Origin of the sequence: Saccharothrix sp. NPDC042600 (assembly GCF_040647305.1) — a bacterium.
Taxonomy (GTDB): domain Bacteria; phylum Actinomycetota; class Actinomycetes; order Mycobacteriales; family Pseudonocardiaceae; genus Actinosynnema; species Actinosynnema mutabilis.
The window spans coordinates 1-99,723 of sequence record NZ_JBEZBW010000021.1 but is presented as its reverse complement, the minus strand read 5'-3'; the positions used below and the strand labels follow the sequence as shown (position 1 = coordinate 99,723).

Annotated in this window: 72 protein-coding genes and 1 pseudogene; 39 read left to right on the top strand and 34 right to left on the bottom strand. The window is 71.6% G+C overall.

The features are described 5' to 3' along the window. From AB0A74_RS16395 to AB0A74_RS16385, 3 genes and pseudogenes are all read left to right on the top strand, one after another. Nucleotides 1–357 (top strand): transposase (locus AB0A74_RS16395; protein WP_358250136.1); only part of this gene is annotated, 357 nt, incomplete at its 5' end. A 378-nt stretch (nucleotides 358–735) separates the two neighbouring features. After that, nucleotides 736–1,211 (top strand): annotated as a pseudogene (locus AB0A74_RS16390) (sigma-70 family RNA polymerase sigma factor); the annotation flags it as partial. Between the two features lie 548 nt (nucleotides 1,212–1,759). Continuing rightward, entirely contained in the window at nucleotides 1,760–2,152 is a 393-nt protein-coding gene (locus AB0A74_RS16385) for a hypothetical protein (protein ID WP_358250134.1), read from the top strand. A gap of 521 nt (nucleotides 2,153–2,673) precedes the next feature. Here AB0A74_RS16385 and AB0A74_RS16380 read toward each other — a convergent pair. The 8 genes from AB0A74_RS16380 to AB0A74_RS16345 all read right to left on the bottom strand — a co-directional run bounded on the left by AB0A74_RS16380 (nucleotide 2,674) and on the right by AB0A74_RS16345 (nucleotide 11,299). Beyond that, a complete protein-coding gene (locus AB0A74_RS16380; RefSeq protein WP_358250132.1) occupies nucleotides 2,674–3,681 on the bottom strand; it encodes a hypothetical protein in 1,008 nt (335 codons plus the stop codon). A 10-nt stretch (nucleotides 3,682–3,691) separates the two neighbouring features. Next, entirely contained in the window at nucleotides 3,692–3,970 is a 279-nt protein-coding gene (locus tag AB0A74_RS16375; RefSeq protein ID WP_358250130.1) for a hypothetical protein, read from the bottom strand. Between the two features lie 783 nt (nucleotides 3,971–4,753). Further along, a complete protein-coding gene (locus AB0A74_RS16370; protein WP_358250129.1) occupies nucleotides 4,754–5,401 on the bottom strand; it encodes a hypothetical protein in 648 nt (215 codons plus the stop codon). Between the two features lie 267 nt (nucleotides 5,402–5,668). Then, entirely contained in the window at nucleotides 5,669–5,974 is a 306-nt protein-coding gene (locus AB0A74_RS16365) for a hypothetical protein (RefSeq protein ID WP_358250127.1), read from the bottom strand. Beyond that, complete coding sequence (locus AB0A74_RS16360) at nucleotides 5,958–6,353, bottom strand: hypothetical protein (protein WP_358250125.1); 396 nt, start codon at nucleotides 6,351–6,353, stop codon at nucleotides 5,958–5,960. The genes AB0A74_RS16365 and AB0A74_RS16360 overlap by 17 nt, the downstream gene beginning before the upstream one ends. A gap of 45 nt (nucleotides 6,354–6,398) precedes the next feature. Next, nucleotides 6,399–6,836: a polymorphic toxin-type HINT domain-containing protein gene (locus AB0A74_RS16355; protein ID WP_358250123.1), complete on the bottom strand. Its 438-nt coding sequence runs from the start codon at nucleotides 6,834–6,836 to the stop codon at nucleotides 6,399–6,401. A gap of 676 nt (nucleotides 6,837–7,512) precedes the next feature. After that, nucleotides 7,513–8,412 carry an SDR family oxidoreductase gene (locus AB0A74_RS16350; protein ID WP_358250121.1) on the bottom strand — a complete coding sequence of 300 codons (900 nt, stop codon included), beginning with the start codon at nucleotides 8,410–8,412 and terminating at the stop codon, nucleotides 7,513–7,515. A 160-nt stretch (nucleotides 8,413–8,572) separates the two neighbouring features. Beyond that, nucleotides 8,573–11,299, bottom strand: a complete 2,727-nt coding sequence (locus AB0A74_RS16345; protein ID WP_358250120.1) for a SpoIIE family protein phosphatase — start codon at nucleotides 11,297–11,299, stop codon at nucleotides 8,573–8,575. Between the two features lie 242 nt (nucleotides 11,300–11,541). On the opposite strand from AB0A74_RS16345, the gene AB0A74_RS16340 reads away from it, so the two are divergent. Further along, nucleotides 11,542–12,771, top strand: coding sequence for a PP2C family protein-serine/threonine phosphatase (locus AB0A74_RS16340; RefSeq protein WP_358250118.1), 1,230 nt, complete (start codon nucleotides 11,542–11,544; stop codon nucleotides 12,769–12,771). 141 nt (nucleotides 12,772–12,912) lie between these two features. Here AB0A74_RS16340 and AB0A74_RS16335 read toward each other — a convergent pair whose 3' ends face one another. The 6 genes from AB0A74_RS16335 to AB0A74_RS16310 form a co-directional block, all read right to left on the bottom strand. Continuing rightward, nucleotides 12,913–13,644: a DUF6545 domain-containing protein gene (locus AB0A74_RS16335; RefSeq protein WP_358250116.1), complete on the bottom strand. Its 732-nt coding sequence runs from the start codon at nucleotides 13,642–13,644 to the stop codon at nucleotides 12,913–12,915. Between the two features lie 196 nt (nucleotides 13,645–13,840). Beyond that, a complete protein-coding gene (locus AB0A74_RS16330; protein WP_358250114.1) occupies nucleotides 13,841–14,851 on the bottom strand; it encodes a hypothetical protein in 1,011 nt (336 codons plus the stop codon). Then, the gene (locus AB0A74_RS16325) at nucleotides 14,848–15,546 is read right to left on the bottom strand and encodes a DUF3558 family protein (protein WP_358250112.1); all 699 of its coding nucleotides are present in this window, start codon (nucleotides 15,544–15,546) and stop codon (nucleotides 14,848–14,850) included. Before AB0A74_RS16325 ends, AB0A74_RS16330 begins: the two co-directional genes overlap by 4 nt. A gap of 26 nt (nucleotides 15,547–15,572) precedes the next feature. After that, a complete protein-coding gene (locus tag AB0A74_RS16320) occupies nucleotides 15,573–16,268 on the bottom strand; it encodes a hypothetical protein (protein WP_358250110.1) in 696 nt (231 codons plus the stop codon). After that, complete coding sequence (locus tag AB0A74_RS16315; protein WP_358250108.1) at nucleotides 16,265–17,329, bottom strand: DUF3558 family protein; 1,065 nt, start codon at nucleotides 17,327–17,329, stop codon at nucleotides 16,265–16,267. The genes AB0A74_RS16320 and AB0A74_RS16315 overlap by 4 nt, the downstream gene beginning before the upstream one ends. Before the next feature lie 47 nt (nucleotides 17,330–17,376). Beyond that, the gene (locus tag AB0A74_RS16310) at nucleotides 17,377–18,672 is read right to left on the bottom strand and encodes a hypothetical protein (protein ID WP_358250106.1); all 1,296 of its coding nucleotides are present in this window, start codon (nucleotides 18,670–18,672) and stop codon (nucleotides 17,377–17,379) included. A gap of 322 nt (nucleotides 18,673–18,994) precedes the next feature. Between AB0A74_RS16310 and AB0A74_RS16305 the strand changes: the two genes are divergently transcribed. The 8 genes from AB0A74_RS16305 (at nucleotide 18,995) to AB0A74_RS16270 (ending at nucleotide 26,398) form a co-directional block, all read left to right on the top strand. Then, nucleotides 18,995–19,894, top strand: coding sequence for a hypothetical protein (locus tag AB0A74_RS16305; protein WP_358250104.1), 900 nt, complete (start codon nucleotides 18,995–18,997; stop codon nucleotides 19,892–19,894). 209 nt (nucleotides 19,895–20,103) lie between these two features. Further along, nucleotides 20,104–20,337: a hypothetical protein gene (locus AB0A74_RS16300; RefSeq protein WP_358250102.1), complete on the top strand. Its 234-nt coding sequence runs from the start codon at nucleotides 20,104–20,106 to the stop codon at nucleotides 20,335–20,337. A gap of 146 nt (nucleotides 20,338–20,483) precedes the next feature. Continuing rightward, nucleotides 20,484–20,945: a DUF6355 family natural product biosynthesis protein gene (locus AB0A74_RS16295; RefSeq protein ID WP_358250100.1), complete on the top strand. Its 462-nt coding sequence runs from the start codon at nucleotides 20,484–20,486 to the stop codon at nucleotides 20,943–20,945. A gap of 483 nt (nucleotides 20,946–21,428) precedes the next feature. Continuing rightward, nucleotides 21,429–21,878: a Fur family transcriptional regulator gene (locus AB0A74_RS16290; protein WP_358250099.1), complete on the top strand. Its 450-nt coding sequence runs from the start codon at nucleotides 21,429–21,431 to the stop codon at nucleotides 21,876–21,878. Further along, complete coding sequence (gene katG, locus AB0A74_RS16285; RefSeq protein ID WP_358250097.1) at nucleotides 21,879–24,155, top strand: catalase/peroxidase HPI; 2,277 nt, start codon at nucleotides 21,879–21,881, stop codon at nucleotides 24,153–24,155. 91 nt (nucleotides 24,156–24,246) lie between these two features. After that, nucleotides 24,247–24,705, top strand: a complete 459-nt coding sequence (locus AB0A74_RS16280) for a SpoIIE family protein phosphatase (RefSeq protein ID WP_358250095.1) — start codon at nucleotides 24,247–24,249, stop codon at nucleotides 24,703–24,705. Further along, nucleotides 24,689–25,033, top strand: coding sequence for an STAS domain-containing protein (locus AB0A74_RS16275; protein ID WP_358250093.1), 345 nt, complete (start codon nucleotides 24,689–24,691; stop codon nucleotides 25,031–25,033). Before AB0A74_RS16280 ends, AB0A74_RS16275 begins: the two co-directional genes overlap by 17 nt. 432 nt (nucleotides 25,034–25,465) lie before the next feature. Further along, complete coding sequence (locus AB0A74_RS16270) at nucleotides 25,466–26,398, top strand: YncE family protein (protein WP_358250091.1); 933 nt, start codon at nucleotides 25,466–25,468, stop codon at nucleotides 26,396–26,398. A 14-nt stretch (nucleotides 26,399–26,412) separates the two neighbouring features. Here the strand turns inward: AB0A74_RS16270 and AB0A74_RS16265 are convergent, their stop codons facing one another. The 4 genes from AB0A74_RS16265 to AB0A74_RS16250 all read right to left on the bottom strand — a co-directional run bounded on the left by AB0A74_RS16265 (nucleotide 26,413) and on the right by AB0A74_RS16250 (nucleotide 34,764). After that, the gene (locus tag AB0A74_RS16265; RefSeq protein ID WP_358250090.1) at nucleotides 26,413–29,514 is read right to left on the bottom strand and encodes an NACHT domain-containing protein; all 3,102 of its coding nucleotides are present in this window, start codon (nucleotides 29,512–29,514) and stop codon (nucleotides 26,413–26,415) included. 60 nt (nucleotides 29,515–29,574) lie between these two features. Then, nucleotides 29,575–33,693, bottom strand: coding sequence for a hypothetical protein (locus AB0A74_RS16260; RefSeq protein ID WP_358250088.1), 4,119 nt, complete (start codon nucleotides 33,691–33,693; stop codon nucleotides 29,575–29,577). A 147-nt stretch (nucleotides 33,694–33,840) separates the two neighbouring features. Continuing rightward, complete coding sequence (locus AB0A74_RS16255) at nucleotides 33,841–34,029, bottom strand: hypothetical protein (RefSeq protein WP_358250087.1); 189 nt, start codon at nucleotides 34,027–34,029, stop codon at nucleotides 33,841–33,843. Between the two features lie 33 nt (nucleotides 34,030–34,062). Beyond that, nucleotides 34,063–34,764, bottom strand: coding sequence for a hypothetical protein (locus AB0A74_RS16250; RefSeq protein ID WP_358250085.1), 702 nt, complete (start codon nucleotides 34,762–34,764; stop codon nucleotides 34,063–34,065). 78 nt (nucleotides 34,765–34,842) lie between these two features. On the opposite strand from AB0A74_RS16250, the gene AB0A74_RS16245 reads away from it, so the two are divergent. The 4 genes from AB0A74_RS16245 to AB0A74_RS16230 all read left to right on the top strand — a co-directional run bounded on the left by AB0A74_RS16245 (nucleotide 34,843) and on the right by AB0A74_RS16230 (nucleotide 37,552). After that, entirely contained in the window at nucleotides 34,843–35,664 is an 822-nt protein-coding gene (locus tag AB0A74_RS16245) for a helix-turn-helix domain-containing protein (RefSeq protein WP_358250140.1), read from the top strand. A 66-nt stretch (nucleotides 35,665–35,730) separates the two neighbouring features. Beyond that, a complete protein-coding gene (locus AB0A74_RS16240; protein ID WP_358250083.1) occupies nucleotides 35,731–36,309 on the top strand; it encodes a dihydrofolate reductase family protein in 579 nt (192 codons plus the stop codon). A gap of 107 nt (nucleotides 36,310–36,416) precedes the next feature. Beyond that, nucleotides 36,417–36,863, top strand: a complete 447-nt coding sequence (locus tag AB0A74_RS16235; protein WP_358250081.1) for a hypothetical protein — start codon at nucleotides 36,417–36,419, stop codon at nucleotides 36,861–36,863. Nucleotides 36,864–36,997: 134 nt separating this feature from the next. Beyond that, nucleotides 36,998–37,552 carry a GNAT family protein gene (locus AB0A74_RS16230; RefSeq protein ID WP_358250079.1) on the top strand — a complete coding sequence of 185 codons (555 nt, stop codon included), beginning with the start codon at nucleotides 36,998–37,000 and terminating at the stop codon, nucleotides 37,550–37,552. A 12-nt stretch (nucleotides 37,553–37,564) separates the two neighbouring features. Here AB0A74_RS16230 and AB0A74_RS16225 read toward each other — a convergent pair whose 3' ends face one another. Then, the gene (locus AB0A74_RS16225) at nucleotides 37,565–38,470 is read right to left on the bottom strand and encodes a DUF5937 family protein (protein WP_358250077.1); all 906 of its coding nucleotides are present in this window, start codon (nucleotides 38,468–38,470) and stop codon (nucleotides 37,565–37,567) included. Nucleotides 38,471–38,527: 57 nt separating this feature from the next. Here AB0A74_RS16225 and AB0A74_RS16220 point away from each other — a divergent pair, with 57 nt between their 5' ends. Next, the gene (locus AB0A74_RS16220; RefSeq protein ID WP_358250075.1) at nucleotides 38,528–39,718 is read left to right on the top strand and encodes an MFS transporter; all 1,191 of its coding nucleotides are present in this window, start codon (nucleotides 38,528–38,530) and stop codon (nucleotides 39,716–39,718) included. Here the strand turns inward: AB0A74_RS16220 and AB0A74_RS16215 are convergent. Continuing rightward, nucleotides 39,715–40,626, bottom strand: a complete 912-nt coding sequence (locus AB0A74_RS16215; protein WP_358250073.1) for a GDSL-type esterase/lipase family protein — start codon at nucleotides 40,624–40,626, stop codon at nucleotides 39,715–39,717. The genes AB0A74_RS16220 and AB0A74_RS16215 overlap by 4 nt on opposite strands. A gap of 154 nt (nucleotides 40,627–40,780) precedes the next feature. Here AB0A74_RS16215 and AB0A74_RS16210 point away from each other — a divergent pair, with 154 nt between their 5' ends. The 3 genes from AB0A74_RS16210 to AB0A74_RS16200 all read left to right on the top strand — a co-directional run bounded on the left by AB0A74_RS16210 (nucleotide 40,781) and on the right by AB0A74_RS16200 (nucleotide 43,401). Continuing rightward, nucleotides 40,781–41,425, top strand: coding sequence for a thiopurine S-methyltransferase (locus AB0A74_RS16210; protein ID WP_358250072.1), 645 nt, complete (start codon nucleotides 40,781–40,783; stop codon nucleotides 41,423–41,425). Nucleotides 41,426–41,524: 99 nt separating this feature from the next. Next, nucleotides 41,525–41,956 carry a hypothetical protein gene (locus AB0A74_RS16205; protein ID WP_358250070.1) on the top strand — a complete coding sequence of 144 codons (432 nt, stop codon included), beginning with the start codon at nucleotides 41,525–41,527 and terminating at the stop codon, nucleotides 41,954–41,956. Continuing rightward, nucleotides 41,953–43,401, top strand: a complete 1,449-nt coding sequence (locus AB0A74_RS16200; RefSeq protein ID WP_358250068.1) for a hypothetical protein — start codon at nucleotides 41,953–41,955, stop codon at nucleotides 43,399–43,401. Before AB0A74_RS16205 ends, AB0A74_RS16200 begins: the two co-directional genes overlap by 4 nt. A 111-nt stretch (nucleotides 43,402–43,512) precedes the next feature. Here AB0A74_RS16200 and AB0A74_RS16195 read toward each other — a convergent pair whose 3' ends face one another. Continuing rightward, entirely contained in the window at nucleotides 43,513–43,965 is a 453-nt protein-coding gene (locus tag AB0A74_RS16195) for a hypothetical protein (protein WP_358250066.1), read from the bottom strand. Nucleotides 43,966–44,045: 80 nt separating this feature from the next. Here AB0A74_RS16195 and AB0A74_RS16190 point away from each other — a divergent pair, with 80 nt between their 5' ends. Then, nucleotides 44,046–44,330, top strand: coding sequence for a hypothetical protein (locus tag AB0A74_RS16190; protein WP_358250064.1), 285 nt, complete (start codon nucleotides 44,046–44,048; stop codon nucleotides 44,328–44,330). 62 nt (nucleotides 44,331–44,392) lie between these two features. On the opposite strand, the gene AB0A74_RS16185 is transcribed toward AB0A74_RS16190, so the two are convergent. Then, nucleotides 44,393–45,766 carry a helix-turn-helix transcriptional regulator gene (locus AB0A74_RS16185; protein ID WP_358250062.1) on the bottom strand — a complete coding sequence of 458 codons (1,374 nt, stop codon included), beginning with the start codon at nucleotides 45,764–45,766 and terminating at the stop codon, nucleotides 44,393–44,395. Nucleotides 45,767–45,957: 191 nt separating this feature from the next. Between AB0A74_RS16185 and AB0A74_RS16180 the strand changes: the two genes are divergently transcribed. The 3 genes from AB0A74_RS16180 to AB0A74_RS16170 all read left to right on the top strand — a co-directional run bounded on the left by AB0A74_RS16180 (nucleotide 45,958) and on the right by AB0A74_RS16170 (nucleotide 49,488). After that, entirely contained in the window at nucleotides 45,958–47,706 is a 1,749-nt protein-coding gene (locus AB0A74_RS16180) for a ribonucleotide reductase N-terminal alpha domain-containing protein (RefSeq protein WP_358250060.1), read from the top strand. 21 nt (nucleotides 47,707–47,727) lie between these two features. Next, entirely contained in the window at nucleotides 47,728–48,237 is a 510-nt protein-coding gene (locus AB0A74_RS16175) for an NUDIX domain-containing protein (protein WP_358250058.1), read from the top strand. A gap of 345 nt (nucleotides 48,238–48,582) precedes the next feature. After that, nucleotides 48,583–49,488 (top strand): glutaminase, encoded by a 906-nt coding sequence (locus tag AB0A74_RS16170; protein WP_358250138.1) that lies wholly within the window; start codon nucleotides 48,583–48,585, stop codon nucleotides 49,486–49,488. Nucleotides 49,489–49,600: 112 nt separating this feature from the next. Here the strand turns inward: AB0A74_RS16170 and AB0A74_RS16165 are convergent, their stop codons facing one another. Next, on the bottom strand, nucleotides 49,601–50,059 hold the full coding sequence (locus AB0A74_RS16165) for a hypothetical protein (RefSeq protein ID WP_358250056.1): 459 nt from the start codon (nucleotides 50,057–50,059) through the stop codon (nucleotides 49,601–49,603). Between the two features lie 409 nt (nucleotides 50,060–50,468). Here AB0A74_RS16165 and mpaB point away from each other — a divergent pair, with 409 nt between their 5' ends. The 6 genes from mpaB to mpaP all read left to right on the top strand — a co-directional run bounded on the left by mpaB (nucleotide 50,469) and on the right by mpaP (nucleotide 56,077). After that, nucleotides 50,469–51,470, top strand: a complete 1,002-nt coding sequence (gene mpaB, locus AB0A74_RS16160) for a daptide biosynthesis RiPP recognition protein (RefSeq protein ID WP_358250054.1) — start codon at nucleotides 50,469–50,471, stop codon at nucleotides 51,468–51,470. Further along, a complete protein-coding gene (gene mpaD / locus AB0A74_RS16155; RefSeq protein ID WP_358250052.1) occupies nucleotides 51,463–52,722 on the top strand; it encodes a daptide-type RiPP biosynthesis aminotransferase in 1,260 nt (419 codons plus the stop codon). The genes mpaB and mpaD overlap by 8 nt, the downstream gene beginning before the upstream one ends. Further along, on the top strand, nucleotides 52,719–53,966 hold the full coding sequence (gene mpaC / locus AB0A74_RS16150) for a daptide-type RiPP biosynthesis dehydogenase (RefSeq protein WP_358250050.1): 1,248 nt from the start codon (nucleotides 52,719–52,721) through the stop codon (nucleotides 53,964–53,966). Before mpaD ends, mpaC begins: the two co-directional genes overlap by 4 nt. A 17-nt stretch (nucleotides 53,967–53,983) precedes the next feature. Further along, nucleotides 53,984–54,166, top strand: a complete 183-nt coding sequence (locus AB0A74_RS16145; protein WP_358250048.1) for a hypothetical protein — start codon at nucleotides 53,984–53,986, stop codon at nucleotides 54,164–54,166. A gap of 32 nt (nucleotides 54,167–54,198) precedes the next feature. Next, complete coding sequence (locus tag AB0A74_RS16140; RefSeq protein WP_358250046.1) at nucleotides 54,199–54,363, top strand: daptide-type RiPP; 165 nt, start codon at nucleotides 54,199–54,201, stop codon at nucleotides 54,361–54,363. A gap of 73 nt (nucleotides 54,364–54,436) precedes the next feature. Then, nucleotides 54,437–56,077 carry a daptide biosynthesis intramembrane metalloprotease gene (gene mpaP / locus AB0A74_RS16135; RefSeq protein WP_358250044.1) on the top strand — a complete coding sequence of 547 codons (1,641 nt, stop codon included), beginning with the start codon at nucleotides 54,437–54,439 and terminating at the stop codon, nucleotides 56,075–56,077. Nucleotides 56,078–56,224: 147 nt separating this feature from the next. On the opposite strand, the gene AB0A74_RS16130 is transcribed toward mpaP, so the two are convergent. Further along, nucleotides 56,225–56,641, bottom strand: coding sequence for a DUF6299 family protein (locus AB0A74_RS16130; RefSeq protein ID WP_358250042.1), 417 nt, complete (start codon nucleotides 56,639–56,641; stop codon nucleotides 56,225–56,227). Between the two features lie 373 nt (nucleotides 56,642–57,014). Here AB0A74_RS16130 and AB0A74_RS16125 point away from each other — a divergent pair, with 373 nt between their 5' ends. Beyond that, nucleotides 57,015–59,546 (top strand): ABC transporter substrate-binding protein, encoded by a 2,532-nt coding sequence (locus AB0A74_RS16125; RefSeq protein WP_358250041.1) that lies wholly within the window; start codon nucleotides 57,015–57,017, stop codon nucleotides 59,544–59,546. A 44-nt stretch (nucleotides 59,547–59,590) separates the two neighbouring features. Here the strand turns inward: AB0A74_RS16125 and AB0A74_RS16120 are convergent, their stop codons facing one another. Beyond that, nucleotides 59,591–60,739, bottom strand: a complete 1,149-nt coding sequence (locus AB0A74_RS16120; RefSeq protein WP_358250039.1) for a protein kinase — start codon at nucleotides 60,737–60,739, stop codon at nucleotides 59,591–59,593. 187 nt (nucleotides 60,740–60,926) lie between these two features. Between AB0A74_RS16120 and AB0A74_RS16115 the strand changes: the two genes are divergently transcribed. Then, a complete protein-coding gene (locus tag AB0A74_RS16115) occupies nucleotides 60,927–61,343 on the top strand; it encodes a hypothetical protein (RefSeq protein ID WP_358250037.1) in 417 nt (138 codons plus the stop codon). A 118-nt stretch (nucleotides 61,344–61,461) separates the two neighbouring features. On the opposite strand, the gene AB0A74_RS16110 is transcribed toward AB0A74_RS16115, so the two are convergent. After that, nucleotides 61,462–62,961, bottom strand: a complete 1,500-nt coding sequence (locus AB0A74_RS16110) for an IMP dehydrogenase (protein WP_358250035.1) — start codon at nucleotides 62,959–62,961, stop codon at nucleotides 61,462–61,464. Between the two features lie 256 nt (nucleotides 62,962–63,217). On the opposite strand from AB0A74_RS16110, the gene AB0A74_RS16105 reads away from it, so the two are divergent. Then, nucleotides 63,218–64,969: an FAD-dependent oxidoreductase gene (locus AB0A74_RS16105; protein ID WP_358250033.1), complete on the top strand. Its 1,752-nt coding sequence runs from the start codon at nucleotides 63,218–63,220 to the stop codon at nucleotides 64,967–64,969. Nucleotides 64,970–65,004: 35 nt separating this feature from the next. Here the strand turns inward: AB0A74_RS16105 and AB0A74_RS16100 are convergent, their stop codons facing one another. Next, entirely contained in the window at nucleotides 65,005–65,427 is a 423-nt protein-coding gene (locus AB0A74_RS16100) for a hypothetical protein (RefSeq protein ID WP_358250031.1), read from the bottom strand. A gap of 257 nt (nucleotides 65,428–65,684) precedes the next feature. On the opposite strand from AB0A74_RS16100, the gene AB0A74_RS16095 reads away from it, so the two are divergent. The 3 genes from AB0A74_RS16095 to AB0A74_RS16085 all read left to right on the top strand — a co-directional run bounded on the left by AB0A74_RS16095 (nucleotide 65,685) and on the right by AB0A74_RS16085 (nucleotide 68,885). Then, complete coding sequence (locus tag AB0A74_RS16095; RefSeq protein ID WP_358250029.1) at nucleotides 65,685–66,239, top strand: hypothetical protein; 555 nt, start codon at nucleotides 65,685–65,687, stop codon at nucleotides 66,237–66,239. A gap of 112 nt (nucleotides 66,240–66,351) precedes the next feature. Further along, nucleotides 66,352–67,203, top strand: a complete 852-nt coding sequence (locus AB0A74_RS16090) for a hypothetical protein (protein WP_358250027.1) — start codon at nucleotides 66,352–66,354, stop codon at nucleotides 67,201–67,203. 41 nt (nucleotides 67,204–67,244) lie between these two features. After that, nucleotides 67,245–68,885: an ATP-dependent DNA helicase RecQ gene (locus AB0A74_RS16085; RefSeq protein ID WP_358250025.1), complete on the top strand. Its 1,641-nt coding sequence runs from the start codon at nucleotides 67,245–67,247 to the stop codon at nucleotides 68,883–68,885. Here the strand turns inward: AB0A74_RS16085 and AB0A74_RS16080 are convergent. Beyond that, nucleotides 68,828–69,520: a GAF domain-containing protein gene (locus AB0A74_RS16080; RefSeq protein WP_358250023.1), complete on the bottom strand. Its 693-nt coding sequence runs from the start codon at nucleotides 69,518–69,520 to the stop codon at nucleotides 68,828–68,830. The genes AB0A74_RS16085 and AB0A74_RS16080 overlap by 58 nt on opposite strands. A gap of 214 nt (nucleotides 69,521–69,734) precedes the next feature. On the opposite strand from AB0A74_RS16080, the gene AB0A74_RS16075 reads away from it, so the two are divergent. Then, entirely contained in the window at nucleotides 69,735–72,446 is a 2,712-nt protein-coding gene (locus tag AB0A74_RS16075; protein ID WP_358250021.1) for a BTAD domain-containing putative transcriptional regulator, read from the top strand. 217 nt (nucleotides 72,447–72,663) lie between these two features. Then, on the top strand, nucleotides 72,664–73,170 hold the full coding sequence (locus AB0A74_RS16070) for a DinB family protein (RefSeq protein WP_358250019.1): 507 nt from the start codon (nucleotides 72,664–72,666) through the stop codon (nucleotides 73,168–73,170). On the opposite strand, the gene AB0A74_RS16065 is transcribed toward AB0A74_RS16070, so the two are convergent. The 6 genes from AB0A74_RS16065 to AB0A74_RS16040 all read right to left on the bottom strand — a co-directional run bounded on the left by AB0A74_RS16065 (nucleotide 73,160) and on the right by AB0A74_RS16040 (nucleotide 96,249). Next, the gene (locus tag AB0A74_RS16065; RefSeq protein ID WP_358250018.1) at nucleotides 73,160–81,205 is read right to left on the bottom strand and encodes a proprotein convertase P-domain-containing protein; all 8,046 of its coding nucleotides are present in this window, start codon (nucleotides 81,203–81,205) and stop codon (nucleotides 73,160–73,162) included. The genes AB0A74_RS16070 and AB0A74_RS16065 overlap by 11 nt on opposite strands. 7 nt (nucleotides 81,206–81,212) lie before the next feature. Then, nucleotides 81,213–86,945: an RHS repeat-associated core domain-containing protein gene (locus AB0A74_RS16060; RefSeq protein ID WP_358250016.1), complete on the bottom strand. Its 5,733-nt coding sequence runs from the start codon at nucleotides 86,943–86,945 to the stop codon at nucleotides 81,213–81,215. Nucleotides 86,946–87,075: 130 nt separating this feature from the next. Then, nucleotides 87,076–87,504, bottom strand: a complete 429-nt coding sequence (locus AB0A74_RS16055; RefSeq protein ID WP_358250014.1) for an SUKH-3 domain-containing protein — start codon at nucleotides 87,502–87,504, stop codon at nucleotides 87,076–87,078. A gap of 5 nt (nucleotides 87,505–87,509) precedes the next feature. After that, nucleotides 87,510–94,097 (bottom strand): RHS repeat-associated core domain-containing protein, encoded by a 6,588-nt coding sequence (locus AB0A74_RS16050; protein ID WP_358250012.1) that lies wholly within the window; start codon nucleotides 94,095–94,097, stop codon nucleotides 87,510–87,512. Between the two features lie 238 nt (nucleotides 94,098–94,335). Next, nucleotides 94,336–94,839 (bottom strand): hypothetical protein, encoded by a 504-nt coding sequence (locus AB0A74_RS16045; RefSeq protein WP_358250011.1) that lies wholly within the window; start codon nucleotides 94,837–94,839, stop codon nucleotides 94,336–94,338. 114 nt (nucleotides 94,840–94,953) lie between these two features. Then, entirely contained in the window at nucleotides 94,954–96,249 is a 1,296-nt protein-coding gene (locus tag AB0A74_RS16040; protein ID WP_358250009.1) for an NB-ARC domain-containing protein, read from the bottom strand. Nucleotides 96,250–96,501: 252 nt separating this feature from the next. Between AB0A74_RS16040 and AB0A74_RS16035 the strand changes: the two genes are divergently transcribed. After that, nucleotides 96,502–99,486 (top strand): BTAD domain-containing putative transcriptional regulator, encoded by a 2,985-nt coding sequence (locus AB0A74_RS16035; RefSeq protein WP_358250007.1) that lies wholly within the window; start codon nucleotides 96,502–96,504, stop codon nucleotides 99,484–99,486. The last annotated feature ends 237 nt before the right edge of the window (nucleotides 99,487–99,723 follow it).

Here is a 99,723-nt window from a genome sequence, read left to right as displayed (position 1 = left end):
GTGCTGGTCACCCCGGCCCACATCCACGACAAACGCGCCGCCCGCCCACTGCTGCGCCGCGCCCGAGCCATCGCGGGTGACCGGCTCTCGTTGTTGTGGGCCGACAACGGCTACCACGGAGCCTTCCCCGACTGGGCCCGCACCACCCTTGACCTGGTCATCGAAGTGGTCACACGCCCACGCGGATCATTGTTCAGAGTGCTGCCGCGTCGATGGGTGGTCGAACGCACCCTGGCCTGGATCACCTCACACCGACGCTGCGCCCGCGACTACGAACGCCTCCCACGCCACCACGAGGCCATGGTCCGCTGGGCCATGATCCGCACCACCACCCGCCGACTCGCCCCACAGAGGTAGTTCACAAACAGCCACTCAGTGCGTGGAACCTTGTTCCGCCTTCGACTGAAGGATCGCGGGAACCTTGGAACCCGTGAGACGGCACTGACAGTTGTGTTTCGACCTCTGAAATGTTCGCCACTTTCGGAAAGTCGGGTTAACCTCGTCGTCGCAGCAGCACTAGCCTAGCTTGCGATGGGGTGACGCACCGCCCGCACGAAGATCGACCTCTACCGGCGCGCCGTCGAGGACGGCCTCATCGAGCGCGAAATCGCACCGACCATCGAGGACGACGACGACACCCCCACCCCGCTCCACCGTCGTGATGACCGACCGCGATCTGGTCTCCGCCGTGATGGCGAGCCCCGTCCACATGGACACGCTGAACAGGCGTCTGGCCCGCTGGTCTACCGGTACTGCAAGGCACGCCTGCCCTCCGACGCGACGTTCGGTTCCTCCGCCGACGACGTCACGCAGGAAGTCCTGCTCGCCGTGATAGCCGCGCTCCCCCAGTTCCGCGACCGGGAACAGCCCCTGCTCGCCTTCGTCTACGGGATCGCGCCCACAAGGTCGCCCAAGCCCGCCGAGCCGCGGCCGACGACCCGACCGAACCCGTGCCGCAGATACCCGACACCCGCAGCCAGGACCACGACCCCGAATCGCTCGTCCTGGGCGGTGAACTGTCCCGACAGATGGCCACCCTACTGGGGGTGCCACCGGAGAAGTAGCGGGAAATCCTGCTTCTGCGCGTGGTGGTCGGCTTGTCCGCGGAGGAGACCGCCGAAGCCGTCGGCTCCACCCCCGGCGCCATCCGCATCGCCCAGCACCGCGCCCTAGCACGCATCCGCGAGAACGTGGCCGAGGAGTACGACTAGCCGCAGGCCCGGCCGCAGAGGACCTCGACGCGTGCCAGTCCCGTGGTGAACCGGCCTCCCGCACCGCCATCGCGGTCGGGACATGGTGTGATTGACCGGTGCCCGTGTCGCAGCCCGGGGTGAGGGTGTCGGTGTCGCTGGCCGGCCCTGAGCCGCCCGCTTCGGCCGCCGCCCACAATGCACCTGACCTGCGGTGTATAGCCCACTGGCGCGACACCGCACTCAATCAGATGACCAGCTCCAATCCTGTTCACGTTGTTTTCCGCACACCTGCTGCGGAATGTCTGGACTGATTGAGCGCCATATCGCCCTGATGGGCTAAGGTACGTCCACGGAGCGTACATGCAAGCTGAGGCGTTCGTGTAGAGTACCTCGGATCAACAGGCGTCTGTGGCGACGCTGTTGACCATTGCGCGCCAACTCGATAACTTGGTTTTACGTAGCATAATTGCAGTACTCGTAAGCTTTGCTGCGTCAAGGGCAGGCCTGAAACAAAATTGAATTGCACACTAGGTGATCACCTAGCCTTGGAGGTCAGCTTGTTCTGCGTGCGAAAGTTGGTCGTACGTCCAATTATCGTGTTCATGCTGGTGGTAGCAAGCATCCTGTCTAGCCTGATCACCGCTGGTGCTGTCGGGAAAGTTCAGCCCGCACATTCGGCGGGCGAGATCTCAACTCTTGCAAATCATGTCCCGTGCGCCGGAAGGGATGATTTCTTCAAAATCCGTTTCGACCCACTCGGCGTAGGTTCTTGGGAAACGCACTGCTATGCTAATGCGGGACTCGTCAATGGTGGTAAACCCTTTTATCGAACCATTTGGATGTGCTCTGGAAATAACAACGTCGACTACAGTGTCAACAACATCCGGACAACCCTTTGGCGGTGGGATTGCCACGAGATGCACGAAGGTGCGACGATTTGGAATGTCGTTTTATGGTGAGATAAGTTGCTTCATCGAGCGTGCGGACCGGCTGGATGAACGCCAGGCTGGCACCATCCAGCCGTGACCGCCAGACTGCCCGCGATCCGCCGGCCCGACGGCCCCGTTCACCACCTGAGCCGGGTACGGGTGCACCTCTGGTGCGATACCGGCGACTCCGACACCTCGACCAGGCGTGGGGCTACCACGTGCTGGGCACCCACGATCCCCGGCTCGCGCGCGAACTGGCCGCCCAGCCGGCGGCCAGTTCGGCGACCATCCGACCGCACACCTCGGTCCGGCCCCGGGCGGCAGGTGGCTGCGGCTCCAGTGGGACCGGCTCGATCCGGTGTGGGAGGACGCCCCCGACCGCAGCGCGGCGGCCGTGACCGTCCATACCGGCGCGCCCGACCTCGGCGCGCCACCCTGCGCCGCTCGACGACACTGGTGCTGATGATCGACGATCCCGGCTCGCGCAAGGGCGGCGCGTAGGTACCTGCCCCAGCCGGGCCCGCCGACTCCGGGCAATCTGGGTCCAGCCGTCAGTTGCTACTCCTGCTGTTCCTCAGGTGCCGTCGTGCCCTTTGACGGGAGAAGGTGCTCGTGCGCCGGGCCGGTGATCTGCCGACGAAAACTTGCAGCCACAGTCTGGTAAGGCTCTCCTCCGACACCGGCACGGCGGGCAGCCTCAGATCGGCGGTCGCGCCGTCCGGCCCGACAAGGTCGGGGTGATGGGGAAAGACGAACACGTTCGTGGCAGGCCGGCCAGCCTCCGGGCACTCTCGAGTTTTCCACTCGACCAGCCCGAAACCCTCGTGTGTCGGGCCGGACCACTTACCGCGCCTGTCGTTGGTGGCGAACGGGTCGCTGCGTCGCTGGTGCAGTTCGTTCCACAGCCGCATGACCCGCTGGACCTGGTGGGCCGGCAGGCCCGCCGCGACGACCAGGGCCTGCACCTGTTCCGGTTTGCTGGGCAGGGTCGTCCGGCGCAGCAGCGAGTACGCCTGGCTTCGCGGCACGCCCGCGCGCTGGGCCCACTTCGGCACCGACAGCCCCGAGCGTCGCCGGATGTCGCCCAGCAGGCGCACGAACCCCTCGGCCGTCGTGGCCTGCAACTCCGAGTCCAGCATCGGCTGAAGGCCGGGAAGATCCGACTCGTCTTTGCCCGCAGGCTCCCGGCCTGCAGGCGGCACAAAGGCGGCAGCCGCACCGGCCCTTGACCCCATCTCGAAGGACGGGATCATCGCCTGCCCGGCCAAGGCCTTCCGCCTCCGCCGTTCCGCTGTGAACTTCGGCGGTTCGTGGGGCAGCTGCTCGGCCTGCGCCTGGACCCAGGCCGAGCGGATCGCGAGTCGTTCCTCGACCGTGGTGTCCAACTCGAACAGCATGGTGGCGTAGAACTCCCAGGTCAGCAGGAGGCGCTTGTCCAAGGCGCCCAGGAACGCGCCCGTGGCGCGCACCTGGTTCACCGACAGCACCCTGCCCACCAACCGGTGGAACTCGTCCACGGGGTGACGTTCCCCGTCCAACGTCGCGACGGCGGTGGTCATCGCCGCCGCCTCACGCCGTGGCCGGGAGCGCGGCGAGCCTGGTCACCACACCGCTCAGCCGCGGGAGCCGGCCCCGGGAGACCACGATCACCGCGGCCACCACGGCGAGCGCGAACCCGCCCGCCGACGCCGGGGTGTGGCGCGTGGCCAGGAGCCACGCAGCGAACACCAGCACCACCGTCACCAGCGCCACCTCGGCGCCGGTCACCGACCGGCCGGCCGCGGCGCATCCCCGGCGCGGTGCGCCTGCGGCCGACCGGCCGCAGGTCTGCGTCATCCGTCGCTTCATCGTCGAACTCCCTCGGTACAGCGCCGCCGGCACCCGTGGGGGTGCCGGCGGCCGCGGGGGCCTCAGCCCGGGACTGGGGATTCAGCTCCAGTTGATGTTGCTTCTCCGCCGCGCAGTTGGCGCTGCCCGCCGGATCACCTACAACTGTAACGACAATCCCCGACACCACGGAATTGTGCGGGTGAAAAATGACGACCGCCCGGGAGTCGAAAGGGTCGAAAACCGTCCAACAGCGTCCAAGAATTGATGCAGTGACCATCCGCCCTGGCTGACGTCGGTGCTTGTGGAACGCATAACCGCAGCTAGAAGCCGTCCAAAAGAGTTCAACCGAGGATGTCTCGCCTCGTGTGCACGCTGTGGCCGCGTTACCCTCGGACAGGTCGATCTCGTAACACGCGCCTCTTGCGGGGAACGGGTCGACTCCCTTGAGCGAGCTGTGGCCTCAGCCTGGGCATCAGGGGACGAACGGCTCCCTGTTGGCGCGGGGACCGTTCACCGCACGACACGGCCTGGTGCCGGCGGGCCGGATCGTCCGGTCGGCACCAGGCCGTCACGGCCGCACCGGCCGGTGCTCACAGACGCCCACGCCCGGTGCCGGCCACCGCGGCCCGCGCCAGCTTCGTCGCCGCCCTGCGCGACCGTCGGCCTCGGCACGCCCTTCGCCCGGTCGCCGTGTAGCGGCGTCCGGTCGGCCGGTACCCGGACCTCAGGTCCGCCGTGTCGTTCCGGGCGGTCGCCCGGAGGCCGGATCATGGCGTGGTGAGCGACGCGACCACTCCCCCGTTACCCGACCCGTCCCCCCGTCCGCCCCGGCCGCCGCTGCCGCGGTGGACGGTGCCGGTGGTCGCCGTGGTGGTGCTGGCCGCGGCCGGGCTGACGCTGCTGGTGCTGTGGCGGTGGATCGACGGCCTGGCCCTGGCCGACCCGGACCGGAAGGCCGCCGCGCAGATGGACGCGGTCAAGACCGCCTCGGGCATCGCGGTGGGCGGCGGCGGCCTGTTCGCCCTGTACCTCGCGGCCCGCCGCCAACGCACCCAGGAACTGGAGTTGACCCAGCGCGAACGCGTCCAGATCCACGCCGAACAGGTCGCCGAGGTCAACCGGGCGCACGCCGAGCGGGTCGCCGAGGCCTCGGAGAAGGACGCCGCCGACCGCCGGGTCACCGAGCTCTACACCAAGGCCTCCGAACAACTCGGCTCGGACAAGGCACCGGTCCGCCTGGCCGGGCTCTACGCCCTGGAACGCCTCGCCCAGGACAACCCCCACCAGCGTCAGACCGTGGTCAACGTGCTGTGCTCCTACCTGCGCATGCCCTACACCCTGCCCGGCGACCCGCCTGCGGACGACGCCGACGAACCCACCCGCACCCTCCACGACCAACGCGTCCAGGAACGCGAGGTCCGCCTCACCGCCCAACACATCCTCGCCCACCACCTACGCCCCGGCCCCGACCCCCGCCACCCGGACCAGACCTTCTGGCCCGACACCGACCTCAACCTCACCGGCGCCACTCTCATCGACCTCCAATTCGACCACTGCCAACCGCGCCACGCCCCGTTCGACAAGGCGACGTTCACCGGGCACGCCCAGTTCGGCAAGGCGACGTTCACCGGGAACGCCTGGTTCACCTGCGGCGACCGCGCGACATCCGGCGCAGCGCTCAATCTGGCCCGCCGGCTGGAGGATCACCGACGGCCATCAGCCCGTCAACGGCAGACACGGCACCTGGCATCGCCTCGTCGAGGACGAGGTGGCGCCCACCGCCTCCCCGTCGAAGTCGACACGATGGCCGTACCGGACGGAACGACTCACCAACGGCGACGACACCGACGTCCCGATCATCACCATCCGGGGCACTCGCCGGCCACCCGGCCCCGACGGCCGCTCGCCCCGCTCCGGGTCCGTGGCGGCCACCGCGTCCGGGCGCGCGTCGCCGGTCGGGGTCGGCGCGTCCTTCGCCCGGGCCGCCGCGGTGCCCATGACGCCGTCAATCCAGGTGCACATCCTCAGCACCGAGCCGTCGAAGTGGGTGTTGACCCGCGCAATGAGGCGCGGATCTCGTGGCCGGGCACGAGATCCCGGTCGACCTCCTGCCCGCAGCCGCAGGCGCACGGCCGTAGACGAACCGGCGTTCCTCGGGCAGCTCGCGGTAGGCGACCGGGTTCTGCGACCCGGTCTCCACCGGGTCCGGGCGACCCAGCCACGCCTCGCGCAGCGGGTGCCCCTCGGGCAGCACCCCCTCCAGCGCGATCCGGTCCCCGACCGGGGTCAGGCCGGTGGCCCCGGCGACCGCCAGGACCACTCCGCCGCCGACGACGAGCGCGAACCGCTGCCCCTTCGCCTTGTCGCGGGCCATCTTCCACACGCCCGGCCAGCTTCCCACGCCTCCTGCTCCGTCATCCGGAGAAGTGCCCGACCCAGTCCCTGCCTAGCGGGTCGTTTTGCACAGTCTGATAGCTCCTCGTGCGCGACTTCTCGCCAGTTCGGCGTCAACCTGCGTAGGCGCGCCGCAGTTGTGAACGAGAAGCGATGCCACGCCTACGACGACGAGATACGTATGGATTCCAGCGACTGTGAAGTTGTAAACCTTGGTCGTCGTACGCCTCTCGACCTTCAGGACCGGGTACTGGGTTCCGTCGGCCGACACGAGGTGATCACCAGGCGCGAGATCCCTTACCGCGACCCATCGGTTCGTACTCGCCGCCCGGAACGGGTGTGCGTTGGTCGCGGTGATCGCGGTTGCACTGCCAGCATCCTGCGCACCGGCGTCGACAGTGAGGTCGACCAACTCCTTCTCCCCCGTTCCGATGATCGTCGCCGTGACCGCACGAGGTCCGGTTTCACCGGATCCGGCACGTTTCGCCACGTGGACCTAGACCAGAACATCAGCCCTGCAAGCCGCGCCGTGGTCAACCGCCCCTCGTTCGACGACCAGCAGGTCGCCCATCCATCACAGAATCAATCAAAAAGCAACACCCGAGAGCGGGTCTCGCGCCAACGCAGTCAGTCGGCAACATCCACCAGCACGACGCTCACGACACCGAACCGCAAACTCGGGCCGTCTACCGGTCGGCAAACACAGTGCCCGATTCGCTGCCATACAAATGAGAATCGACAAGATTGGTTAACAAGATCACCAAGACGCGGGGAGACGCGGCATGCGGTCACCGTCGTGTCAGGAGATCCGTTCCTACGGTCCAACCCCCGTCGCCCTGGCCGAGATCGTTCGACACCGACGACATGGACGGCGGGGCGCAGACGGTCGAACCCAAGACAACACGGATGCAAACCGAGAGGGACCACTCGCCGGGTAAAGGGCAGGTCAAAAAGCGCCTTCTTTGCGAGCGGAAGTGGCCCTCCGGCTGGCCAGTGGGCTGCACACGTGGTCGTAGGCGGCGGAGCAGTAAACGGACGTGCGCCTCTCGGCGGCGCGCGTCCCTCACAAGACGAAGTTGAGCGTGACATTGTTCCCGACATGAGCCGGGTTGACTCAAGTCCGTGGAGAGACTTGGGAACGGCCTCCGCTGACGCCGGTCGGTGACTCAGGTCAGGAGCTGGCCGCCGGTCACGCCTAGGACCTCCCCCGTGACGTAACTGGACTCCTGGGAGGCGAAGAAGACGTACACCGGGCCCAGTTCGGCGGGTTGGGCGGCGCGGCCCAGTGGGGTTTGGCCGCCGAAGCTGTCCACCTTTTCGGCGGGCATGGTGGCCGGGATCAGCGGGGTCCACACGGGGCCGGGGGCGACCGAGTTGACGCGGATGCCCTTGTCGACCAGGTCCGCCGACAGCGCCTTGGTGAAGTTCACGATCGCGGCCTTGGTGGCGGCGTAGTCCATCAGTTCGGGTGACGGCTGGAAAGCCTGGATGGAGGAGGTGTTGATGATCGACGCGCCTGGCCGCATGTGCGGGACGGCGGCTTTGCACAGCCAGAACATCGCGTAGATGTTGGTCTTGAACACCCGGTCGAACTGCTCGCTGGAGATGCCGAGCAGCCCGTCGTCCTGGGACATCTGGTAGGCGGCGTTGTTGACCAGGACGTCGATGCGCCCCAGCTCGCCCACCGCCCGGTCGACCAGTTCCCGGCAGGCGTCCTCGGTGCGCAGGTCGCCGGGGACGAGCACCGCCTGCCGGTCGGCCTGACGCACCAGCTCGGCGGTCTCCTCGGCGTCCTCCTGCTCCTCCGGCAGGTAGGACAGCACGACGTCGGCCCCTTCACGGGCGAACGCCACCGCCACCGCGCGCCCGATGCCGGAGTCGCCGCCGGTGATGACGGCCTTGGTGTCCACCAGCCTGCCGCTGCCCCGGTAGGTCCGCTCGCCGTGGTCGGGCGTCGGAGCCATCTCCTCGTCCGTGCCGGGGTGCTGCTGCTCACTGCCCCGCTGCTGCTCGGGCCGCGGGTACTGGTGCCGCGGGTCCTGCCGGGTGTACTGGTCGTCGGTCATGTGCCGCCCCCGTTCTCGTCGCCGATCCCGAGTCTTCCCCCTCACGGCGCGCTGAACCCTCCTGAAGGGGACGAGATCAGCCCAGCGTGTGACTCCGTTGACGCTGACCTGCCCGCCGTCTGCGAAACACCGGTCCGGCGCTGCCACCAGCCGGCGGTCGTCAGGTCCGCCGGACCACGAGTGGCCCGGCCGGATCCAATCCGTGCAGTCCGGACAGGGACAGGACGCGGTCGGGGGCGGAGCCTTCGGTCACCAGGACGGTCAGCGTGTGGCCGGTGTGGACGGCTGCGGCGGCGTCGAGCAGTAGCGCGATGCCGGAGCTGCTGAGGTAGGTCACCTCGGTGAGGTCGACCTCGACCACGCGGTCATCGGCGTCGCCGACCTTGTGCAGCACGGATGCGCGCAACCGCTCCACGGTGGCGGTGTCCAGCTCGCCGACCAACCGCACGCGGACGGTGCTGCCGCCTTGGTCATCGGCCGGCAGGCGCGCGCCCTCCCCCTCGATCGGCGCCGCGGACGCGGGTGGGGGCGGGGCGCCGGTTTCCGGCGCGAGGTGGAAGTCGACGGTGGTGCCGTCCTCGCGCTGGTCGAAGGCGACCTCCTCGGCCAGTGCCCGGATGATCTGCATGCCGCGCCCGCGGTGGCCGGGGTCGGCGGGCACCGGTCGCCACCGGCCGTGGTCGCGCACGATGACGTGCACGCCGGCGTCCCTGGCGGCCAGCTCGTACTCCAGGCTGCCGGTTCCCGGCCCGTAGGCGTGGTCCACGACGTTGGCCGCCGCCTCGCCCAAGGCCAGCTGCAGGTCGCCCAGCAGGTCCGCGGACAACCCCGCGGCACTCGCCCACGCGGCGACCTCCCGGCGCATGACGGCCAGCGAGGCCGGTTGCGCGGGCAGCGTGGTGCGCAGCGGGGCGGGCAGGTGCCGGGCGATGACGAGTGCCACGTCGTCGCTCTGACCGTCGGCGAGCAGGGCGTCGGTGACGGCGTCGGCCAAGGCGTGCGGCGCCGCGCCGCTCACGTCGCCGGCGACGGCGAGCAAGCGGGCCAGGCCTTCGTCCACCGTGGTGTCGTGGCGTTCCACCAGGCCATCGGTGTAGAGCACGACCGACGCACCCACCGGCAGGGCGGCGGAGTGCTCGACGTAGCGCGGACGTCCCGCCGCGCCCAGCACCGCTCCCCCGCCGCCGGTGAGCGACCGCGCGGTCCCCGCGTCGACGACGAGGGGAGGTGGGTGGCCGGCCGCCGACCAGCGCAGCGCTCCGGTGGCGCGGTCGAAGACCAGGCAGACGCAGGTGCTGCCGGTGGCGCCGTTGACCCGCCGGGAGAACAGGTCCAGGCGCTCCAGCGCTGCGGCCGGGGAGTGGCCGTCGAGCAGGTAACCGGCGAGTGCGGTGCGCAGCTGTCCCATCACCGCCGCCGCCGACGGGCCCTTGCCCACGACGTCGCCCACGCACAGCGCCACCGCCGCCGCGTCGAGTTCCAGCACGTCGTACCAGTCACCGCCGATCTGCGCGTACGTCGACGCGGGCAGGTAGCGGGCCGCGATCGCCAGCCGGTCCAGCGAGGGCAGCTCGCCGGGCAGCAGGCTGCGTTGCAGCGCCTCGGCGATCTCGTGTTCGCGCCGCAGCAACGCCTCGCGTTCGGCCTCGGCGCGCTGCCGCTCGGTGACGTCGCGGCCGATGGCCTGCGTCCCGGTCGGGGTGGTCTGGATGCTCAGTTCCAGGGCGATCACGGTCCCGTCGCCGCGCCGCACCTGCCACACCTCGGTGATCACCCGTCCGACGGCCGGATGGGCGTCCTGCCCCGGCGCACCGGGGTCCCGACCGGACACCACGACGTCGGTGACGCTCGTGCCGAGCAGCTCGTCGCGGGTGCGGCCGAGCAACGCGCACGCGGCGGGGTTGACCTCGACGAACCGGGAGTCGCGGTCGAGGATCCAGATGGCGTCGGTGGCCTGCTCGACCAGCAGCCGGTGCCGCTGCTCGCTCTCGCGCAGGGCGCGGTCGGCGTGCACCCGCTGCAGCGACTCCCAACACCGGCCGACCACGACCGAGACCAACTCGACCTCGGAGGGCGTCCAGTGGCGCACCGATGCCTGGTGCACCGCCAGACCGGCGACGAACCGCCCGTCGCGCAGCAGCGGCACCGTCACCACCGCGCGGATGCCGGTCCGCTGGTAGGTGTCGCGGTCATCGCCGGTCAACCTCGGGTCGTGCGCGGCGTCGGCCACGATCCACGGCCGTCCCGCCCGCATGGTCCGCAGGGCGTCCTCGCCGAACGCAGACATCGCGAACCTCCCGCGCAGCGACGGCAGGCCGGTGGCGTGGTCGCCGCTCATCACGAAGTGGTCCTCGTCGGCTTCCACGCGGGCGTAGGCGCACCGATCCGCGGCCAGGTGCTCCCGCAACAGCCGGGTCACCACCGCCATGACCTGCTCAGCGTCGCCCAACCGCTGCAACCGCTGCTCCAGGTCGGCGAGGAAGCGGTCGTGCTGCTCGGCGTCCCGGCGCCGGGTGACGTCGGCCAGCATCCCGCGCGCCCGCACGGGGCGACCGCGGTCGTCGCACACGACCTTCCCCCGGCAGCGCAGCCACATCGTCCGCCCGTCCGCGGCGACGACGCGGAACTCCACCTCGAAGTAGTCCTGGGCGACGCCGGCGCGCCACGCGCGCAGGACCTCCTCGCGATCGACCGGCTCGACCAGCTCCGTCAGGCTGTCCAAGCCGTCGAACCAGCGGTCGAGGGGGTAGCCGAGCAGCACCTCGGCGTAGCGGGAAACGAAGGTGAAGCGCCGCGTGGCGACGTCCGCTTCCCACGCCACCACGCCCAGGTCGTCGACCAGGTCCGGTAGATCGGAACTGTCCGACGTGACGTCTCCGACCGTCATCGCGCTCTCAGCCCGCGCGCTGTCCGCGATCACTGGCGGTGACCAGTGATCTCTGGATCAGCCGCAGCGAGCTGCGGTCCGGTAGTGGAGCAGTGCTGATGGGGGCACGCCTTGTCACGTCGCGTAACACTACTTGGTTCGGCCGTCGCGAGCGCCTCGGACGACCCTCCGCTGCCGTCGATCGGCGTGGTGATGTTCGCCGTCGCTTCGGGTAGACCTCCGGCAGGACGCGGGAGGTGGTCGTGGACGGTGACGGGGTCGGGTTGGGTGATCTGCTGGCGGCGGCGGAGAGCGCGCCGCCGATGGAGTCGGTCGAGGTCGTCGCGCGGAACCTGGAGAAGCGCTTCGGCGCCGTCGAGGTGTCCTTCCTGTTGGTCGACCTCGTCGGCGAGCAGGTGGTGCGGTTGACCTCCACCGGGCGGGACGGGTGCGACCGGGAGCGGGTCGGCCTGCGGGGCAGCGCCTACGAGGAGGTGCTGCGCACCCAGCGGCCGTGGCGGGAGCGGGGCGACGACGGGGTGCGGGTGGTGCTGCCGGTGACCAACCGCGGCGACTGCGTGGGCGTGCTGGAGCTGACCGTGCCCACCCTGGACGAGGAGACGCTGGCGCAGTTGGGCGAGGCCGCGCACGCGCTGGCCTACATCATGGTCACCGATCGCCGCTTCACCGACCTCTACCACGTCGGCCGCCGCACCACGCCGATGAGCCTGGCCGCGGAGATCCAGCACCAACTGCTGCCCTCGGCGTCGTGCTGCGAGGCGGCCCGGTTCACCGTGGCCGGCGCGCTGGTGCCCGCCGACGAGATCGGCGGCGACACCTACGACTACGCCCTGGACCGGGAGACGCTGCACCTGTCGGTCACCGACGCCGTCGGCCACCACGTGGACTCCGCCCTGACCGCCACCCTCCTGGTCGGCGCCCTGCGCGGAGCCCGTCGAGCCGGGTGTGACCTGGCCGAACAGGCCCAGCGGGCCAACCAGGCGCTGCTCGACCACGGTCGAGGCGCGCTGGCGACCGGGCTGCTGCTGCGCGTCGATCTGGGCGGGGAAGGGATCGAGCTGGTCAACGCCGGTCACCCCGCGCCGCTGCGGCTGCGCGATGGCGCGGTCGAGCAGCTGAAGCTGGAGGTCGACTTGCTCTTCGGCGTCTCCGCCGAGCGCGTCTACCGGGTGCAGCGGCTGGACCTGTGCCCCGGTGACCGGCTGGTGCTGCTCACCGACGGCATGGTCGAGCGCAACGCCGCCAGCGCGGACCTGCCCGCGCTGCTCCGCGCCACCGCCGACCTGCACCCCCGCGAGGTCGTACGCGCGCTGACCGGGGCGGTGCGCGACGCCTGCCGCGACCGCCTCCAGGACGACGCGACCGTGCTCTGCCTGGACTGGCACGGCACCGGGTACACCGACCGCCAGGCGGACACCGGCGCCGACCCCGACACCGCCTCGTGCAACCGACAACGCAACGCCAACCACTGACCTGTGGCACCCCGCACCGCTGCGCGGACGGCCGGCGCTCCGCAAGGAATGGCCACGGTCCTGCTCACCGCCGAAACCGGGCTGGACACCGCGCAGGCCGTGATCACATGGCTGGAGAACAAGATCGCCCCGCGGTCCGCCCTATCGTGCTTCCCGGTTGCGGAGTGCAGCGCCGATGGCGGCCACCTGGCGCGCCTCCGAGAGCAGGTTCGGCGCGGTCGGCGAGTGTTGGAGCGGGATGGGCTCGACTCCGGGAGGGTGGCGGCGGCCAGCGCGGTCGGCGTCCGGTGTGGCGCCTAAGTCGGCGACTTCCGCGTAGATGTTCGCCGATGCTGGATCGCGGTTCAGCTCCTGGGCGATCGCGCCGGTCCAGTTCGGAGTTTCGGGTGAAGCGCGAGCGCGCAGGGTGAACTGGGCGTCATGGATTTCGATGACGCGTCGGTAGAGCTGGTAGTGCGCACGTTCCACACCGGCGAGCCGGCCGTTTTCGATGTCAGTCACGCGCACGTGCGGTACTGCTGTGACCATCCGTCGCCAGAGCCAGTCGAGGCTTCGCCTCTCGGATGCGGTGAGGGTGCGATCGCGAGGGTGTTTGGCTGTGACATGGGCGAGTGCGAGTGAGGCGAACAGCTCGGCTTCGCGTTCGTGCGGGGAGGCAAACGCTGTGCGGCCGAGGATGCGGCGTACGAGCGACGGTGTCAGCGTTGGCGCTAGCCGCCGCAGTGCTTCGGTAGCGGTTGCCGCGGCGGGGTCGGTGTTGTGGTGGTTGAACAGTAGGTGGCCGATCTCGTGCATCACGGTGTGTTGCGCGTGAAGTGGAGAGATGGTGTGGGGCAGGTAGATGACGTCGAGGTCGCGGGTGCTGATCAGCATTCCGCTGAGTGGAGCTGCCATCTGCCGTCTCGTGATGAGCTTGATCGGCCGTCCTCGCTGCTCTGCTAATTCGGCTACGAAGTTGTTGAGACTGAACGGGTGCGGGAAGTTCAGGGTGTCGATCAGGGCTTTGCACCGTGCGGTCGTGGTCGTCGGAGTGGCGTGCATCGTGCTGTTCCGATCGGTCTGGTGGCTTTCATCGCGGGAGGATGAGTGTTCCGGCTTGGACTTTCGTGATGGCCGGGGTGAGAGCTGCGGGGAGGGTGACGCAGCCGTCGGCGTCGTGGCGGCCGAGTGGAGATTCTGGTGGAAGTCCCGGCGCGGTGAAGGTGCTTGGCGAGGTGGTGCAGATGCGTGGTTGGGTCGTGGTGAGTTGCAGCCATAGTCTGGCCAGCCAGGCGCCGGGGATGTCGTAGGCGCTGATGGCGATGAATGTGCGGTTGGCTGGCCGGGTGCCGGTGTGCGTAGTTGGGGTCTTCGTTGCGGCGCGGGCTATGGGGGCGACTAGCGTTGCCGTGCCGGTGTCGTAGTCGAGGTCGAGTCGTCGGGTGCTGTGTGTGAGTTCGATGGCGGGGTCGAGGTAGATCCAGCCGCTGGCGGCGATGCCGTCGGGTGTTGGTCTCGTGGGGAGCAGGATCTGGGCCCAGCCGGGTTGCCGGGCGATCACCGGTACCCGCGTGCGGGTGAAGACTTGTAGCGGTGGCAGGCGGGTGAAGGCGGTGCCGCCGGGTGCGTCGTACACCGGGATGGTGCTGGTCGGGTGTAAGACTTCGGTGCCGGGGTCGCCGGTGGGGTCGGGGTCGGGTGGGGCGTCGGCGAGCGAGTTGCCGATCAGGGCGAGTGGCAACGTGTCCAGTTGATCGTCGCTGGGTCTATTCGGAGCGACGGCGGACGGGTCGGCGGTGGCGGTCACCGTTGGAGGCGGCACCATGGCGGAGACGGTCACCGTAGTCGCTACCGTCACCGAGTCCTCGTGCTTGGCGCTGGGGCCATCGGTGTCGCGAATGATGAGGATGACGGCGGTGAGTGCGGCAACCGCCGCCGTCATCCGCAGGCCACGCGAGCGGGTGACAGCGTGGGGCTGTGGCCGTGCGGTGGTGACCGCCTTGGAAGGCGACGTGGATTGCACCGTGACAGGCGGTGCCTGGGCGGGGATCACCGTGACGTCTCCGGACAGGCACCCGATCGCGGGTTGCTGGTCGTTCACGGCGTGGTCGAGGCGATGTGGTTGGCGACGGTTGTGGCGATGGTGCAGCTGTCGATGTGTGTGAAGCGGCCGTTGGTGAGCGAGACCCCGGCGACGCCGTTGGCCAGTTGGACGATGGCCGTGCACATCGCGTTGCCCTTGCTGTCCGTGCCGGGTTTGAGCAGGCCGGGTTTACCGGCGTAGGTTGCGGGCTTGGAGCCGGTGAAATCGTTGGGGTCGGCCGAGTTCTGCTCGGGTTTTGCCCAGGCGACGATGACGATGAAGTCCTTGCCGGTGTTGGTCGTGGGCTTTCCGTTGGCGTCGTACTCGACGGTGACGGTGTCTCCGTTGTCGTAGCGGCAGGACGTGGCGAAAGGGTCGTTGTCGCGGGGTGGACGCAGGACGGGTTTGGCTTCCGGCTTGGTGGGTCGTACTGCTTCGGGGAAGGCTTGCCAGCCGACGGCGCAGGGGTCGAACGGTGCGCCGACGGCGGCGGCGTCGACTCGCTTGTCCAGGTCCCCGAGGGTGATGGACCTGCCGCTGCCGGGTGTCTGGCTTGTACCGCTGGACGGCGCCGTGGTGGCGGGAGTCTGGGTGTTCGAGCTGTGCGTGGCCTTTTGTGGTGTGGGTGTGCCGGTCACGGTGGAGGTGCAGGCGGCGAGCGTCGTTGTGGTGGCGAGTGCGAGCAGCAGTCGTCGCGTGATGGTGCTGGACACGGGTCTCTCCGGTGATGTCGGGCTGGTCAGCGCGGGAAGAGCGCGCCGAGCAGGGCTTGGACCAGTGGTTCGCGGAAGCCGAGCTTGGTGCGGTCGACGGGTGCGTCGTTGGGCTTGCCGCGGGGCGGGTGCAGTTCCAGGGTCACCAGCAGCACGCCGGGGCGGTTGGCGTCGCCGTGTGGGGCGAGGATGAGTTGGTCGCGTTCTTGGCCTTTGCCGTCCTCGTCAATGGCGATGTTGGACACGATCGCGGGTACGCCTGCGAGGCGGAGGTCCTTGACGTACTTGGCGATGCTGGGGTTGGACCGGAACTTGGTGGCGTACTCCGAAAGGGGCGAGGCCCCGAAGAGGCCGAGCTTGACGACGATCTGGTTGTCAGCGGAGGACAGTTGGCACCAGGTCTTGTCGGCGATGTAGCGGTAGTGCCCCGTTCCGAGCCACTGGTCCCACTGCTGCGTTGCCAGCGCGCTGCACAGCATGTGGGTGGACGTGGTTTCGTCGGTGGCCCACGTCTGGAACAGTGCTTCGCCTGTGGCGGGTTCGGTGTGTCGCCATTCGGTGCAGGTCTGGGGGTCGGCGCTGCGGTCGCAGACGGTTGGTCCGGATGCCGCGGACTGGGTGTTCCCGGGTCGGGCGGTGCCGCCGACTGTGGTGGTGCAGCCGGTCAGTGCTGTGATCGCGGCCAGGGTGAGTGCGCCGGCCGTGATGCGGGTGCGGGTCACGGCTTGCCCACCTTGGTCAGGATCTTCTCGACCAGGGTTCGTCCGCTGTCGCAGTCCGGGGTGTCGATGCGGACGACTTGGACGTACGGCACCGGGTCGTCGTCGCGGTTGTCGTCGATGATCGTGGTGGCGGCGTCCCAGATCGCGTAGTTGCGGCAGGTGCCCGCGAGAACGCCGGAGACGACGGTGAACCCGCTGATTTGGCTGGTCTTGTACTTGTCGGGCAGGGTCTTGGCGAGGTCTTCCGGGGTCTGGTCGGCACCGAGCACGACGGTCGTTTCGGCGACCCCGGTCTTGGTGCCCTTGTGTTTGGGAGCTCCGGGTTGGATGGTGCACTTGTAGGGCTCTCGCGGGGTGATCTGTGCGCCCTGCCCCATGTCGTCGGTGATGGCGGCGACCGCGTCGCACGGGTCCCGCAACGCCAGCGGCAACTCCGGGGCGGTCCGGCCGGATCCCCGTTGCGGCGGGTTCTTCCAGGTTTCGGCCATGCGGGTGAGGTAGTCGCGGGCGAAGTCGCACGGCGGGCGCACCGGGTTGGAGCGGTCGTCGGGCTTGACGTCGAGCACGATCGCGTAGGTTTCATCCAGAGGGCGGACGACCGTGCAGGCGGGCAGTGGCTGCCCTTCCTCCTGGAACAGGATGTCCATGCCCGCGACCTGTTCTGGTGCGGCTTGGCGGCGACGGCTGGCGTCGAATTCGTCGGCGACGGTCAGGTAGATCGTCCAGGTGGTGCTGAACTCCGACTTCGCCAGCCTGAGCGTGCAGTGGTTGAAGCCGTCCTTCTCGGGCATGATCCGGTCGCCTTTGCTGCCGTCTCCGGACGCGGCTGCGGCGGCGTCCGGGTCGTGCAGTCCGCAGGCGTCGATCTTGCGGTAGCGGGCGAACGCCTCCGCGGTGGGCCGGAGCTTCTCCGGGATGGCCTTCATGGCCGCGCTGGTCTCGGAGTGGGCAGAAGTCTGCGCCGAGCCGGATGGTGTTGACTCGGGTGTGCCGCCGGTGCAGGCGGCGGCGGTCGTGGTAGCGCACAACAGCAGGGCGACCCTGGACAGGCGCTTTCTCATCGGTGATCCCCCTCGAGTTCGGGTGTGGTGAGCTGACGCCGGACGCGTCAGCGGGCGAGCCGCAGGTAGGTGAGCTGGTTCAGCGCGGTCACGGCGCCTGTAGGGCCGCCGGGCGCCTCCACTGGTGGTGCCACAGGGTCGACGGCACGGCGGGCGGGCCTGCCGTGTTGTCGGGGCCGTGTGTCACGGACGGCGTTCCAGCAGTGCACGACCCCGCCGGGGACTGGGTACTGCAGGACAAGACCTTGGTGTAGTGGCACGAGTTCGTCTGCGGGACCGTCGTCGACGTAGGTGCCGTAGATGATGGGGGCGCCGTTGCGTCGCGCGAAGTCCAGGAAGGATTCGAGGCTCATCGCCGCGGGTTCTGCGGGGCCGACCACTGTGGACACCGGCGGGCGTGACAACAGCGCAGGCCACAGTGACAGAGCGGGCTCATCGGCATCTTCGACGAGCGCGCGCAGTGCCGCCATGCGGTCGGCCTGCGGCACCATCGCCCCAGCGGGTTGCGTGGCGTCGAACTCGGCACGCCGTACGAGGTGGTCTGAAGTGAGATGACGCTTGGAGCGACCGAGGAGCGTGCCGAGGCGTTCGATCATCGGGCCGAGGGCGACCGACAGCAGCACTGAGCCGATGCCCACGACGCCGGTGGTGACCGCGTCGGCCAGGCCCAGCAGCAACCACCCGGTCGCAAGACACGCGAGGTCGGCGACGACGCGGATGGTGCGCGGCCGAAGCCACGGGCGGCGGCGGCGCAGCTCGGCCATCAGCCCGTCGCGAGGTAGCGCTCCGAGGCCTGCGCTGAGGTAGAGAGCGACGCCGAGGGCGAACGCTCCCCCGCCCACGACCAGCAGCACGGCCCGCCACCACCCCGACACGGGCGGGCTGGTCGATGCCAGGACCCAGTCGCACACGAACGCGGGCAGCACTGCCGCGACAACCGTCCCGACACCGGGGCGGATCCCCCAAGCCGCGTGGGCGACCAACAGCGTCGCCTGCGTCGCGATGAACGCCCCGCCCATCGTCCACCCCGTGTGGTGGCTGACGGCGGCGTGCAACACGTCCAACGGCAGCATCCCGGCGCGAGCACGCACCACAGCAGCGATCGCGGCACCCATCAGGACGCCGCCGGCGATCAGCCGACCGAATCGCGCGACCCACACTGGCCGCCGCTCCCCCGCCGGCGCACGCTCGCCCTCGGCACGGACGCTGAAACAAAACACGGACAACCCCCTGCATGTGACATGGACGAACGTTTCGCAGCCGGAGGGGGACGCGGCTTTCGCATGAGCAACATAGCGCACGAACACCTTGCCGCAAAGGATTCCACGCATCGGAACCAGCATAGTTCCGCACATTGAAACAAGTCGCCGCCACGGGAGCACAGCGGAGCGTTTCAGGGGTTGGAACTCGTTCCGCCGGGAGAAACTCCGGCAAGTGTGTACGCCCAGCTCAAGCGCGCTAGTCGTCGAAACAGCAAGCAATTTCGTGACAGATCCGGAGGTCGTGTGCAATCGTCTTAACGCAACGCCTCGCCACATGTTCCGGAAAGCGGAATAACATTGGCGAACACTGTCCGACGATTTCACTGCGCCTGGGGGACGGGCGCCGTGAATGGTCAGGTCAGGAGCTTTGTCGAATCAGCGACTCGGTTGTTGGGGGGAAGTCATGCCATCGGAACTGCGCGCACGCTGGCGTCACGGTGACGATCGCCTGTGGTTGCAGCTGGGCCACCGCGTGGACGACGTGCCGCAGGCGATCGCCGACCGTCTGCTGCGGGACTTCGTGACGTTGACGCCGGACCCCGCCAACGACCTGCTGCGCCTGGAGGCGGCGATGCGCCGGTCGATCGCGCTCGGCCTCGACCGCGTCGAGGACGCCGAACAACGCATGGCCACGGCGCGGCGCAGCGGCCGTCACGACGAGCTCGCGCTGGCCGCCGACGACCACCTGACAGCGGTGACCGTGGCCCAGAACGACCAGACGGACCTGGAGCGGCTGCGAGGCTGGATCACGGCTCTCGATGTCCCCCGCGGCCCGCTGCACGACGCCGCCGAAGGGTGGAAGCGGTCCCCCGAGGTACCAGCCCACGTGCTGGTCCTGAACGAGGACGAGTTCCTGGCGGTCGACCCACGGCGTGCGACCACGACCCGGCTGGCCGTACCCGCCATCGACGGAGTCGAGGCCTTCGGATCCCAGTGGCGCCGCGACGGTGACGACGACGACCTCGCCGCCGGCCCCGAGCTCGACCGGTGTGGTCGATGGGCGCTTGGCCACATCGCCCGCACCGGCGAGATCTACGCGGTACTGCGGGCCCAGCCGACGGCGACGCGGATCTGGGTCCTCGGCGCGGGCTTCGAGCGTCAGCGCGGCTATTCGATCCTCGAAGCGCTCATGCCGCGCATGCGGGAGCCGAACTCGCTGATCCTCGCCGCCACCGTGGTGCACACCGTCGCCCTTCGCCACGCACGGCCGCCGCTGGCCTTGCTGCGCCGCCCTTCTCCGCTGGACGAGGACGGAGGGAGGCTGGCCCGCGGCTACCGGTCACCGTTCGGGGCACAGACGTGAACCGGGCAACCGACCGCGTGCTCGCGGTTCTGTTCGCCGCCGGCACTCTCTGCGCTGCGCCTGGCTGCGGCCCTGCAACTGACAACAGTCAGGAACCGGCGGCTCCACCACAGGGACCGCCAAGCACCGCGGCGACCGATCCGCATGCCGCCACCTCAGTGGTCGTACCGCCACCGCAGGCCCGCGGCGACCCGATCACGGTATCCGGCTTGATCGACTGGACCGCGCACCCGCCGGGTTGCGTGTCCTTGGTGCTCGGCAGCGGCCAGCGCTTCCAGCTGACCGGCGCCATCGCCGACCTCGGCGAGCGACAGGCTCGCGACGGGCACCGCCCTACCCGTCAGCAGGCACGCGTCACCGGCCACATACCACCGGTCGGCGCCACGTCCTGCGGACCATGGCGCGCCTTCTGGGCCGACGCCGTCCACACGACAGGCACATGACCCGCCACCGCGGCCCACTCGCACGGAGCCGCCCACGACGTCCGGCCGCACCCGCGACCGGCGGCCGTGCCGTCGCCCGAACCTCCTCCCCCCTGAGGCAGGACGGCGGCACGGCACCCAACACACACACAAGTCAGGGGAACCAGTTGAACCGTTCGATCATCGCGCGCGTGCTCGCCACACTCGCGATCACACTCGGCCTGGCGTTGGCGCTGGGAACCGGCAACGCCAACGCCCAGATGGCACCGGCCGGATCCGACACCTCCACCGAGACGCAGATCCAGTCCCGGCCACACGCAACGGAGCCGCCGCACTCGGCACCGGACGCCCAGATCCAAGGCGGACCCTACGGCCCACACAACGGTCCGAACGTCGACCTCAACGAACTGTCCGCGTCGGACTACCGCAACTGCGGCTTCTGGGTGCGGTGGGACTCGTACTACACCCACTGCGGGTCGGCCTACAGCATCAAGATCCGCGTGAACTTCTGGTACGGCGCCAACTTCCGCGACATCTGGGTCAGCCGCGGCACCACCAACCTCAGCACCCACCCCTACCTTCAGGGCGCAGGCATGATCACCAACGCCTGGTGCATCGAGCGGTGCTGACGACCACTCCGTAAACCGCACCTTCCGCGGTTGCGACGCGCACCGCCGCTGTCGGGGGCGACCGGCGCGCACCACCGCACCCTCCCTCCCGCCGATGCTCATCAGTTCATGACAGGAGGTGGTTCTCAAGGACCACGGCCAGGAAGACGAGGCACCAGGACGCCCATGGACAGCCGGCGTCCTCACCGCACTCGCCGCCCTGGCCGTGGTCACCCTTCTGCAACCGAACTCCGGCGTCGCACATGCCCATCAGCACGCCGAGTTAAACCGTGCGCCCGGTCACAATGCACTACGTGTCCAGAACGGACGCGCTAACGGGAAGCGATTTGATCCCCGTGCTATCCGGCCCGCCGGGGCGGTGAGCAGGCCGGCAGCCGGCTTCTGCGGGCTCGACGGTGCCCTGCTCGCGAACTCGGTGCCGGGTGCCCAGTGGTCTAAAACACGTTATCTGGATTCATTCCAGATAAGTTCTAAGATGGCCCTGTGACGTCCGACTTCGAGGCGCAGCTGCGGGCGGTGTCGTTGCGCGTGACCAAACCCCGGTTGGCGGTGCTCGCCGCGCTGCGCGACCACCCTCACGTCGACACCGAGACGGTGATCTCCTTGGTACGGGTCGATCTCCCCACGGTGTCCCACCAGGCGGTCTACGACGTTCTACGGGCGTTGACCAACGCCGGCTTGGTCCGGCGCATCGAGCCCGCCGGCGTCACCGCCCGCTACGAATCCCGGGTCGGGGACAACCACCACCACGTCGTGTGCCGCTCCTGCGGCGCCATCGCGGACGTCGACTGCGCCGTCGGCCACAAGCCTTGCCTCACCGCCTCCGACGACCACGGCTTCGTGGTCGACGAGGCGGAGGTCGTCTTTTGGGGCACCTGCCCCGACTGCGCGGCCGAACACACCACCGATGAACCGCCTGTTGGAAGGAAGTAGATGAGCGACCCCAAGGCAACGCCCCAGCCGAGCGCTCAGGGCGTGGACCAGAAGGCCGCAGCCGGCTGCCCGGTCGCGCACGACTCCGTGACCGCGCACGGCAGCGAGAGCGAGAACCCGGCGATCGACTCGCCGACCCCGAAGACGGGTGGCCGTCCGCGCACGAACCGCGATTGGTGGCCCAACCAGCTGGACCTCTCGGTGCTGCACAGCCACTCGCCGAAGGCCAACCCGCTCGGGGAGGACTTCAGCTACGCCAAGGAGTTCGCCAAGCTCGACGTCGAGGCCCTCAAGCGTGACATCGCCGAGGTGCTCACGACGTCGCAGGACTGGTGGCCTGCCGACTTCGGCCACTACGGCGGCCTGATGATCCGGATGAGCTGGCACGCCGCGGGCACCTACCGCATCCACGACGGCCGCGGCGGGGCGGGTGACGGTGGTCAGCGCTTCGCGCCGCTCAACAGCTGGCCCGACAACGCCAACCTGGACAAGGCGCGTCGGTTGCTGTGGCCGGTCAAGCAGAAGTACGGCCAGAAGATCTCGTGGGCCGACCTGCTCGTGCTCGCCGGCAACGTCGCCCTGGAGTCGATGGGCTTCAAGACCTTCGGCTTCGGTTTCGGCCGCGAGGACGTCTGGGAGCCCGAGGAGATCTTCTGGGGCCCGGAAGACGCCTGGCTGGGTGACGAGCGCTACGTCAGCGAGACGGAGATGGCCCCCGAGGTCGGCGCGACCGAGATGGGCCTCATCTACGTCAACCCCGAAGGGCCGCGCGGCAACGCGGACCCGCTGGCGGCGGCCCACTTCATCCGTGAGACCTTCGGCCGGATGGCGATGAACGACGAGGAGACCGTCGCCCTCATCGCCGGCGGCCACACCTTCGGCAAGACCCACGGCGCCGGGGTCGCCGACGGCCACGTGGGCGCGGAGCCCGAGGGCGCCCCGCTGGAGGCGCAGGGCCTGGGCTGGCTGAGCACCTACGGCAGCGGCAAGGGCGCCGACACGATCACCAGCGGTCTTGAGGTGACGTGGACCGACAAGCCGACGCAGTGGAGCAACCGCTTCTTCGAGATCCTCTTCGGCTACGAGTGGGAACTCACCACCAGCCCCGGCGGCGCCAAGCAGTGGGTCGCCAAGGACGCCGAGGCGATCATCCCGGACGCCCACGACCCGGCCAAGAAGCACAAGCCGACCATGCTCACGACGGACCTGTCGCTGCGCGTGGACCCGGCGTACGAGAAGATCTCCCGCCGCTTCCTGGAGAACCCCGACGAGTTCGCCCTGGCCTTCGCCAAGGCCTGGTACAAGCTGCTGCACCGCGACATGGGCCCGGTCAGCCGCTTCCTGGGGCCGTGGGTTCCCGAGGCGCAGCTGTGGCAGGACCCGGTGCCGGCCGTCGACCACGAACTCGTGGGCGACGACGACATCGCCGCCCTCAAGGCCAAGGTCCTCGACTCCGGTCTCACGACCGCCGAGCTGGTCACCACCGCCTGGGCGTCGGCCGCGAGCTTCCGCGCCACCGACAAGCGCGGCGGCGCCAACGGCGCCCGGATCCGCCTGGAGCCCCAGCGCAACTGGGAGGTCAACCAGCCCGACCAGCTCGCGAAGGTCCTGAACGTCCTCGAAGGCATCCGGCGGGACTTCAACGACGCGGGCGGCGCGAAGATCTCCCTCGCCGACCTGATCGTGCTGGCCGGCTCGGCCGCCGTCGAGAAGGCCGCGCGCGACGCGGGCGTCGAGGTGACCGTGCCGTTCCACCCGGGCCGCACCGACGCCAGCCAGGAGCAGACCGACGTCGAGTCGTTCCGGGTCCTCGAACCGCGCGCCGACGGGTTCCGCAACTACGTGCGTGCCGGTGAGAAGCTCCAGCCGGAGGTGCTGCTCGTCGACCGCGCCTACATGCTCAACCTGACGGCGCCCGAGATGACCGTCCTCGTCGGCGGGCTGCGCTCCCTCGGCGCCAACCACGGCGGCGCCCGGCACGGTGTCCTCACCGACCGGCCCGGCGTGCTCACCAACGACTTCTTCGCCAACCTGCTCTCGCCCGGCACGCGGTGGAAGGTCTCGGAGTCCGAGGAGCACGTGTACGAGATCCGCGACGCGGCCACCGACGAGCTGAAGTGGACCGCCACCGCGGTCGACCTCATCTTCGGCTCGAACTCCCAGCTGCGCGCACTCGCGGAGGTCTACGCCAGCCACGACGCCCGCGAGAAGTTCGTGACCGACTTCGTCGCGGCCTGGACCAAGGTCATGGAGCTCGACCGGTTCGACCTCGCCTGATCCGGCTGGGCCGACGAGCACGGTCGATCCCTGGTGGATCGGCCGTGCTCCGGCCTAGAGGGTCGTCCCACCGCGCCATGGCCTCGCCCGGATGACGCTCGCTGAACCGCACGGGCAGGGCGAGCCTGCCCCGTCGACGCGGGTTAGCTGCCGCCGGTGTACCTGGCCGTGCCTAGTCCTCGTCAGCGACGGCGTCTACGACGTGGCCTCCGCCGGCGGCGAGCGGTACGGCGAACGCGCCCTGGCCCGCGCCATCAACGCCACCCGCCTGCTCCCCGCCACCCAGGTGCCCCGCGCGATCCTCCAGGAACTGGCCTGCCACCGCCACACCTCGGGCCCAGAAGACGACGCGATGGTCGTCTGCCTGGACTGGCGCGGCAGGGAAACCCGTTCCACCGAGCAGTCCTGGCACTCAGTGGCAACCGGCCGCGACGACGACCGCCGCCTGATCGGTTCCGATTCGGATGGTCGGCGCGCTCGTGTCGTGTTGCAATGCCGGTGTGGCACCGAGCGGACCGGGCGTGCGAGTGAGGGTGGAGACGCTGCCTGATGGACAGGTGGTGGTGCTGCACGTCGCGGGCGAGGTGGACGCCGCCACCGTCACCCTGGTCGAGCACGGCGTGGGTGAAGCGCTGACCGAGGCGGCCGCGGCCGGTGCGGTGCTGTTGGTGGCCGACGTGGACCAGGTGCTCTTCTGCGCCTCGGCCGGGATCACGCTGCTGTTCCACGCCCAACGGCGTGCCCGCCAGCACGGGCTGGAGTTCGCCGTGGCCGCCCGACCCGACAGTTCCGTCCGGAAGGTGCTCGCTGTCACGCAGGCCGATCGGGTCCTGTCCGTCCGCGACTCGCTCGACCACGCGCTGCTCGCGCCCGACTGACCGGACAGCTTCTCGCCGCCGGGCCTCCGCGGTCCTGGTCGTCAGTGCGGGAGGCGGTGCTCGGCGACATGTCGGACGATGCGTCGGACCTGGTGTGGCGTGCGGACCACCACCGCGACGGGTTCGGCGTGGTGGACGGCGAGGTACTGGCCGTAGCGGTGGGGTGCGATCCCGCACCCACCGACACGTCGGACAGCGACCACGTCCGGCCAGCGCACCACGTTCGCGGGAAACAGGCGCCACCAACGTGGCCTTCTGCCTGCTCACGATGCGACACCGACGACTAGGCCGTTAGCGTCAGTGACTAGGCCGTGCCAGTGAACCGCAACGAGGGAACGCAAGATGCTTTCACTGTTCCGTGTTCGTCACTTCTACTCTCGGTTGCCCCATCACCCCTTCAGGCGGTTCACGTTCGCTCGCACAGGCACTGTCGTGTTGCTCGCCGTGGTCCTGGTGACACCGGTTCCGGCCTCGGCGGACCGGTACCCGCCGCGTGTTCAGGTGTTCGTGGCCAACAGCGGCTCGGACTCGGTCACCGTCTACGACACCCGGTTCGGCCGGGTGGTGGCCACCATCCCGGTCGGGGACTCGCCGGTCGGGGTCGGCGCGGTGCCCGGCCGTGACCTGGTCTACGTCACCAACGAGCAGGCCGGCACCGTGTCGGTGATCGACGCGCGAGCGCACAAGGTGGTGGCGACCGTGCCGGTCGGCCGGAACCCGTTCGGTGTCGCCGCCACCCCGAAGTTCGCCTACGTGACCAACTTCGGCTCCGACTCCGTCACCGTGGTGGACGTCGCCACGAACAAGCCGGTCGCGTCCGTCCCGGTCGGCCGGTTCCCGCACACGCCCGTGGTGAGCCCGGACGCGAGCCGTGTCTACGTGACCAACAACGGCGGCCAGAGCGTGACCGTCATCGACACCAAGTCGAACAAGCCGGTCGCCACCATCCCGGTCGGCCGCTTCCCGGCGGGCGTGGACGTCTCCGACGACGGCACCCGGGTCTACGTCGCCAACACCGGCTCGGACACGGTGACGATCATCGACACCGCCCAGGACAAGCCCATCGGCACCGCCGCCGTCGGCCCGGCGCCGATCGGCGTGGCCGTCACACCCCGGGGACGGGTGCACGTGCCGAACGCGTTGGCCGACACGGTGTCCGTCCTGACCCCTTCAGGTGCCCCGGCGGGCCCCGCGGTGCCGGTGGGGCGACAACCCGAGGGTGCCGCGGCGAGTCCCGACGACAGCTTCGTCTTCGTCACCAACGCCAAGGCCGACACGATGTCCGTCATCGACGCCGTGACCGGGAAGATCGTCGACACCGTCACGGTCGGCAAGGAACCCGAAGGCCTCACCGTCACCTCCTAGCGGCCGGCGCCCGATCACTCGCTGTCGATCAGCCGGGCCAGGTCGTCCAGGCACTCTTCGCGGACCGCGTGCGCCGACAGCACGAGGAAGTCCCGGTAGAACGCCATCTCCGTCAACCGCGGCGGTGGCGCGTACCACTGGCGCAGGCTCGCGCACACCCGGCCCAGCGGCAGGCGTGCACGGCGTGCCTGGTTCCGCTCGATCTCGCCGATCAGCGTTTCCAGGGCCGTGCCGACGCTCGGGTCGCGGGTGACGCGGTGGAAGGCGAACCTCGCCACCACCGCGTCCAGCGCCAGGCTGGTCCACGCCCGAGTGATCACGGTGAGCACGTCCTCGGCCGACCGCGCGCGGTCCGCCTGGCGCCGCACCGAGACGAGGTTCAGCACCGACAGCACCGGGATGGGGGCCAGGCCGACGCAAACCACGAACGACGCCACCACGGACGTCTCCGCGGCACCCGACACGCTCACCGAGATGATCCCCAGCACGATGACCGCGCCGATCGCCAAGAGCGGCATGACCAACTGCCTGACCAGCTGCCGCCCCGCGCGACGCAGCGTGCGGGCGAGGTCCGACCGGGTGTTGCGCCACTCGGCCCGGACCAGGCGCGCTCGCCGCCCGCACCACGAGGGCAGCCGGTACCCGCCGACCACCACGAGGGCCACCGGGAGCAACGGCCACCACACCACCGACGGGATGAGCCCGAACCGCACGACCCACACGACGGCCAACGGCCACAACGAGCCGTACGCGAACAGGCCCACCCACAACAGGAACGGCCCGTCCACCGCGCCGACCACGATCATGGTGCCCAGCAGGCAGCACGCCGTGTTGACCAGCACCAGGACGACGAACCCGGCTTCCCTGAGCAGGAGGTGCTCCAGCCGCTCGGACCGGGACAGCACTTCCTCCAGCCGCACGCGACTGGTGCCCAGGGCGGAGGTGGAGAAGATCCCGAGCACCGCGGCCGTCAGCCCGATCACCAGGAACCCCGTGACGATCACGCCGCCGATCGCGGTCTGCGCGTCCGCGGTGAAGATGGTCGCGACACTGATCGTCAGCAAGCCGCCGAGCGTGAAGAGCACGGCGACCGGGACCGCGAAGGACGCCAGGTTCACCAGCCGCAGGAACTCCGCCGGGCGGGCCAGGCGCTTGACCTGCGCCACCGTCGCCGCCCTCCGCCGGTAGACGCGGAACCCGGCGACCAGGCCGAGCAGCGCCAGCCTGATCTGCCGCCGCAGTTCGGGGCTGAGGCCGGGGATCGACCCGGCGGTGCGGAAGGCCGCTTCGCGCAGGTACTCGTTGCGGGACCGGAACGCGTCCACGAGCAGGCGCTCGGTGTGGGCGGGCGGCGCCAGGTTCGCGAACGCCACCGCGCGGCGCTTGTCCAGGCGGTTCCCGGACTGCCAGGCCCGCTGGAGGATCTCCCCGATGTGCGCGCGGGAGGTGTCGTCCACCTCGTCCGGATGGGTTTCCAGGCCGGTCGCCAGGACGCCGAGCAGGTGCAGGCACCCGTGCGGCCAGTGGAAGCCGGCGTCGCGCGTCCGCTCCGCGTACTCGGCCAACCGCCGCCGGGCGAGGTCCAGCAACGGCGCGGTGGCGGCGCCGTGCTGCACCTGCAGGAGGGTGACGGCCGTTTCCCGCCACTGGTCGTTGTCCAGCAACGACTCGACGGACGCCCGGCGCGGCGAGTTGATCACCACGCAGGTCGCGAAGTACTCCTGGAACCGCCGGTGGACGAACGAGAACGTCGGCTCCCCCGCCAGGTTCGTGTCGGACCTGCCGAGCTTGCTGTACTCCAGCGCGTTGAGCAGGGTGCCCCACAGGCGGGGCGACACGCGCTCCTGCCCGGTCGCGGCGGCCAGGAGGTCGGCGCGGGTGGGGGTCAGGCCCATCCGCGGCACCGAGGCCATCACGAACGCCACCTCTTCGGCACCGGCGCGCACCAGGCCGACCTCGACCCCGAACCGTGCGCGGATGCGTGTGGCGTCCCGCCGCAGGCGTTGGGTGAGGTAGTCCTCGAAGACCGTGTGGGAGCCGGTGGGGAAGTCCGCGTTGTTGCGCATGTGCTCGCACAGGAGGCTGAGGAACATCGGGTTGCCGGCGAACGTGGCGATGTCCTGCGAGGCGGTCGCGAGGCCGTGGCGCATCGCCCGGTCCACCCGCCGCTCCAGGTCGGCGCGGGTGATAAGCCGCTGCTGCTGCCGCGGGGACAGGCGCAGGATCCGGAACCGCGTGAACTGCGCGATGTCCGGGCTGCTGAAGTCCCGGGAGGCGACGATGCCGCGGCATTCGCCGAACGGGCCGAGGAAGTCGGCGATCGCGCGGGCGTAGGCGGGCGCGACGCGGCGGGTGTCCTCGGCGGAGAGGATGTCGGGGATCTCGTCGAACGAGTCAAACAGGAACAGCCAGGTGCCCTGCTCCAGGCCGCGCTGGAACTCGGTGTCGAGGACTTCTTGGACGTCACGACTGTTGGCCTCGTTGAGGTAGTCGAGGACGAACGTCCGGATGTGTTCCGCGGTGACGTCCTCGGGCCGCACGTCCAACTGCTTGAGGTTCAGGTAGAGCGGGATCGTCGCCTTGATGCTCTTGCTCTTGGCCGCGTCCTGCGCCATCAGGCGCGCCAGGTGCCGCAACGCGACGCTCTTGCCCGCCCCCGGTTCCCCTTCGAGCAGGACGAGGGGTTCACTGCTGCGCGCCAACGCGTGCGACAGCGACCGCACCCGCCGCAACCCCGTCCCCCGCAACGGCAGCACGCGCCGCATCCACCGCCGCCGCCAGGACCGCTCGACCTCGACCTCGGCTTCCAGTTCGGCGTACTTCTCGTCCCGCCAGTCCTCCTGCAACTCCAGGTGCTTGAGCCGGATGTCGAGGTGCTGCGCGAACAACCGCCGCCGCCTGCGCCGCCGCCGCTCGTCCCCCAACCGCCGCCCAGCCGCCCACCGCACCACGTTCCACAACTCGTGGACCGCGGGCACCAACGGACGCAACGCCGCCACGACCAACCCGAGCACGAGCAGCGCGACGAACACCCGCAGGGCCCGATCACCGGGTTCGACGCCCAGGAAGTCCAAGTACTTCTTCAAGTCCTCCAGCGGACCACCCGGTTCGGCCATGCGACGAGTTGTACCCGGCCCGCCTGTCCGGCCGACCGCAAAATTCGGGCACCGCGCGGGTCAGGCGAGATCGGGCACGTACGTCGAGTACTCCTCGAAGATCGCCGACGAAACGGCGTCCGAGAACGCGCAGATGTCGGCGACGACCTGCGCCCAATGCGTTGACTGCAACGTTCGGGCGGCGGATCTCACCGCACCCTCGATGCCGTGCCCGGAGGGCAGGTTTCGCACCAGCCTGGCGTAGGCCGCGAACCGGAGGCCGTCGCCGGTGATCGATTCGATCATGTGCGCGGCGGGGTCGATTTCCCGCGCGTCCGCCAAGTGCTCCGCCACCGATGACCGGACCCCGTCGCGGGCCGGGGGAGCCGAGATCCGGCGGATCAGCAGTTCGGCATCCTCGTAGCGGCCGGCTTCGGCCAGTGCGGTCACCGTGCGGGTCATCGCGGAACTTCTGTAGCGGAAGTCGGGATCGCGCAGTGCCAGCTCCACCGCCTGCCGGTGGCGGCCTGCCCTGGCCAGGACGCTGACGACCAGCGCGTCGTCCTGCACGCCCTCGCTCGGGAGGGCTCGGGCGGGATCGGTCACGTGGTCCACGAGCGCGGCGGCCGACACGGCGTGGCCGGCGTCGACCAGCTTGTCGGCGATCGCCAGCAGCCACCGGCGTCGGATCGGGCGCTCGACGATCAGTTCGACGGTGGCGACCACCCGGTGGTGGCTCCCGTTCGCGACCACGATCTCGGCGATCGACTCCCAGGCCCGTCGGTTCGTGGTCGCGTTGTCCACCAGCAGAACGGTTTCGATGGCTTCGCGGTACCGTCCCGCCGTCGCGAGGTGCTCGGCGATACCCCGCAGGGCGACGTCGCGCGCGCCGGTTTCCGATATCCGCCGGGCGGCGGTGATGGCGTGCGCGACGTGCCCTCCCCGCACCAGTCTCCCCGCGATCGACGCGAGTGCCTCGTCCCGCGCGTCGGAAGCCTCGACCGAGGAAACGACCTCGATGGCACGGTCGGACGCGCCGACGAGTGCGAGCGCTTCACCGGCCGCGAGCAGCGGCGACGCCCGGTCGCTGGGGGCCAGGTCACCGAATCGATCTCGCAAGCGCCTTAATCCCTTGAGGAAGCTGCCGGCCAGAACGGCCCTTGCTCGTTCAACTTCTCCCGCGCCCACCAACACTTCCGCGATGGCCGCCAGCATCGCGATTCGCCGACGGGCGCTCGCGAGGGTGCGGGCGAGAGCGATGGCTCGTTCGGGGTAGCCCGACTCCGCCTGGGCGAGGGCGATCGGCTCCACCGCGTCGTCGCGAAGAGCGGGGTTCTCGATCGAGTTCGCCGTTTCCAGCTCATCGTCGAGGAGCCGCAGGCCCCGGGCATGGTCCCCACCGCGGACCAGCGACTTCGCCATCGCGATGACCATGGCGCGTCTCCGACCAGCCGTGGACACCGAACGGGCGGTCGTGAGGGCCTCGTCGTGGTGACCGATGTCGGCCAACGCCTCGGCTATCGGCGCCACGGCGTGGTCTCGATCCACGGGATGGCCGACCTCGTCCGCGACGGACAACGCTCTGCGGAGGAACTGCGCGGCCCGGTCGTGCCGGTTCCCTTCGGCGAGCGCACGGGCGATCGACACCAGAGTCCTGGCCTGTGTTCGAGCGTCGGGGACGGCGGAGACGGCCCGCTCGGCCGCGTCGTCGTTCCCCGCTCGTGCGCACGCCTCGGCGACCGCCACGAGCACCTTCACCCGGAGGTCGGAGTCGTCACGCCGGTCGGGGATGCCCTGGGCGGCGCGGACGGCCTGGTCGTGGTGCCCGTCCCGCGCCAACGCCTTGGCGAGCGCCTCCAGCACGGTGTCGTGCCGGTCGAGGTCCACGATGGTGCGGGCAACCCGGATGGCTTCGTCCAGGCGGTCACCGGCCCCGACCTGGATCCCCGCCTCGACCGCGGCCTGCACCACCGCCACCAGCGCCGAACCGCGTTGGTCGGCGTCCACCACGGCGCGGGCCGCTTCGGTGGCTTCGCCCAGCAGTCCGGTGGCCGCGGCCCGATCGCCCAGCCGGACCAAGGGGTGGACCACCGCCACCAACGCCGTACTCCGCCGGCCCGGGTCGTCCACCGCACGGGCGGTGTCGGCCACTTCGCCCAACAGCTCGTCGGCACCGTCCAGACGGCGCTCGATCAGCGCTTCGGCCACGGCGACGAGCGCGGGACCACGCGACCCGGCGTCGATGATCGTGGACGTCATCTCACGTGCCGCGGCGATCCGCCCGGTTCTGGCGAGCGTCCTGACCACCGACGCTCGCGCGCCGCTCGCCCGGTAGGGGTCGGCGATCGACTCGCAGACCGCCACGGCTTCGGCGATCAACCCCCCGGTTCGGGAGTCGCCCGCCGCCACCAGCAGATCGGTGACCCTTCCCAAGGCGATGCACTGGAGGAACGGGTCGATGATCCGTCTCGCGGCGGCCAGCGCCTCTTCGCGCAACGCCCGCCGCTGGGACTCCGTGCCCGTCGAGGTGCCGGCCACCGCCGCCAAGGCCGGGGCCCGACGATCGGAGCCGGGAATCGAGCGGGCGACCTCGACGGCGCGGTCGTGGTCGCCGAGTTCGGCCAGCATCGGCGCTATCGAGCCCAGCACGGCGTTCTTCCGGTCGTGATGGATGATGCGGGCGGCTGTCAGGACCGCCTCGTCGAGCAGTTCCCGGGCCTGCTCGTGCCGCCCTTCGCGGATCAGCGCCTCGGCCACGGGCACCAGGGCCGAGCTGCGCCGGTACGGGTCCGGGATGGAGTGGGCCAGGGCCGTCGCGCGGCGGATCTGGCCCAGCCGCACCCAGAGTCCCGCGACGGCGGGTGGGATGTGGGTGTTGCGGTCGGAGAGCTGGTCGCGGTGCACGGCCAGGCGGCTGAGCGCGCCCAGGTCGGGCACGTCCGCGCCGACCTGGGCGTCGATCGTGGCGACGACCTGGGCCAACGCGGCGTTGTCGCCGCCGGTCCGGTCGAACAGCCGGTCGTGGCGCGGCAACGCCGTGCCCAAGCCGGTCGCGCGGGCCAGGTCGCCCACCGCGAGCAGCATGGTGTGGTAGCCGCGCAGCAGGTAGTCGGGGGTGTCCGCGGGCCAGCCCCGCCCGGCGAAGTGGGCGGCCCAGCCGTGGATGCGTTCGCGGTACTCCGACAGCCGGTTCTCGCCCAGCATTTGGAGGGCGGTGACCTGCAGGTCCTCGTGGGCCAGCAGGTAGACCTCGGCCGCGGAGCCCAGATCGCTGTCGCGGCGGGTGAAGCTGCGTCCGGTCACGGTGTGGAGGTGGTCGCGGACGTCGTACTCCGTGGCCTTGGTCAACCACGCCAGGTCGGCGGCGGTGAGGCCACCGCCCGCGGCGACCAGCAGACCCAGCAGGTCCTGCTCGATCCACGACCCGGTCAGCAGGCGTTTGAGGTCTCGCTCCATCTCGGTGCGCAACGCCCGCGCCTTCTGCGAGACCTCCAGCACGCGCACGATCGCCGGGTCACGCAACGGGTGGTCCTCGGGCACGTCGCCGGGGATCGGCGGATCGGGACGCCCGGCCACGACGATCCGCAGCCCTTCGGCCGGACGCGAAGGCAACAGCGCCGCGATGCTGTGGGAGTCGTGGCCCGTGGTGACGCCCCGGTCCTCGTCCAGGCCGTCCACCACGAGCACCAGGTGCTCGCCGCGCTCACGACACAGGGCCGCCGCGTCCGCGAGCAGACCCAGCAGGTGCGGCTCGCGGGTCGCCGGGTTGAGGAACGGCGGCGGTTCCTCGCCCAGGATGGTCAACAACTGTTCCAGCACGTTGTCCGCGAACGCCGCGCGGTCGGCCTGGCCCGCCAGTCGAGCGGTGATGAAGAACGACACGACCCGGACACCGGGCGGCGGGGTGAGGACGAAGGTGGACAGCAGGGCCGACTTGCCCGCCCAGGCGCCCGCACGCCACCAGCGGTAGTGGCCTTCGGTCGAGGGGTCGGTGCAGAACGCGGTCAGCTCGGCGAGTTCGGCGTCACGGTCCACCAGTCGGCTCGGGGCGATGCGCTCGACCTGGTGCCGGTAGCGGGTCCGGACCCTGGCCCCGGTCCGGAGGTTGACGTCCCCGATGTGGACGTTGACGTTGGCGTACGCGTCACGTCCGGCCTGGGCCACGGTGGCATCGGAGGAGGCGTGGGCGTCCTGCCTCACGCCTTGGGCGTGATCGGGCTCGTCACCCCGCCCACCATGCGACACCATGTGACGCATCTTCCACCCGACGCCCGCCCGGCTGAATCCCCGCGCCGCTTCGTGTCCCAAGTTTGTTCTAGCACCACGAAAATTGCGGCTTACCGGCGGTCACGCCAGGTAGGGGTGGACCTTGCCCTCAAGAACCAGCCGACCACGGAAGACGATCCCGCGCTCGTCCTGACACACCCGCGGCACCTCGACCTCGGACCAGCGCACCGTCACCGTCCCGACAGAGGTCTTCACCTCGGCCAGGAGGGCACCGTCGGAAGACCGGACACCGTCCACCTGAACCAACACCGGATCAATGTCGCACGGGACCACCCGGGGTGATCAGGCCTGTACGGCGGTCGGGGCCGTCGGACTTGTGGCCGGACGTCGGCCGCATGCGCCGCAAAGGCATGCGTCCGGGCGCGTCGGTCCGAGCGCCGGCACCAGGTGTCGGCGCCAGGGTCTTCGCCAGCTCGGAATCCCGCAAGTCCTGAGGAACGCACGGTCTTCCGGGTAGATGCGGCTGAGGTGGGTGAAGCCGAGGTGCAGGGACAGGTCGATCTTGAGCTGGGTTCGCAGCAGCGACAGGTGGCGGATGCTCACACAACCACGGCGGCGTTCCGCGTCCGCGGCAGGCAGTTCGGCGAGCTCCTTGGCCAGCGCGCCGGGCTGGACGGCGTCGATCGGGCACACCAGGTTCGCCTGGGCGGCGACGAACAGGTTGCGGGTCTGCCGGGGCATGAAAACGCCGTTGCCTTCATCGAAGTACCAACGGTCCATGTCGGCGCACAGACTGCGTCGCTCGGCAACGTCGAGTGGTGTGGAGCGTGACGGCGACGCCACCGCGGTGATCGTCCAGAGCTGGACATACGCGTCGACCTGCCGCTCGGCCAGCTTGATCCTCATCTGCCGCCGGATGTTGTGCGCGAGCCACACGCCCACCACACCGAGGAACGCCGTTCCGATCGCCTGGCTCCACATCACCGCGGTCATCGACCCATCGAACCAACGCCGCCACGCCGTGTCGCCGTCCAGCCGGGTCATCGCGGTGAGGCCGGCCCAGCCCGGTGCGCGGGGCCGGCGGGTGTCGGCGATGCTGTGTGCGTGGAGTACGTGTCCAGAGTGCCGCGGCCGCCGCTGGACGGGCTGATCGACGACCTCTACTACCTGGAGGGCTCACCGCCGTACGCCCGGCTGACGTTGCCGCCGATGCCCGCGGCGTTGCTCATCGTCAACCTTGGCGCGCCGTTCCGCATCCGCGCCGGCGCCGACGTCGAGACGGCCGAGTACGCCGACGGGTGCGTGGTCACCACGCCCACCCGGGCGGTGGAGTTCGGTTACCCGCCCGGCACCCGGTCTGTCGGCGTGCATTTCAAGCCGTGGGGGTTGGCGCCGTTTCTGGGGATGCCGGCGGTCGAGCTGTGTGATCGGCCGGTGACGGTGGAGCAGGTGTGGGGGCGGGCCGCCGTTGCGGGATTGCGGGATCGGCTGGCCGCGGCGGAGCGGCCGCGCGAGATGTTGACGGTGCTGGAGGACGAGCTGATGCGACGGTTGTGCGAGACCGCCGGGTTGGGGCTGGTCCGCCACACCAGCAGCGTCATCGCGGCGGCCGGTGGGGCGGTGGCGATCGGTGACCTCAGCGTGGCGGCCGGGGTCAGCAGCACCCACCTGGCGCGGCGGTTCAAGGAGTTGATCGGCGTCACGCCGAAGCGGCTGGCCCGCACCCACCGCTTCGCGGCGACCGTGTTCGCGCTCGACCCCGCCGGACCGGTCGACTGGAGCGACCTCGCCGGCGGCGCGGGCTACTTCGACCAGGCCCACTTCGGCCACGAGTTCCGGGCGTTCACCGGGCTCACCCCCACCCGGTACCTCGAAGTCCGGCGGCGGTTCCTGCGTGAGCACCCCGGCCACGCGTTGGACGGCTGGCCGCTGCCGGCCGATTGATTTCTTACAAGAGCGACGGCTCACGACACGTTAACTTGGCCGCACCCCGAGACTGAGGAGAGGCCCGTGGGCAAGGTGGTCATGTACGGCACGGTGTCGGTCGACGGCTTCATCGCCGACGACAACGACCAGCCCGGACCGCTGTTCGACTGGTTGACCGGCGGTGACGTCCCGTTGGACGACAGCGGCGCGCTGAAGGTGTCGCAAACCTCCCACGACTACACCCGGTCGTACTGGGACCGGATCGGGGTGACCGTCGCCGGCCGCCACGTCTTCGACCTCACCGACGGCTGGGACGGCACGCCGCCGAGCGGGATCGACCACGTGGTCGTCGTGACGCACCGGCCGGCCCCCGAGGGCTGGGACCCCGCCGCGCCGTTCCACTTCGTCGACGGTGTCGAGGCGGCCGTGGCCAAGGCTCGGGAACTCGCGGGTGACCGCATCGTCGAGGTCGCCGCGGGCGACGTCGGTGGCCAGGTGCTGGCCGCGGGCCTGGTGGACGAGGTGCGCATGGACGTCGTGCCCGTCGTGTTCGGGTCGGGCAAGCGCTACTTCGGGTCGGTGGACGCGCAGCACCTGTTGGAGGACCCTGACGTGCTCCAGGGCAGCCGGGTGCTTCACCTGCGCTACCCGGTGCGCCGCTGACGGATCCGAGCGGGTCGGTGCCTCTTGCCGAAGACCCAAGGTCTTTCGGATCTATCGACAGTGGAGGGCGGCGAGGATGGTGGGTCCCATCACCGGAAGGGGCGGCTGTGGACGAGGTTGTCGGTCCTGAGGTGTTGGGTTCCGAGGAGTGCTGGGAAGTGCTGTCCGCCGCGCGTACCGGGAACTTCCTCTACACGCGCCATGCGATGCCGATGGCCCGGCCGGTGCCGGTGTGCGTGTGGAACCGCCTGCTGATCATCGTGATGGACGCCACGGTCAGGGAGGTCGTCATGCGCGCGGGCGTGGGCGTCGCCGCGCTGCAGGTGGACGACGTCGACCGGGCCACGCTGCGGGGTCGTTCGGTGAACGTGCACGGCGAGGCGGGATTCCTGGACGAGAAGGCGTCGCCCGCGCTGTGGGGCGCGGCCGGGAGCCTGCCGAGGTGGGAGGATGCCGGGGTCTACGGCTACGTCGTGCCCTACGACGTGGCGGGCGAGCGGTTCGATTTCGTGCCGCATGGCGTTGGCGTGGTGACCGCTCCCCGCACCACCTAGCCCGAGGACCGCCCCTGACGGCGGTGTGCGACGCCCTGTCCCGACCGTTGTGACGGTACGGGCGAAATCGGTTGTCCGCATGGACCTCCGGGGTTAGCGTCCAGGCCGGATGCTGTCGATCATGGAGGCCTGGAATGTTCTCGATCCCGCTCGGCCGCGATGGCGCGCGGTTGTGCCCGCTCGAACCGTGGCACGCGGAGGAGTTCCTGGCCCACCTCGATCGCGGCCGGGAGTTCATCGGGCAGTACATCGGCTTCCCCGACCGCGCGACCGATGTGGACTCCAGCCGGGCGCTGCTGCGCGAGTACGCGGACAAGGCGGCCTCCGACACCGGCAGGATCTACGGCATCTGGACCGGTGACACGCTCGTGGGCGGGGTGTTGTTCCGCAGGATGGACTTGGCGCAGGGAGTGGTCGAGGTGGGCTGCTGGCTGGAGCCGGCGGGCACCGGGAAGGGCCTGGTCACCCAGGCCGCGCGCACCATCATCGACTGGGCGGTGGAGGCTCGGGGCGCGCACCGCGTGGAGTGGCGGGTCAACCCGGCCAACGTGGCGAGCGTCGCGGTGGCCCGCCGACTGGGCATGACCCGCGACGGCGTGCTCCGTGACGCCGTGGTGCACCGGGGCAAGCGCTCCGACCTGGAGGTGTGGTCGGTGCTCGCGCCTGAATGGCGTGCTCAGCGCGGGTGAGGCTCAGGCCGCTCAGCGGTCGCCTCCTTCGACCAGCGCCAGCCCGAGGTCGGTGCGCAGCGACACGACCTTGCGGCCCTCGCGCCGGCTGAAGACCAGGCCTGTCGCCCGCAGCACGTCCTGGTGCTGCGACGCCGCCGCGACCGTGATGCCCAGCCGTGCCGCCAGCTGCGACACCGTGGCCGGCTGGTCCAGCTCGGTCAGCAGGCGGGCGCGGGTGGCGCCGATCAACCGCGCCAGCCCGTCCCGTGCCGGTGCGGGCGGGTGTTGCCACAGCGAGCCGAAGCCGCGCGCCGGGTAGCACAGCGCCGACCGGCACGGGCCTTCGCGCAGGTAGACGTCGGGCCAGGTGAACGCCGAGGGCACCAGCACCAGGTCCCGCTCCCCCGCCACGACGCGCCGGTCCCGCACCCGGACGCCGTCGGCGTGCGTGGCCACGTCCGGGTGCAGTTCGGCGAGCACGGCGGGTGCGCCCCGCTCGACCAGGTGCTTGCCCCGGCGTTCGATGTCGCCCTGCAGCACGCCTTCCAGCCGTGGCCACACCGGGGCGATCACCGCGTGGTACACGCGCCGCAGGCGTTCCAGCACCGCTGACAGGGTGCCGGGTCCGGCGAGCAGACCGGGGTCGTCGGGCAGCGCGGCGGCCACCCGCTCGGGTCGCGCGAGGTCGGGCAGCGCGTGCAGCGCGGTGTCCAGGTCGAGGAACCGGACGCTGGGCGTCGGGATCAGGAACTCCGGCACCACCGGCAGGGTCGCCAACCTGGTCAGCGGGGTGGGGTCGGGGCCCAGCTCGTCCAGGCGCGGGCGCGCCCACGCGAGCCACGTCCGGTGGACGTCGGGAGCGCGGTGGGCGGCGGTGAGCACGCGCAACGCCGCCACGGTCTCCCACAGCGGCGAGACGGCGAATCTGACGGGCACGGTTAATTCGACACTTAAACGTCCTCGTTTTCCACCCCGCTCGGCATGGTGTCCGGCATGTCACGAGGGTGGGCGCGGCTGCAGGCCGTCGCGGTGTCGGGTTCGGTCGCCGAGGGGTTGATGCTGACGGTGCTGCCGCTGGCGGCGGTGTCGATCACGACCGATCCGCGCGAGGTGTCGTTGGTGCAGGTGGTGGGGCAGTCGCCCTGGTTGTTGTTCTCGCTGTTCGCGGGGGTGTTGATCGACCGTGTGCGGCGCACGACGGTGCTCGGGGTGGCCTTCGCGGTGCAGTGCGTGGCGGCGTCGGCGTTGGTGGCGTTCGGGGTGGCGGGCGCGTTGAGCCTGCCGTTGCTGCTGGTCGTGGCGTTCGTGGTGACCTCGGCGCAGGTGCTGGGCGACGGCGCGAGCGGCGCGCTGGTGCCCGAGGTGGTCGAGCCGGACCGGTTGGCGGCGGCCAACACCCGGTTGATGCTGATCGACCGGGGTGTCGTGCAGTTCGTCGTGCCGCCGGTGGGTGGCCTGTTGGCCGGCTTCGGGTTCGGTGTGCCCGCAGGTGTCGCCGTCGCCGCGGCCCTGACCGCCCTGGTGCTGAGCCGGGGCGTTCCGTCCACGGCCGTCACACCGGCTACCGGGCACGCGTTGCGCGGCATCGCCGAGGGGTTGAGGTTCCTCGTGGGGACGCGGCTGCTGCGGTCGATCACGATCGCGGTGGCGCTCGGGGCGTTCTCCTCCAGTGCCGGGTTGGCGGTGTTCGTCCTGTATTCGCACGAGGTGCTGGGTCTGGGGTCGTTCGGCTACGGGCTGATGATGACGGCGATGGCCGCGGGGTGGGTGGTGTCGTCGTTCGTCGTGAGCCGGATCGTGGCGAAGCTGGGGTACTCGTGGTCGATGCGGGGCGCGCAGATCGGGCTCGTGGTGACGCAGGGGCTGATCGCGGTGCTGCCGCCGTGGCCGGTGGCGGTGGCGGCGGTGGTGCTCGTCCAGTCGGTCGTGGTGATGGTGTGGAACGTGTGCTCCCAGTCCAGCCGGCAGCGGTTGACCCCGTCCGGCCTGCTCGGGCGGGTGCTGACCGGACACCGGGCCCTGGCGTGGGGCTTGCTGCCGTTGGGCGCGCTCACCGGCGGGGTGGTCGCGTCCTGGGCGGGGCTGCGCTCGGTGTGGCTGGTCGTGGCCGCGATCCAGCTGGTGGCGTTGGCCGTGACGTGGCGGGGGATGTCACCTCGGGAGTTCGCGGCGGCCACCAGCTAGCGGCCCGTGGCGGACAGGATGGCGGACGCGATGGCCTCGTGGCCCGCGGGTGTGGGGTGCACGTCGGTGTGCTGGCAGAAGTACGTCAGGGCGCACACCTTGGCCACCGGCGTGGGGATCGAGCCGTAGGTCGGGTCTTGGGTCGTCTCGGTCAGTGGTCCGTAGCCGCCGGTCGTGGCGGTGACGTCGACGAACGTCGCCCCGACCTTGTCGTACTCGGCCTTGAGGGCGGTGTTGAAGAAGTCGCGGAACAGCGTCACCGACAGGCGGGCGAGGTCCTGGCCGTCGGGGAACGCGGGCGAGACCCACGCGCCGAGGAACACGTCCGGGTAGGTCAGGCCCACGATCGGGGCGTCGCCGGCGGCCTCGCGCAGGGCGGGCAGCGCGGCGGCCAGGTTGGCCCGCACCGCGGCGACCGCCTGGGAGGCGCACGACAGCGCGTCCTGCCGGCGTGCGCAGGGCGCCAGGTCGTTGCCGCCGATCACGACCGTCACCAGGCCCACCCGCCCCTTGTGGTCGCGCAGCGCCTGCACGGCCGCGTCGAGTTGGGTGCGTCCGGCCGGGTCCGGCGCGTCGGGGCCGCGGTTGCCGGGGGCGCAGCCGGGCTGGGTCCGCAGCTGCGCGGACGTGGCCCCGCTGCACGCCAGGTTGATCAACCGCAGCCGCGAGCGTTCGGCGACGAGGTAGGCGAACCCAGCTCGGTCCGCGCCCGCGGGCGTCCCCGCCTCCGCCGGCCGGTAACCGGTCGCGTACGAGTCGCCCAACGAGACGTACACGCGGTCAACGGGCGCGGCGTCACCGGTCGTGGACGTCGGGCCCGGGGTGGGAGGCGTCGAATCAGGCCCGCCGCATGCCCCCAGCACCACCAGCAGCACGCCGACCAGCGCGGATCGCCGAAGTCCCGACACACCAACCCCTTGTCTCCCGACACATGACCGTCCGGGGTTCCCACCTCACCACGCAGCAAACACCTCCACAGTGGAAGGTCCGCTTGCCCGCGCTCGGCGGAACATCACCCGTTCGGACCCGTCTCCAGCACGCTCCGCGAGCCTCCACTCCAGCATGGAATCCGACTTCTGGTACGACTCGTGGGCGGTCGGCGGCACGAAGACCAGCTTCCACCTGCCGAACGTGCACGAGCACGCCCGCCTGCTGGACCGCCTCGGCCTGGTCGCCGGCGCGCGGGTGTTGGTGCCGCTCTGCGGCAAGACCGCCGACCTGCGGTTCTTCGCCGAGTCGGCGGCGGAGGTCGTCGGCGTCGAGCTGGTGCCCCGGGCCGTCGAGGAGTTCTTCGCCGAGAACGGCCTGGACCCGGTGGAGAAAGAGCCCGACGTGTTCCGCTGCGGCAACCTCGTGATCCGCCGCCAGGACATCTTCAAGCTGACGCCGCGGATGCTGGGCCCGGTGGACCTGGTGTACGACCGGGCCGCGCTCATCGCCTTCCCGGAGGACATGCGCCGCCGCTACGCCGAGGCGATCACGCGGCTGGTGCGGCCCGGCACGCGGTACTTCATCAACACCCTGGAGTACCACCCGAAGCTGCCGACGCCGCCGTTCACCGTCGGCCCGGACGAGATCGTCGAGCGTTTCGGGCACGCGTTCGAGGTCGAGCACGTGGCCGCGGAGCCCAGGCCGGGGCACCGGATGGTGGAGAAGTTCGGCCTGACCAGCCTGGTGGAGCACGGCTTCCTCCTGCGCGCCCGCTGACGGACCCCTCCCGGTGTCGCCTGGTTCCGGCGAAACCGGGAGGTGCTCGCCTTGATCGCGCTACGGTTGAACTGACGTCGTCTCGCGCAGGAGGTTGGGATGTTGGCCGACGCACTGCTGGCAATCGCCGCCGCCGGTGGAACCGCCGTGGTGCAGGCAGCGGGCACCGAGGCCTGGACGAGCGTGCGGCAGCGGGCGGCGCGGCTGCTCGGGCGCGACGCCCCCGAGCGTGAACGGGCCGAACTGGAACGGCTCGACCAGACCGCGGCGGCGCTCGAAGTGGTCGAACCGGAGCAGGAGGCCGCGCTGCGGACCCGTCAGGAGGCGTCCTGGCAGACCCGGTTCGAACTGCTGCTGGAGAGCGCCGACGACACCGAGCGCGAACGGCTCGCCGACGACCTGCGCGCCCTGGTCGAGGAAGTCGCCCAGGCACAGGGCAACGGCGTGTCGGGCAACACCTTCCAAGGCCCGACGGCGTTCCAGGTCGGCAACCACAACCGCCAGGACATCCGGTTCGGGAACGGCGCGTGACCGGCGACCCTCCACCGGGTGCAGGCGTTTCGGGCAACACCTTCCACGGACCGGCTCCGTTCCAGCTCGGCGACAACAACGTCCAGAACATCCACTTCCACGGACCGCCGGCGTCGGAACCGACTCGCCGGGCGCTGGTCCTGGCCGGCGCGGCGCAGACCACGCGGCGAGACCTGGCCGCGGCGATCCGCCGTGACTGGGCGGCGGCGCGGCGACAGTTCTTCGAGGGCCCGGCCACGGCGGAGCCCGAAGGCTGGCTCGGCCTCCTCGCCTGGTTGCGCGACCTGGACGACCTCTCCCCCGCCGACCTCGGTGGTCGCACGGAACTGATCGACCACCGGCTGCGCGACGACAGCCTGCCGGCCGACCTCAAGCTGCTGCACCTGCTCGGCTGGCTCGACCCCGAAGGAGAGGCGACCTACCGCGGCCACCGGGTGACGGTCCGCGTGCTGGTCGACGTCTGCCTGGGCGCACGGGAGCCGATGACCTTCGAGGACTTGTGCCGGTACCCGTTGCTGGAGGCCCTGTCCCGGTTCCGGGAGCTGAACGAGCTGTCCGCCGTGCAGGACACGTGGGACGACCGTCAACGGCAGTTCGAGCGGATCCACCCCCTGCACCGCAGCGACGTGAAGCCCGCCAACCTGCTCCTCCTGTCCTCGCTCGACGACGCACATGCCCGGCAATGGCTCCGCAAGCGGGCCGGTATGACCCCCGGTCCCGCCGCGCCGGTGGACTGGTACGACACGCTGCTCGATCGGGCCGGCGCCGAAACACCGTTCGGGCACGCCGTCCGCGTCCTGCTCGGGGAGTCCGCGGCGGAGGAAGCCGAGGCGAACCAGGAGCTGCGACGGGCCGAACGCCAGCAGCGCCGCCAGTGGAAGACGCAGGAGAAGCGACAACGCGAACTGGCCGCCTACCTCGCCCAGCTCATCACCCCGGAGAACGTGCGACTCGCGATCCTGCGCGCCGTGGCGTGGCACGGCATGTGGGGCGGCTTCACCGCCGTCGGCTACTGGCTGGTGTGGGGAAGAACCGGCGTCTTCCCGGCGACCGCGGCGGTGTACTTCCAGATCGCGCTGCTGACGGTCCTCAGCCTGTCAGGGCAGATCCCCCGAGTTCGCCGCCTCGGGTCCGCGTATCGTCCCCCAATCACGAACGTCGCCAAGTGGCTGCCCTCCAGCGCCGCAGGCCTGCGTCGGGCGTTCGGACGGCTTGCGCTGCTCGGCTTGTTCCTCTTCGCGCAAGACCTTCTGGCGGAGGTTTCTCTTGTCCCGTACTTCGAGAAGCCGAACTTCACCCATACTGGGGCGACACTCGCCACCATCCCCTTTGTGCTGCTCGCGTTCGCAGCGCTGGCCTACGTGTGGTTCACCGGCGACAAGCTGCGCGCCTGGGACGAGGACCATCGCCAGGTGATGCAGCGGTTCGGCCAATCCGCCGACTAACCAGCCCGCATCGCACATGCCCGTCCAACCAGGCCCCGCTCACACCGCCAGGTCATCGGTGCCGATGACGGGGCACCAGCGGCATCCGCGACCGGTGCCCGGCGGTCGGCCTCAGTCGAAGAAGTCTCCGCCACCGCCGTCGTCGCCTCCGCCTCCGCCGCCGTCGTCGCCGCCGTTGTTGTCGTCGTCGTCCTTGCGGTTGTGGCGCTTTTCGTCGTACACGTGGTGCGCGTGTCTGACGCCTTCGCGGATGGCGGCGTTGGTCGCCGTGGACCACGCGCCGGAGCCACCGGACTTGGTCTCGGCTTGCTGCTGGGCCGCTTCCTCCCTGGCCTGACGGAACTTGCCGCGGTTGCGGCGGTGTGCCGCCCCCATGATCGCGAGCAGCGACCACAACAGGAACAACAGGGTTCTCGACATGCCGTGCACCCTTCTCGACAGGGACCAGCAATCGCGATCCTCAGCCGCGCCCATGGTGTTGTCAACGGTGAAGCCGCAGGTCGGCGGCCCGCACGACAGCTTTCCGGCCAGGCGGACGCCGGCCCGCCGCACCAATCGGCGCAACGCGCGGGAGACCGACCCGACTCGGAGATCGGCCCGATCGGCGCGGCGAACCGCCGGGCGGCGGCCCCTAGCATCGAGGGATGCGATCGACGCGCCTGGTCCGTGCCCTGCCGATCACCGTGGCCGCGCTGCTCCTCGGCGGCGGGATCGCCCATGCCGACACCTACACGGCGCAGTTCCGTGGCGAGGGCAGCAGCGACTTCGGGCTGGCCCTGTTCTACGCGCGGTGGGACGCGGCGGACCAGGCGAGGGCGGACGGGTTCACCGACCCGGGCAACCAGTGCGAAGAGATCTTCACCTTCACGCCAAGCCCGTACATCGCCACGGTCATCTGGGAATGCACCCGCGAGCACGCCACAGCCTGAACATCGGCCGCCACAACCACGCCCGTCGCGGAGCAACCGTCTTCTGTGGACGGTCGCCGGGTTCAGGCGACGGCGTGAACCCGTTGGGCCAGCGCGGGTAGCCCGGGCATCGCGGCCTGTCGCGGTGCGTTCATCAGGTCGGTGACCAGCAGGCGTACGGCGTTGCGGGTGCGGACTTCGCCCGGCGCGGTGCGTTCGGCGTCGAGGAGGGTCCGGTAGGCCTGGTCGGGTCGGTCGCCCTGGGCCCAGGCCCGTGCTGTGTCGACGAGCAGGCGGGCGCGGCGTTCGGTGGTGGGGATGGCAGCGAGGGGCAGGCTGCGGGCGTGGGCGAGCGCGGTGCCGGTGTCGCCGAGTTCGTAGGCGGCGGACACCTGGTGGCTGACCAGGTTCGCGACCAGGGTGCGGTGGCGGTCGGGATCGTCGGCCAGCCGGTCCGCGGTGGTCCGGGCTTCGGCGAGCGAGTCGTGGGCGCGGTCCCGATCGCCGTCGAGGGCGGCGGCGTAGGAGGCGGACAGGTGCAGGGTCGCATAGCCGGCCAGGTGCTCCGGCGCGGGACGCGGTCCGGTGATGTCGAGTTGGGAGGCGGCGTCCAGGGTGAGGTCGCGGGCGCGCCGGTGGTCGCCTGCGCGGCGGGCGACGGAGGCGACCAGGCGCTGTGCTTCGGCGAGGGTGAGCGGGGCCTGGCCCTGACGCGCGGCGTGGACGGCGCGGTCGGCGGAGATCCATTCCAGCCCGGAGGCCTTGAGCTTCATCAGCGCTCGGGTGGCCAGGTTGTAGGACTCGGCGAGGACGCGGTGGGCGTCCGGGTGGTCGGTGGTGGCGGCGGTGGCCTCGGCGGCGGAGATCAGCGCGGGCAGCCGGTCGGCCAGGGCGAGGTAGCGGCAGGCGGTGAACTCGCGGCGGGCGGCGGCCAGCGCCTCGGTCAGCGCGGCACCCGGCGCGGTGGGCGCGGCCGGTGCGGGGCCGAGCAGGATGTCGCCGAGCCGGTCGGTGAGCACGTCGGCGGGGTCGAGGGTGTCGGCGAACGCGCCGGCGGCACCGGGCATGGCGAGCGCGCCGCCGGTGAGGGCAGCGAGTCGGAAGAACGTGCGTCGGCGCACCGGGTCGTCCTCCTCCGCGGGCGGGGTCGTGACCCGACCCACCCTAGGCCCGCCGGCGGCGGCGGGCAGGGAGGCTCGCGCGGCCGGGTCGCTGAGTCCGAACAGGATCGGCGGCACGGCCAGGACGTCGGCCAACGTCTGCAACAGTCGCACGTCGCGCAGCGGGAGACGACCGGTTTCCCAGCGGGAGACCTGGCTCGCCGAGTAGCCGCATCGGCGGCCGAGCTCGCCCTGGGTCATGTGCAGGGCGGTCCGGAAGATCCGCACCACCGTGCCGGGGTCGGCGCGCGTGCGCAGCAGGCGCGTGACGACCTCGGTGGGCACGGTCGGTGCCATGTCGACCCGACTCTCTCGTGGAGTGACCAGCCGTTCCACGGTATCGGGCCGGATCCGGTGCACCAGGGTGATGTGCAGGATTTGCACACGATGTGCGTATCGCGCACGACAGCCTCCCGACCAGCGACGATCGCCGGTTGCGTGGGCGTGGCCCGACCCGGGCCACAGCCGACACGAAGGGCACCACCGCGATGCGCGCCACCAGTCCCACCCGCGTCCCAGCCCGAACGACGCCCACCCCGGTCCACGTCTCCGCATTCCCCGCCGACCCCACCACGGACGCCTACCTGCGCGCCGGGCGGATCACCACCACAGACGAGACCGCGCGCGACATGGTCGAGCGGATCGTGGCCGCTCTGGCGACCGCCGACGCCCGCTTCGGCCCGACCGGCACACGGGAGTTCGCCAATCGGCTCGGACAGGCGATGGACAGCCGGCGGCTGGTGTTCTCCACCCCGATCATGACCAACGCCGGCCGCCACCCCGACCGGCCGTTGTCGGCGTGCGCGGTGCCGCCCGTGGACCTGCGGGGCGACCTCGGGCAGGTCAAGACGGTGGTCGACGACTACCACCGGGCCGGGATGGGCACCGGGTTCGCCCTCGACGACGTCACCGACCCCGTCGGTGTCCTCCGCCACCTCAACGACATCGCCGTCCAGGGCGCCCGTTCCGGAACCGAGGACCGGCCGGTGGGCAACATGGCGATCCTGTCGCTGTCGCACCCAGCCGCGGCGGAGTTCATCGCCTGCAAGATCGGCGCGGACACCCGTGGGGAGGATTGGCGGTTCAACATCTCCCTGAGCGTCACCGACGCGCAGATGCGGGCCGCGCTCGCGGCCGACGGTCGTGAGCGGGAACTGCTCACCGCCGCGGCCGAGGCTGCCCACGCCTGCGCTGACCCGGGGCTGCTGTTCACCGATCGGATGAACCAGGCCAACCCCACCCCGCACGTCGGCGCCTACGTCTCCACCGCTCCCTGCGCCGAAGTCGGCCTGGTCCGCGGGGAGACCTGCCAGTTCGGCTACCTCAACCTGGGTCGCTTCCACACCGGCACCGGCGACGTGCCGGTCGACCTGGACGGCCTCGCCGACACCACCGAGGTACTGGTCCGAGCCCTGGACGACGCGGTCGAGGCGAGCCTGGAGCACTACCCGACCACCACTTCGGCCCGGGTGATGGCCGTCAAGCGCAAGATCGGCATCGGCGTGTGCGGGCTGGCCGACCTCCTGCTCGCCGCCGGGCTCCCCTACGACAGCCCGCAGGGCCGACGGCTGGCGCAGGACGTGCTCGCGTTCGTCAGCTACACCTCCAAGCGCGCTTCGGTGCACCTCGCGCGCGCCCGCGGTGCCGCACCCGCCGTCGCGTCCGGGCTGTCCCGTTACGCCGACCCGACCTTCCTCGTCCGCTTCGCGGCCGTCCCGACCAGCACCGTCACCCCCAGGGAGTGGGCCGCTCTCGCACGCGAGATCGCCGCCGGCGGGATGCTGCGCAACGCCTCGACCATCGCACTGCCGCCCACCGGTCGAAGCGCGCCCGTCGTCGCGGCCTCCACCGGCATCGAGCCGCTGTTCCGGCTCACCGACCCGCACCTGCCCGACCGGCTCCACCCCGCCGCCGGCGCCGCCCTGCACGCCGCCGGCCGCCACGACCTGATCGGCCACGCCACCATCCACGGCCGCCTACCCGACAAAGCGGACATCTCGCCCTACCTGCGCGCTCTGCTCGCCACCGCCACCCGGATCAGCCCCGACGGGCACCTCGCGATGGCCGCTGCCGTCCAGACTTGCGTCGATGATGCGGTCTCCAAGACCGTGAACCTGCCCGCCACGGCAACACCGACCCAGGTCCTCGACACGTACGTGGCCGCGTGGGAAGCCGGTTGCAAGGGCACTACCGTCTACGTCGACGGCTCCCGCCGGACCCAGCCCAAAGCGCTCTGAACGCATCCCACCGAGGTGATCATGACCCGGACGACCCGGCCCACCCACAACTCCGAGCGGGCCGGGCGGTCCTACGTGTTCGACACGAAACACGACCGGTATCCGGTCGCCGTGCACGTCCTGCTCACCCGTGACGACAACCGGATCCTGCTCATGCGCCGCGCCGGATCCGGCTACGCCGATGGGCAACTCGGTCTCCCCGCCGGGCACGTCGACCTCGGCGAAACCCCCACAGCCTGCGCGATCCGCGAGACCGCCGAAGAACTCGGCATCCGCATCGACGGTGACGCACTGGAACCGGCCGGCACGATGTTCCGGCTCTCCCTCGAACCCCGTGTGGACATCTTCTTCGTGGTCCGCATCTGGACCGGCACGCCGACCATCCGCGAACCCCACAAGTGCACCGAGTTGGTGTGGGCAGACCCGGACGACCTGCCCGAGGACGCCTTGGACTTCATCAGCGCCGCGATCACCAACTCCCACAACGGAATCCACTTCCACGAACACGGCTGGCAGTGCGGGACGGAGTAATGGTGTTCGACCTCGTCCTGGCCGCTGCCGGCCGAAGCCAGGTCGTGGACACCGACGTGGAGTTCGACCCGTTACTCGATCAGGTGGGACGTCCGCCGCGCGCTGAGCGACTGTGGTGATGTTGCGCATCGGTCCACTTCGCTCGCGCAGCTGTAGGAAGAGGAACTGTGAACAGCTTCGGACGGTTCGCGCTGTTCAAGCGTCAGGTTGGACCTGCTGACGGATCCGAACACAGCCCGCGCTCCGGCCCATGCGAGGATCGCCCGCCGAGAAAAGCGAGGCGTGCGGACACCACCGGGAGCAGTCGTGACGATCGAGGATGTGGCGGCCGGCGAGGCGCGGCGGTTGTTGTCGGTGTTGCGGGGGATCGCTGAGGAGGTTGGGCCGCGGGCGGGTGTCGTGGGGCGGGTGGCGGATTACATCCCCGCGTTGTCCGGGGTGGATCCGGGGGCGTTCGGGTTTGCCGTCGCGGGGGTGGACGGTGAGGTGCTCGGGGTTGGGGATTGGGAGGTGCCGTTCTCGATCCAGAGCGTGTCGAAGGTGTTCTCGTTGGCGCTGGCGTTGGCCGGTGGTGACTCGTTGTGGGCTCGGGTGGGGCGGGAGCCGTCGGGGAATCCGTTCAACTCGTTGGTGCAGTTGGAGCACGAGGACGGGATTCCGCGCAACCCGTTCATCAACGCCGGTGCGCTGGTGGTGACCGATCGGCTGTTGACGCTGACCGGGGACGCGCGGGGTGCGGTGTTGGAGTTGTTGCGTGCCGAGAGCGGCAACCCGGCGATCGACTTCGACGCCGACGTGGCGCGGTCGGAGGCGGCGCGGGGTGATCGCAACGCGGCGCTCGCGCACTTCATGGCCAGTTACGGCAACCTGGAGAACCCGGTCGCGCACGTGTTGGAGCACTACTTCTGGCAGTGCTCGATCGCGATGAGCTGCCGTGACCTGGCCGCCGCGGGACTGTTCCTGGCGCGGCACGGTCTGCGCGGCGACGGGTCGCGGTTGCTGGACCGCAGTGCGGCGAAACGGATCAACTCGATCATGTTGACGTGCGGGGCGTACGACGCGGCGGGCGAGTTCGCGTTCCGGGTGGGATTGCCGGGCAAGAGCGGTGTCGGGGGCGGGATCCTGGCGGTCGTGCCCGGGCGGTGCACGCTGTGCGTGTGGAGCCCGGCGCTGGACCGGCACGGCAACTCCGTCGCCGGCGTGGACGCGCTGGACCGGTTCACCACCCTCACCGGGCTGTCGGTGTTCTGAACCCAGGCCAAGCATCGCGCACCGAGTCAGGCGCCGGGTCGGACCGCTCGACCCGGCGCCGAACTCCCATGCCTTGCAAGCCTGACGGCCGGGTACGACCACGTGATCGTTCTCAGACAGCGACCGTCCACTCGTCGTAGTCAGGTCCCGCGCAGGAAGCCTGAGGCGGGTTGCTGGGCATGATGATCACCACTCCGCCTGCCTCCTCGCACACCCACTTGGGCAGAGCCGCCGCATCCTTGTCCACGGGCTTCTCGGTGTAATCCCCGCCGGTGCAGGTCCTTTGTGGTGGGTCGGAGGGCTGGATGAGGATGTCGCCGCCTCCGAGCTCGCAGAGCCACTTCGGAATGCCCTTGTCAGCGTTCGTGCGGTGATCGCCGAAATCGCCGCCGCTGCACAGGAATTGCGGCGGGTTGCTGGGCAACGTGAGCACCTGCCCACCTTCGAGCACGCACAGCCAGCCAGGAACGAACCTGTCGTCGGTTTCGGCCGACGCTATCGAGGACGTTCCGGTCAGGAATCCCGCGCTCAACGCCGCCACGGCCACCACGGTCGCGATCGCTCTGGACATCTGATGTCTCATCATCATCTTCTCCTGGCACTCAACGGTAATCGCCGCCTTTGGTCGGCAACGCACCGGACCGAGCATGGCCCACCACAGGCGCAGATCGGGATGGAAGTCGTCCTACAGAGCAGCGGTGTCCACCTGCAAGAGGTAGGGCATCGTGCGCGTGCGGCAGGCGGATGACTCTTCGTGACCGGCGGGACGGCACAATCGTTCGACACCACCGGATTCGCTCCACGAACAGACCGAGCACTCGTCAGGGTGAGATGTCTGGCCGCGGGTTTGAAGCGGTGGGACGGTGTGACCGGAGGCAGGGCTCCGGTTCTGCCGTGGGCACAGCGGAGGTCGCGGTGTGTCAGTCGGTGGTGAGCGACCACGTCGTGTGCCGCTCCGGTGTCGGGGTGGTGCGGGGCTGATGGTCGTGGAAAGGCTGTTGCGCTGGGCGACCGGTGTCTACGCGCCCGGCGACATGGGGCGTGACGTGTTCGTCGAGGGCGCGGCGCTCGGCGACGAGATGCGCTTGAGCGCGGCGGACGTGGTGTTCGCGCCGCGAGGTTCGGGGGTTCACGTCGTCGGGCCGGCGTCGGTGGTGCCCTATGACGGCGCGCTGGTCGAACCCGGGGACGAACTGCGGTTGGACGGCGGTTTCGCGCTGACCCTCGTGGACTACCGCAGCGCCGCGTTCCGACTCGTCGCGGGTCCGACGCTGGTGCGAGTCACGTCCGGAGAGGACTGGGCGGCCTTCGTCGAGGACGCCGACCTGGCGCGCTCGGAGGGGGTGTTCCCCGCGTTCCTGCTGGACGAGCCGGTGGTGCTCGGCGACCTGTGCGCGCTCGGTGGCGGCCACCGCTGCGTCGCCGAACGGTTGGGGCGCTTGCACGTCGACGCCGCGGGACGGCTGCGCCCGGCACCGGGTGGCGCGACGGTCGAACGGGCGGCGGGGACCGTCAACGGTGTGGCGGGGCGTGAAATCTGCTTGGCGGGTGTCGTGGCGGATGACGTGTTCGCCGACGCGGTGCGCGCACGCCCGTGGCTCGGGCGGTACATCGCGGTGCTCGCGGTGCTGCGTCGAGTGCGGCGGGTCCGACGTGGGCCGGTGCGGGTGTCCGGCTTCGGTTTCCGGCTGCTTCCCGGCCTCGCCGGTGCGCACGAGCGTCCGGACGCGCCGGTGTTGGTGTCGTCGCAGGGCCAATTCCTCGTCGTGGACGGGACGAGTGGTCGGGTGGTGAGGGTGACGCCCGACGCGGCACGAGTCGTGGAACTCTGCCAGACCGCCGAATCCCCGGCCGCGGTGCTGGATCGGGCCGCCGACTGGTGGCGGTTGCCCGAGGCGACCGCTCGCGCCGCCGTCACCTCCGTGGCCGCCGGGCTGCGGGCGGCGGGGATGACCCTTCCGGTCGAGGTGGGTCATGCGTGACCCCTACCCGCTGTGGGAGTTCCTCACCCCGCCGAGCGAACACGGCCGGCCGGAACGGATGGCCGTGGCGGCAGAGGGAACGCGCGTGAGATTCGCCGACGGCCGGTGGGCGTTGTGCGCGACCAGCGGCCTGTGGAACGTCAACCTCGGGTACGGCAACCGGGCCGTGGCCGAAGCCGTGGCGCGGGCCTTGCTGGAGGCCTCCTACCTCACGCTGTTCCGCGCCGGCCACGTGCCCGCGGTGACCGCCGCCCGCGCCCTGCTCGATGCCTGCGACCCGGACGGGTTGGGCAAGGTGCTGTTCTCGACCTCCGGCAGTGCCGCCAACGACCTCGCGCAAAAGGTCGCGCGCCTGTACTGGGCACTGCGCGGGGAGCCCGGTCGGCGGGTGGTCGTCGGCCTTCGCGGCAGCTACCACGGCATGACCTACGGCGCGTTCGCCCTGACCGGCGAGCGGCTGGGCCAGGACCGCTACGGCGTGGACCGGCGATTGGTCCGGCACGTGGCGCACGACGACGACGGCGCCGGACTGCGGACCCTGCTGCGCCGGGAAGCGGATCGGATCGCGGCCGTGGTGGTCGAGCCCGTGCTGGGATCGGGCGCGCACGTGCTCACGTCCGCCTTCCTGTCCGAGCTGGACCGACTCCGCCGGGAGCACGGGTTCCTGCTGGTCGCCGACGAGGTGGCGACCGGGTTCGGCCGGACCGGGAGGCTGTTCGCGTCGCAGGGCTGGCCGTTCCGACCGGACATGGTCATCACGTCGAAGGGGTTGACCAACGGCACGTGCGGTGCGGCGGCGGTCATGGTGTCCCACGCCATCAGCTCCACCGTGGCCGCGGCGGACGCGGTGCTGGTGCACGGGGAAACCCAGGCGGGGACCCCGAGCACCTGCGCCGCCATCCTGGCCACCCTCGCGGAGACCGACCGCCTGGACGCTCTCGGACTCGCCTCGCGGCTCAGCGCCGAACTCACGGCATTGGCCGAAGGCCTGGCGGACCACCCGCTGGTCGAGGGTCACCGCGGCACCGGCTGCTTCCGCGCGCTGCTGTTGCGCGGCACCGACGGTCACCTGGACGCCGACCAGGTGGCTCGGGTCGTCACGGAGATCGCGGGGGAAGGAGCCCTGGTCCAGCCCGGCCCCAGCGCCGTGCAACTCGTCCCGGCGTTGACCTACGGCGTCGGCGAGGTCGCCGAGCTGGAGCAGTGCGTCCGCAAGGGGCTCGACCGCGCGGCCGAGGTGCTGGTCCGGTGATCACCCGCTGGAGGGTCGGGACCACGGTGGTCCACGGCAGCGACGCGTGGGAGGCCGTGAACTCCGACGGAGTGCTGCGCGGACGGGTCGTGCTGCTGCTCGACGCGGGCTTCCAGTACGCGACGCGGCAGAGCGCCCCGCAACTCCTGGACCGTGTGCACGCCGTCGCGCAGCCGGTCGCAGAGTCCGCGGTGGACTCCACGAAGGCGAACTTCGACACCGTGGTGGAACTGGCGTCGTGGCTCGCCGAACAGCGGCCGGACACGGTCGTGGCGGTCGGCGGTGGCCGCCTTCTCGACCTCGCCAAGCTCGCCGCCGCCGTGGTCACCGAACCGTCCGTGCGGGCCGTGCTGCGCACCGGCTCCGCCAGGGCGGGTGTGGTGGCGTTGCCGACACCGCACGGCGAGCCGTTGCGCAGGGTGTTGGTGCCCACAACCGTGGGCACCGGCAGCGAGGTCAGCGCGGTGGCGTGCCTGGACACGCCGCACGGCAGGCGCCTCGTCGTCGGGGAGCACCTGCGTGCCGACACCGCGGTGCTCGATCCGGACTTCACACGCTCCCTGCCGCCACACCTGGTGCGGGAAGGTGTCCTGGAAACGCTGCTACGGGCCGTCGGCCCGCTGGTGGGATCACCGGAGCCGTCGCCCGTCGCCGACGTGGAGGCACTGGCCGTGATCGGCGCGGCGACCGCGCTCGGCTACCGCGTGGCCTCCGGTGATCGCGCCGCCCCCACCAGACTGCTCGCCGCGCAACTCAGCGCGTTGAGCCATGTCGGCTGGTGCGCGGCCGGTCGCCACCCGTACGCGGTCAAGCACTGGTACATCGCCAACGAACTGTCCACAGTGGCCGCGGTGCGGAAGATGGTCGCCACCGCCTGCCTCCTGCCCAACCTGTGGCAGCGCGTCCTGGCCGGTGACCAGCGCTTCGGCGACGCGGGGAGGCTGCTCGTCGCCTGGGAGGCCATCCGTCGAGCCGCGCCGGTTCCACTGGGCCGCGATCCGGGCGCGGGCATCCGCCTGCTGCTCGACCACTGGCGGATCACCTCGCGCATCCCCGGGACCGACGCCATCGCGGCCCGGGTCGCCGCCCGCACCGTCACGGCGTGGGGCGGCCGGTTGCCGATGCTGCCCGACGTCACGACGCACGACATCCACGCCCTCCTGACCCAGTGCCTCGATCCCGGCACGTCACCGGGGAAGGAGGTGGTGCACGACTCGAATGACGGCACACCGCAAGCACTCTGACCGAACGGAGTTCGACCATGCCCGACAAGGACACGTCACCACCGCCGCTCGCCCTGGACGTCGAGGAACTGGAACCCCTGGACGCCCCGACGACCGACGGCGCCTCCTACTGGAGCGGCTTCGCCACCGGCTTCGCGACTGTCGGGGGCGGGCTCGCCCTCGGTGCCGGGGCCAGCTACGCCTACAACAACTGGACCTGACCCAAACGACCTGTCAGACGGGAAGGACCCCGATGGACACGAGAACCGTGGACGGACCGGCGTCGCTGGACGTCACCGTCGAAGAGTTGGAACGGATGGACGCGCCCGACTGGAGCTGGGGCGACTTCAGCAGCGGCTTCGGCAACGGCGCGCTCGTCGCGGGTGCCGTCGCGACGGGCTGGTCCCTCAGCACCTGACGCGCGCCGGTGGTCGGGCACAGGTGGTGCCCGACCACCCTCCGGCCCGAACCGCCGCGACCAGGAGCAACCGATGCCCGCCGAGCAGCCCGTCCACCCGGTCGCCGATCCCCTGCCCGAGCGCCCCGCGCGGGCCGCGGACGTCGTCGTCCACCCACCCGCCGGAGACGGTCCGTGGACCGTCCAGCACGGGGAGAACCGCTACCTCCGGCTGGGCGTGGACGCCGCGGCGCTGCTGACCCGGCTGGACGGCCGGCGCACGGCCGCTGACCTCGCCCGGGATCTCGGCGCCCCCTGGACGCGCGACCGGGTCGACGCCACGCTGTCCACCTTCGCCGGGCTGGGCCTGCTGGACGACGGACGCGCCCCGGCCCCGCCACCACCCAGGCTGACCGTCACGCCACCCTTTGTCGTGCAATTGCGGTTGTTGGACCCGAGCCGCCTGTTGGCACCGGCGCGCCCCGCGTTGCGCCTGCTCACCGGTCGTGCGGCGCAGGCCGTCGTGGTCGCCTCCGCCGCTGCCGCCATCGTCGTCCTGGTCGTCCGTGGTGCCGACCTCGTCCGGCTGTCGCACACCCCGCTACCGCCGATCTCCGCCGTGGTGATCGCCGCGGCCCTCCTGGCCAGTGGCGGACTGCACGAGTTGGCGCACGCCGCCGTCCTGACCGCCCACGGTGGACGGCCACGCCGGCTCGGTGTCATGCTCTTCTACCTCGCTCCGGCGTTCTACTGCGACGTCTCCGACGGTTGGCGGCTACCGCACCGCAGCCAACGAGTGGCCATCGCCCTGGCCGGGATCGGCGCGGACACCACCCTGGCCGGCACCTGCGCGGCGGTGTCGCTGCTGATCCCACCCGGCCCGCAGGCCGACACCGTGCTGCTGTTCACCGTGGCCTGCGCGGCGCGCTGCGCGCTCAACCTCGTGCCGTTCCTCAAACTGGACGGCTACCTCGCGCTGATGACCCACCTGGACGTGCCCAACCTGCGCGCCAAGGCGATGACCGACGCCCGACGCGCCACCGCCCGGCTATTGCTCGGGGGTCGCTACACGCACCAGTTGCCGCTGTGGGGCGTTCCGTTCGGCGTGGGGTGCTTGGTGTTCCCCGTCTACGTCGTGGCGACGGTGGCGGTGCTGTGGGCCGCGGTTCTGCCCGGACTCGGCCGCGTGGGCGCCGTCCTCGCCTGCGGGCTCATCGCCTTCTTGGTGCTGCGCCTGGTGATCGGCGCCTGGCGCGTCTGGAACGAGGCGAAGCGCGCCGGAGCCTCACCCCGGCGCGCTGTGCTGGTGCTGGTGCTCCTCGTCGCGGGAGTGGCCAGCGTGTTGTGGACGGTTCGCGTCCCCACCCATGTCGATGTCGGGTACACCAGCGGCCCCGCCGGCACCTACCTGGTGGTTCCCGACGGTGTTGTCACGTCGCGCATCCACTCGGGAGCCGCCGTTCGACTGGAGACCTCTCCCGGGCTGCTCGGCGGAGACCTCGTGGCCACGGCGCGGATCGGTGACGGTGTCGGACCCGCGGCGACCGCGCCGATGTCCGCCTTCGTGCCCGTCGCGGTCGATACGCCGGTGCCGGGCGCGTCCCGTCCTCTGGTCGCGGTGAGCGGACACCCGCAGGCGTCCGGCCGGGCCCGTGTCGATACCGGCACGACCTCGCTCGCCCGGTGGCTGCACGACCAGTACGTCGCTCCGGCACGCCATGTGATCGGGCTCTGACCGGAACCCCGATCGCCCCGGCGTTCGACGGAGACGAACTCCCGGAGCCGACCCGGCAAGCAGGGTTGCCAGGTCGGTGCGGCCGGCGAAGTGATCAACCGCCCGCGCCCCGGAAGGGGCGGAAGCCCGGACGGGGGTGGTTCCGGGTCAGCCGAGTCGCGCGCCGGGCAGTTCGATCGTGTGGCGCTGGCTCTCCATGTGTTTGCCCTCGGGGTGCATGATGCCGACCACCACGTCCGCCTCGCCCGCGGCGAACGGCTCGGTCGAGCCCTGGTAGACGTCCATGCGCCAGTTCGTCTCGTTGCCAGTGCACGGTTTCAGCTGCGCGGCGGCCCCGTACGCGCCGCCCTGGTCTACCGCGGTCATGATCAACGTGTTCTCGTCCTCCGCGGGACATCGGTATGTCCCGCTCAGCGTCACGACCCCTTCGCTGTAGCTGACGTACGTCTCGGTGACGTCGAACTTGAGGTCGTACCCGTCGGACGACGTCGCCTCGGCGACGCCGCCGAGTCCGAGAGTCAGCAGCGCCGCGCAGGACGCCACGGCCAAGCGTTGCAGGATCATTTTTCCTCCTCGACAAGGAGATGCGGATTCGCACCCGCTCCGACACGCTACTCAAAGCGCCGCGAATCGAAACTCCCTCAACAGATTGACGATGCGGCGACGCGCGGTCACCCGTGGAGCGGATGTCCAGGCGAACGAGAGCTTCGAACGCCCGACAGGCGCGAAAATCGGAGGATCCGACCTTCGCAGCGTGACCCACGCCCGAAAACCACCGCGCTCCGACCGATCACCACCCTGCCGGCGGGCGGCGATCATGAAGTCACGACCGGAAATCGTCTCAGTCGATCGTGTAGTTATGCCGATCTTCGCGCGTCTCTAGTGTTTTTGGTCGCGGTACGCACTTTCCTTCGGAGTCGATCGGAAGGTGGGGCTTGTGTCGGATGTGCCCACCACGGCGTCGGGGCTCACCCACGCCGCGCTGAGAGTTCGCGAGTCGGACCCCGCACGGGCGCGTGAGCTGCTCGGGCTCGCCCTGGGCAAGGACGCGGACTACGAGCCGGCCTGGCGGTGGCTGGCGGAACTGGTCGAGGATCCGGCCGAGAAGCGGTTCTGCCTGGACCGGGCGGCGGCCCTGGTCGCGGACCCGGCGACGGCGCGTGCGCGCGCCGCACTCGGGTCCGTGGGGACGAAGCCGCCGGTCGAGATCGCGGACCTGGTCGATCCGCCGCGCCCGGACGCCCCACCGGCGCGCCGGAGGCTCGGCGTGTGGGCGTGGGCGGCGACGGGTCTGGTGGTGCTGCTGGTGATCGGCTTGGCCGGCGCCTGGGCGGCGCGGGGCGGGGCGGGCGGACCACACGTCCACGTGGCGCTGGTGACGGGACTGACCGGTGACCTCGCGGAGGCGTCCGCGCACATGGAGAACAGCCTGCGGATGCAGGTTGACCTGGTGAACCGGGAGGGAGGTGTCGACGGACGTCCGGTCGAACTGCTCGTGTACGACGACGGTGGACAACCCGATCGCGCCGCGGCCATCGCCGAGGAGATCGCGCGCGAGGGCAGGGTGGTGTTCGTTGTCGGGCACGGCACCAGCACCACCGCCCTGGCCGCACAACCGATCTACAAGAAGGCCGGGATTCCCGCGATCACACCGTCGGCGGCGTCGCCGCGCCTGACCGACGAGAGCGAGTGGTACTTCCGGAGCGTCTTCGGCAACCGGACACAGAGCGACTTCCTCGCCGTCTACGCGTCGAACGTGCTGGGCGCGGCCACGGCAGCCGTCGTGCACGACGCCGACGAGTACGGCCAGTCCATCCTCGACAACTTCCGGAGCGGCTTCAGCGGCGCAGCAACCGCGTTCCCGGTCACCGACGACGCGTCCCTGGACACCGCGGTGCGCCAGTTGACCGCCTCGCCGCCGGGCACCGCGGTCCTGGCCATGACCGAGAAACGCGGGCTGGCCATGGTCAAGCGGCTGCGGGACGCGGGCTTCACCGCGCCGATCCTGGGCACCGCCTCCATGGGCACGGACTCCCTGCACGACGCGCTGATGCGCGACGAGCGGCAACAGGGCAGCCCCGGCCGGTACACCACCGACCTCCACCTGGGGACACCGCTGGCGCTGGACTCGCTGTCGGGGCCGGCGCTGGTTTGGTCACAGGCTTACGAACAACGCTTCGGCGTTCGCCCCCTGTGGACCGCGGCGACGGCGCGACAGGCGTTCAACGTCGGTCTGCACGCTTTACGCCGCAGCGGCCCTTCCTTCGACGAGGAGCACCGGGCGCAGGACCGACGCAAGCTGCGGGACGGGCTGGCGACGTTGAAGGACAAGAAGAACGCGTTCCCGGCGCTGCTGGGGCCGCTGTACTTCTCCGCCGCGGGTTCGGCCCAGATGGCGGTGTCGTTCGTGACCAGCGACGGCGCCCGGCTGGTGTCGGCGCCGGTCCAACTGGCCATCTACGACCCGCCCTCGCCGAAGGCGCTGCGGGAGGGGTTGGCCAGTGGCGAGGTCATCGCCGTGGGGGACCGCTACCTGGCGCGCCGGCAGGTGGTCGCCACCGGGATCAACCTCAACCAGATCCGCGATCTGGACACCCGGGACGGCACGTACTTCGCCGACTTCTTCCTGTGGCTGAAGTACACCGGCGACCACAGGGCCTCCGACGTGCACTTCGTCAACGCCGTGAAGGCCGACCTCACACCGGGCACGCCGTTGCGGGACCTCACCGAGAACGGCCGGACCTACCGGCTCTACCGCGTCGCCGACCGCTTCAAGGACGGGCTGGAGTTCCGCAGCTTCCCCTTCGACCACCAGCAACTCCGGATCGGCGTGCAGAACCGCGTGCACACGGCCGACCACGTCGTCTACGTCACCGACAAGGAGATCCTCGGCCAGCGCCCGGAGGACTACCTGCGCAGCGGCGCCGACGGCGAGGCCGGGATCGACGACGTGCCGAACTGGCACGCCACCTCCGTCCGGTTCGCCCAGAGCACCGTGGGGAGCAGCGACGCCCTGGGCGAGAGCATCACCAGCAGTGCCGCCACCGGTCTGTACTACAGCCAGTACGTCGCCGAGATCGACATCGCGCGCGACCTGTTGCCGTTCCTGATCAAGAACCTCTTCCCGTTGGTCCTGCTGATCGGTGTCACCTACCTGTCCCTGTTCTTCAAGGCGACGGACGGCGCGGCTCCGGTGTCGATGGGCGTGACCGCGATCCTGAGCACCGCCGTGCTGCTCAACAACGTGACCTCGCAACTGCCGTCCGTGAGCTACACGGTCGCCTTGGAGTGGGGCTACTACGCCTTCATCCTGTTGGCCTCGATCTGCGTCCTGGTCGCGATGCTCCGCAAACGCCTCGTCTCCCGCGGGCGCGGCGAGACCGAGCGGCGACTCGCGGTGGCAGCTCGGGTCGGCTACCCCACCTACCTGCTGATCATCGTCCTGACCTACGTCGTCGTCTACGCATGACCGGTGGCTGCCGCCGTGCGTCGTTCGGCCGGACTTTCGACGGGTCAGGGCTGGGTGGTGGGGTCCTCGGTCGCGTCGATGCTGCTTTCGGTGGTGGGCGCCGGTGTGGTGGTCGGCTCGGGTTCGGTCGTGGGGGCGTCTGGGGTGGTGGTGACCGGGTCCTGCCCCGTCGGCTGGGCCGAGGTGGGTTGCGGGGTGGTCTGGAGCGACGTGGTGGGGTCGTCCGTGGTGGGGCGGGGCGCGTCGGAGGTGGTCTTCTGCGGGGCCAGGACCGCGACGGCCGGGGGTTGCGGTTGGCCGGCTTCGGGATCCGGGGAACCGGAGGTGGGCTGCGCGGCGGGTTCGGGGGCCGCGGGTGGGGCGGCCGGGTCGTTGCCCGTCGAGGCCGGGGTGGAGTTGAGCGCGGTGGTGACGGCCATCGCCGCCAGGAGGGCGACCGTCGAGCCGGCCAGGGTCTTCCACACCGTGCGCTGCTTGGGGATGACCACCGTGTCGATCGTCGGGGAGTCGGCCGGAATGGGCCGCGCGGGAACCGGCCTCGCGGGAGCGGGCGCGGTGGACAGGGCGAGTGCGCATTCGCGTGGCGTGGGGCGGTCGGCGGGCGGTGGGGCGGTCATCCTGGCCAGCAGGTCGCGCAGGTCGGCGGGGACGTGCTCGGGCAGCGCGGTCCGGTCGCGTCCGCCGGTCAGGCAGTCCAGCAGGACCAGGCCCAGGGCGTGGACGTCCACCTCGGGGCCCGTCCCCTGCTCGGGCGCCAGGTGGGCGTCGCCCTTGTCGTCGAGCAGGATGTTCGACGGCTTGATCTCGCGGTTGACCACGCCGTGCTCGTAGGCGTGGGCCAGGGCCGCGGCGACGTCCGCGCCCACGCGGCGCACCCGGTCCGGCGGCATCGGGCCGCGGTCGATCTCCTCGCGCAGGGTGTGGCCCTCGACCAGCTGCATCACCACGAACGGCCGGCCGGCGTCGGTGTCGGCGTCGTAGACCGCGACCAGCCCGGGGTGGGACAGGGCGGCCAGCGTGCGCACCTCGTCGTCGAACCGGCGGGCCGTCTCGGCGTCCGGCGCGGCGGGGAACACCTTGACCGCGACGTGCCGCTTGAGCAGCGTGTCCCAGCCGCGGTGGACCTCGGCCGTCCGGCCGCCGCCGATCCGCTCGTCGAGGCGGTAGCGCCCGGCCAACACGTTCTCGCTCACCGACCGTGACACAGTCATCCCTCCGGTCGTGGGGGCGGCTCGGACATCAAGTGCCCCATGACCGGACCGCCGAAACGACCGTCCACACTCTGGGACGCCGCCGCGCACTTTCTAAAATCAACTTGTATTGACGTTACAGCGTGGACCCTTCTAACGTTGACGCACGTTGTCGTTAGAAGGAGGAGACATGGCAACCGACGTGGCGCGAGCCCGGACCCACCCGCTCCGGTCCGACCCCGCCTACCAGGCGTTCTTCGCCCTGCGCACGGTGTTCACCGTCGCGCCCGTGCTGTTCGGCCTCGACAAGTTCGCCAACCTGCTCGTCGACTGGCCGGTGTACCTGGCCCCGTGGATCGACGGGATCGTGCCGGGCACCGCCGGCCAGGCGATGTACGCGGTGGGCGTGGTCGAGGTGGTGGCGGGCGTGGTGGTCGCGGTGGCGCCGCGGTTCGGCGGCCTGCTCGTCGCGGCCTGGCTGACCGGGATCATCGTCAACCTGCTCACCCTGCCGGGCTACTACGACGTGGCGCTGCGCGACTTCGGCCTACTGGTCGCGGCCCTCGCGCTGACCCGGCTCGCGGCGCGGCACTCCCCTCGCCGGTGACGACCCGCCCGGTTACCGGGGGCGCGGCGATGTGTCGTCGCCGGCGACCGGGTGGTCGTCAACGTCGAGGCCACAGCGAGCGTGGACGCCAGGCGGAACGGGTGAACTCGGGCGCGGGTCAGTCGAGGGTGGTGTCGGCGGTGTCGCGGACGGCCACCGCGGCGGCGTTCTCCTGGTAGCTCTGCTCGGACACCAGGGTCACGCGGGCGGTGGCCTGGAAGGTCGGGATGGTCGCCGCGCCGCAGGAGGCCATCGTCGCCTTGATCTTGGCGACGGTCAGGGCCAGGGCGTCGCCCAGGTCGCCGACGTAGGGCACGTAGCCGTCGACGCCCTCCTCGAAGTGCAGCTTGTCCTCGCCCTGGTCGTAGCGCTGCCAGTTGCGCGCACGGCTGGAGCCCTCGCCCCAGTACTCCTTGAACACCGAGCCGCCGATGCGCACCTTCTTGCCCGGCGACTGGTCGAACCGCGCGAAGTAGCGGCCCATCATCACGAAGTCCGCGCCCATCGCCAGGGCCAGCGCCATGTGGTAGTCGTGCAGCAGGCCGCCGTCGGAGCAGATCGGCACGTACTCGCCGGTGCTCTGCGCGTAGGCGTCACGGGCTTGGGCGACGTCCATGACCGCGCTGGCCTGGCCGCGCCCGATGCCCTTCTGGTCGCGGGTGATGCAGATCGACCCGCCGCCGATGCCGACCTTGACGAAGTCCGCGCCGGCGTCGGCCAGGAACCGGAACGCCTCGCCGTCCACGACGTTGCCGCCGCCGATCGGCACGCCGGGGAACTCCCGCTTCACCCAGCGCAGCGCCTCGGCCTGCCAGTCGCTGTAGCCGTCGGAGGAGTCCAGGCACAGCACGTCCACCCCGGCGGCGACCAGCGCCGGCACCCGCTCGCGGTAGTCGTGGGTGTTGACCCCGGCCCCGACCCGGAACCGCTTCGCCGCGTCGGTCACCGCGCCGGGGAACTGCTTGTGCTCGGCGTAGTCCGACCGGAACACCAGGTGCTGCAGGTGGCCGGCGCCGTCCACGACCGGCAGGCAGTCCAGGCGCTCCTCCCACAGCAGGGTGTTGGCCTCGGACAGGGTGATGCCGTCCTTGCCGCACACCAGCGCGTCGGCCGGGCGCATCCGGTCGGCGACCGGGAGGTCCAGGTCGTGGCGGTCGACGTGGAAGTCGCGCGAGGTGACCAGGCCGACGAACCGGCCGTGCGGCGAACCGTCCTCGGTGACCGCGGCGGTGTTGTGCCCGGTGGCCTTCATCAGGGCGACGAGGTGGCGCAGCGGGTCGGTCGGGCGGACCGTGGTGTCGCTGACCACGAACCCGGCCTTGAAGTTCTTCACGAACCGCACGGCGTCGGCCTGGGCGTCCACGGACTGGTTGTGGTGCAGAAAGCTCAGCCCGCCGGACCGGGCCAGCGCCACGGCGAGCCGCGGCGAGCTGACCGCCTGCATGATCGCCGAGGTGAACGGCACCGACAACCGGATCGCCGCCGCCTCGCCCACCGGGTGCCGCACGAGCCCGGTGCCCAGATCGACCTTCGCGGGCGTGCAGTCCGCCGTGGTCCGGTTGGGCAGCAACAGGAATTCGTTGAACGTGCGCGACACACCAGCGACGATCTCGACCACGAGCACTCTCTCCGCATCCGCTTCGCCGGGAGACCCCGGACTCCACCACGAGTCCACACCCTTTCACACCGCTGCCGTCCGACCGGTCGCGGTCGATCACCGTGCGGTCGATCACCGTGCGAGCGGGCGGCGGCACGAACGGGTGGTTCGTCTGCTCCGTCGGGGTGCCGGCACCGGTTGTCGCGGCCGGAAGGGGGTGGGTCGGGGGTTACGGTGCCGCGTCGGGTGGTGGGTGTGGTGAGGGAGGCGCGTGGCTGTGGGTGGGGTCAGTCGGCGGGTCTTCCTGGCCGGTGCCGGGGCCGGGTTGGCGGAGGTGGCGTTGCCCGGGGCGGCTTCCGGGACCACCGGCTCGGTGGCGGTGTTCGGGGGCGGGGTCGCGGGGATGACCGCGGCGCACGAGTTGGCTGAGCGCGGGTTCTCGGTCACCTTGTACGAGCGGCGGGCGTTGGGCGGCAAGTGCCGGAGCATGCCGGTGCCGGGGACCGGGGTCGGCGGGCGGCGGGACCTGCCGGCGGAGCACGGGTTCCGGATCTTCTTCGGTTTCTACCGCGACCTCCCGGACACGTTGCGGCGGATTCCGTTCCCCGGCAACGGGCGCGGCGTGCACGACAACCTGGTCACGGCGACCGAGATGCTGGCGTCGTTCTCCGGCGGGCGGGAGGACCTGCGCGTCCCGATGGTGTTGCCCGGCGGGTTGTTGCCGCAGTTGGCACCGGACGTGCTGCTGCGGCAGGTGCGGGCCGCTGTCGAGACCGCGTTCCACCTGCCGCCGCACGAGGCGGCGGTGTTCGCGCAGCGCATGATGGTGTACCTGACCAGTTGCGAGGATCGTCGGCTCAACCAGTGGGAGTACACGACCTGGCCGGACTTCCTGCGGGCACGGGGGAAGTCCGAGGACTACCGGCGGATCTTCGTCAACGGGCCCACGCTCGTGCTGTCCTCCACCCGGACCGAGGACGCCAGCGCGCACACCGCCGGCCTGGTGTTCGAACGCATCCTGTTCACCCTGCTCGGGCGCGGCGCGGACGGGCCGTTGGACCGCGTGCTGGACCTTCCCACGAACGAGGCGTGGATCGACCCGTGGGAGCGGCACCTGCGCGATCTAGGGGTGCAGGTCCGGGTCGGGTGGGCGCTGGAAGACCTGACGTTGCAGCGGGGGCGGATCTCGTCGGCGCGTGTGCGGGACGACCGGGACGAGGTCGGCGGTGTCGAGGCGGACTTCTACGTCTGCGCACTGCCCGTCGAGCACGCACGCAAGGTGTGGAACGAAGAACTGCTGGCGGCCGACCCGCAGTTGCGTGTCGCGGCGACGCTGGAAACGCAGTGGATGGCCGGGTTGATGCTCTACTTCGACCGGCCGACCCCGCTCGCGCACGGCCACGTCTACTACGTCCACACGCCGTGGTCGCTGTCCTCGATCAGCCAGGCCGCGTTCTGGCCGGAGCGCGACTTCCGGGCCGACTACGGCGACGGCCGCGCCGCGGACTGCGTGTCGGTCATCATCTCCGACTGGGACGCGCCCGGCGTGCTGTTCGGCCGCCCGGCGAAGCAGTTGACCGAGGAGCAGATCCTCCAGGAGGTCCTGGCCCAGCTCAAGCAGCACCTCAACGACGCGGGCGCGCCGGTGCTCGACGAGTCCTCGCTGGTGGCGTGGTTCCTGGACCCGGGGCTCGGTGGTCTGGGCGGGCCGAACCCGACCAACGCCGACGAACTGGTCGTCCAGCCGGTGGGGTCCTGGCACCGGCGGCCCAGCGCCCGCACGGCCGTGCCGAACCTCTTCCTCGCCGGCGACTACGTCCGGGCCCCGCTGAACGCGGCGTGCATGGAGTCGGCGAACAGTTCCGCGCGGCTGGCGGTGAACGCGCTGTTGGACGAGGCCGGTTCCAGCGCTCCGCGCGCGGTGGTGCACGAGCTGCACCGGGTGCCGGAGTTCGAGCTGCTCAAGGTCGAGGACCAGCTGCACTACGGGCTCGGGCTGCCCAACGCGTTCGACGTCCTGCCGTTGTGAGAAGGTGGGGAGGCGGGGCCTCCCCACCCCTCGGCTCACCGCAGCGGGTTGCTGAACGCCTTGCTGTCGCACTCCGGGATGAACGTGTCACGGCACACGTAGATCACGATGGTGCGGATGCCCTCGATGTCGCTGGCGCCCACGTTGGACCAGTAGGTCGAGGTGTTGCACCCGGCGTTGTGGAAGCGCTTGGTGCCGGTCCAGCGGTAGTCCACGTCGATGTACCAGAACACCGGCTGGTTGTCGCAGGCCAGGTCGGAGATGTTGGCCTTGGCGATGTTGAAGCTGTTCCAGGACTTCCAGGTGATGGTGCCCCAGACGCGCGCGTGCTTCGTGCCGTTGGTCTCGTAGATGTCGTAGCTCGTGTACGACTCCGCGAACGCGGGCGTCGCGCCGACGCCGACGATGACGGCCAGCGCGAGGGCCATCGACGTCAGCGCCTTGATGATGTAACGCACAGTACTCCCTTAAGTGCCCCAGTACACCCGAACGGGTGTGCCGGGGCAGTAAACATGTGAGCAACCCTCATGATCAAGCGATCACAGTTGACCCATCCGTGTGATGGCGGGGTGTGTCGAGGACACACCGCAACCTCCGCCGAGTGTTGGACACCTGCCGGGTGGAATCGTGGCCCCGGATGGTGATGACCCGTCCACAGTGGAACCGGATCGGGGCAGGCTCGGTGTAGCGACCTTCGACGCCAAGGAGCGCAGCGATGAACTCCACCCGGTCACACCGCCGCATCACGGTTCCCCTCGCCGCCATCGCCCTCGCCACCGGGGTCGTGGCGTGCGAGGACGACGATCGTGGGGCGCGTCTGTCCGACGACGACGCGGGTGTGGTGTGCCGTGGTGCGGTGGACCTGAGGTTCGAGCCGAGCGTCAACTGGCGGCCCAAGACCATCGACGCGACCGGCACGGGCACCCTGGACGGGTGTGGCTCGCAGGACGGCACCCACCCGAACCTGAGGTCCGCGCGCGTGACCGTGACCGGGTCGGGGACCGAGACGTCCTGCACGGGCATCGGCGCGGTCAGCGGAACGGTGGAGATCACCTGGTACGACGGCGACGGCCGGACCGGGCAGCCCGTCGGCACCACCCGCGTGGTCATCGACGACATCGGCCAGGTCCTGACCGGTCACACCACCGCCGACAGCCCGGTGCTGCCGGGGCGCCGGGTCACCGCCAAGGGGTCGCCGACCAGTGACGTCTCGTCGTGCCCGTTTGGCCTGGACTCGGGCTCGGCGGCGGGTGAGATCGCGTTCCGCTGACCCTGGCCACCAGGCGATCAGGCCAGCGGTCGGGCAGGCGGGTCGGTGCCGCGGGCGCGATGTCGGCGGAAAACTCGCACGCGCGCGGCCGGCGTCGGCCACAGTGGTTCTCGTGGGTGATCAAGGGGGACGCCGGGCGCTGCGCCTGGGCGCGGTGTGGTTGACGGCGGTGTTGGCGTTCGTGCTGGTCGGGTGGCTGGTGACGCTGGCGGTCGGGGTGAGCAGTCCGCTCGCGGCGGCGTTGGCGCTGCTCGGGCCCGCCGCGATGTTCCTCGTGCTGGCGACGCTGGACCCGGGCCTGAGCCCGCTGACCCGGACGCTGCCGGGGCGCGTGGCCTGGTCGGTGGCGATGACCGTGGGCGGCACGGTCGGGACCCTGTTCCTGGTGGCCGCGCTCGGCGCCGGCTCGCTGTGGCCGGCGATCCCGCTGGCCGGGCTGCCCGCCGCGCTGGTGGCGGCGGTGCTGGGCCCGTGGCCGGTGACGCGGGTCGTGGCGGCGGGGGTCGCCGTGGTGCTGGTCGGGGCGGGTCTGACCGTGCCGGAGCGGACCACCGCCGAACGGGCCGCGCTGCGCCTGGCCGCCGTGGACGCCCCCGGCGGGGTGCTCGCCGTGCCGCCCCACCCGCCGTCGGGGCCGCCGTCGATCCGCCACTCCGCCGGCGGCTTCGAGCTCGACTACAGCGGCGTGACGCTGGTCCAGCGCGTCGCCCGCGGTGACGAACCGGAGCTGGTCCACCGCGAGGTGCAGGGCAGCAACCAGTACGAACGCCGGGTGGGCGGTGTCGTGGTGACCACGCGACTGGGTGGCGCGGGCCAGCGGGACGACGCCGCCGGCTACCGCATCCGGCTGGCCACCGACCAGGAGGTCGTGCGCCTGCTGCCGCCGGTCGAGGGCGAGCACGGCTCGGTCACGCTGTGGCGGTTCGCCGACACCGTCGGTCGGTTGTTCGGCGAAAGCCGGTAGAGCGGCTGTTTCCGGCACCCCTGCCGGGGTATCAGGCTCGGGTGAGCGCACGAGAGCGGACCGCCGAGTTGAAGCGCGTCGCCGAGCAGCGGTTCGGGTGGGCGGACCTGCACGAGGACCAGTTGGCCGCCATGCGGCACGTGATGGCCGGGCACGACGTGCTCGCCGTGCTGCCCACCGGCGCCGGCAAGTCGGCCATCTACCAGGTGCCCGCATTGCTGCTGGACGGCCCGACCCTGGTCGTCTCACCCCTGATCGCCCTCCAGAACGACCAGATCGAAGGGCTTGAGGACAACGCCGTCCCCGACGCCGTGGCGGTCAACTCCAGCCAGGCGGCCGGAGAGCGCACCCAGGCGTGGCGGGCGGTGCGCCGGGGTGACGCGGAGTACCTGTTCCTCGCGCCCGAGCAGCTGGCCAAGGACGACGTGCTCGCCGCGCTCGGCGAGCTGGGCGTGTCGTTGTTCGTGGTGGACGAGGCGCACTGCGTGTCCTCCTGGGGCCACGACTTCCGGCCCGACTACCTGCGCCTGGGCCAGGTCGTCGAACGGCTGGGCCACCCGCGGGTGATCGCGCTGACCGCGACCGCCGCGCTGCCGGTGCGCGAGGACATCGTGACGCGGCTGGGCCTGCGCGACCACCGCGAGGTGATCGGCGACTTCGACCGGCCCAACCTGCGCCTGACGGTCGAGCGGTTCACCGAGGACACCGACAAGCGCGCCGCCGTCGTCGCCCGCGTCCGCGAGCTGACCGCCGACCCCGCGACCCGCCGCGGCCTGGTGTACGTGGCCAGCCGCAAGGACGCCGACCGCTACGCCGCCGAACTGGCCGACGCCGGGGTGCGGGCCGCGCGCTACCACGCGGGCATGAAGGCCGCCGACCGCGAGCAGGTGCACGGGCGGTTCCTCGCCGACGACGTGGACGTGGTCGTGGCCACCTCCGCGTTCGGCATGGGCATCGACAAACCCGACGTGCGGTTCGTCCTGCACGCCTCGGCCCCGGACTCGCTGGACTCCTACTACCAGCAGGTCGGCCGGGCGGGCCGGGACGGCGACCCGGCCACCGTCACCCTGTTCTACCGCCCCGAAGACCTGCACCTGCAGAAGTTCCTCACCGCCGCCAAACCCCCGCTGGAGCCGCTGCGGCAGGTCACGCGCGCCCTCGCCCGCCACGACTCCCCCGTCCGCCCCGAGGACCTGGACGACGAACTCGACACCTCCACCGCGCAGCGCACCAGGGCGGTCAACCTCCTGGAACAGGCGGGAGCGGTCACCACCGACGACACCGGACGCCTGGACTACTCCGGCCGCACCCCCGAGGAGGCCGTGGCCGACGCCGTCGAACTGGGCGAGGCCCACCAGCGCCTGGTCCGGTCGCGCATCGAGATGATGCGCGGCTACGCCGAGACGACCGGCTGCCGCCGCCAGTTCCTGCTCGGCTACTTCGGCCGGCAGCGGTCCGGGCGGTGCGGCAACTGCGACACCTGCGACACGGCCCCGGACGACTCCCCCGCCCCCGACGACGCCACCTTCCCGGCCAACACGGCGGTCCGGCACCAGGAGTGGGGCCGGGGCGTGGTGATGTCCACCGAGCAGGACCGCCTCACCGTCCTGTTCGACGAGGTCGGCTACAAGACCCTGTCCCTGGCCGCGGTCACCGAAGGCGACCTGCTCACCCCGGAGTGACCGCAGCCGGCCAACGCCCGGCCGGCGCCCAGCGCCAGCAGGGCCAGATCACCGCGCGGGACGTCGCGGGAGTGGTGGAAGGACAACACGCCCAGCACCGCGCCGTCGCGATCGCACAGCGGGTGGGACACCAGGGCGCGGCTGCCGGCGTCGAGCATGTGCCCCACCGCGGCCGGGTCGGTGTAGACGCGGCTGCGCTCGGTGTCGGTGACGACCACCGGTCGGCCGGTGGCCAGCGCCAGGCCGCACGCCGTGGGCGAGCCGGTGCCGACCTCGGCGAAGTGGTCGAGGAAGTCGGGGCCGAACCCGTGCTGGGCGCGGATGCGCAGCACACCGTCGGGGGCGAGCAGTTGCAGGTCGCACGTCAGCGCGGTCGTCGCGGTGAGCGCGGCCCTGAGGATCGTGTCCACGACGGCGGGTTCGTCGGCGACGGCGAGGAAATCGAGGTCGAACAACACCGCGGCGTCGTTCCCGCCCCTGCGCCGCACCTGCCGCCGCAACGCGGCGCGGGTCTTGCGCACCTCCAGGTCCACCAACGACTGCTCGGACCGGGCGATGACGTGGTCGCGTTGCGCGACGGCCCGCCGCCGCTGGGCCTCCGCGGCCGCGCGCACCTGTCCGAGTCGCTGGTCCACGTCGTCATCGTTCGCCCTGGAGGCGCGTCGAGCAAGCCGAGGAACCACACGATCCGCAACGCCGCCAACCGGCGCCGACACCGCCGGTCACGCGTGGGGCGGCGCGGCGTGTTCGGCCGGACGGCGCATTGTTCCCGGGCGATCTGGGGAAGTTCTGGGATCGGTCTTGTCCGCGACCGACCCGACCCGATACCCCACTAGCCGGGGGTGCCGGATGGCGGTGGAGTTCCAGTTGCTCGGCGAGGTGGGCGCGCGGGTCGGGGGCAGGTGGGTCGAGCTGGGGCACGCGCGGCAGCGGTGCGTGCTGGCCGCGCTGGTGGTGGAGCCCAACCGGCAGCAGTCGTTGGACGTCCTGGTCGAGCGGGTGTGGGGCGACCGGCCGCCGAACAAGGCCCGGACCACGCTCTACGGCTACCTCTACCGGCTGCGGCAGGCGTTCGCCGACGTCCCGGACGTGCGCATCGACCGGACCGCGGCCGGTTACGTGCTGCCGGTGGACGAGGACCGGGTGGACCTGCACCGGTTCCGCCGCCTGGCCGGGCGCGCGCACGACGCGGCCGCCCCCGACGCGCTGGCCCTGGCCGACCGGGCGCTGGGGCTGTGGCGGGGTGAGGCGCTGGGCGGGTTGACCGGCGAGTGGGTGGACGCGCTGCGCCGCGCGCTGGAGCAACAGCGGTGGCAAACCTTGTTGCACCGCAACGACATCGCGCTGCGCCTGGGACACCACGACACGCTCGTGCCGGTGCTGGCGGACCTGGCCGACCGGCACCCGCTGGACGAACGGCTGGCCGGCCAGCTCGTCCTCGCGCTGTACCGGTCGGGCCGCCAGGCCGACGCCCTGCGCCACTACCGGCTCGTCCGCGACCGGCTGGTCGAGGAGCTCGGCACGGACCCCGGGCCGCAACTGCGCGGTCTGCACCAGCAGGTCCTGGAAGGCGAACCGCCCGCGCACCCACCACCGCCGGTCCCCCGCCAACTACCCGCCACGCACCGCACCTTCGTCGGCCGCGTCGACCAGCTCGCGGCCCTGGACAAGGCGCTGAGCCCCGCCCCCGGCGAAGCCCCGATGCTGGCGCTGGTCGGCTCGGCGGGCACCGGCAAGACCACGCTCGCCCTGCACTGGGCGCACCGCGCGGCCGACCGGTTCCCCGACGGGCACCTCTACGCCGACCTGCGCGGGTTCGACCCGACCGGCGCCCCGGTGCCGGCGGCCGCCGGCGTCGGCCGCTTCCTGGAGGCGCTGGGCCTGCCCGCCGCGTCCGTGCCCCCCGACCCGGACGGCCGGGCCGCGCTGTACCGGAGCCTGGTCGCCGGCAAGCGGCTGCTCGTGGTGCTGGACAACGCCCGCGACAGCGAACACGTCCTGCCGTTGCTGCCCGGCGGCAGCACGTGCACCGTGCTGATCACCTCCCGCCACCGGCTCACCGGACTGGCCGTCAGCCACGCGGTGCCCACGCTGGAGCTGGACGTGTTCACCGACGCCGAGGCGCGGGAACTGCTCGCCCGCCACCTGTCCGACCGGCGGCTGCGCGCCGAACCCGACGCCGTCACCGACCTGCTGCGCTGGTGCGGCGGGCTGCCGCTCGCCCTGGGCATCATCGCCGCCCGCGCCGCCACCCACCCGGAGTTCCCGCTGTCGGTGCTGGTGGACGAGCTGCGCGACGGCGTCACGGCCCTCGGGTCCGACGGGTCCGGCACCAACCTGCGCGCGGTGTTCGACGCCTCGGTCCGCGTGCTGCCCGACGCCGCCGCCACCGCGTTCACGGGGCTGGCCGCCGCGCCCGGCCCGGACATCGCCCTGCCGGCCGCGGCCGCCACCCTGGACGTGCCGCCCCGACGCGCCCGCGAACTGTTGCGCCACCTCGAAACCGGGCACCTGGTCCGCCAGCACACCCCCGGCCGCTACCGCATGCACGACCTGGTCCGCGCCTACGCCACCGAACGCGCCCACACCGACCCCCGCCCGACCTTGCGCCTGATCGACCACTACGCGCGAACCGGTCGCGCCGCCGAAGCGGTCCTCTACCCGCACGAGCACCCGGCCGTGCTGGGCGGGGCACCGTCCACTCCGGACATCACCGACGAACCGGCGGCGCTGGCGTGGTTGACCGCCGAACACGCCAACCTCCTGGCCGCCCAACAGGCCGCGCGGCGGCTGGGCAGCCACCACCACGTGTGGGAGCTGGCGTGGGCGCTGGACACCTTCCAGCGGCGGCAAGGCCTGATCGCCGACCAGGTGGCGGTGTGGCGGACCGCCGACGACGCCGCCGACGACAGCGGACAACCCGACGCCCGCGCCCTCACGTCGTGGCGGCTGGGCACGGCCCTGGCCCGCACCGGCGCGCTGGACGAGGCCATCGTCCACTTGGAACGGTCACTCGGGCTCTGCGCCGACCCGTCCGGGCAGGCGAGCGTCCACCAAAGCCTCGCCTGGGTCCGCGAACAACAGGGCGACGACCACGCGGCCCTGCACCACGCCACCAGCGCGCTGGAAGTCCTGCGGACGCTGGGTGTCCCGATGCGGGAGGCGCACGCGCTCAACCAAGCCGGCTGGTACGCCGCGAGGGTCGACGACCTCGAACCGGCCCAACGGTTCTGCGAGGAAGCCCTGGAGATCACCCGCCGGCACGACGACCGGGACGCCGAAGCCCGCGTCCTGGACAGCCTCGGCTACATCGCCCACCTGGCGGGCCGGCACGACACCGCGGCCGGCCACTACGAACAGGCCCTCCTCCGGTTCGAGGAGGCCGGGGCCTCGTACGACTACGCCGACACGCTCGCCCGCCTCGGCGACACGCACGCCGCGAACGGGAACGTGCCGCGCGCACTGACCGCTTGGCGTGAGGCCTCGACGATGTACCGCCGGCAACACCGGGAGCTGGACGCGCAGCGCCTCAGCCAACGGATCGAGGCAACCTCGCGGTGAGTTCGCCGTGCAGGGCGAGCGTGCGGTCCACGCGGGTGACGAATGTTGGCGAGTTCCCGCGCGGAGCGCCGCCATCGCGTTCGGGTGCCGGTTCGTCAGGTGCAGACGAAGAACGTCCCGACACCAATCCCAGCCCACGGCGGACACAATATTCCGCTCTTTGATCAGCACTGAAACATTCATGAGCACTGGAATAAAGGGCATCTATGATTCGGGTATGTCCAGCACCGCATCCGTGTCCACTGAGGACATCCTGAACGACCCGTTCCGCGCCCAGTTCGAGGTGTTCCTCGACGAGCACCGCCGGGCGCTCAACGCCTGCCTCGACGGGTTGAGCGAGGAGCAGGCCCGGCGGTCGTTGGTGCCGTCGCGGACGACCCTGCTCGGGCTGGTCAAGCACGCGACCTTCGTGGAGAAGGTGTGGTTCGACGAGGCGGTCACCCGACGGTCGCGGGCGGAGATCGGTATTCCCGCCACGCCGGACGAGTCGTTCATCCTGGAGGACACCGACACCGTCGCCTCGATCCAGCGCGCGCACCGCGAGGCCTGCGCGGCGTCCCGGCGGGCGACGGCGTCCCTGGGCCTGGACGACCTCCTCCACGGCAACCGCCGCGGCCCGATCCCGTTGCGCTGGGTCTACCTGCACATGCTGCGCGAACTGGCCCAGCACTGCGGCCACGCGGACATCCTGCGCGAACAGATCCTCAGCCCCGCTAAGGGGTGAAGGTCAGGCTCCAGGAGTCGATCGTGCCCGTGGTGCCGGCGGCGGTGTCCTGGGCTCGTAGGGACCAGCCGCCGGTTGGGGTCTCCCCTGTCGCGTCCACCACGTAAGTCGCTTGCACGTTGTCGCCGGTGTCGGAGTCGGGGATGTCCTCCAGGAGGTAGACGCTGCCGTCCGGGGCGATCAGGTCCAGCTTCAGGTCGCCCCGGTTGGCGTGCTTGATGTCCACCACCACGCGGACCTGGGTGGTGGGCGTGGTGCGGCCGGTGACCGGGATGGTGTTGGTGACCGGAGCGCCGTTGTCGGGGATGGTCGTGTTGTCCTGGGTGTGGTACTTCGACGGGGCCGGGAACGTCAGGGACCAGGATTCGATCGTGCCGGTGTCGCCGGGAGCGGTGTCCGTGGTTCGGAGGCGCCAGGTGCCGTTGGCCAACTCCGAGGACGCGTCTACGGCGTACTCGGTCAGAACGTCGTCGTTGTCGCTGCTGCCGGTCAGGTTCTCCAGGGCGTAGAGGGTGCCGTCCGGGGCGACCAGGTCGAGTTTCAGGTCGCCCCGGTACGGGTGCCGGATGGCCACCGCGACCCGGAGGCCGGGCGGGACGTGACCGGTGATGCCGGTGATCGAGATGGTCGATTCGGTGGTGGTGTTGTCTGCGATGGGGACCGGCGTCCGGTTCGCGAAGACGGTGCCGGGGGCTACGGCTTGCAGGCCGCCCAGGTGCAGGCTCCAGCCGTCGATGGTGCCGGTGTTGCCGGTCACCGCGTCGAACGCACGCAGCCGCCACGTGCCTGCCGCCTTCTCGGCGGACGCGTCCACCAGGTACGTCTTGAAGACGTGGTCGGTGGTGTCGTTGTTGGGGATGTCCTCCAGGAGGTAGGCGCTGCCGTCCGGGGCGATCAGGTCGAGCTTGAGGTCACCTCGGTTGGTGTGCTTGATGTCCACCGCGACGCGCGTGCCTTGCGGGGCGTTGCCGGCGACGTTCGCGATCGTCACCGAGCTTTCGGCGGTGGCCCAGGCGTCGTCGGGAATGGTGACGTCACCGCCGTTCCACCACTTGGTGGGCGGCGAGGCCGGTGTCGCCTGCTTGTTCGCCGCCGACCACAGGCTCCATGAGGTGATGTCCACGGTGCCGCTGGTGCTGTCCCGGCGCACCGAGAGTTGCCACCGGCCGTTCGCGACCTCCGATGACGCGTCCACGGTGAACGTGCTCGCCATCGTGCTGCCGTGATCATGTATGAGGTACGACGTGCCGTCCGGGGCGATCAGGGTGATGCGCAGTTCGGTCAGCCAGTAGTAGGAGGTGGCCAGGGACAGGCGCAGGTCGGCGGGGGCGTTGCCGGGGACGCCGGCCACGCGTACCGACGACGTGCCGGTCACGCCGCTGGTGGTGCCCTCCACGCGCAGCGACGAACCGCGCAGTTCGGGCCACACGACGGCGGGCGTGGGTGTGCCGGTGGGCGCCGCGGACAGGCTCCACGTGTCCACATGGCCCGTATCGCCCCAGACCCTGTCCCGGACGCGGAGCTTCCACACGCCGTTGGCTGACTCGGCGGAACCGTTGAACGTGTAGGTCTTCGCCACGTCGTCCGCGTCGCCGCTGCCGGTGAAGTCCTCCAGGAGGTAGGCGGTGCCGTCCGGGGCGACCAGGTGCAGGACCAGGTCCGCTCGGTAGGTGTGCTTGACGCCCACGGTGACGTCCCACTCGCGTGGGGCCATGCCGGTCAGGCCCGAGACGGTGAGCGGGGATTCGACCACGCCGTAGTCGGGGATCGACGTGTCGGCGCCGTTCTCCACCCGCCAGGTCGCGGGCAGGGTGGACTGGGGGCTCGACAGGAGCTGGACGCTGAAGCCGTCCACGGTGCCGGTGTTGCCCGTCTTGAGGTCGGTGACGACCAGGTCCCAGCCGCCGTTGGCGATTTGCGCGACGCCCGGCACGTGGTAGGTCTTGACCACGTCGTCACCGGTGTCGCTGTCGGGGAAGTCCTCCAACAGGTACGTGGCGGCGTCGTCGGGGGTGCGCAGTTCGAGTTTCAGGTCGCCGCGGTTGGGGTGCTTGACGTCCACGGCCACCCGGACGTCCTTCGCCTCCGTCCCGGGCACGCCCGTCGCCCACGCCGACGTGGTCGCCGACGACCAACCGTCGTCGGGCAGCGCCACGTCCGAGCCGTTGGCGAACTTCGTCACCGGACCGGCGGCCGTGGCCTGCTGGTTCACCGGCGACCACAGACTCCACCCAGTGATCGACACCGCGCCGCTGCTGCTGTGCCGCACCACGGACAGCTTCCACGACCCGTTCGCCACCTCGGCCGACGCGTCCACGGTGAACGTCCCCGGCATCGTCGCGGCGCGATCATGTACGAGATATGACGTACCGTCCGGCGCGATCAGCGAGATCTGGAGTTCGCTGACCCAGTAGTACGACGTCTCGACCGTCAGCCGCAGGTCGGTGGGCGCGTTGCCGGAGAGGGTGGAGACCCGGGCGCTGCCGGTGCCCGACCCGGTGGCGTCCACGGCGAAGGACGACCCGCGCATCTGGGGCCAGGCCACGGCCGGGGCGAGCACCAAGCTCCACGACTCGATGGTGCCGGTCTCGCCGGAGACGGTGTCCTGCACCCGCAGCGTCCACTTGCCGCTCAGTGGTTCCGACGTCGCGTCCACCCGGAACAGCCTGGGCAGGACGGTCTTCTTGTCGTGCAGGGTGTACGGGGTGGTGTCCGGGGCGATGAGGGTGACCACCAGCTGCTCGGGTTTGGGGTGGGTGACGGCCGCCTGCACCTGCATCCCGTTGGGGGCGTTGCCGGTGCCGGCCACGGTCAGCGGGCTCTCCCCCACGCCCAGGTCGGCCACCGGAACCCGGGTCTCGGTCAGCGCCAACGGGAAGTCCACCACCGACAGGCTCCACGCGTCAATCGTGCCGACGTCGCCCCACACCGCGTCGAGCACCTTGAGCTTCCACACCCCGTGCGCGCGTTCGGAGGACGCGTTCACCGTGTACGACTTGGCCAGGTCATCGACGTCCGCGGTGCCGGTCAAGTCCTCCAACAGGTAGCCGGTGCCGTCGGGCGCCTCCAGGTACAGCGCCAGGTCACCGCGGTGGGTGTGCTTGATGTCCACGGCCACCCGCCACACCTTGGGCGCCATGCCGGTCGGCTTGTCCACCGTGATGGGCGACTCGGTCCACCCGTCGTCCACAATGGACACATCGGTGGTGTTCTCCGCCTTCCAGCCCGCCGCGAACTCCGCCTGCGCGCTGGGCAGCAGCTGGATGCTCCACTCGTTGATCGTCCCGGCCCACTGGTCCCGGGCGTCGATCACCCTCAGGTGCCACGTCCCGTTGGCCAACTGCGCCACCCCGGGGAGCTGGTAGGTCTTCTGGACGTTGTCCCCGGTGTCGCCGTCGGGCACCTCCTCCAGCAGGTACGTCGCCGCGCCCTCCGCCGCCTCCAGCTCCAGCCGCAGGTCGCCCCGGTTCGGGTGCCGCACGTCCACGGCGATCCGCAGGTCGCGGGCCGTCGCGCCGGCGAGGCCGCACACGGTGGCCGCGCTGGTCGTCCAGTACCCGTCCAGGGCCACGTCGGTCGGGTTGGCGAACTTCGTGTCCGGCGCGGTGTCCGACGCGGTGAGGTTGATCGGCGCGGACAGGCTCCACGCGTTCACCGTGGGCGCGCCGCTGGTGCTGGTGTGCTTGATCCGCAGCTTCCACACGCCGTTCGCGACCACCGCGGCCGCGTTGAGCTGGTAGGACTTGCGCAGCGTGTACGGGTCGGGCTGCCGGCCGCACGCGTCGTCGACCGGGGGCGGTTGCGGCTGGGAACCGTTGTGCAGCACGTGTTCCTTGTTGTCCGGGGACACCAGGGACACGGTCAGGTCGCTCGCCCAGCTCCACGTCGTGTCCAGCGCGAGGGTGAGGTTGCTCGGCGCGTTGCCCGGGACCCCGGACACGGTCACCGACCGCTCGGTGGTCGTGTTGTTCCCGACGGCGAACGAGCTGCCGGCGATCTTCGGCCACGGCGCGGACACCGGCGCGAGGTTGCTCACCGGCGCGGCGATGCCCCACTTGACCAGCGTCCCGGTGTCGCCCAGGACCCTGTCCTCCACGCGCAGCTTCCACGTGCCGTTGGCCTGCTCGGCGGAGGCGTTGAACCGGTAGGTCTTGGCGAAGTCGTCCACGTCCCCGCCGCCCAGCAGGTCCTCCAGCAGGTAGTCGGTGCCGTCCGGCGCGACCAGGCGCAGCACGAGGTCGCCGCGGTAGGTGTGCTTGACCTCCACGGAGACGCTCAGCTCGGCGAGCGTGTCCGGGGTCAGCCCGCTGACCGGGAGGGCGCTTTCCGCCGTGGTGAGGTCCTCGACCTTCACCGGCTGGTTGGCCCAGAACGCCTTGGGCACGACCCCGCTGAGCGCCCAGACGTCGGCCGGCTCCAGCGCGACGGGTCGGGCCTCCACCTCGTCCACCACGCCCGCGAGGTGGTCCACCCACCACCCGTCGTGCCGGCCGCGCCCGATCACGAGCCCCTGCTCGGCGCGGGCGACGCTGGTGTAGGTCGCACTGGCCTGCAGGCGGCCGTCGACGAACAGCCGCACCGTGTTCCTGGACCGGTCGTAGACGCCCGCGAGGTGCGTCCACTCCCCCGCTCTGGGCGGTGTCGTGCCTTTCAGGACCGCGTCCGGCACGGTGCCGTCGCCGGCGATGGTGAACATCCACGCCTTGTCGTGGTGCAGCCGGAACCCGCTGCGGGCCGGGCCGTCCTGGCTCAGCACGGTCTGCGCCCGGTCCACCGCGTCCAGCTTCACCCACGCCGCCACGGTGAAGCTGTCCGCCGGGTCCGCCACCGGACCCGCCGTGTAGGCGTGGCCCGAGACGCCGTCCAGGCGCAGGCCGGCGTTCGTCTTGCCGGCGGTCCAGGACGCGCCGTTCCACAGGGCGAGGCCGTGGCCGTGGCCGGTCGCGTCGGTGGCGTTGTCGTCCAGCCGCCACTGGCCGCCGGCGGCGAAGGTGGGCCCGGCCATGGCGCCGGCGACCTCGGCCGGCCCGAGGACTCCGGGACTCACCTGGACGTCGTCGATCTCGCCCGGCCAGAAGTCGGTGAGCCAGCCGTCGTTCTTGCCCCGTCCGACCACCAGGGCGCCTTCGGCGTGCCAGGTGCTGCGATGCTCCTCGGTCTTCGCGAGCCTTCCGTTGACGTACAACGTGATCCTCCCGGCTGAGTGGTCGTAGACGCCGGCCAGGTGCGTCCACACGCCGACCTGCGGGGTGCCGTCGGCGACCACGTACCCGTCCCCGCCGCCTCCGTCGGCGTCCGCGTCGGACATGCCGAAGCTCCAGCCGCGCGGGTAGGACGAGTAGCCCAGCGTGAACCCGCTGTCGCGGCGGCCGTCCTGGCTGACCGCCCACGCCCAGCTGTCCAGTTCGGTCAACTTGACCCAGCCCATCACGGTGAAGCTGTCGAACGTGCCGCCCGCGGCGCGGGGCGCGACCGGCCCGCTGGTGCCCGCGTGGCCCTCCCGCCCGTCCAGGCGCAACGCGCCCGCCCCGGACCGGCCCGGCGCCGCCCAGGTCGCGCCGGTCAGGCCGAGGGTGTGGCCGCTGCCGGACAGGTCCGCGCCGGTGCCGCCCGCGCCCTCGTTGAACGCCCACTTGGCGGTGGGCGCGAACGACGGCGACCCCGCCCGGTGCTTGACCTCGGCCTCGCCCGCCGCCCACGGGTGGATCTGGAGCTCGTCCAGGTCGCCGGGCCAGAAGTCGTCCGCCACGCCGTGGTACCGGGCCCGGCCGAGGGCGGTGGGGCCGCCGGCGTGCCAGGTGCTGGTGTGGTCGGCCTCGGCGGCGAGCTTGCCGTTGACGTACAGCCGGATCTTGCCCGCCGCGTGGTCGTAGACGCCGGCCAGGTGGGTCCACACGCCGATCCGGGGCAGGGCGGTGGAGTCGGCGGTGGAGGTGGCGCGGTCGGTGGTGCCGTCCGCGCGTTCCATGCCGAACTGCCAGCCGCGCGGGAAGTGGTTGTACTTCAACGCGAATCCGCTGTGGACGGTGCCGTCCTGGCTGAGGGCGGTGGCCCAGTCGTCCATGCGGTCGAGCTTGACCCAGGCCATGGCGGTGAAGCTGCCGAACGTGCCCTGCGCGGTCGGCTGGACCACCGGGGTCGCGGTCTGGGCGTGCGAGGACGTGCCGTCGAGGTGGATCGCGGCGAGGGTGCCGAGCCGGTCCCTGGTGGTGGTCACCGGGCCGGACACGGTCGCGTCGATGCGGGTGGACAGCGCTTTCGCGCTGGTGTCGAGCAGTTTGCCGCCGACGACGGAGTTGGCGTTCCAGTGGGCGTAGGCGGTGGTCACGAGCGGGCTGACGGTGAACTTGTAGGTGCGCGACGGGCCTTCGTTGCCCGCGCGGTCGACGGCCCTGGCCACCACGGAGTTCGTGATGTTCGGCGGGGTGGGCTCGGTCGCGGTGTACGGGACGACGACCTTGCCGCCGGGCGCGTCGGCGGTGACCGGGATCGTCGCCGACGCCGTGCGGCCGATGCCGTAGCGGAACCCGACCACGTCCTGGTCGCCGCCCGCGTCGAGCACGAACGAACCCCTGGTGTAGACGGGCGCGCCGGTTGGCGGGTACTCCGCCGACGAGATCGTGGGCACGGTGGTGGGTGCGGTCCGGTCGACGGTGAAGCGGCACCACGGGCGGTCCGGTCCGGCGTCGAGCCGGTCGTCCACGGTGACGCCGAACTGGTAGGTCGCGCCGTCGCGCAGCGGCTGGGTGGCCGGGACGGGGACCTCGACGGTGCGGGGTTCGCCGTAGTCGGTGGCGGCGGTGGAGACGGCGGTGGGCGGCGCGCCGGTGTCCTCCCACCAGCGGAAGACGCCGCGGATCGGGCGGCCGGTCTTGCCGTCCGGGTCGTCGATGCGGGCGGACAGCTTGGGGGTGGTGGAGTTGACCAGCACGCCCTCGGCGCACGCCTTGCCGTGGACGGTGAGCTGGGACGCGGGTTCGGGGATCGCGTTGTACTCGCCGACGACCGCCAGCACGGAGTCCTTCAGGCCCAGCTCGGCGACCTCGCGGTCCAGGAACTCCTTGGCGCCGTAGGAGTCGCCGTCCTCGCGGGCCTTGAGCGCGACCGTGGTGGTGGCCCAGCGGCCGGTCGCCGCCTCGACCATCAGGTCCCGGACGTCGAACCCGACGCGGCCGTGCGGGCAGGCGACCGGGTCGAAGCCCTTGGACGTGGTGTTCTCGGCGACCTTGCGCAGGAACGGGGTCGAGTCGCCCCAGGTGGTGGCGGGGCTGATGGTGCCGATGTGCCACAGCTCGACCGGCTGCGGGTCGCAGGACTCCGACCACCACTGGTAGATCTGGAGTTCGGCGCGGACGAGGTGCTTGCCCGCGATGGCGGAGGTGTTGAGCTCGTAGTAGGAGCGCCAGCGCAGGTTGTCGCCGCGGGAGCGGCCGACGCGGCCGATGTGCTGGGAGTCCCAGTAGGCGGCCTTCGCGCCGGTGGCGGTGTCGTGGGACAGCAGGGTCCAGTGCCGTTTCTCGCCCCACGACGGGCTTTCGGCGGCCTCGGTGGCGGACAGCGGGGCCCAGCCGGTCGCGGTGCGGACCCGGACCGGGCGGGAGTACATCGTGGCGGTGAGGGTGCCGGAGGGGTTGGCGACGACCTCGGTGTCCTCGGTGCCCAGGGCGTCGACGGGGACGGGCTTGCCGGTGTCGCGCGCTTGGGTGACCGCCGCGTCCTGCGCGGCCTTGCCCGCGGCTGCCGCCGGCTCGACGGGTGGGGCGGGTGTGGAGGGTGTGGCCGACGCGGGCGGGGTGGCGGCGGCCGGCGGGGTTGAGGGGTCCGGCGGGGTTGAGGGATCGGGCGGGGTCGAGGGCGGCGTTGTGGTGGCCGGCGGGGTCGAGGTGGCCGCCGGCGTTGTGGTGGCCGGCGGGGTCGAGGTGGTCGGGGCGGCCGGGGGTGTGGGTGCGGGACCTGCCTGAGCCGCGCCGCTCAGGCAGGTCGCCGCCAGGAGGGCCGCGAGGGTCGTGCGCAGTGCGCGGGTTCCCGTTCTCACCGCGGCCCTACTTCTTCTTCTTGCCCTTGGAGCCGCCCTTGGAGCCGGACGACTTCTTCTTGCCGCCGTCCGCCGGGCCGGCCGTGGGGTTCTTCTTGCCGTCGTACAGGCCGGGCGGGTTGTAGCCCTTGATCTTGCCGGGCTTGTTGTCGCACGGGTTCCACGGCTTGCACCGGTCGTACTCCCACAGCTCGCGCTCCTCGAAGTACCCGTCGCCGTAGTCGAAGTAGCCGATGCCGTCGTCCTCGCGCTCGTACGCCCCCGAGTCGCCGATCAGGTCGTAGCCGATGGTCCGCCCCACCGGCTGGTAGGTCCGCCGGACCGGGGTGTAGGTGCACGTCCGCACGGCGCCGTCGGTCCGGCACGTCACGTTCCAGTCGCCCGGACCCGGGTCGCTGTAGGGCGAGGTCACCGGCACCCCGGGCAGCGGCGACGGGCGGTTGGGGGTCTCCGGGGTCGCGCCGGGCGGCGTGGTGTAGCCCGGCGGGGCCTTCGGCGACCAGCCGCCGCTCAGGCCCTGGGCGACCAGTTCGGCGAACGCGCCCGTGGCGACGGCCGGCCGCGTGGGCTCGGGGTCCGGGCCGTGCGCGGTGTAGAGCGCCCGGTACCGGCCGGTCTCCGCGACGCGGAACGCCGTCAGCGCGCTGTCCCACACCAGGGCCTGCGGTTCGGGCAGGGGCACGTACCGCGAGGTCAGGCCGCTGGGGTCGGAGTGGGTGACCGGCGAGCCGCCGGCGTAGGCGTACCCGGCCAGCTGCTGCGGGTCCTCGGCGTTGAGCAGCGGGTCGGCCGAGGCGAACGCGCCCAGCTCCGGGTCGTACTCGCGCGCCCCGAGGTGGGTCAGGCCGGTCGAGCCGTCGGTCACGCCGCCGACGAACCCTCGTTCCCCGGGCCACGCCGGCGCCGTCCCGCGCGGCGCGCCGAACGGGAACTGCCGCCGCACGGTCACCGCCAGGTCGTCCGCGCCGATCGCCAGGCCCGCCGTGCCCGCCTGGTCGTCCACCAGCCACGTCACGCCCGCGCCGGTGCGCACGGCGACCGTGGACCCGCCGAACGAGTAGTGCCGGGTCGCGGTCACCGCCCCGCCGGCCGCCCGGACCTCGGTGCCCGCCAGGTACAGCGTGCTGCCGGCCGGGTCGCGGCGCAGCAACCGCGCGCCGTCGGCGTCGTACTCGAACGTCGTCACCGCGTCCCCGGCGCGCACCTCGGCCAACCGGCCCTCGGCGGTCCAGGACAACGTCTGACCGGGCCGCGCGACGGTGTTGCCCGCCGCGTCGTAGCCGTAGGAGTCCACCCGGGTCCCCGAGGTCACCGTCGCGACGCGGTGCGCGCCCGCCGTGCCGGCCGCCGGGTAGGCGTGCTCACGGGTCACCCCGGTCTCGTGGCGCACCTCGCGGGTGCGGTTGCCGGCGTTGTCGTAGCCGTAGGTGTGCCAGTAGGGCGCGGGGCCGCCGAGCACGCCGGGCGCGGCCGAGCAGTCGGGCGAGGTCCAGGCGTCGACCAGGCGGCGCAGGCTGTCGTGGCGGAAGCACTGGGCGTCGCCGGACACCGCGTCGTGCAGCGACACGACGTTGCCCGCCGGGTCGTGGCCCACGGTCACGTCGGCCACCGTCCCGGTCTCCGACGCGGTGGTCTGGCGGGTGAGCCGCCGGGTGGCCGGGTCGTAGCCGTAGCCGCGGGTGACCCGTCCGCCGAGCACGTGGTACTCGGTGCGGCCGGTGCCGGTGAACCCGGTGTCGGACACGTACGGCAGCAGCTCGGACACCAGCGACACCGGCAGGCCCAGGGCGTTGTGGCCGGTGGTCAGGGTCTCGGCGGGCAGGTCGCCGACCGCGGGCAGGGTCGTGGCGACCACCTGACCCGCCTGGTCGTAGTCCACGGTGGACTCGTACCGGCCGGCGAGCGCGCCTTCGCGGTCCGGGATCGTCACGGAGGTGCCGGTGGGCAGGCCGTTCACGTTGTAGCCCAGGACTTCCGACCGGTACGCCTGGCCGTCCGCGAACCGCGCCGAAGACGCCGGTTGTCCCAGGCCGCCGGGCGCGGTGTCGAAGGTCCACTCGGTGAGCTTGCGCGACCCCTCGAACACCGCCGTGCGCCGGTCCAGCGCGTCGTAGGTATGGGTGAGGGTGGTGCCGCGCGCGTCGGTGACGGTGGTCAGCCGGTCCTTGTCGTCGTAGGTCATGGTCGCCACGCCCTTGTCCGGGTCCTGCGCCCGGACCTGCCGGCCGCGCGGGTCGTGGTCGAACCGCCAGGTGTTGCCGGCCGCGTCGGTGACCGAGGACCGCAGGCCGGAGCGGGTGTAGCCGTAGGTGGTGGCGTGGAAGTCGCCGGTCGGGGCGTCCCCGGTGTACTGGCGCAGCTCCACGAGCCGGCCGCGCACGTCGGTGATCTCGGTGGTGGGGGTGCCGCCGGCGGGCGGGTCGGCGCTGACGCGGTCCGGGCCGTGGGTGTAGGTGGTGCGGTGGTGTTCCACACCGAGGGTGCGCAGCACCTCCGCGCTGGTGCGGCCCGCGCCGTCGTACTCGACGACCTCCTGCGACGGCACGTCCACGTCCTCGACCACCAGCAGTTCGGTGGCCGGCGGGTCGGGGTTGTAGTAGGCGTTGTTGGTGCGCGAGACGCGGCCGTGCGCGTCGTACAGGGTGTCGGTGACGACCCTGCCGCCGTTGGGCGAGGTGGCCTGGGTCTGGCGTTCGCGCAGCAGGCCGTCGTAGAGGGTGTGGGTGGTGGCGTACTCGCCGTTGCCCCGCAACCGGTGCGTGGTCACCACGGCCGGGCCGTCGTTGCGGATGAGGTACTCGTGCCGCGCGGTCGGGCTCTCCGTGGTGGGCCTGCCCGCCTGCCACTGGGCGGTGACCCGGCCCAGCGGGTCGAGGGCGCGTTCGGCGCGGCGGCCTTCGGCGTCGGTGGTGGCGAGGGTCTGGCCGCGCGCCGGGTCGAGTTCGGTGGACGTGGTGTGGCCCAACGGGTTCGTCACGGTCACCTTGGTCACCGGGCCGCCCGTCGGGGGCTCGTGGGCGGTGGTGGTGCGGGCGTCCAGGGCGTCGAACGACTCGATCACGCGGCCGTGCCGGTCGTGCGCGGCGCGGGTGACCGTGGAGTACACCGGCTGCGCGCCGTCCCAGGCGGCCAGGCGCTCGGTGCGGGTCACGTCGCCCTTGGTCGGGGGCGTGTCGATCGACGTCGCGCCGTCGTAGTAGGTGCGGTCGTCGGAGATCACGTCGAGCGGTGACGCCGTCGTGCCGCAGGGCAGTGCGGTGGTCAGGACGCGGTTGGGCCGGTCCACCACCCACGCCTCGGTGTTGCGGGCGTAGGTGGTCGTGGTGCACACGTCGTCGTCGGCGACCGCCACGTCACCCAGGTCGTGCACCTCGACCACGTTGCCGACCTCGTCGTGCTCGGTCCTGGTCTGCGTCACCCGGTCGCCCTTGCGGGTCTGCACCGAGTCCACCTTGAGGATGCGCGCCTCCAGCGGACCGCTGTCGCGGTGGCGCACGGCGGTCGGGTCGGACAGCCACGGCTCCTGGAACTGCGCGGAGATCTCCGCCCCGGTGACGACGTCGCGCACGACGGTCTCGCGGGCGAACCCGGCGTACCCCGGTCTGTCCTCGTAGGTCTTGTTCTGCGAGTCGGTGACTTTCACCTCGCGGCGGGTGCCGTCGATGAGCAGGTCGTCGTCCATGCCGCGCAGGAACAGGTGCTCGGTGAGGGTCTCCGCGCCGTTCTCGCCGGTGCGCACCTTCACCTTCTGGAACCCGCGCCACGCGCCCCACGTCTTGAACCGGGTGGGCACCAGCTCGGCCGCGTCGTAGCGCCACGCCGGTCCGGCGTCCACGTACTCGTAGCGGGTGAGCTTGCGCGGCGCGCCGCCCACGCGGTCGATCTCCTTGACCTCGCCGACGACGTACTTGTTGAACCAGCCCAGTTCGGGCGCGGACGCGCCTTGGCGCAGCCAGTGGGCGGGGAAGCAGTTCTCCTCGTTGGTGTCCTGGCGGGGCAGGGTGGCCGGGTCGCAGCGGTCCGGGGAGTAGTCGATCTCGGTGACGCCGCCGGTCTCGTTGTAGACGCGGGACATGCGCCACTTGTTCATCGGCTGCAACCCGTCGACCGCGCCGACCCGGTTGGCCATGCGGACGCCGTCGAACAGCACCGGCGGCAGGCTCGCGTCGCCGCCGACGTGGCCGGTGCGGGTGATGGAGCGCAGCCACAGGGCCGGGCTGGTGTGGTCGTCGGTGGCCGGGAAGACGTGGTCGAGCACCCACGAGTCGACGTCGGCGTACCCGGTCCCCTGCCGGACCTGGGTGGTGATCTTCGCCAGCCGCTGGGTGCCCCAGAAGCTGGGACCGGCCGCGGTGCACGAGCCGCCCGCGCAGTGCAGGTCCCACGGGGTGTCCGGCCAGTCGGCGGTGCGGGTGGGCGCGCAGGCCGAGCCGGGGACGCAGCGCGGCGCGGCGGTGAACAGGACGCGTCCGGTCGGGGCGGTGCCGGCGCGGTGGCCGTAGTCGACGCGGGCGATGCGGCCGGCACGCACGTACGGGGTGGCGTTGGCGGCGGACCCGGCGCGGCCGTAGTGGTTGGTCTCGATCTCGTAGAAGTAGGTGACCTGGTCGCCGTGGGTGTCGGTGACGCTGTCGAGGGTCCAGCGGTAGCCCTGTTGGCACCAGGAGGTGGCGAAGCTCGGGCCGTGGCAGGGCTCGGCGTCGTCGTTGCCGAACACCGGGACGGTCCAGGTGGACTTGGCGTCCTTGTGCGCGCCGAAGGTGTACTTGGTGCCGTCGGGTCCGGTGACCTGCCAGTGCTCGCCGTCGTTGTCGCCGTTGTCCGCGCCGGTGCGCAGTTCGACGCGCCAGCCCTCGTCGTTGGCCACGCGCCAGAGCTGCTTGGCGGCGTCCCACACCAGTTCGCCGGTGACGCCCGGGAGGACCAGGTGCGCGGCCTGGCGGTCCCAGCACAGGTCGCCGGTCGCCTCGCCGTCCTCGGCGCACGGCTTGTAGGTGCGCTCGATGAACCCGGGCTCGTAGCCGAAGCCCTCGCCGACCCAGGAGGCCTGGTTGTTGGTGGAGGCGGTGCGGCCGTCCACCACGCCCGAGGAGTAGGACAGGGCGATCCGCGGCGTCGGGCCGGGGGCGGGCGGGGTCTGGACGGGGTAGGTCCAGGCGAAGTCGCCGGACTGGACGCCGACGGCCCAGGTGGCGGAGGGGGCCAGGGAGGTCGGGGCGAAGCTGCCCGCTTCCCCGGCCGTGCCGGCGGTCAGCGCGTAGAGCGGCCCGGGGGTGGCGGCGACCTTCGTGCCGTCCGGGCCGCGGGTGGGCCGGTTCGGGCCCTTGACGTCGGCGGTGATGCGGCCGTTCGCCGGGTCGTTGCGGGCGGGCAGCACCGCGCCGGTGGCCACCTCGACCACCCGCAGCCGGGTGGCGAAGTCGCCGCCGAACGCGGTGCGGAACCGGGAGTAGTCGACCTCGGCCGTGCCGTCCCGGCGGGCGTGGAAGACGATCCCGTTCCCGGTCCGCTGAGCCACGACGTCCGCCCCGGCGTCCCACGAGACCTCGGGCGCGGGCGTCACCGCCTGCCGCGACACCGCCAACTCGGGCGCGGCCACCCGGCCCGCGACCCGCCCCGGCACCGCCTTCTCCCCGACCCGCGGCACGTCGGGCGCGGCAACCCCCGCCGGCACCCCCACCACGCCGGACAACACCAACGCGCCCACCAGGACCCTGACGAGCCCTCTGCCAGCCACCATGCGGGTTCTCCCCTGAACGACGTCAGGGCCGGGGCGCCACACCCCGGCCCTGCCGCCCACCCTGGAGCCACCCGACCCCGTTCGGCCGGCGCTCGCGGCTGTGCCGAACGGATCCGAACACCCGGTGGCCTCAGCGGACGCCGTCGATCAGGTTGCCCAGCGCCTCCCCCCGCTTCCCGAGGAAGTGCACCTCGTCCAGGAACAGCATGTGCACGCCGCCGCGCTCGTCGACGCCGAGGTGGGCGTGGCCGCCCTCCACGTCACCGACCGGGAACAGCGTCGCGCCGGCCCGCCGGCCCAACCGCTCGAACCACTCCCGTTGACCCGAGCACAGGTCGGGGTCGAGGTCGAACGACGCCGGCGCCCGGTCCACGCCCTCGCTGTCGTCGTCCACCTCCACCACCAGACCGCCGAACTCGCGCAGGAACCGCCGCGCCTCGGCGTGCAGGGGGAAACCCTCGTCGGTCACCAGGTCCTCCCACCGGGTGATGTCCACCTCGCGGCCGGGGAACCACCCCGCCTCGCGCAGCAACGTCTCGGCTCGCTTCGACCAACCCATCGCACTCACTTCTTCGTCGGCTTCTTCCGCGGGGGCTTCGGTGGCTTGTAGGGCTTCGGGGTCTTGATCTTGAACGCCTTGACCAGCGCTCGGCAACTCCGGCAGGGCGGGTTGTAGGTGCCGTGCCCCTTGTCGACCCGTTTGCCCTGCTTGGTGGCCCGGATGCGGGCCGAGCCCAGCGCCGCGCCGGTCGGGTCGTCGCCCTTGCGCAACGCCTTCGAGATGCACTGGGGCAGCGCGCACTTGCCGTGGAAGTCGGACCGCAGGTGCGGGGGGATCTTGTCCAGCACCCGCTGCACCCTCGGGTGGTGCCGCGGCGGGTTGCCGCTGCTCTGCGCCCGGTAGATCTTGCCCGACCGGGTCTGGATCGACTCGGCGGTCCCGTCCTTGCGACCGGAGCGCAGCGCCTTGTTCGCCTCCTGCTTGGCCGCCTGCTGCGCCGTGTGCACGCTGCACCCGGCGCCGCCGCGGTGGGTCTTGTTGTGCGCCAGGACGTCCACGTCGTCGGCGGTGACGACGTAGGTGTGGACGTCGTCCACGTTGAGGTTGAAGACCTTCTGGCCCGCCACCGGCCCGCGGTCGCGCACGTCCGCGACCACCGCGGTCCGGCCGCCGACCTCGACCACGTCGCCGACCCGCACCGCCGCCGCGTCGGTCCAGCCGCGCCCGCGCACCCACAGCGGGTGCTCCGCCGTGGCCACCAGCACCGTGGACGCGTCACCGTCGAAGTCGATCTCGACCAGGTGCTTCACGCCCTCGCCGACGAACACGTCAAGGACCGGCTGGGCCGACTCCGCGCCGGTTCCGGGGTCCACCGCGAGCACCCGGTCGCCGACCCGCAGGTCCTTGATCGGCAGGTACGTGCCGTCGGGCAGGCGGACGGGCGTGTCCGGGGCGAAGGAGTTGCAACTGGACCTGGTCCGCGACGCCTTGGGCGACTTCGCGGTGCCCCGGGTGCCCTTCGCGGTGGCGTTGGCCGTCCGGGTCGCCTTGGCCGCGCCCTTGGCCGCGACTGCCTTCGCGGTGGACTTGCCGGCCACCTTCTTGGCGACCGCCATGCCGGCCTTGAGCAGGAGCTTGCCGCCCGGCACCAGGTTCGCCGCCGCGCCGGCGGCCATCTCCAGGGCCTTCTTCTTGTTGCCCAGGGCCGCGTGCGCCGCGGCCCCCGCGATGCCCGCCGCCGTGCCGATCGGGCCGGGGATGTAGGAGGCGACCTCGGAGACCTTGGCCACGACCTTCGCGGCCTTCTTCAGCCAGCCCCACAACAGGCCGTCGGGGTCGCTGAACGACAACGGGTTGTTGTTGCCGTACAGGTACCCGTGCATCTGCTGCGGGTCCTTGTCGTCGATCAGCGGGTCGACGGACAGGAACCGGCCGATGTCCGGGTCGTACTCGCGCGCCCCGAGGTGGGTCAGGCCCGTCGAGGCGTCCTTGGTGCCGCCGACGAACCCGCGTTCGCCGACCCACCGGCCCGGGGCCTGCCCGCGCTCACCGCCGAAGGGCAGGTGCAGCCGGTGCTCCACCGCCGCGGTGTCCGCGTCGATCGAGGTCTCGGCCGTGCCGTGGTGGTCGGCGGCCAACCAGGTCAGGGACTCGCGGGTGCGGACCGCGATGGTGTCCTCGTTGTGCTCGTAGTACCGGGTGGCGCTGACGAGCCCGACCTTGTCGACGTGCAGCTCGGTGGTCCCGATGTAGAGCGTCGTGCCCTCGGGGTCGCGGCGGATCAGCCGGTCGCCGTCGGCGTCGTAGAGGAACGCGGTCGTCGCCGCGCCCTCGACCACCGAGTCCAGGTGCCCCTCGGTGTCCCAGTTCAGCGTCTGCCCGTTGCGGCGGACCGTGTTGCCCTCGGCGTCGTAGTCGAAGGCGTCCACCACGTCCGCCGCGCCCGGCCGGGTGGTCCGCACGGAGGCTAGCGCGTGCGAGCCCGGACGCGGGTAGGTGTAGGTGCGGGTGGTGCCGGTCTCGTGCCGCACCTCGGTGAGCCGGTTGCCCAGGCTGTCGTAGGTGTAGGAGTGCCAGTACGGCGCGGGGCCGGTCAACGCGCTCTTGTCCGGGTCGGCGTCGCACGCCCCGGTCCACGCGTCGGTCAGCCGGCGCAGGTGGTCGGTGCGGAAGCACTGCGTGTCGGCCGTCCGGCCGCGCGCCGCGGTGGTCAGCTCCCGCACGTTGCCCGCCGGGTCGTAGGACATCGTCCGGTCGACCGTCGGGACCGCCTCGTTCTCCTGCCACGTGGTCGCTTTGACGAGCCGGCGGGTGCCGTGCTCGTAGTCGAACGACTGGACGACCTGCGCGCCCGGCACGCCCATGACGTACGTGGCGACTTCGCCGAGGTTGGTGCGCAGGGTCTGGTCGACGTACCGGCTCAACCCGGTCAGCGACGTGGCGTTGCCCAGCTCGTCGTAGCCCTGCTCCAGCACCTCCTCGGGCAGGCCGCCCACCGCCGGCAGCCGCACCGAGGTGACCTGGTCGGCGCTGTTGTAGGTCAGGTGCGACTCGTAGCGGCCCGCCAGCGCGCCCTCGCGGGCCGGCACGGTGACGGCGTTGCCGGTCGGCCGTTCCGACTCGTCGTAGCCGAGCACCTCGTCCCGGTAGGCCTGGCCGTCCACGTAGCGGATCTCCGCCACCGGCAGGCCGTCGCCCAGCGAGTCGAACGTCCACTCCAGGAGCTTGGTGGCGCCCTCGTGGGTGGCGGTCTTGCGGCCCAGCGGGTCGTAGGTGTGGGTCAGCGTCCGGCCGCGGCCGTTGGTCGCCGAGACGAGCTGGTCCTCGTCGTCGTAGGCCATCGTGGACGTGCCCTGGTCCGGGTCGTCCGCCCGCACCAGCCGGCCGCGCACGTCGTAGTGGTTGCGCCACACGTTGCCCGCCGGGTCGGTGACGGTCTCCAGGTCGCCGGACTTGGTGTAGGAGTAGCGGGTGGCGTCGTAGTCGCCGGTCGGGGAACCGGACTTGTGCTGGCGCAGCTCGACCACGTGGCCGTCCACGTCGTAGACCTCGGTGGTGGCGGTCTCGCCGTCCGGCGGGTCCACGCTGGTCCGGTCACCGCCGTAAGTGGTCGTGGTGCGCCACTTCTCGACACCCTCGACCTTGAGGATCTCCGCGGTCTCGCGGGCGGCGCCGTCGTACTCGAACACCGTCTGCGCCGGCACGGCCGCGTCGTCTACGGCCACCAGTTCCGCGGCCGGCGGGTCGGGGTTGTGGTAAGCGGCGTTGGTCCGCCCGACCCGGCCGTGCGAGTCGTAGAGGGTGTCGGTGACGATCCGGCCGCCGCCGGGTGCGGCCACCTGCGTCTGCCGCTCGCGCAACTGGCCGTCGAACAGCGTGTGGGCGGCGACCTGTCCGCCGTCGCCCAGCAGCTTCTTCGTGGTCACCGACGAGGGGCCGTCGGCGCGCAGGTCGTAGGCGAACTCCACGTCCGGGGTCTCGTGGGGCTGCCGGCCCGGCTGCCACACCTTGACCAGCCGGCCCAGCGGGTCGTACGCCAGTTCGGTGCGCCTGCCGTTCTCGTCCACCTCCAGCACGGGTTCGCCGCCGGAGACCCGGAACCGCGTGCTCTCGGTGTGCCCCATCGCGTTGGTGGTGGTCACCTCGGTGACCGGTCCACCCACGGCCGGGGTGTAGGCGGTGGTCGTGCGCGCGCCCAGCGAGTCGTACTCCTCGACCTCGCGGCCGTGCGCGTCGAAGACCGAGCGCTCGGAGGTCGTGTAGAGCGGGGTCGCGCCGTCCCAGCCGGACAGCTCCTCCTCGCGCGTCGGGTCGCCCTTGGTGGGCGCCGCGCCGAACACGTCGGAACCGTCGTAGTAGGTGCGCTTGTCGGAGATCACGTCGGCCGGCTGCGGTTCCGTGCCGCAGGCCACCGACACCGCCCGGATCCGCTTGGGCGTCGCCAGCAGCCAGGCGTCGAGGTTGCGCGCGTACTCGACGGTCGTGCACATGTCGTCGTCCGCTGTGGACAGATCACCCAGGTCGTTCGTGCGCACCTGGACGCCGTACTCGTCGTAGAAGTGCTGTTCCTCGGTCTCCCGGGTGCCGCCGGCGGCCAGCACCGTGCTGGTGCGGCTGCGCTTGACCTCCGTGACGTAGGAGGACAGGTCGCCCGACGGGCGGTGGCGGGTGGCGTTCGGGCCGATGACGATCGGTTCGTGGAGTTCGCGCGCGATCTCCGGGCCGCCGTCGCCGTTGTAGGTGATCTCCTCGTGGGCGAAGCCGCGCAGGACCGGCAGGTCGTCCTGGCCGTTGACCTGGACGGTCTTGCGGGTGCCGTCGGACTTCAGGTCGCCGTGCATGCCGCGGTAGAAGCGGTGTTCTTCCAGGGTTCTCGGGCCGTCCGGGTCACCGGTGCGGACCTTCACCGTCTGGTAGCCGCGCCACTGTCCCCACGTCTTGAGCTCGGCCGGGACCAGTTCGGCGTCGTCGTGGTGCCAGGCCGCGTCGCCGACGTACTCGTAGGAGGTGATCTCGTCCGGCGAGCCGCCCACCCGGTCGATCTCGCGGACCTCGGTGACCAGGTACTTGTGGAACCAGCCCAGGGTCGGGGCCTGCGCGCCCTGCGGGGTCCAGTGGGTCGGGTAGCAGGTCTTGCCGTTGCTGTCGGCGGCCGGGGTGTCGCCGGGGGCGCAGGACCGGTCGCCGTAGGTGACCTCGATCCGGCCGCCGGTCTCGGTGTGCACGCGGGCCACGCGCCAGCGGCGCATCCACGCCTCGCCGTCGCCCGCCTCGACCCGGTTGTCGAGCAGGACGCCGTCGAAGTTGACCTCCGGCGTGGTCGCGGTGCCGCCGACGTGGCCGGTGTGGGTGATCGACTCCAGCCACAGGCTCGGGTCGGTGACGTCGGCGGTGGCCGGGAACAGGTGGTGCAGGGTCCACGTGTCCACGTCGGTCAGGACGCCCTGGTCGCGGACCTGGGCGGTGATGGCCGCGAGGCGCTTGGTGCCGAAGAAGACCGGCGAGGTGTTGCCGGTGCACGTGCCGCCGTCGCACTGCTGGTCCCACGGGGTGTCCGGCCAGTCCGCCGGGCGGGTGCGCAGGCACGGCGAGCCGGGCACGCACCGGTCGGCGGCGGTGAACACGACCCGGGCCGCGGGGTCCGCTTGGCCGTCGCGCAGGCCGTAGTCGATGCGGGCGAGCTGCCCGCCGCGCACGTACGGGGTGGCCAGGGACGGGGTGTTGGCGCGGCCGTAGTGGTTGGTCTCGGTGTTGTAGGAGTACGCGATGGCGTCGCCGTGGCGGTCCAGGACGTAGTCGAGGTTCCAGCGGTAGGCCTGCGCGCACCAGGAAGCGGCGAACGAGCCCGCGTGGCACGGTTCGCCCGCGTGGTTGCCGAACACCGGCACCGTCCACGCCGACTTCGCCGCCTCGGAGCGGCCGAAGAAGTACTGGGTGCCGTCCGGGGAGGTCAGGCGCCAGTGCTCGCCGTCCTGGTCGCCGTTGGTCGCGCCGAAGAGCTGGTCGACGCGCCAGCCGTCGTCCTCCTCGGCCCGCCACACCCGGCGGCCGGCGTCCCACACCAGTTCGCCGGCGACGCCGGGCAGCGACACCACGGCGTTCGCGCTCGCGTAGCACAGGTCGCCGGTCGGGGTGGCGGGGTCGTCGGCGGCGCAGGTCGTGTACTGGCGTTCGATGAACCCGGGCTGGAAGTCGAACCCGTCGCCGATCCAGGACGCCTGGTTGTTGGTCGACGCGGTCCGCCCGTCCACCCCGCCGGAGCCGTAGGACAGCGCGACGGTCGGCTCCGGGCCGGGCACCGGCGGCAGGTCCAGCGGGTAGGACCAGCCGAAGTCGCCGGACTGCAGGCCGACCTGCCAGGTCGCCGACGGCGACAGCGAGGTGGGCTTGAAGCTGCCCGCGCTGCCGCTGGGCCCGGCGGCCACGGCGTAGACGGCGTCCGGCGCGGCGACCGCGCGGGAGTCCTCGGGGTCGGCGGCGCGGGAGCGCGGCGGCAGCGCGGCGGAGGCGGTGACCTCACCGCGGATGCGACCGGCCCGGACGTCGTTGCGCGCCGGGACGACCGTGCCGACGCGGCACTCGGCCCGCTCCGGCGCGGTCACGGCGCACGCCGGCAGCCGGAGCAGCGCCAGCCGGGAGGCGTAGTCGCCGCCGAACGCCGACCGGAAGCCGGAGTAGTCGAAGTCGACGGTGACCGGCCCCGCCCGCCGCGCGCCGTCGGCCCGCCGGACCGAGAACAGCACGCCGTCCACACCGGCCCGCTCGGCGGCCTGCCGGTCCAGCACGTCCAGCACGACCCGGTGCGGCCCCATCGACCCCAGCGACACCGGTGTGCCGGCGGCACGCGCCTGACCGGTGCGCGGCAACGCCACCTCGACGCTGCCCGCCTCGGGCCACGCCGCCTCGGCGACGGCCTTCACCGCGCTGTCGGCGGCCGGGTCGGCGGGTCTGGGCCGCACCGGCACCCCGGTGCCGGGCACGGACTTGGACCGGCTGGGTTCCGGCCGGCCGGGCCGGTCGGGCGGGGCGGCGGACGCGGCGGGCCCGGTGAGGCAGGACGCCACCAGGGCCGCCACGACCCCGACCACCACACCCGACCGCGCGGGCCCCCGGGCCCGGTGGCGCGCGGACCGACGACGTGACCAACGCATGCTGCAACCTCCTCGAACTCGCGACGAGCCGAGGGGTCAGCGAAGCGGGGTCGGGGGGCGGACAGCGGGGGTTGCGCACAGTCCCGAACGGACCGGAACACCCGCCGGCGCCCGCGCCGCCCCGTGACAGGGCCGCCCCGTGACAGGGCCGCCCCGTGACAGGGCCGCCCCGTGACAGGGCCGCCCCGTGACAGGGCCGCCCCGTGAGAGGGCCGCGCGGACGCCGGAAGGGGGAAGCTCAGCAGGTGACCCGGGGGTTGAAGGCCGTGAACATGCCGTCCGGGTTGTGCTCCCACACCCAGGCGTGCAGGTCGTAGTGCACCGGCATGCCCGGCTCGTGGCCCTCCATCGGGCCGTCGAAGCCGACGCCGAACAGGTACGGCCGGTCGGTGTCGGTGTTCACGTCGCCGTCGGCGTCCACCGCGAACCACTCCACCGCCACCAGCCGCAGCCTGCCGCTGGGCGTCGGCGCGTAGACGAGCAGCTCCGGCCGCTCGGGGTCCAGGCCGGGCCCGGCGAGCGCGGGGTTGAGGTAGTGGAACCCCATGCCGGGGACGCAGCCGCCGACCGGCACGTACCCGGCGTCCAGGGCTGTGCCCACGTCGTGGAACTGGACGGTGGCGATGCGGACCTTCGCCAGGTCCATGCGCACCTGGGCGCCGGCCGGCACCGCGTTCGCGGGGGCGACGCACACCCCCAGCACCGCGAGCAGGGCAGCGACGAGCACGGCAGTCCGTTTCATGATCTCTCCTCCCGGAATGGGTGAACAGGAGATCTCCTCGACGAGCGCGCTACCCGTGGAGTCGGACCCGGACGGGGGAAGCGTTACACCGAACGGCGCAATCGCCCGTGACGCTCAGGCAGCGGCGGTCTCGCGGCACGCGGGTGCGCCGAGGCCGCGCGCGTACTCGCGCAGCAGACCGCGCACGGTGTGCGAGTCGGCTTCGCCGCGCACCACCAGGTGCTCGTCGACCAGCCGGCGCAGCACCCCGCGGGCCTCGCTCACGGGCAGGTCCGCCGCCGAGGCCACCACCGCGGTGTCCACGGCCCCGGGCAGCGTGCCCAGGAGGCGGAAGACGCGCCGGCACACCGGGTCCAGCGCGCGGTAGGACAGGTCGAAGGCGGCGTCGAGCCGCAGGTCGGCGTGCACGGCCAGCGCGCCGAGCGGGTCCACCAGCAGCTCGGCCACCAGGTCGGCGATCGGGGTGGCGGAGGTGTGGTCCACGGCGGTCGCGGCCAGGCGCAGCGCCAGGGGCAGGCCGTCGCACAGGGCGGCCAGGCGGCAGGCGGCCGACAGCTCGGCCGCCACCCGTCTCTCCCCCAGCGCCTGCGCCAGCAGCCGCACCGCGTGCTCCCGGTCCAGCGGCGGTACCTCGACCACGCGGGCGCTGTCGTGCACGGCCAGCCCGACCAGGCGGTCCCGGCTGGTGACCACCGTGCACGACCCGGCCGCGCCCGGCCGCAGCAGGCGGACCTGCTCGGCCGAGGTCGCCCCGTCCAGCAGCAGCAGGACCCGCCGGTCGGCCACGACCGACCGGAACAGCGCCGCGGCCTGCCGGTCGTCCGCGGGCACCGCGCCCGCCTGGACACCCAACCCCACCAACAGGTTCGCCAGGGCCGCGCCGGTGGACGGGCAGTCGCGCAGGTCCACGTGCAGCTGCCCGTCCGGGAAGCGGTTGCGGGCGCGGTGCGCCCAGTGCACGGCCAGCGCCGTCTTGCCCACGCCCGGCCCGCCGGTGACCACGACCAGGCCGGAGTCCGCGGCGTCCAGCTCGGCCAGCGCCGAGCGCCTGCCGACCAGGCCGGGCACCCCGGGCGGCAGTTGGCGCGGCACCACCACGCCCGGTTCGGGCGGGTCGGCCACGCTGCCCGACGTTCCGGCGGAGGCGATGCGGGCCCGCGTGGACAGCCACGCGGCCACCTCCCCGCCGTCCGCGCCGCACGCCCGCACGAAGGTGGCGATCAGCTCGGGGCCGGGCAGCGTGGACCGGCGCAGCATCGTGGCGACGGTGCTCGGCGGCAGGGTGCCGCCGTCCTGCCGGGCCCGTCGTTCGAGCTGCCGGTAGGACAGGCCGGCGACCTCCCGCCGCCGGCGCAGCAGGAGCATGAACTCGGCTCGGGTTCTGGCACCGACCGGATCGACGTCGGACACGCGCTGCTCCCCCCTGTGCGCCGACGCGGGCTCCCCTCCGGCCGGCGTCGGTACCCGACATCGTCGGTCGTCGCGCTACCGCTGCCGTCATGGGTCCGCTCACGGGTCCCGCCCGGTGTTTGCGCAGGTGCCGGGGCTGCGAGGGTGCGACTAAACGCCCGGTAAACCGCCGAATGACCGCTTGTCGGCCGGCGGTGGCGGCTCTAGCGTCAGCGGCCTGCGGGCGAGGGACTCCCGCGGGCTGGGGGACGGGTGCGCTACCGGTTGCTGGGGCCGGTCGAGGTGTGGCGGGACGGGCAACGCGTACCGGTCGGGGGTCGCAAACAACGCTCGTTGCTGGCCGTGCTGCTCTTGGACGCCGGGCGCGTGGTGCCGCCGGCGCGGCTGGTGCGCGCCCTGTGGGGCGAGCGACCGCCGGCGTCGGCGCGGGCGCAGGTGCACAACCACGTGTCGGCGTTGCGGCGGGACGTGGACGTGCGGCGGGTGGCCGAGGGCTACCGGCTCGACGTCGCCGAGGGCGCGCTGGACCTGGCCGAGTTCGACGCGGCCGTGGCGGCGGCGCGGACGGCGGTGGCGGCCGGTGACGACGCGCGGGCGGCCCGGCTGCTCGGGACGTGCCTGGGGCTGTGGCGCGAGCCGGTGCTGGGCGGGGTGACCGAGGAGCTGCGCGGGATGGCCGTGCCGGGGCTGGTGGAACGGCGGCTGGCCGCGCTGTGCGACCGGATCGACGCGGAGCTGCGGCTGGGCCGGCACGGCGACCTGCTGGGCGAGCTGCGCGGGTTGGTCGACGAGCACCCGCTGGACGACCGGTTCCCGTCGCGGCTGGTGCTGGCCCTGCACCGGGCGGGCCGGCAGGCCGACGCGCTCGCGGCCTACGACGAGCACCGGCGGCGACGGCGTGACGAGCTGGGCCTGGACCCGTCCCCGGCGTTGCGCGACCTGCACCGGGCGGTGCTGGCGTTCGACCCGGCCCTGGACCCGCCCGCGCGGCCGGCGGCGCCCGCGGCGCGGGTGACGGGCGGGACGCGGCAGCGGGCCGTGCTGGCGGCGTTGGAGGCGCGGGCCGGTGCGGTCGTGCCGGTCGAGCGGCTGGTGGCGGACCTGTGGGGCGGTGACCCGCCGGCCACGGCGCGGACGATGGTCCAGGTGTACGTGTCGCGGCTGCGGCGGGCGTTGAGCGGGTCGGGCACGACGATCACGACCGAGCCCGGCGGCTACCGCCTGGACGCGCCTCCCGCCACCGCTGCCGGTTCGGCTGTGCCCGTGCCGCGGCAGTTGCCGGCCAAGCCGCGGTTGTTCGTGGGGCGGACCGACGAGCTGGGCACGTTGACCAAGATCGTCGAGCGGCGGGCCGACGAGACGATGTCGGTGGTGGTGATCAGCGGTCCCGGCGGGATCGGCAAGACGTGGTTGGCGGCGCAGTGGGCGCACCAGAACCTGCACCGCTTCCCCGACGGCCAGTTGCACGTGGACCTGCGCGGGTTCGACCCGGTCGGCGAGCCGGTGCCGCCGGGGGTGGCGTTGCGCGGGTTCCTCGACGCCCTGGGCGAGCCCGCGGCTCCCGCCGACCCGGCCGCGCTGTTCCGGAGCCTGACCGCCGACCGGCGGATGGTGGTGGTGATCGACAACGCCCGGGACACCGAGCAGGTGCTGCCGCTGCTGCCCGGCGGGGCCGGCTGCACCGTGCTGGTGACCAGCCGCAACCGGTTGCCGGGCCTGGTCGCGGCGCACGGCGCGCAGCCGTTGGCGGTGGACGTGCTGCCCGAGTCGGACGCGCGGGAGTTGCTGGCGCGGGCGTTCGGCCGGGAGCGGGTGAGCGCGGAGCCGGACGCGACGGCGCGGGTGGTGGCGCACTGCGCGGGGTTGCCGTTGGCGTTGAGCGTGGGGGCGGCGCGGGCGTTGACGCAGCCCGGGTTGTCGTTGGCGGTGCTGGCCGAGGAGTTGCGGGTCACCGGGTTGGACGCGTTGGACACCGACGACCTGCCGGCCAACCTGCGGACGGTGTTCCTCGGGTCGTACCGGGCGTTGCCGGCGGAGGCGGCGGCGTTGTTCACCCTGCTGGGGTTGGCGCCGGGCCCGGACATCAGCCTGGCCGCCGCCGCGTGCCTGGGCGGTCACGACGCCGTGCGGACCGCCGCGCACCTGCGGGAGTTGGAGCAGCGGTCGTTGATCAGCCGGTCCGCACCGGGTCGGCACCGCATGCACGACCTGTTGCACCTGTACGCGGCCGACTTGGCCGCTGCTTTGCCTGCTGCGACGCGTGATGCGGCCGTGCGCAGGCTCATCGCGTGTTACCTGCACACCGCGCGTGCCGCCGACTTGGTCCTGGCGCCACACCGGCGTCCGCTGGACATGCCGCCACTGCCTCCCGGTTGCGAGGTGGGCTCGCCGGCCGACCACGACGCCGCGTTGGCGTGGTTCGACGCGGAACACGCGAACTTGTTGTCCGCCCAGCGTTTGTCGGCGCGGGAGGGCTTGCACCGGGAGGCGTGGTGGTTCGCGTGGGTGTTGACCACGTACCACCGGTTGCGGGGGCACTTGCAGGAGGACTTGGCGGCGTGGCGGGTCGGTGTGGCGGCGACGGACCTGGTGGGCGATGCGACCGACCGGGCCGCCGCGCACAAGTTGCTGGGTCAGGCGTGTGCGCGGGTGGGAGAGCACGCGGAGGCGCTTGACCACCTGCGGCTGGCGTTGGAGTTGAGCGAGGAGCTCGGTGACCTGGCCGGGCGACTGAGGGCGCACCACGCCTTGGCCCTGGCGTGGTCCCGCCAATCCGACCACGCGCGGGCACTGCACCACGCGGAGACGACGTTGGTGCTGGCGCGGGAGGCTCGGGATGAGGGGTGGGAGGCGGCGGCGCTGAACGCCGTCGGGTGGTACTCGGCGCGGTTGGGGCGGTTGGACCACGCGCAGCGGGATTGTGCGGCGGCGGTGGAGATCTTCCGGCGGATCGGGGATTTCCAGGGGGAAGGGTCGGCGTTGGACAGTCTGGGGTTCGTGGCTACGGCGCAGGGGGATCATGGTGGGGCTGTGAGCCACTATGGTGCGGCGTTGGCGGTGTTCCAGCGGATTGGGAACACTTATCAGCAGGCCAATGCGCTTGATCACTTGGCTGAGGCGCATGAGGCGTTGGGGGATGCGGCGGCGGCGCGGGCGGCTTGGCGGCGGGCTTTGGAGCTGTACCGGGCGCAGCACCGGGTGGGGGATGTGGAGCGGATAAGCCGGCGCTTGGGGTGAGGGGCAGCCCAACGCGGCCCCGGCGGCCCCGGCGGCATCGGCGGCATCGGCGGCATCGGCGGCCACCCTCGACGGCGGCGGTTCCCGGACTGACACCCTAGCCACAGAAGCTCTGCCGCCGGTAGGTGTCCACCCGCCCACCCCCGCCCAGGCCACCTCGCACAAGCCAGGCGCGCGGGCGCGCCAAGCGCGCTTCGCGCGCTGACCCGCGCTGCGCGCGGTCTCGGCCGGCCCGGC

Coding starts and splice junctions, on each gene's coding strand:
- AB0A74_RS16375 (WP_358250130.1), bottom strand. CDS start 3,970: ATGAAGCGACGGATGACGCAGACCTGCGGCCGGTCGGCCGCAGGCGCA.
- AB0A74_RS16265 (WP_358250090.1), bottom strand. CDS start 29,514: ATGGCCGAACCGGGTGGTCCGCTGGAGGACTTGAAGAAGTACTTGGAC.
- AB0A74_RS16210 (WP_358250072.1), top strand. CDS start 40,781: ATGGAATCCGACTTCTGGTACGACTCGTGGGCGGTCGGCGGCACGAAG.
- mpaD (WP_358250052.1), top strand. CDS start 51,463: ATGCGTGACCCCTACCCGCTGTGGGAGTTCCTCACCCCGCCGAGCGAA.
- AB0A74_RS16230 (WP_358250079.1), top strand. CDS start 36,998: ATGTTCTCGATCCCGCTCGGCCGCGATGGCGCGCGGTTGTGCCCGCTC.
- AB0A74_RS16250 (WP_358250085.1), bottom strand. CDS start 34,764: ATGACCCGGCTGGACGGCGACACGGCGTGGCGGCGTTGGTTCGATGGG.
- AB0A74_RS16055 (WP_358250014.1), bottom strand. CDS start 87,504: ATGGGTTGGTCGAAGCGAGCCGAGACGTTGCTGCGCGAGGCGGGGTGG.
- katG (WP_358250097.1), top strand. CDS start 21,879: ATGAGCGACCCCAAGGCAACGCCCCAGCCGAGCGCTCAGGGCGTGGAC.
- AB0A74_RS16305 (WP_358250104.1), top strand. CDS start 18,995: ATGCCATCGGAACTGCGCGCACGCTGGCGTCACGGTGACGATCGCCTG.
- AB0A74_RS16185 (WP_358250062.1), bottom strand. CDS start 45,766: ATGGCACCGACCGTGCCCACCGAGGTCGTCACGCGCCTGCTGCGCACG.
- AB0A74_RS16365 (WP_358250127.1), bottom strand. CDS start 5,974: ATGTGCACCTGGATTGACGGCGTCATGGGCACCGCGGCGGCCCGGGCG.
- AB0A74_RS16350 (WP_358250121.1), bottom strand. CDS start 8,412: ATGACCGACGACCAGTACACCCGGCAGGACCCGCGGCACCAGTACCCG.
- AB0A74_RS16220 (WP_358250075.1), top strand. CDS start 38,528: ATGTCACGAGGGTGGGCGCGGCTGCAGGCCGTCGCGGTGTCGGGTTCG.
- AB0A74_RS16095 (WP_358250029.1), top strand. CDS start 65,685: ATGAACTCCACCCGGTCACACCGCCGCATCACGGTTCCCCTCGCCGCC.
- AB0A74_RS16130 (WP_358250042.1), bottom strand. CDS start 56,641: ATGATCCTGCAACGCTTGGCCGTGGCGTCCTGCGCGGCGCTGCTGACT.
- AB0A74_RS16175 (WP_358250058.1), top strand. CDS start 47,728: ATGACCCGGACGACCCGGCCCACCCACAACTCCGAGCGGGCCGGGCGG.
- AB0A74_RS16140 (WP_358250046.1), top strand. CDS start 54,199: ATGGACACGAGAACCGTGGACGGACCGGCGTCGCTGGACGTCACCGTC.
- AB0A74_RS16315 (WP_358250108.1), bottom strand. CDS start 17,329: ATGAGAAAGCGCCTGTCCAGGGTCGCCCTGCTGTTGTGCGCTACCACG.
- AB0A74_RS16190 (WP_358250064.1), top strand. CDS start 44,046: ATGCGATCGACGCGCCTGGTCCGTGCCCTGCCGATCACCGTGGCCGCG.
- AB0A74_RS16280 (WP_358250095.1), top strand. CDS start 24,247: ATGACGCTCGCTGAACCGCACGGGCAGGGCGAGCCTGCCCCGTCGACG.
- AB0A74_RS16115 (WP_358250037.1), top strand. CDS start 60,927: ATGGCAACCGACGTGGCGCGAGCCCGGACCCACCCGCTCCGGTCCGAC.
- AB0A74_RS16165 (WP_358250056.1), bottom strand. CDS start 50,059: ATGTCCAGAGCGATCGCGACCGTGGTGGCCGTGGCGGCGTTGAGCGCG.
- AB0A74_RS16075 (WP_358250021.1), top strand. CDS start 69,735: ATGGCGGTGGAGTTCCAGTTGCTCGGCGAGGTGGGCGCGCGGGTCGGG.
- mpaB (WP_358250054.1), top strand. CDS start 50,469: ATGGTCGTGGAAAGGCTGTTGCGCTGGGCGACCGGTGTCTACGCGCCC.
- AB0A74_RS16070 (WP_358250019.1), top strand. CDS start 72,664: ATGTCCAGCACCGCATCCGTGTCCACTGAGGACATCCTGAACGACCCG.
- AB0A74_RS16180 (WP_358250060.1), top strand. CDS start 45,958: ATGCGCGCCACCAGTCCCACCCGCGTCCCAGCCCGAACGACGCCCACC.
- AB0A74_RS16380 (WP_358250132.1), bottom strand. CDS start 3,681: ATGACCACCGCCGTCGCGACGTTGGACGGGGAACGTCACCCCGTGGAC.
- AB0A74_RS16145 (WP_358250048.1), top strand. CDS start 53,984: ATGCCCGACAAGGACACGTCACCACCGCCGCTCGCCCTGGACGTCGAG.
- AB0A74_RS16310 (WP_358250106.1), bottom strand. CDS start 18,672: ATGCTGGTTCCGATGCGTGGAATCCTTTGCGGCAAGGTGTTCGTGCGC.
- AB0A74_RS16060 (WP_358250016.1), bottom strand. CDS start 86,945: ATGGTGGCTGGCAGAGGGCTCGTCAGGGTCCTGGTGGGCGCGTTGGTG.
- AB0A74_RS16045 (WP_358250011.1), bottom strand. CDS start 94,839: ATGAAACGGACTGCCGTGCTCGTCGCTGCCCTGCTCGCGGTGCTGGGG.
- AB0A74_RS16050 (WP_358250012.1), bottom strand. CDS start 94,097: ATGCGTTGGTCACGTCGTCGGTCCGCGCGCCACCGGGCCCGGGGGCCC.
- AB0A74_RS16205 (WP_358250070.1), top strand. CDS start 41,525: ATGTTGGCCGACGCACTGCTGGCAATCGCCGCCGCCGGTGGAACCGCC.
- AB0A74_RS16335 (WP_358250116.1), bottom strand. CDS start 13,644: ATGCTGATCAGCACCCGCGACCTCGACGTCATCTACCTGCCCCACACC.
- AB0A74_RS16345 (WP_358250120.1), bottom strand. CDS start 11,299: ATGACGGTCGGAGACGTCACGTCGGACAGTTCCGATCTACCGGACCTG.
- mpaP (WP_358250044.1), top strand. CDS start 54,437: ATGCCCGCCGAGCAGCCCGTCCACCCGGTCGCCGATCCCCTGCCCGAG.